93 protein-coding genes and 4 pseudogenes (2 of these 97 cut by a window edge) are annotated in these 115343 nt (G+C 63.3%); 55 read left to right on the forward strand and 42 right to left on the reverse strand.

The window, feature by feature from the left end; translation table 11 throughout:
• From NATOC_RS20340 to NATOC_RS20395, 12 genes are all read right to left on the reverse strand, one after another.
• On the reverse strand, positions 1 to 894 hold the 5' portion of the coding sequence (locus tag NATOC_RS20340; RefSeq protein ID WP_015323378.1) for a CbiX/SirB N-terminal domain-containing protein. It extends 333 nt beyond the left edge of the window; the window shows 894 of its 1227 coding nt (coding positions 1-894); its start codon is at positions 892 to 894; its stop codon lies off the left edge, out of view.
• 56 nt (positions 895 to 950) lie between these two features.
• Positions 951 to 1742 carry a hypothetical protein gene (locus NATOC_RS20345; RefSeq protein WP_015323379.1) on the reverse strand — a complete coding sequence of 264 codons (792 nt, stop codon included), beginning with the start codon at positions 1740 to 1742 and terminating at the stop codon, positions 951 to 953.
• Positions 1739 to 2005 carry a ferredoxin gene (locus NATOC_RS20350; protein WP_015323380.1) on the reverse strand — a complete coding sequence of 89 codons (267 nt, stop codon included), beginning with the start codon at positions 2003 to 2005 and terminating at the stop codon, positions 1739 to 1741. The genes NATOC_RS20345 and NATOC_RS20350 overlap by 4 nt, the downstream gene beginning before the upstream one ends.
• A 2-nt stretch (positions 2006 to 2007) precedes the next feature.
• A complete protein-coding gene (cobJ, locus tag NATOC_RS20355) occupies positions 2008 to 3021 on the reverse strand; it encodes a precorrin-3B C(17)-methyltransferase (RefSeq protein ID WP_015323381.1) in 1014 nt (337 codons plus the stop codon).
• A gap of 8 nt (positions 3022 to 3029) precedes the next feature.
• The gene (locus tag NATOC_RS20360; RefSeq protein ID WP_015323382.1) at positions 3030 to 3932 is read right to left on the reverse strand and encodes a precorrin-3B C(17)-methyltransferase; all 903 of its coding nucleotides are present in this window, start codon (positions 3930 to 3932) and stop codon (positions 3030 to 3032) included.
• Positions 3929 to 4924: a cobalt-precorrin 5A hydrolase gene (gene cbiG / locus NATOC_RS20365; RefSeq protein ID WP_015323383.1), complete on the reverse strand. Its 996-nt coding sequence runs from the start codon at positions 4922 to 4924 to the stop codon at positions 3929 to 3931. Before cbiG ends, NATOC_RS20360 begins: the two co-directional genes overlap by 4 nt.
• Positions 4925 to 5032: 108 nt before the next feature.
• Positions 5033 to 5908, reverse strand: coding sequence for a cobalt-precorrin-4/precorrin-4 C(11)-methyltransferase (locus NATOC_RS20370; RefSeq protein ID WP_015323384.1), 876 nt, complete (start codon positions 5906 to 5908; stop codon positions 5033 to 5035).
• Complete coding sequence (locus NATOC_RS20375) at positions 5908 to 6759, reverse strand: cobalt-factor II C(20)-methyltransferase (RefSeq protein WP_015323385.1); 852 nt, start codon at positions 6757 to 6759, stop codon at positions 5908 to 5910. The genes NATOC_RS20370 and NATOC_RS20375 overlap by 1 nt, the downstream gene beginning before the upstream one ends.
• Positions 6756 to 7391 carry a precorrin-6Y C5,15-methyltransferase (decarboxylating) subunit CbiT gene (cbiT, locus tag NATOC_RS20380; protein ID WP_015323386.1) on the reverse strand — a complete coding sequence of 212 codons (636 nt, stop codon included), beginning with the start codon at positions 7389 to 7391 and terminating at the stop codon, positions 6756 to 6758. The genes NATOC_RS20375 and cbiT overlap by 4 nt, the downstream gene beginning before the upstream one ends.
• Positions 7392 to 7554: 163 nt before the next feature.
• A complete protein-coding gene (locus NATOC_RS20385; protein WP_015323387.1) occupies positions 7555 to 8394 on the reverse strand; it encodes a cobalt-precorrin-7 (C(5))-methyltransferase in 840 nt (279 codons plus the stop codon).
• Positions 8391 to 9188: a precorrin-8X methylmutase gene (locus tag NATOC_RS20390; protein ID WP_015323388.1), complete on the reverse strand. Its 798-nt coding sequence runs from the start codon at positions 9186 to 9188 to the stop codon at positions 8391 to 8393. Before NATOC_RS20390 ends, NATOC_RS20385 begins: the two co-directional genes overlap by 4 nt.
• Entirely contained in the window at positions 9181 to 13176 is a 3996-nt protein-coding gene (locus NATOC_RS20395) for a cobaltochelatase subunit CobN (RefSeq protein ID WP_015323389.1), read from the reverse strand. The genes NATOC_RS20390 and NATOC_RS20395 overlap by 8 nt, the downstream gene beginning before the upstream one ends.
• Before the next feature lie 34 nt (positions 13177 to 13210).
• Here NATOC_RS20395 and NATOC_RS20400 point away from each other — a divergent pair, with 34 nt between their 5' ends.
• Entirely contained in the window at positions 13211 to 15403 is a 2193-nt protein-coding gene (locus NATOC_RS20400) for a VWA domain-containing protein (RefSeq protein WP_015323390.1), read from the forward strand.
• A gap of 365 nt (positions 15404 to 15768) precedes the next feature.
• Positions 15769 to 16344, forward strand: coding sequence for a DUF7344 domain-containing protein (locus tag NATOC_RS20405; RefSeq protein ID WP_015323391.1), 576 nt, complete (start codon positions 15769 to 15771; stop codon positions 16342 to 16344).
• A 61-nt stretch (positions 16345 to 16405) separates the two neighbouring features.
• On the opposite strand, the gene NATOC_RS20410 is transcribed toward NATOC_RS20405, so the two are convergent.
• The 6 genes from NATOC_RS20410 to NATOC_RS20435 form a co-directional block, all read right to left on the reverse strand.
• Positions 16406 to 17332 carry a hypothetical protein gene (locus tag NATOC_RS20410; RefSeq protein WP_015323392.1) on the reverse strand — a complete coding sequence of 309 codons (927 nt, stop codon included), beginning with the start codon at positions 17330 to 17332 and terminating at the stop codon, positions 16406 to 16408.
• 50 nt (positions 17333 to 17382) lie between these two features.
• Positions 17383 to 18519, reverse strand: a complete 1137-nt coding sequence (locus NATOC_RS20415) for a hypothetical protein (protein WP_015323393.1) — start codon at positions 18517 to 18519, stop codon at positions 17383 to 17385.
• Between the two features lie 55 nt (positions 18520 to 18574).
• Positions 18575 to 19108: an HNH endonuclease gene (locus tag NATOC_RS20420; RefSeq protein ID WP_015323394.1), complete on the reverse strand. Its 534-nt coding sequence runs from the start codon at positions 19106 to 19108 to the stop codon at positions 18575 to 18577.
• Positions 19109 to 19258: 150 nt separating this feature from the next.
• Positions 19259 to 20449, reverse strand: a complete 1191-nt coding sequence (locus tag NATOC_RS20425; protein ID WP_015323395.1) for a M24 family metallopeptidase — start codon at positions 20447 to 20449, stop codon at positions 19259 to 19261.
• A gap of 94 nt (positions 20450 to 20543) precedes the next feature.
• The gene (locus tag NATOC_RS20430) at positions 20544 to 20843 is read right to left on the reverse strand and encodes a HalOD1 output domain-containing protein (RefSeq protein WP_015323396.1); all 300 of its coding nucleotides are present in this window, start codon (positions 20841 to 20843) and stop codon (positions 20544 to 20546) included.
• Positions 20844 to 20928: 85 nt separating this feature from the next.
• A complete protein-coding gene (locus tag NATOC_RS20435) occupies positions 20929 to 21522 on the reverse strand; it encodes a MaoC family dehydratase (RefSeq protein WP_015323397.1) in 594 nt (197 codons plus the stop codon).
• A 259-nt stretch (positions 21523 to 21781) separates the two neighbouring features.
• Between NATOC_RS20435 and NATOC_RS20440 the strand changes: the two genes are divergently transcribed.
• Both NATOC_RS20440 and NATOC_RS20445 read left to right on the forward strand, forming a co-directional pair.
• Positions 21782 to 23323 carry a ribonuclease H-like domain-containing protein gene (locus NATOC_RS20440; RefSeq protein ID WP_015323398.1) on the forward strand — a complete coding sequence of 514 codons (1542 nt, stop codon included), beginning with the start codon at positions 21782 to 21784 and terminating at the stop codon, positions 23321 to 23323.
• Positions 23320 to 26043 carry a DEAD/DEAH box helicase gene (locus NATOC_RS20445; RefSeq protein ID WP_015323399.1) on the forward strand — a complete coding sequence of 908 codons (2724 nt, stop codon included), beginning with the start codon at positions 23320 to 23322 and terminating at the stop codon, positions 26041 to 26043. Before NATOC_RS20440 ends, NATOC_RS20445 begins: the two co-directional genes overlap by 4 nt.
• Positions 26044 to 26089: 46 nt before the next feature.
• Here NATOC_RS20445 and NATOC_RS20450 read toward each other — a convergent pair whose 3' ends face one another.
• Entirely contained in the window at positions 26090 to 27493 is a 1404-nt protein-coding gene (locus NATOC_RS20450; protein WP_015323400.1) for a geranylgeranyl reductase family protein, read from the reverse strand.
• A 309-nt stretch (positions 27494 to 27802) separates the two neighbouring features.
• Here NATOC_RS20450 and NATOC_RS20455 point away from each other — a divergent pair, with 309 nt between their 5' ends.
• From NATOC_RS20455 to fmdA, 4 genes are all read left to right on the forward strand, one after another.
• Positions 27803 to 28477 (forward strand): helix-turn-helix domain-containing protein, encoded by a 675-nt coding sequence (locus tag NATOC_RS20455; RefSeq protein WP_015323401.1) that lies wholly within the window; start codon positions 27803 to 27805, stop codon positions 28475 to 28477.
• A gap of 77 nt (positions 28478 to 28554) precedes the next feature.
• Positions 28555 to 28710: a hypothetical protein gene (locus tag NATOC_RS22590; RefSeq protein WP_015323402.1), complete on the forward strand. Its 156-nt coding sequence runs from the start codon at positions 28555 to 28557 to the stop codon at positions 28708 to 28710.
• 163 nt (positions 28711 to 28873) lie between these two features.
• The gene (locus NATOC_RS20460; RefSeq protein ID WP_015323403.1) at positions 28874 to 29935 is read left to right on the forward strand and encodes a hypothetical protein; all 1062 of its coding nucleotides are present in this window, start codon (positions 28874 to 28876) and stop codon (positions 29933 to 29935) included.
• 137 nt (positions 29936 to 30072) lie between these two features.
• On the forward strand, positions 30073 to 31338 hold the full coding sequence (gene fmdA, locus NATOC_RS20465; protein WP_015323404.1) for a formamidase: 1266 nt from the start codon (positions 30073 to 30075) through the stop codon (positions 31336 to 31338).
• Between the two features lie 31 nt (positions 31339 to 31369).
• On the opposite strand, the gene NATOC_RS20470 is transcribed toward fmdA, so the two are convergent.
• Complete coding sequence (locus NATOC_RS20470; RefSeq protein ID WP_015323405.1) at positions 31370 to 31825, reverse strand: hypothetical protein; 456 nt, start codon at positions 31823 to 31825, stop codon at positions 31370 to 31372.
• A 159-nt stretch (positions 31826 to 31984) separates the two neighbouring features.
• Between NATOC_RS20470 and NATOC_RS21620 the strand changes: the two genes are divergently transcribed.
• The 7 genes from NATOC_RS21620 to lrp all read left to right on the forward strand — a co-directional run bounded on the left by NATOC_RS21620 (position 31985) and on the right by lrp (position 35984).
• On the forward strand, positions 31985 to 32509 hold the full coding sequence (locus NATOC_RS21620; RefSeq protein WP_015323406.1) for a hypothetical protein: 525 nt from the start codon (positions 31985 to 31987) through the stop codon (positions 32507 to 32509).
• Positions 32510 to 32559: 50 nt separating this feature from the next.
• Positions 32560 to 32685 carry a putative zinc-binding protein gene (locus NATOC_RS23225; RefSeq protein WP_342664430.1) on the forward strand — a complete coding sequence of 42 codons (126 nt, stop codon included), beginning with the start codon at positions 32560 to 32562 and terminating at the stop codon, positions 32683 to 32685.
• A 107-nt stretch (positions 32686 to 32792) separates the two neighbouring features.
• Positions 32793 to 33026, forward strand: a complete 234-nt coding sequence (locus NATOC_RS20480) for a DUF2249 domain-containing protein (RefSeq protein ID WP_015323407.1) — start codon at positions 32793 to 32795, stop codon at positions 33024 to 33026.
• Positions 33027 to 33139: 113 nt separating this feature from the next.
• Positions 33140 to 33373 carry a DUF2249 domain-containing protein gene (locus NATOC_RS20485; RefSeq protein WP_015323408.1) on the forward strand — a complete coding sequence of 78 codons (234 nt, stop codon included), beginning with the start codon at positions 33140 to 33142 and terminating at the stop codon, positions 33371 to 33373.
• 122 nt (positions 33374 to 33495) lie between these two features.
• Positions 33496 to 34863 (forward strand): heme-copper oxidase family protein, encoded by a 1368-nt coding sequence (locus NATOC_RS20490; RefSeq protein ID WP_015323409.1) that lies wholly within the window; start codon positions 33496 to 33498, stop codon positions 34861 to 34863.
• A 71-nt stretch (positions 34864 to 34934) separates the two neighbouring features.
• Positions 34935 to 35198 (forward strand): DUF2249 domain-containing protein, encoded by a 264-nt coding sequence (locus NATOC_RS20495; RefSeq protein ID WP_015323410.1) that lies wholly within the window; start codon positions 34935 to 34937, stop codon positions 35196 to 35198.
• Between the two features lie 321 nt (positions 35199 to 35519).
• Positions 35520 to 35984, forward strand: coding sequence for an HTH-type transcriptional regulator Lrp (gene lrp / locus NATOC_RS20500; RefSeq protein WP_015323411.1), 465 nt, complete (start codon positions 35520 to 35522; stop codon positions 35982 to 35984).
• A gap of 51 nt (positions 35985 to 36035) precedes the next feature.
• Here lrp and NATOC_RS20505 read toward each other — a convergent pair whose 3' ends face one another.
• A complete protein-coding gene (locus NATOC_RS20505) occupies positions 36036 to 36314 on the reverse strand; it encodes a DUF3006 family protein (RefSeq protein WP_015323412.1) in 279 nt (92 codons plus the stop codon).
• 112 nt (positions 36315 to 36426) lie between these two features.
• Complete coding sequence (locus NATOC_RS20510; protein WP_015323413.1) at positions 36427 to 37641, reverse strand: carboxypeptidase-like regulatory domain-containing protein; 1215 nt, start codon at positions 37639 to 37641, stop codon at positions 36427 to 36429.
• Between the two features lie 809 nt (positions 37642 to 38450).
• Here NATOC_RS20510 and NATOC_RS20515 point away from each other — a divergent pair.
• Both NATOC_RS20515 and NATOC_RS20520 read left to right on the forward strand, forming a co-directional pair.
• A complete protein-coding gene (locus NATOC_RS20515; RefSeq protein WP_015323414.1) occupies positions 38451 to 39569 on the forward strand; it encodes a thiolase family protein in 1119 nt (372 codons plus the stop codon).
• Positions 39566 to 39889, forward strand: coding sequence for a Zn-ribbon domain-containing OB-fold protein (locus tag NATOC_RS20520; protein ID WP_015323415.1), 324 nt, complete (start codon positions 39566 to 39568; stop codon positions 39887 to 39889). The genes NATOC_RS20515 and NATOC_RS20520 overlap by 4 nt, the downstream gene beginning before the upstream one ends.
• Positions 39890 to 39911: 22 nt before the next feature.
• Here the strand turns inward: NATOC_RS20520 and NATOC_RS20525 are convergent, their stop codons facing one another.
• A complete protein-coding gene (locus NATOC_RS20525) occupies positions 39912 to 40679 on the reverse strand; it encodes an IclR family transcriptional regulator (protein ID WP_015323416.1) in 768 nt (255 codons plus the stop codon).
• 505 nt (positions 40680 to 41184) lie between these two features.
• Here NATOC_RS20525 and NATOC_RS20530 point away from each other — a divergent pair.
• From NATOC_RS20530 to NATOC_RS20540, 3 genes and pseudogenes are all read left to right on the forward strand, one after another.
• Entirely contained in the window at positions 41185 to 42417 is a 1233-nt protein-coding gene (locus NATOC_RS20530; protein ID WP_015323417.1) for an MFS transporter, read from the forward strand.
• A gap of 42 nt (positions 42418 to 42459) precedes the next feature.
• Positions 42460 to 43711: pseudogene (locus NATOC_RS20535) on the forward strand (CaiB/BaiF CoA transferase family protein).
• 194 nt (positions 43712 to 43905) lie between these two features.
• Complete coding sequence (locus tag NATOC_RS20540) at positions 43906 to 45516, forward strand: thiamine pyrophosphate-requiring protein (RefSeq protein ID WP_015323418.1); 1611 nt, start codon at positions 43906 to 43908, stop codon at positions 45514 to 45516.
• A 90-nt stretch (positions 45517 to 45606) separates the two neighbouring features.
• Here NATOC_RS20540 and NATOC_RS20545 read toward each other — a convergent pair whose 3' ends face one another.
• The 3 genes from NATOC_RS20545 to NATOC_RS20555 form a co-directional block, all read right to left on the reverse strand.
• On the reverse strand, positions 45607 to 46803 hold the full coding sequence (locus NATOC_RS20545) for a CaiB/BaiF CoA transferase family protein (protein WP_015323419.1): 1197 nt from the start codon (positions 46801 to 46803) through the stop codon (positions 45607 to 45609).
• On the reverse strand, positions 46800 to 47585 hold the full coding sequence (locus NATOC_RS20550; protein WP_015323420.1) for an enoyl-CoA hydratase/isomerase family protein: 786 nt from the start codon (positions 47583 to 47585) through the stop codon (positions 46800 to 46802). Before NATOC_RS20550 ends, NATOC_RS20545 begins: the two co-directional genes overlap by 4 nt.
• A gap of 81 nt (positions 47586 to 47666) precedes the next feature.
• Positions 47667 to 48095: a universal stress protein gene (locus NATOC_RS20555; RefSeq protein WP_015323421.1), complete on the reverse strand. Its 429-nt coding sequence runs from the start codon at positions 48093 to 48095 to the stop codon at positions 47667 to 47669.
• Between the two features lie 308 nt (positions 48096 to 48403).
• On the opposite strand from NATOC_RS20555, the gene NATOC_RS20560 reads away from it, so the two are divergent.
• The 6 genes from NATOC_RS20560 (at position 48404) to NATOC_RS20580 (ending at position 55547) form a co-directional block, all read left to right on the forward strand.
• Entirely contained in the window at positions 48404 to 49408 is a 1005-nt protein-coding gene (locus tag NATOC_RS20560) for a Bug family tripartite tricarboxylate transporter substrate binding protein (RefSeq protein WP_049889020.1), read from the forward strand.
• Between the two features lie 70 nt (positions 49409 to 49478).
• Positions 49479 to 50072 carry a tripartite tricarboxylate transporter TctB family protein gene (locus tag NATOC_RS20565; RefSeq protein WP_049889004.1) on the forward strand — a complete coding sequence of 198 codons (594 nt, stop codon included), beginning with the start codon at positions 49479 to 49481 and terminating at the stop codon, positions 50070 to 50072.
• Positions 50073 to 51566: a tripartite tricarboxylate transporter permease gene (locus NATOC_RS20570; RefSeq protein ID WP_015323424.1), complete on the forward strand. Its 1494-nt coding sequence runs from the start codon at positions 50073 to 50075 to the stop codon at positions 51564 to 51566.
• 67 nt (positions 51567 to 51633) lie between these two features.
• Positions 51634 to 52050, forward strand: coding sequence for a cupin domain-containing protein (locus NATOC_RS20575; RefSeq protein WP_015323425.1), 417 nt, complete (start codon positions 51634 to 51636; stop codon positions 52048 to 52050).
• Positions 52051 to 52129: 79 nt separating this feature from the next.
• Positions 52130 to 52294, forward strand: a complete 165-nt coding sequence (locus tag NATOC_RS22115) for a hypothetical protein (protein ID WP_015323426.1) — start codon at positions 52130 to 52132, stop codon at positions 52292 to 52294.
• Positions 52295 to 52580: 286 nt separating this feature from the next.
• On the forward strand, positions 52581 to 55547 hold the full coding sequence (locus NATOC_RS20580; protein ID WP_015323427.1) for an FAD-binding and (Fe-S)-binding domain-containing protein: 2967 nt from the start codon (positions 52581 to 52583) through the stop codon (positions 55545 to 55547).
• Positions 55548 to 55553: 6 nt separating this feature from the next.
• Here the strand turns inward: NATOC_RS20580 and NATOC_RS20585 are convergent, their stop codons facing one another.
• The 3 genes from NATOC_RS20585 to NATOC_RS20595 all read right to left on the reverse strand — a co-directional run bounded on the left by NATOC_RS20585 (position 55554) and on the right by NATOC_RS20595 (position 59145).
• Positions 55554 to 56315, reverse strand: coding sequence for an IclR family transcriptional regulator (locus NATOC_RS20585; protein WP_015323428.1), 762 nt, complete (start codon positions 56313 to 56315; stop codon positions 55554 to 55556).
• 697 nt (positions 56316 to 57012) lie between these two features.
• Positions 57013 to 58323 carry a malate synthase AceB gene (aceB, locus tag NATOC_RS20590; protein ID WP_015323429.1) on the reverse strand — a complete coding sequence of 437 codons (1311 nt, stop codon included), beginning with the start codon at positions 58321 to 58323 and terminating at the stop codon, positions 57013 to 57015.
• Between the two features lie 453 nt (positions 58324 to 58776).
• The gene (locus tag NATOC_RS20595) at positions 58777 to 59145 is read right to left on the reverse strand and encodes a VOC family protein (protein ID WP_015323430.1); all 369 of its coding nucleotides are present in this window, start codon (positions 59143 to 59145) and stop codon (positions 58777 to 58779) included.
• 247 nt (positions 59146 to 59392) lie between these two features.
• Here NATOC_RS20595 and NATOC_RS20600 point away from each other — a divergent pair, with 247 nt between their 5' ends.
• The gene (locus NATOC_RS20600) at positions 59393 to 60448 is read left to right on the forward strand and encodes an isocitrate/isopropylmalate dehydrogenase family protein (RefSeq protein ID WP_015323431.1); all 1056 of its coding nucleotides are present in this window, start codon (positions 59393 to 59395) and stop codon (positions 60446 to 60448) included.
• A 49-nt stretch (positions 60449 to 60497) separates the two neighbouring features.
• Here NATOC_RS20600 and NATOC_RS20605 read toward each other — a convergent pair whose 3' ends face one another.
• Positions 60498 to 60923 carry a PPC domain-containing DNA-binding protein gene (locus tag NATOC_RS20605; protein ID WP_015323432.1) on the reverse strand — a complete coding sequence of 142 codons (426 nt, stop codon included), beginning with the start codon at positions 60921 to 60923 and terminating at the stop codon, positions 60498 to 60500.
• Between the two features lie 138 nt (positions 60924 to 61061).
• On the opposite strand from NATOC_RS20605, the gene ddh reads away from it, so the two are divergent.
• Complete coding sequence (gene ddh / locus NATOC_RS20610; RefSeq protein ID WP_015323433.1) at positions 61062 to 62000, forward strand: D-2-hydroxyacid dehydrogenase; 939 nt, start codon at positions 61062 to 61064, stop codon at positions 61998 to 62000.
• A gap of 19 nt (positions 62001 to 62019) precedes the next feature.
• On the opposite strand, the gene NATOC_RS20615 is transcribed toward ddh, so the two are convergent.
• Positions 62020 to 64281 (reverse strand): NADP-dependent malic enzyme, encoded by a 2262-nt coding sequence (locus tag NATOC_RS20615; protein ID WP_015323434.1) that lies wholly within the window; start codon positions 64279 to 64281, stop codon positions 62020 to 62022.
• A gap of 165 nt (positions 64282 to 64446) precedes the next feature.
• Between NATOC_RS20615 and NATOC_RS20620 the strand changes: the two genes are divergently transcribed.
• The 6 genes from NATOC_RS20620 to NATOC_RS20645 all read left to right on the forward strand — a co-directional run bounded on the left by NATOC_RS20620 (position 64447) and on the right by NATOC_RS20645 (position 76801).
• Positions 64447 to 65796 carry a glycerate kinase type-2 family protein gene (locus tag NATOC_RS20620; RefSeq protein ID WP_015323435.1) on the forward strand — a complete coding sequence of 450 codons (1350 nt, stop codon included), beginning with the start codon at positions 64447 to 64449 and terminating at the stop codon, positions 65794 to 65796.
• Between the two features lie 201 nt (positions 65797 to 65997).
• A complete protein-coding gene (locus NATOC_RS20625) occupies positions 65998 to 68988 on the forward strand; it encodes an FAD-binding and (Fe-S)-binding domain-containing protein (protein ID WP_015323436.1) in 2991 nt (996 codons plus the stop codon).
• A 260-nt stretch (positions 68989 to 69248) separates the two neighbouring features.
• A complete protein-coding gene (locus tag NATOC_RS20630; protein WP_015323437.1) occupies positions 69249 to 71021 on the forward strand; it encodes an L-lactate permease in 1773 nt (590 codons plus the stop codon).
• Between the two features lie 615 nt (positions 71022 to 71636).
• Positions 71637 to 73394 (forward strand): histidine kinase N-terminal 7TM domain-containing protein, encoded by a 1758-nt coding sequence (locus NATOC_RS20635; protein WP_245549719.1) that lies wholly within the window; start codon positions 71637 to 71639, stop codon positions 73392 to 73394.
• Complete coding sequence (locus NATOC_RS20640; protein ID WP_015323439.1) at positions 73391 to 75352, forward strand: bacterio-opsin activator domain-containing protein; 1962 nt, start codon at positions 73391 to 73393, stop codon at positions 75350 to 75352. The genes NATOC_RS20635 and NATOC_RS20640 overlap by 4 nt, the downstream gene beginning before the upstream one ends.
• Before the next feature lie 144 nt (positions 75353 to 75496).
• Positions 75497 to 76801, forward strand: a complete 1305-nt coding sequence (locus NATOC_RS20645; protein WP_015323440.1) for a hypothetical protein — start codon at positions 75497 to 75499, stop codon at positions 76799 to 76801.
• On the opposite strand, the gene NATOC_RS20650 is transcribed toward NATOC_RS20645, so the two are convergent.
• Positions 76790 to 77356 carry a DedA family protein gene (locus NATOC_RS20650; protein WP_015323441.1) on the reverse strand — a complete coding sequence of 189 codons (567 nt, stop codon included), beginning with the start codon at positions 77354 to 77356 and terminating at the stop codon, positions 76790 to 76792. The genes NATOC_RS20645 and NATOC_RS20650 overlap by 12 nt on opposite strands.
• Positions 77357 to 77483: 127 nt before the next feature.
• Between NATOC_RS20650 and NATOC_RS20655 the strand changes: the two genes are divergently transcribed.
• The 5 genes from NATOC_RS20655 (at position 77484) to NATOC_RS20675 (ending at position 81646) form a co-directional block, all read left to right on the forward strand.
• Positions 77484 to 78116 (forward strand): hypothetical protein, encoded by a 633-nt coding sequence (locus NATOC_RS20655; RefSeq protein WP_015323442.1) that lies wholly within the window; start codon positions 77484 to 77486, stop codon positions 78114 to 78116.
• Between the two features lie 78 nt (positions 78117 to 78194).
• Positions 78195 to 79253 (forward strand): AI-2E family transporter, encoded by a 1059-nt coding sequence (locus NATOC_RS20660; RefSeq protein WP_015323443.1) that lies wholly within the window; start codon positions 78195 to 78197, stop codon positions 79251 to 79253.
• Positions 79254 to 79576: 323 nt separating this feature from the next.
• On the forward strand, positions 79577 to 80074 hold the full coding sequence (locus tag NATOC_RS20665; RefSeq protein ID WP_015323444.1) for a DUF4870 domain-containing protein: 498 nt from the start codon (positions 79577 to 79579) through the stop codon (positions 80072 to 80074).
• A 164-nt stretch (positions 80075 to 80238) separates the two neighbouring features.
• Positions 80239 to 80577 (forward strand): hypothetical protein, encoded by a 339-nt coding sequence (locus NATOC_RS20670; RefSeq protein ID WP_015323445.1) that lies wholly within the window; start codon positions 80239 to 80241, stop codon positions 80575 to 80577.
• A 79-nt stretch (positions 80578 to 80656) separates the two neighbouring features.
• Positions 80657 to 81646 (forward strand): hypothetical protein, encoded by a 990-nt coding sequence (locus NATOC_RS20675; protein ID WP_015323446.1) that lies wholly within the window; start codon positions 80657 to 80659, stop codon positions 81644 to 81646.
• A 338-nt stretch (positions 81647 to 81984) separates the two neighbouring features.
• Here NATOC_RS20675 and NATOC_RS20680 read toward each other — a convergent pair whose 3' ends face one another.
• Positions 81985 to 82530, reverse strand: a complete 546-nt coding sequence (locus NATOC_RS20680; protein ID WP_015323447.1) for a PH domain-containing protein — start codon at positions 82528 to 82530, stop codon at positions 81985 to 81987.
• A 929-nt stretch (positions 82531 to 83459) separates the two neighbouring features.
• Positions 83460 to 83741 (reverse strand): hypothetical protein, encoded by a 282-nt coding sequence (locus NATOC_RS20685; protein WP_015323448.1) that lies wholly within the window; start codon positions 83739 to 83741, stop codon positions 83460 to 83462.
• Positions 83742 to 84102: 361 nt separating this feature from the next.
• Between NATOC_RS20685 and NATOC_RS21540 the strand changes: the two are divergent.
• From NATOC_RS21540 to NATOC_RS20745, 11 genes and pseudogenes are all read left to right on the forward strand, one after another.
• A pseudogene (locus tag NATOC_RS21540) lies at positions 84103 to 84779 on the forward strand (IS6 family transposase).
• A gap of 466 nt (positions 84780 to 85245) precedes the next feature.
• Positions 85246 to 86010 carry an IclR family transcriptional regulator gene (locus NATOC_RS20700; RefSeq protein ID WP_015323449.1) on the forward strand — a complete coding sequence of 255 codons (765 nt, stop codon included), beginning with the start codon at positions 85246 to 85248 and terminating at the stop codon, positions 86008 to 86010.
• Positions 86011 to 86500: 490 nt separating this feature from the next.
• Positions 86501 to 87733, forward strand: coding sequence for a threonine ammonia-lyase (gene ilvA / locus NATOC_RS20705; RefSeq protein WP_015323450.1), 1233 nt, complete (start codon positions 86501 to 86503; stop codon positions 87731 to 87733).
• Between the two features lie 59 nt (positions 87734 to 87792).
• Entirely contained in the window at positions 87793 to 88896 is a 1104-nt protein-coding gene (gene gcvT / locus NATOC_RS20710; RefSeq protein WP_015323451.1) for a glycine cleavage system aminomethyltransferase GcvT, read from the forward strand.
• A gap of 4 nt (positions 88897 to 88900) precedes the next feature.
• The gene (gene gcvH, locus NATOC_RS20715) at positions 88901 to 89275 is read left to right on the forward strand and encodes a glycine cleavage system protein GcvH (protein ID WP_015323452.1); all 375 of its coding nucleotides are present in this window, start codon (positions 88901 to 88903) and stop codon (positions 89273 to 89275) included.
• A 2-nt stretch (positions 89276 to 89277) separates the two neighbouring features.
• The gene (gene gcvPA / locus NATOC_RS20720; RefSeq protein ID WP_015323453.1) at positions 89278 to 90648 is read left to right on the forward strand and encodes an aminomethyl-transferring glycine dehydrogenase subunit GcvPA; all 1371 of its coding nucleotides are present in this window, start codon (positions 89278 to 89280) and stop codon (positions 90646 to 90648) included.
• Entirely contained in the window at positions 90648 to 92081 is a 1434-nt protein-coding gene (gene gcvPB / locus NATOC_RS20725) for an aminomethyl-transferring glycine dehydrogenase subunit GcvPB (protein WP_015323454.1), read from the forward strand. The genes gcvPA and gcvPB overlap by 1 nt, the downstream gene beginning before the upstream one ends.
• A 148-nt stretch (positions 92082 to 92229) precedes the next feature.
• Positions 92230 to 93648: a dihydrolipoyl dehydrogenase gene (gene lpdA / locus NATOC_RS20730; RefSeq protein ID WP_015323455.1), complete on the forward strand. Its 1419-nt coding sequence runs from the start codon at positions 92230 to 92232 to the stop codon at positions 93646 to 93648.
• A 403-nt stretch (positions 93649 to 94051) separates the two neighbouring features.
• Positions 94052 to 94762: a DUF5058 family protein gene (locus NATOC_RS20735; protein WP_015323456.1), complete on the forward strand. Its 711-nt coding sequence runs from the start codon at positions 94052 to 94054 to the stop codon at positions 94760 to 94762.
• Between the two features lie 2 nt (positions 94763 to 94764).
• Positions 94765 to 95508 (forward strand): hypothetical protein, encoded by a 744-nt coding sequence (locus tag NATOC_RS20740; RefSeq protein ID WP_015323457.1) that lies wholly within the window; start codon positions 94765 to 94767, stop codon positions 95506 to 95508.
• 314 nt (positions 95509 to 95822) lie between these two features.
• Positions 95823 to 97088, forward strand: a complete 1266-nt coding sequence (locus NATOC_RS20745) for an amidohydrolase (protein WP_015323458.1) — start codon at positions 95823 to 95825, stop codon at positions 97086 to 97088.
• 631 nt (positions 97089 to 97719) lie between these two features.
• On the opposite strand, the pseudogene NATOC_RS21545 reads toward NATOC_RS20745, so the two are convergent.
• The 6 genes and pseudogenes from NATOC_RS21545 to NATOC_RS20775 all read right to left on the reverse strand — a co-directional run.
• Positions 97720 to 97872, reverse strand: a pseudogene (locus NATOC_RS21545) (fructose-bisphosphate aldolase); the annotation flags it as partial.
• Positions 97873 to 97941: 69 nt separating this feature from the next.
• A complete protein-coding gene (locus NATOC_RS20750; protein WP_015323459.1) occupies positions 97942 to 98232 on the reverse strand; it encodes a MarR family transcriptional regulator in 291 nt (96 codons plus the stop codon).
• A gap of 124 nt (positions 98233 to 98356) precedes the next feature.
• Positions 98357 to 99637, reverse strand: a complete 1281-nt coding sequence (locus tag NATOC_RS20755) for an amidohydrolase (protein WP_015323460.1) — start codon at positions 99635 to 99637, stop codon at positions 98357 to 98359.
• 108 nt (positions 99638 to 99745) lie between these two features.
• Positions 99746 to 101013 (reverse strand): annotated as a pseudogene (locus NATOC_RS20760) (APC family permease); the annotation flags it as partial.
• A 272-nt stretch (positions 101014 to 101285) separates the two neighbouring features.
• On the reverse strand, positions 101286 to 102716 hold the full coding sequence (locus NATOC_RS20770) for a sodium:solute symporter family protein (protein WP_015323461.1): 1431 nt from the start codon (positions 102714 to 102716) through the stop codon (positions 101286 to 101288).
• A gap of 736 nt (positions 102717 to 103452) precedes the next feature.
• Positions 103453 to 104694: an ArgE/DapE family deacylase gene (locus NATOC_RS20775; protein ID WP_015323462.1), complete on the reverse strand. Its 1242-nt coding sequence runs from the start codon at positions 104692 to 104694 to the stop codon at positions 103453 to 103455.
• 629 nt (positions 104695 to 105323) lie between these two features.
• On the opposite strand from NATOC_RS20775, the gene NATOC_RS20780 reads away from it, so the two are divergent.
• The 3 genes from NATOC_RS20780 (at position 105324) to gdhB (ending at position 110487) form a co-directional block, all read left to right on the forward strand.
• Positions 105324 to 106856, forward strand: coding sequence for an aldehyde dehydrogenase family protein (locus tag NATOC_RS20780; RefSeq protein WP_015323463.1), 1533 nt, complete (start codon positions 105324 to 105326; stop codon positions 106854 to 106856).
• Between the two features lie 983 nt (positions 106857 to 107839).
• Complete coding sequence (locus tag NATOC_RS20785) at positions 107840 to 109156, forward strand: aminotransferase class III-fold pyridoxal phosphate-dependent enzyme (protein WP_015323464.1); 1317 nt, start codon at positions 107840 to 107842, stop codon at positions 109154 to 109156.
• A 32-nt stretch (positions 109157 to 109188) separates the two neighbouring features.
• Positions 109189 to 110487: a glutamate dehydrogenase GdhB gene (gene gdhB, locus NATOC_RS20790; RefSeq protein WP_015323465.1), complete on the forward strand. Its 1299-nt coding sequence runs from the start codon at positions 109189 to 109191 to the stop codon at positions 110485 to 110487.
• 73 nt (positions 110488 to 110560) lie between these two features.
• Here the strand turns inward: gdhB and NATOC_RS20795 are convergent, their stop codons facing one another.
• A complete protein-coding gene (locus tag NATOC_RS20795) occupies positions 110561 to 111364 on the reverse strand; it encodes an IclR family transcriptional regulator (protein ID WP_015323466.1) in 804 nt (267 codons plus the stop codon).
• Between the two features lie 98 nt (positions 111365 to 111462).
• Here NATOC_RS20795 and NATOC_RS21550 point away from each other — a divergent pair, with 98 nt between their 5' ends.
• Positions 111463 to 112080 carry an IS6 family transposase gene (locus tag NATOC_RS21550; RefSeq protein WP_015323467.1) on the forward strand — a complete coding sequence of 206 codons (618 nt, stop codon included), beginning with the start codon at positions 111463 to 111465 and terminating at the stop codon, positions 112078 to 112080.
• Between the two features lie 296 nt (positions 112081 to 112376).
• Here the strand turns inward: NATOC_RS21550 and NATOC_RS20805 are convergent, their stop codons facing one another.
• Positions 112377 to 113630, reverse strand: a complete 1254-nt coding sequence (locus NATOC_RS20805; RefSeq protein WP_015323468.1) for a tyrosine-type recombinase/integrase — start codon at positions 113628 to 113630, stop codon at positions 112377 to 112379.
• A 967-nt stretch (positions 113631 to 114597) separates the two neighbouring features.
• On the opposite strand from NATOC_RS20805, the gene NATOC_RS21560 reads away from it, so the two are divergent.
• Positions 114598 to 115343 carry the 5' portion of a Cdc6/Cdc18 family protein gene (locus tag NATOC_RS21560; protein ID WP_015323469.1) on the forward strand. 457 nt of this gene lie beyond the right edge of the window, so only the first 746 of its 1203 coding nucleotides appear in the window; its start codon is at positions 114598 to 114600; its stop codon lies off the right edge, out of view.

Here is a 115343-nt window from a genome sequence, read left to right on the forward strand (position 1 = left end):
CTCCTGGTGGGCCAGCGCGCGAAGCATGGCTCGCGCGCCGCCGACGTCCTCCTCGTACCCCTCGAGATCGACCTTGTACTTGCACGTGTCACAGGACATGGCGACGCTGTCGGTCCGGGCCTCCTGCCAGCGGTCGGCCAGGACGTCGAGCAATCGCGAGTCGGTTCCCAGCGGATCCCCCGCCAGCGCGTCGACGTACGGGTACTCGCCGTCGAACTCGCTCGTCCGGTCCCGGACGCGCCGGGTGAGGACGCCGTCACCGAGCATGTACGGCAGGACGACGACCGCGTCGGGACGGTGCTTCGAGAGCCCGTGCAGGGTGTCCTCGAGCGTGGGTTCGGTGACGCCGATAAACGTCGCTTCGGCGCGGTCGAACGCCCGCCCCTCGTACAGCAGCCGTGCCAGCTTGTGGACGTCGCCGTTCGCGTCGGGGTCGCTGGAGCCCCGCCCGCAGAGGACGACGGCGACGTCGTCCGCCGTTCGGTCGACGCCCAGTTCGTCCTCGACCGCGCGAGCCCGGTCGTCGAGCAGGTCGAGTATCGCCGGGTGGATGCCCAGGTGTGCCCCGTTGTCGATCTCGAGGTCGTGTCTCGCCCGGGCCCGCTCGATCGCCAGCGGCACGTCGTTTTTGACGTGACTCGCCGCGAACAGCGAACAGTGGACGACCGTCACCCGCGACGTAAGCGTCGCGAGCTCCGCGAACGCCTCGTCGATCGCCGGCGCCGCGAGTTCGAGGAACGCGGCGTCGACGGGAATCCCGAGCTGCGACTCGAGGTCGGCGGCCAGCTCCCGTACCTGCCGGTTCGACTTCTCCCGGCGGGAGCCGTGACCGATCAGCAGAACCGCCTCGTCGTCGAACGCCGCCGCAGGCGCGGTGTCGTCTGGCGTACTCATCTCGGTCTCGTGGGTGATCTTTCGTCGGTGGTCATGATCGGGTTCGGTCGCCTCGGTTACTGCTCGTCGTACGCCTCGGCCTGCTCGAGACTCCGCTCGAGTTTGCGGCGACGGCTGGGCGCGTAGAGGCCAGCCTCCTCGCAGTCCTCGTAGAGCCACGTTCCGAACGCGGGCGCGTCGGCGTCGTCGATCCCGAACCAGTACCCGCCCGAGGACGTCGCCGAGAGTTCGCCGACGGCGGCGTCAACCGGACAGTCCTCGATCAGCTCCTGCGTCAGCCCGAGCAGGTCCCGATCGTCGTGGACGAACGAGATACCGACGGTGCCGCTCGCGGACTTGAAACAGATCGTGCCACAGCCCTCGAGCAGGCCCCGGAGCAGCTCGCGGTCGTGGCTCGAGAAGGCCCCGAACCGGTAGTTCCCGCGGCTGTCGACGGGAAGGCCGAGCGCGCCGCTGCGTTCGAGCAGTCCCGTGTCGCCGTCGTCCGCGTCGTCACCCTCGGTTCCGTCACCGCCGATCGAGAGCGTGTACTCGTCCTCGGTGCGGGTGATCGACGCGTCGTGGGCGTACTCGCGGCTTGCCGTGTCATGCTCGAGGTCGCCGCCCGCGACGGCCGCGAGGACGCGTGCGGAAGTCTCATCGTTGGTAACGACCTCGATACGCGCACGGCTTCGCCGTGTGCCATCCGCGGTTCTCACTTCGTTCCGAACCGCGCTATCGACGACGTCGCCGCTGCCGGCGACGTGGCCCCAGAAGTACGCAGTCGCGGGGTGGCCCGCCAGCGGGTCCGCGGGGACCTCGATCTCGTGGACCGCGTCCTCGCCATCGGAGCCGAGGGACTCGCTCATTCGCGCACCTCCTCGACGACGATGGCGTCGGTCGGACAGGCCGCGGCAGCCTGTCGGGCCTCGTCGATGCGATCGTCGTCGAACGTCGCGACGACCCGCTCGGCGGTGTCGGTCACCTCGCCCTCGCAGTCGTAGACGGGGTCGGCGTCCGGGTCGATTGTCGCGAGGGCGTCCTCGCCCTCGACGAAGCGGGGATCGCGGGTCAGACAGGCGAAGATCCCGTCGCAGGCCGCCTTCTCGATAGTGATCTCGTAGCGCGGCATGGTTAGTACTCGTACTTCGTCTCGTAGCCCCGCGGCGTCACCATCCGGTCGTCCCAGACGTAGGTGTCCTCGGTGCCGACGAGGATCGTGGTCGTCATGTCGATGACGTCGCTCTCGCCGAGATCTTCGAGTTCGCCGAGTTCGGTGATCACGACCTGTTCGTCCTCGCGGCCCGCGCCGTGGACGATGCCGACGGGTGTGTCGGGCTCGCGGTGAGCGAGCAGGATCTCGCAACACTTCTCGAAGTTCTCGCGGCGTTTGCGGCTCCAGGGGTTGTAGATCGTGATCGTGAAGTTCTCGCTGGCGACCGAGTGCAGCCGCGACTCGATCTCGGGCATCGGCACGAGATGGTCCGACAGCGAGATCGAGACGGTGTCGTTGACCAGCGGGGCACCCAGCCGGGCCGCACAGGACTGGGCCGCCGGGACGCCCGGCACCACGTCGAAGTCGACCATCGACGCGGTCGCGCCCTTGGACTCGAGGATCTCCAGGGCCAGCCCCGCGAGCGCGTAGACGTTCGGGTCGCCGCTGCCGACGATCGCCACGTCGTTGCCCGCCAGCGTGCGGTCGATGGACTCCTCGGTGCGAGAGACTTCGCCGCACATCGGCGTGTCGTAGATCTCGTCGGCTTGTTCGGTGATCTCGTCGGGGATCAGCTCGATGTAGGTCGTGTAGCCGACGATGTGGTCGGCCTCGAGCAGCGCCGTCTTGGCGCGTTCGGTCATCCCCTCGGCGTGGCCGGGGCCGAGCCCGACGGCGGTCAGCTGCCCGGGGTCGGCGTCGAAGTCCTCGATCGTGGCGCCGACCTCCTGTTCGTGGGAGTCGCTCTCGTCGTCGGAACTCGAGGCGCCACAGGAGCTCGAGGACGAGGACGAACCCGAAGCGGCACCACACTTCGAGTTCGAGTCGTCGCCGCTCGAGCCGGCTCCGCACGTCGACCCCGAGGACGCGGAGTCGTTCGTGGAGGCGCCGCAGTTGGAAGTCGATTCGTCGTCGGTGTTGGTATCCGTGCTCATAGCTATGATCAGAAATCCTCGACGTCGCGCCCGCCGCGGGGCGTGACGAGGTACGTTCGGTCGTCGTTGCTCCAGGTCTCGGTCTCGTGGGTGCCGACGATCAGCGAGGTGCCCATCCCCGAGACCTTGTCGTCGTGGTCCGCGGCCTCGCCCAGCGTCGTGATGAACTCGCTCTCGCCGTTGCGGCCAGCGTCGGCCCGACCCGCGTCGTTGACGATCGCCACGCGGGCGTCGTCGGTCCGTTCCTCGCGGACGATCTCGACCGCCTTCTCGTAGTTGCGCCAGCAGTTGTACAGCACGATCACGAACTCCGAGATCGCCGCCGCGCGCAGCTTCTCCTCGATCTCGTCCCAGCCGCGCCACTTGTCCGACAGCGAGACCGTACAGAAGTCGTTACACAGCGGCGCGCCGACGTTGGCCGCGCCGCCCAGCGCCGCCGTCATTCCGGGGACGATCTCGATCGGGACGTCCGTCGCCTCGTCCTCCTTGGCCATCTTGAAGAGCAGGTCCGACTTGCCGTAGACCGAGGGATCTCCCCCCGAGACGTGGGCGACGTCTTTCCCCTCGCGAACGTAGTCGAACGCCGCGCGGGCGAGTTCGATCTGGCGACCCATCGTTGAGCGGACGATCTCCTGTTCGGTGCCGTCCTCTCGGGTCGCGATCCCCTCGTCGTCGGTTCGCTCCTCGGCCGGAATCGTTCCGTCGACCCGCAGGAACTCCTGATAGAGGCTCGAGGCGATGACGACGTCGGCGGTCTCGATCACTCGCTTGGCCTTCACCGTCATGTGATCCGGCAGTCCGGGACCGATCCCGACCACCGAGAGAGTACCGTGGTCGTCGGGGGTTCCGGGAGCCCTCGCGCCCGCGTCGGTTCCATCCTCGAACTCCGCGGCGTCGGCGTCCGAGCTCATCGGCCGATCGCCACCGTGACCTCGTCCTCGTAGCCGATCTTCTCGAGCACCAGCTCCCGCTCGGCGCCGCCCGCGATGGCGCTGGCTTCCGAGACACCGGGCCAGCCGATCAGCTCCTTGGATTTCGAGGGGGTCGGGCCCTCGTGGGCCAGCAGGGTTTCCTTGTCGAAGACCACGACCCCGAGGTCGAGCTCCTGTGCGGCCGCGAGCAGCCCCTCCTCCTCGGCCTTCCGGGTTGCGGTGGCGACGAACTCGACGTCCGCGAGGTCGTACTCGGTCTGCTCGAGGGCCTCCTCCCACGCAGCGAGGAACGAGTCCTCGCTCGCGCCGGAGACGCTCCCGGTGCCGAGGACGACGCCCTCGTCTTTGTTGCGCTTGAGGACGGTAACGTCGTCGCCGACCAGCACTGCCCGGGGACCCTCGAGTCGCTCAACGGGACCGAGCTCGTCGTCGAGCACGGCGAGGTTCGTTTTGACCGTCGAGTCGCCGTTGACGACGTGGGCGTCCATCGCCTTCGCCTTCGACTCGACGCCCTGCTTGCCCGCGGCCTCCGAGGCGGTGGTCATCGCGGGGACGGCGCCCATCGTCGCCAGGTCCTGAGCGACCTGGTTGGCGCCGTGGTGGCCGCCCGTGATCGGGATGGCCCAGGTCAGCTCCTCGTCGACGACGCAGATCGCGGGATCCTCCCACTTGTCGTCGAGCAGGCCCGCGGTCTTGCGCATCGCGATCCCTGAGGCCATGAGACCGATAAAGCAGTCGTACTCACCCCAGTGCTCGGCGAAGACGTCGCCGTGGTACTCGAGGATCTCGATGGACTCGTAGCGGTTCCCGAGCTCCGCGCGGATCTCCTCGGCGGTCTCCATCTTGCGCTCGAAGGCGACGATCGCGATCTCCTCGGCGACCTCGCCGTCCGAATCGGGCGTCGAACAGTGGCCGCCGGAATCCGTACTCGAGTCGTCCGTCCCGTCCGTGTTTTCAGTTCCTGAACTCATTGTCGAACCTCCGTTGTAGCGAAATCGTCCGTCCCACGTCGAATCGCCCCGATCGGACCACCGCGGGGGAGGGGACTTACACCGTGTTCGCGGTAGTTGCACTGCCGTTCAGTCATCGCTCGCCTCCGGCTCGCTCGTGTTTTCGGCCGAACGTCCCGAAGAACCGCGATTGGCCCAGTCGCCGTACAGGTACGAGCGCTCGTAGCCCGCACCCGTCACAGCGTCGCCGATGACGACCAGCGCAGACGCTCGATACCCGGCTTCTTCGACCCTGTCGGCGATATCGCCGATCGAGCCGACGATCACGTCCTCGTCCGGCCAGGAGGCGTGGTAGACCACGGCGACCGGCGTCTCGGGGTCGTGCCCGTCCTCGAGCAGGCGATCCATCGTCTCCCGGACCGCGTGGGTCCCGAGGTAGATACAGGTCGTCACGTCGCCCATCCCGACGAACTCGGAGATGTGATCCTCGTCCTCGCTCAGGGTCTTGCCTTGCGGCCGGGTGAACGCGACGTGGTTCGCGACCTCGTTGAGCGTCAGCTGCGTCCGAAGGGTGGCGCTGGCCGCGAACGCCGAGGTGACGCCAGGGACGAAGTAGCTCGGCACGTCCACGTGTTCCAGAGCGTCCATCTGCTCGAGCGCCGCCCCGTAGATTGCGGGGTCGCCGCTGTGCAGTCGGACAACGTTCCGACCGTCTTCGTAGGCGTCGGCCATCAGCGGGATCAGCTCCTCGAGGTCCTTCCCCACGGAGTTCACCAGCTCCGCGTGGTCGCAGTATGCCTCGAGCAGTTCGCTGTTGACCAGCGAGCCGGCGTGGACGACGAGGTCGGCGTCCTCGAGGAGCTCGCGCCCGGCGACCGTCAGCAGTCGCGGATCGCCGGGGCCGGCACCCACGAACGGGATGCCACGTCGGTCGTCGCCGGGGCTGTACTCGGGGGTTCTGTCGGGCGTGTCGGTATCGGTGTCGGCGTCGATCGATCCAGTCATCAGTACCAGTCCCGGTTCCAGTCGCCGTGTTCGAGCCCCTCGGTACGCTCGAGTTCGGTCACGTCAGCAGCCGTCTCGGCTCCGACCGCGCCGTCGGTGGGCGTCTCGGCCGCGGGGGTTCCGTCGTCGCGCTCCGCGACGATCGCTCCCGTGCGGTCGTCGTCCGAGCGCTCGAACGCCGCCGTCGCCTGCTCGATCTCGAGGTCCGCCCGCTCGGCGTAGGCCAGCGTGTAGTAGTCCCGCTCGTCGATCTCCGCGGGGTCGTCGGTCACCAGGGTCTCGCCCTGTTCCATGAAGAGTCGGCGGCCGTAGGTCACCTCGTAGCCCGCCTCGACGAGCCCTTTGTGGGTCGCCGGCGCGTCGGTGACCTTGAACAGGATCATTCGGTCCGGCCCCGTCGGGCTCTCTCCCCCGGCAGCCTCCCGGAGCGAGAGCCCCGCGCCGGCCTCGATCTCGACCCCCAGCGCGGTTGCGAAGGCCGTCACCGCGCTGACGCCGGGGACGATCTCCACGTCAACCGCGGGGTGGAAAGCGTCGATCGTCCGACGCAGGTGACCGAACGTCGAGTAGACGTTCGGGTCCCCAAGTGTGACGAAGGCGACGTCGCCCTCGCGGGCGTTCGGCGCGATCTCGGCCGCGGCCTCCTTCCAGGCGCTGCGAAGCTTCTCCTCGTCTCTCGTCATCGGAAAGTCGAGGTCGCCGATCCGCTCCTCGGGGACGTGCTCGAGCGCGACGCTTCGGGAGAGCCGACCCGGCGAGTAGACGACATCCGCGTCCTCGAGGACGCGCTTTCCCCGAACAGTCACGAGGTCGGCCTCGCCGGGGCCGAGCCCGACGCCGTAGAGGGTCATCCGTCGGCACCTCCCTCGTCCCGAGCGCTGCCCCCGTCCGCGGCGACCGTCTCGCCCGTCTCGTCACCGCTCTCGTCGTCCGCCGCCGTCGCGCTGCCGACCAGCATGTACACCGGGTTCTCCGCGTCGAAACTCGTCGCCCCGGCGAGCTCGTAGCCGTGGCTCACCTGGAACTGAACGACGTCCTCGAGGAGGTCCCGCTTCCGGAACGCCTCGGCCGCTCGTCCGGCGACCTCGAGCCGCGAGACGTTCATCACGATACGATCGACGCCCGTCGCCGCGGCGCGGTCGAGGACGCCCTCGAAGTTTCTGCTCCCGCCGAGAAAGAGCGCGTCGGCGTCGTCGGGGAGCCCGTCGGGGGCCTTGGCGTTGCGCAGTTCGACGTCGGCCCGGAGCGAGTCCTCGTTCGCCGCGAGATTCTTCTCGGTCGTCTCGAGCCGTTCGGGCTTTCGCTCGAGGGCGGTCACGCGTCCCGCCCGTCGTGCAGCTTCGATCGTGACGGCGCCCGTACAGGAGCCGACCTCGACGAAGTGGTCGTCCGCCCCGAGCGCGAGCTTCGAGAGGGTGACGGCCCGGACCTCGGCCTTCGTCGGCCCGGCCTTCGCGTCGTGTGGCAGCGCAATCGGTGCCATTACCCGTGGATGACTGGTGCCTCCACTAAAACAATTGTGGTTGGTTTAGATCAACCGATATTGCGCATTCTGAGTTTCGGTAGCGAAAATTTCGTTGTGTTATCGGAGAACTGAGTGGAATTCGAGGACGGTCGTCGGAATCGAGAAGCGGAACGGGCGACCGCTACACGGGTTGTCGCACCGCGAGCACTACCAGATCCAAGAAGGGGGTGTCCTCCGGACCGTCGCCGCCCGCGTGGGCCGACAGGTCGGCCAGCGTGAACCGGTGGATCCGCTCGTCGTCGTGGGTCAGTCGCTCACAGACCAGCGCCTCGAGTTCGGGATCGGCGCCGCGCTCGAGCAGCAGCTCGGCGAGGTCGCCGGGCATCCGATCGTACGGCCGCGGGAGCGCGAGCAGGTGGCGGCCGTCCTCGACGACGGCCCTCGCGAGTCGGTCGACGCCGTCCTCGAGGTCGCCACTCTTGTGGAGCGTAACGAACTCGGCGTCCTCCATCGGGATCCGGGCGCGGCTCGCGGCAACCTGCAGCGAGGAGATGCCGGGGACGATTCGGACCGGGCGCTCGGGGGTCGCCCGTTCGACGGCGTCCCGGCGAGTGTGCGAGTCGGGGCTCGTCGAGCTCTGTTCGACGGCGTTCTGGACCTTCCCGACGAACTGATAGCCCGAGTGGTTGGGGTCCCCCATCGCCACGGCGGTTCCGGACTCGCCGGCGGCGACGCGCTCGCCGAACGTCTCGAGGGCTGCGGCCTCATCTTTGTAGCCGCAGGTCAGCAGGTCGGCGTCGGTCAGCTCCTCGACGAGCTCGACGACGGTAGTGAAGCCGACGAGGACGTCAGCCTCCCGGATCGCCCGTTCCCCCCGGGGTGTGAGGTACTCCCGGTTCCCCGGCCCGACGCCGACGACGGAGACGGGGTCGTCGGTCGCTTCGTCGATGTCCGGTTCCGCGCTCGCGGCCGCGAACGTCGCCGGATCCGGGCCCGAATCGAGGTCGTACTCGTCGCTCATCGACCCCCGCCGTCCTCGATCGCGCCGTCGTTCGCTCGGGCGGCTCGCACTTCGGCCGCGAGATCCAGCTCGAGCTCGTCCGTTCGGACGTCCGCGGCGACGTGGATCAGCTCGTTCGTCAGCGCCGCCGCCAGGCCGCTGCCGCCGCGGCGACCGACGTTCGTGATCGCCGGCACGCCGTGTTTCTCGCTGACCTCGCGAATCCGCTGGCGGCTCTCCTCGGCCTTCACGAAGCCGACGGGCGTCGCGACGATCGCCGCGGGTCGGGTGCCGTCCTCGATGCAATCGGCGAGCGCAAATGCCGCCGTCGGGGCGTTCCCGATCGTGGCAATCGCGCCGTCGTAGACGCCCTGTTTGTCCAGCTCGAGTACCGAGGCTGCGGTACGGGTCATCCCCGTCTCCTCGGCCAGCTCGGCGCCGTTGCCGATCGCCTTGCGGGTCTCGCAGTCGTGACCGCGACCCGTGACCCCGGCTTTCGCCATCGTGATGTCCGTGACGATCGTCGCCTCCTCGAGGACGGCCCGAGCGCCGGCGCGGACGGGGGCGTCCTCGTCGTCGCCGGTCCCGTCGCGCCCGGTAAACCGGAGCAGGTGCTGGAACTCGATGTCACCCATCGAGTGGACCGATTTCTGGCGCACGCGGTCCGCCAGCGTCTCGTCGGGGACGAACTGCCGGACGATGTCCATGCTCGTTTCCGCGATCTCCATCGCGTTCTCCGTCGTCGCCCCGAGGTCGGCGTACGCCTCCTCGACGGCGGCGTCCTTCGCGTCGGTCGGCTGCGCGCCCTCAGTCATCGTCGGACACCTCCGCGCCGACGACTTCGTTGGTCGTGCGGGCCTCGAGGTCGCCCTCGACGTCGAGGTTCAGGTCGCGCAGGCGGTCGACGGTCTCCTCGTCGGCGTCCCAGAGGTCCCGTTCGATCGCCTCGAGGAGCGTCTCGGTGATCGACTCGAGGGCCCACGGGTTGACGTCGCGCATCCATTCCTGGCGATCCTCGTCGAAGGCGAACTTCTCGGCGACCGCCGTCCAAAGCGTGTCCGAGACGACGCCCGTCGTCGCGTCCCAGCCCAGCGTCACGTCGACCGTCGTCGAGAGGTCGCCCGCACCCTTGTAGCCGTGCTCCTCCATCGACTCGAGCCACTCGGGGTTCAGCACCCGCGAGCGCATCGCCTTGCGGACCTTCTCCTCATTGGTGTAGACGTCGACGTTGTCGGGATCCGAGGAGTCGCCGACGTAGGAGGCGGGCTCCTCGCCGGCGATCTCGCTCACCGCCGAGATGAAGCCGCCGTGGAAGGCGTACCAGTCCGAGGAGTCGAACTCGTCTTGCTCCATCGTGTCCTCGATCTTGACCGTCGCGTCGACGCTCGAGAGGCGGCGTTCGAAGGCGTCGTGGGCGTCGGAGACGCGTCCTCGAGAGCCCATGGCGTAGCCGCCCCACTGGACGTAGACGTCGGCGAGGTCGGATCGGTCGTCCCAGTTGCCCTCGTCGACGGCCTTGTTCGTCCCGGCGCCGTAGCCGCCGGGCTTGGTCGTGAACACGCGATGTGTTGCAGCCTCCCGGGCCTCGGACTCGTCGAGCCCTGCGTCCTGTTCGAGCTCCGCCTGCTCCTCCTCGACGTGCTTCTTGACGTAGTTCATCTCGTGAGGCTCGTCGAGGTCGACGACGGCGTCGACGGCGTCGTGGATGACCCCCGCCGCGGCGGGGAAGGCGTCCCGGAACAGACCCGAGACCCGCGTCGTCACGTCGATCCGCGGCCTGTCGAGCTCCTCGAGGGGGATCGGCTCGACGTCGTCGATCCGACCCGCGTCGGTCCAGATGGGTTCGACGCCCATCATCGCGAGCACCTGGGCGATGGTCTCGCCGCGAGTTCGAACGGTGGGGGTTCCCCAGGCGACGACGCCGATCTCCTCGGGGTACGCGCCGCTCTCGGACCGGTGGCGATCGAGCACCCCCTCCGCGACCTCCCGCCCGACCTGCCAGGCCGGTTTGGCGGGTATCTTCCGTGGGTCAAGCGTATAGAAGTTCCGCGCCGTCGGCAGCAGGTCGACGCCGCCGCGGGTCGGCGCACCCGAGCCGCCCGGAGGCACGTACTCGCCCGAGAGGGCGTCAGCAGTGCGAGGAATCTCGTCCTCGGCACCCTGGACCCGGGGCTGGGCCTCCTCGCAGATGTAGGCCAACACCTCGCGGAGATCGTCGTGGGCGCCCGACGTCGCGCGGGCGTCGCCGATCGTCTCGAGGTCGACGACGAGGAGGTTCATGTTGACCTCATCATCCGGACCCCCATCCCGCTCCGACTTCGGGACGTCGAACTCGTGCTCGGCCAGCGTCGCGACCAGCTCGAGGCTCGTCTCCCGCACCTCGTCGGCGGCCTCGGCGTAGGTCATGCCCAGCTCGTCGTCGTACTCGCCGGGCGCGTTCAGCATCCGTTCGTAGTCCACCCCGAGGACGCCCGCGACGCTCTCCCGGAGGCTCGGCGCGCCGGGGTTCTCGAGGCGGGTGAGCGCGACGAGGTACTCGACGAGCCGTTCGTCCGCGGGCGGCTCGGACATGGTGTGTAGCCCAAGCCGGATCTGGGTCGACTTGACGTCGGTGAGATACTCGTGGATCTGCTCGACGAGGACGTCGACGTCGACGGTGTCGTCTTCTCGCGGGCTTTGCCCGCTCGAATGGTCCGCGGAGCTTTGCTCCGCGCTACCCTCGACCTCGCCCTCGGCGAGCGTCGAGCCGGCCTCGTCGGGGCCGCGGACGTCGACTTTCTCGTCGATCGTCCCTGAAATGCCGAGTTCGATCGCGAGATCCAGCTCGTCGACGTGCTCCCGGAGCAGCGCCTCGAGGTGCTCGCCGTTGTCCGCGCGGGCGTCTTCCATCCCGGCCTCGCGGTACTGGTTCGCGAGCTCCTCGAGCTCGGCCAGCTCGTCGTACGTTCCGGCGGCCCGCATGACGGGCGTGAGGTAGTCGACGATCGCCGCGTACGACCGTCGTTTCGCCTGTGTGCCCTCGCCGGGGTTGTTGACGATGTAGGGATAGACGTTCGGCAGGTCGTCGATCAGCTGGTCGGGCGCGCTGGCACCGTTCAGCCCGACCGTCTTGCCGGGGAGCCACTCGAGGCTGCCGTGGGTGCCAAGGTGAACGACGGCGTCGGCCTCGAACGCGTTGCGCAGCCAGCCGTAGAACGCGTAGTAGTCGTGGGGCGGCTGCAGATCGGAGTCGTGGTACACCTTCGAGGGGTCCATCCCGAATCCACGCGGGGGCTGGACCGTGACGAGGACGTTGCCGAACTCCACGCCGGGAATCGCGAACGGCCGCTCCGGAGCCTCGCCCCACTCCTCGCGGACGTGCTCCTGAAACCGCTCGTCGGCGCTGGCAAACCAGTCCGCGTAGGTATCCGGCGAGACCACGTCGACCGAGAGCTCGCGGACGTCCTCGGGGGCGACCCAGCGGTCCTCGAGGGTCAGCTGCGAGGTCAGTTTCTCGACCAGCGTCTGCCCGTCCTCGGGCAGCTCGCCGTCCAGATCGTAACCCCTGGCGTCGAGTTCCTCGAGCAGGTTGACCGTCGATTCGGGGCTGTCGAGTCCGAACGCCGTACCGATCCCGTCATCGCTCGGCGGGTAATTGTGCAGCACGACGGCGATCCGCTTCTCCTCGTTGGGCGTGTGCCGGAGTTGGGCCCAGTTGACCGCCAGCCGCGTGGCGTGGTCGATCCGGTCCGCGATCGGGAAGTGGTGTTTCGGCGCCGACCCGACCCCGGCCTCGTCGTCGGTACGTTCTTTCCCCGAGATGGGGTGGGTGATCACGTTCCCGTCGAACTCCGGTAAGGCGACCGAGAGTGCGAGCTCGAACCCCATCACGCCCGTATCGCTGGATTCGTAGCGCGATCTGGAGCGCATCGTGGTGACCGTCTGCAGGACCGGAACGCCGAGGCGATCGAGGAAGACGTCCTCGGCGCTCTGGCCCTCCTCGTCGCCGGACTGCGTCCGGCTGCCAGAGGGATTCCATCCCTCCCCGCTCGCACTGCGGCCGCGCTCGTCCATCGACAGCGAGAACATAAACGAGGAGAGCACGGCGTCGACGACGGGTTCGTTCGCGTCGTCCAGGAGCCAGTTTTCGGTTACCCACTCCGCGTCTTCCTGCTCGTCCGTATCCGTCGCCGGGTTGCAGAAGATCGGCAAGGCGTTCGCCCCCTGCTCCTCGAGCGCCCGAACCTGCGCGTCGACGTAGCGGGTGTTCTCGTGGGTCCAGTGCGATTCGTAGAACCAGACCGCGACGGTCGGCTTCCCCGGATCGTGGGTCTCGCGCAGCTCCTCGTAGCCGATTCCCGGATGGTTAGGGTGGTACACTCCCTCGGTTGGGAGCTCGGTCGGCTCCTCGTAGGCGAGCTCGCGGTCGCCGTACTCGCTCGCGAGGAACCGACAGCAGTTCTCGACGTTGATCGTCCCGCCCCGGTCGAGGTACTCACAGACCCGCTCGCGGTGCTCGCCGGCGACCGTCGTATCCTCGAGAGCGAAGGCGTCGCCCGTCGCTTTCACGATCAGCGGAACCTTCGCGTCCTCGAGCGTACCCGTCGCGTAGTCGTAGCCCGGCATGCTGTCCTCGGCGCCGTGCAGCCAGAAGATCGCCGCGTCGGCGCCGCGCAGTTCCTCCACGAACGCCTCAATCGCAGCCTCCTCGGCGAGGTCGCTCTCCGAGCGAACGACCAGTTCGACGTCCTCGAGACGCTTCGCTGCACGTCCGATCGATCCGAGCTCGTTCTCCGTCGCGGTGTAGATCCCGATTCGTGCCATCGAATTTTTAAACCTCTGTTGTATTAGCGCAACTATGGTTGCAAACGCCGGGGGTAAAAAACTGTCGTCGCTCCCGTTTCCGGCGATCGTCGGCCAGTCGGAGCTCAAGCGCGCGCTGCTGACGGTCGCCGCGAACGACGCGCTCGACGGCGCGTTGGTCGTCGGAGAGAAGGGGACGGCGAAGTCGACCACCGTCCGAGGACTCGTCGATCTCCTCCCAGAACAGCGCGCCATCGCGGACTGTCGGTACGGCTGTGCGCCCGACGACCCGACGCTGCAGTGCGCGGACTGTCGGGAGCGCGATCCCGACGAGCGACCCGTCGAGACGCGGCCCGTGCCGCTGGTCACGCTCCCGCTCGGGGCGACCCGCGACCGGGTCGTCGGGACGCTCTCGGTCGAGGACGCCCTCGCCGGCGAGGCCGAGTTCGATCCCGGACTGTTGGCCCGCGCGCACCGGGGGATCCTCTACGTCGACGAGGTCAACCTGCTCGACGATCACCTCGTCGACGTCGTTCTGGACGCGGCAGCGAGCGGGATCAACACCGTCGAGCGCGACGGCGTCAGCGTCTCCCATCCCGCGTCGTTCACGCTGATCGGAACGATGAATCCCGAAGAGGGCGAGCTTCGGCCACAGCTCCGGGATCGGTTCGCCCTCCGGGCGACCGTCGAGGGGTGCCGGGACGTCTCGGATCGCGTCGAGATCATCGACCGGGCACTCGGACGCGGCGCCGACCCGAACCCGGCCGACACGGCCGAAGCCGTCGATCGGCTCGGCGAGACCGTAGCCGGGGCGCGCGAACGGCTCTCCCGCGTCGAGCTTCCCGACGAGTTCAAAGCCGAGATCGCCGAGCTCTGCCTCGAGGCCGGCGTCGACGGCCACCGCGGCGACATCGCGACGGCCAGGGTCGCGAGGACGCTGGCCGCGCTCGAGGGCCGAACGACGGTGATCGAGTCGGACGTTCGCGAGGCGATCACCTACGCGCTCCCGCACCGCCTCCGGAGCACGCCGTTCGAGGACGAGCCGGAGCTCGACGACCTGCTGGAGGACCGGTTCGACGAGGGGGCAGACGAGACGGACGGGGGCGACGGGGCCGACGGGAACGACAACGACGGAGACGGGGAGACCGAATCCGAGGACGGCCGCGACTGCGAATCCGATGCTGACGCCGACGACGGCCGCGGCCGCGACGAGCCCGGCGAGGCCGACGGCGGCTCGGATCGGTCGGACAGCACGAACGACGACGAGCGCGACGGAACGGAGCGCGGACGGCGACCGAGCGAGGACGACCGGTCGGCGTCGGCCGAGGCGGAGCGAGCGAGCGCGGGCGATCGCGACGGATCGGCGGGCGCGACCGGGGATCGCTCGGAATCAGACGAGGACGGTTCCAACGGGGAGTCGAACGAAGATGGTGGCGCCGCTCGACCGCTCGTTCCCGGCCGTCGGGCCGAGATCGGCAAGGGAAGCGCACCGACGCTCGAGACGCCCGAAGCCGCGGGCGACCGCCGTGCCCGTGCGGAAGGGAGCCGAGCGACCGTCGCGCCGGACGCCGAGAACCGCGGCGCCCGCGTCAGGACGGAAGCCGCGTCGGACGACGGCCCGATCGACGCGGCGGCGTCGGTCCGGTCGGCCGCGACCCGCGGCGCGTCCGACGTCGAGGCGGAGGACCTTCGCCGGTCCGTTCGCGCCGGGGAGGCGTCGACGACGATCGTCTTCGCCGTCGACGCGAGCGCGTCGATGCGGCCCGCGATGCGAACCGCGAAGGGCGTCGTCCTCGACCTGTTGCGGGACAGCTACCAGCAACGCGACGACGTCGCGTTCGTCGCGTTCGCGGGCGAGGACGCCGACGTGTTGCTCCCGCCGACCGACAGCGTTGCCCTCGCGGCGCGCCACCTCAAGGAGCTGCCGTCTGGCGACCGGACGCCGCTGCCCGCCGGCCTCGAGACCGCCCGGGCGGTCGTCGAGCGCGCGGATTCCGAGACGGCCATCGTCGTCCTCGTTACCGACGGCAGGGCAACCGTCGCCGACGGAAGCCCAACGGACGCCACGCGCGACGCGGCCCGGAGGCTCGCGGAGACCGGAACGGCGGTCGTCGTCGTTGACGCCGGCGACGACTCCCGCGCCGGGCTCTCGGCGCTCGTCGCCGACGAGGCCGACGGCGAGCGCGTCCCGCTGTCGTCGCTCTCGGCGGAGCTGGTTCGCTCGGCCGTCGATTCGGCGGGTGAGTAGCGGCGAAAAACGCGTGCGATCGGCGAAACGAGGCAGCCTGCGGACGGGCTACTCCTTCGTATCGGCTGATCCGTCGTACGTTTCTTCGACCGCGGGATCGGAGAACGGAGCGTCGCTCATCGTCCGCATCGAGAGTCGCCGGCGGGATAGCGGCTCTGACTGTACATGTCGGATCGAGTCCTCGATGTCCGCATTTCGTAGCCGCTGTGTCTGTACGTGTACGGAACGAAGCCGTACAGTAGTGTTACTCCCTCGCTACTGAACCGTCAGATAATTTCTCGTCACGTTATCTGTATACTATACAAAATATTATACCTCCGTAGTAGAATATGGTAATTGAGACACTACAGGAACGCTGAAAGATAATGGCTCCGGGAATACGCTCTGGCTCTCAGGGCACGAACGCCGACGTCTCCGACGCTCGAGCGGACGCGCAGCTCTCCGACGACGCTCGGTTCTATCTGCTCCAGTCGAACCGTCGCCGAGAGGCGATCGAGTATCTGCTGTCCGTCGACGAAACGGTGCGAATCAGCACGCTGGCGAGACACGTCGCGGCGGTCGAACACGGGACGTCGACCGCCGAGGTCACCTCCGAGCAGTACCAGCGTCTCTACGTCCCGCTGTACCAGCTCCACCTGCCGAAACTCGACGAACACGGCGTCATCGAGTACCGAAAGGAGCGAGGACTCATCGATCCGACGCCGACGCTGGCGGAGTTCCGACCGTACCTCGATCCCGACGACGGGACCGACGTCGGGGCGAGCGACGACGGAAGCCAGAACCGAGCAGGGGGCGACTGGTACATCGCGGCGACGGCGGGAGGCGGGCTCTTGCTGGCGCTGGCTACGATCGGAATCGTCCCGCTCTCGGGAGAGGCAGTCGGCGTCCTCATCATCGGCCTCTTTCTGGTCGCAAACGCCGTCAGCCGTCGCCAAGACTGAACCGTCGGGGATCGCCGTCGATGGATCCGGAACGGCAGACGCTAGACCCGGGACGGCGATCTCAGGGCGCGTCGAACGGTGTGATCGAAACGTAGCGGGCGATCGTGGAGATCCGGAGAACGTACGACCCCAGTAGAACGATCGGAACGATCCCCGACAGGAGCGCCCCCGCGACGAGGACCGTCGAACCGAACGACAGCGCCGCGTCGGGCTCGAGCTGTGCGAGGTGGACCAGCGTTCCCGCTGCCAGCACGATCGCTGGCAGTCCCGCGTAGACGAGGACGCGAGACAGCCGCGAGAGTTCCTGCTGGAGCACCATCGAAATAAAGTAGTACCGCGCGATGTCGAGGTACTCGAGCTCGACTGCGAGCCGGGCTAGCGCCCGATCTACCGTCGGCGGGAGGTCATCGTCGGCACTCGCCCGCAACGAGCGGATCTCGTGGATCGATTCGAGATATCGGACCGAGAGAACCGACGAGACGACCGCCAGGAGCCGGTCGTCGCTCGCGGCGAGACGCTCGATAACGATCACAGCGTGTCGCGTCAGCCGATCGCGAAGCGTCCGAACGGCAGTCGCCCGCTCCGGGTCGTCGAGCTGATCGAGCGGTAGCGCGTCGGCGTCGGTGCCGAGCTGTCGAACCGACTCTCGGAGAAACTCCGCGGGATCGAGCGGCACGGCCGACTCACCGGTTGCGGCTTGATGAAACGCGATCGTCTCCCTGATTTCGGTCTGGAGCTCGCGAGGGGAGCCGAAGTCTCGGGACAGAACCAGCTGATTGATCGAGACGACGACCGTGATGAGCGTAATGTTTCCCGCGATGAGGCTCCCGAAGAGGTAGTACAGCGGGGCGCGGTTCGCCGCGGCCGTGCCGTCGCTCACTGCGAGAAAAGCGGCGACGACGGCGCCGAAGAAGAGAACCGCGACCTGCCACCGGGCGCCCGTCAGAAAGAGCCACCGACGAGCACGCCCCAACGCCAAGCCTATCATCGAAACGAACGATGCCGTGCTCGGGTGATATAGCTGCCGGCACGCCGTGTTCAGTCCCTGTCGACGAGACGTGGCCAGTCCCAGTCGGCGCCGTCCGTCGAGCGAAAGCCGACGCTCATCTCGTCGTCGATACCGGCCGTCTCGTCCGTACTCACCGAGCCGAGCGTCGCCCCGTCGAGATCCTGTATCCGGAACTCGAAGCCGTCGTCGCTGTCGGCGACGAATCGACAGTCGACGATCTCGTCGACCAGACCCGGTACCTGCGAGTCCGAATCGAGGATTTCGACACCCTCGCCAGTCTCGCGGCCGAGCCTGATCTCGCCGCTGGGATCGACGATGAGCCGCCAGCCGGATGTCTCCGTCGACCAGACGTCGTCTTCCATTCCGACGAGGAGCCAGGGCTGGGAGGCGTCCGAGTCGGGACGTACGAGGACGGAAACCTCGCTGCCGTCCTCGGGGTAGTTCGGTAACCCCTGCCCGGGGAACGATCGCACGTTCGAATCCCCGCTCTGTCGAAGCCCCTGACTCGAGTCCGGGTGCAGGGCCGCGCTCGAGGTGATCTCGACATCGCCGGTTCCGTCGAGGGTCCACGGGCCGGCCGGAGAGTCGTCGTACTCCTCGAAATCGTCGATCAGCAACCCGTCCGTGTCGTCGGCGTCGTCGCTCTCGTCGCTCTCGTCGATCTCGACCTCGTAGGCGGCGGTAGCCTCACAGTTCGTCAGCGACAGTGAGTAGACTGCGGTCTCGCCCGGCTCCGGACTCGTCTCCTCGGTGTAGCGCGTGCTCGTGATCTCAGTGCCGTCCTCGTCGTCGATCCGGACCACCGCGTCGAAGACGAACTCCTCGTCGCCGACGGTCTCGAGTTCGACGTGAACGTAACACCGGTCGCTGGGCGGGTCGTCCGCCCAGGTGTAGGTGTGGCGCTCGGTCGAGAGCACGTCGCTTGCGGCGTCGGTGAGCACGACCTCCCCCTCGATGGAGTCGTCCTCGTGGAGGTCGTCGTCCTCGTCGGGCCCGTTCGTATCGGCCGACTGGGTACCGTCGTCGGCACCGTTTCCGTCGTCCGTGTCCGACTGTCCGTTCGCGTCCGACTCACCCTCCTCATCCGCGTCGAGGACGTCCCCGCAGCCGGCCAGCGCGATCGAGAGCGTCGTCCCCGCGCTCCCAAGTATCGTACGTCGTCGCATACGCGTGTGTTAGCCAACGTCGGAATAACAGTACCGAAACTCGCGACGGTCGCGCTCAGAAGAACTTGTTGAACAGCCGCTTCCACGAGCGGTACTCCCGGCGCATCGACTGGACCTCGTCGACGGCAGCCTTGAGCTCGCCGGCGGCACTCGTCCCGCGTTCGTTCTCGGGAATCGCGGTCGGCGCGACGGCGTCCCTGTTGTGGACGGCGTTGTGACACGCCTCACACACCGTGATCAGGTTCGACAGCTCGTGGACGCCCCCGCGGGATTTGGGGACGATGTGGTGAGCGTGGAGTTCGACGTCGCCGTGGGGCCCGCCGCGGCGCCGGCAGTTGGCACACTGGTAGTCGTCGCGCCGATAGACCCGCTGGCGGCGCTGGTCCCAGTCGTCGGGATACTCCCGGGTCGACTGTCTGGTGACGTCCTCGAGCGCGTGCTCCCCCTCGACGCCGTCGGGATCGACGCCGCTCTCGAGGGCGTCGTCCGCCGAGACGTCGTCGCCGTCGTACTCGAGTTCTTCCCCGTCCGGGCCGCGAATCGTGATATCGACCCCCACGTCCTCGAGGTCGTCCGATTGGTCACTCATTGGCTCCCCGTACTCTCACGGATACTGGTGTGATTACATCGTTCTTACGGTTCGGCGGCGCTTTGCGTCCGAAGCGACGGAGTGGGAACTGTTCCAGTCCGGAGACGTTCGGAAGCACGTCGGAACGGTGACGGAGCTACGATGCGAGGACTACCGCGTTCGGCCGTCGACGGGATGGATCTCCCGTGGGTAGGCCGTCAGGTTCTCGTACCCGTCGGCGGTAACGACGACGAGGTCCTCGAGCCGAACGCCCCCGCGCTCGGGGTCGTACACGCCGGGCTCGACGGTGACGACGGCGCCGTCTTCCAGGACGCGGTCGCTCGACAGCGACGGCGGTTCGTGGAGGCTGACGCCGACGCCGTGACCGGTACCGTGGGACATCCCGACCGCGACGTCGCCGGCCTCGAAGCCGTAGCTTGCGAGAGTCTCGACCGCGGCCTCGTGGACCCGGGAGGCGCGGACGCCGGCACCGTCCCGGAGCGCGTCGAGCGCGGCGTCCTGTGCGGTCGCGACCGCCTCGTAGGCCCGCGACGTCCAGTCGTCGACGTCGCCGACGACGAAGGTGCGCGTGAGGTCGGCGTAGTAGCCCTGCGACCCGCGCGGGGAGAGATCGAGCAGGACCGTCTCGTCCGGCGCGATCCGATCCCGGCCGGTGAAGTGGAGATCCGCACAGCTCGATCCGGCGCCGATCACCGTGTTCCCGGCGTCCCGGACACCCTCGCTCGCCAGCGTCGCGTTCACCTCCCGGCGGAGCCGCTCCGTCGTGAGCGCCTCGCCGCGCCAGCGGAGCTCGTCGCCTTCGACGGTCGCCGACGCGAGGACGGCCTCGGCTCTGGCCAGCCCCTGCTGGGCCGCGGTCTGGACGACCGCGTGTCGCTCCCGCTCGGCGACGCTCTTCCGGGCCCGTCCGAGATCGACGTCCTCGAACCGAACGTCGTCGACGGCGTCTTCGATAGTCCGGGCGGCGCTGGCGGGTATCGACGGCGGGACGAGCACGCGTACTTCGGACGGGGGTCGTCGCTCGGCGAGGACGTCGAGGGCGCGATCGGCCGCCGTCGAGGACGTGGCGTCGCTCGCGGCGACGACCTCGCCGGGGAACTCCCGGTCGGCCTGTTCGGCGAACAGTCGGGGCGCACAGAGGAACGCACGCCCGTCGACGAAGACGAACGCGTAGTCGCGGTCCGGACCGGCGAACCGGGTGAGATACCACAGGTCGTCGTCGAACCGATCCCCGACGTGAACGAACGCGTCCGCGTCGGCGGCCGTCGTCACCGCCTCCAGTCGCTCGAACGCGGCCTCGCTCGTCCGCTGCAACCCCGTACGTGGCTGCTCGTCGGTCACGTTCCGCAGACTCGCATCGAGCGACAAGAAACGCCCAGTACCGGCAATCCGTTCGCTTCGAGCGGAAGCGAACTGGACTGCAGCCGTGAGTCCGCTATGCGGATCGAACCGAAACGTCGCCGTCTCCGGTAACCTCGACGTCGTAGCCGGCGTACCGGAACGCGACGGTTCCGACCGCGGTTTCGGGCTCGGCGGCGAGGAGGGCGTTCAGCGCTTCCGGGTCGATCGCCTCGTACAGCGGCGGGAGCGCGACGGGATCGGCGTCCTCGGCTTCCGCAACCGCGGAGACGACCGCGTAGACGGGCGTGTTCTCGGTGCCACGTTCCCACGTCGCGGAGACCGTCGGCGTATCCTGAGAGCTAGTTCCGCCGAACTGCGTGCTCATATCACCCATGGAGTCGGAACTGCCATGGTTCGGTATAAAAGCGTTACTGATTCTTGACAAATCGAACACGATCGTTCATCGAGGTCGTGCTCCGTCAGGAGTCGTTCGGTTGGGTGCCGACGCCCTTCGGCCAGCCGGGCGGCTGTTCGGGGGACGGGTCGGCGTGCTCGCGTTTCAGTACCATCGGGGTTCGCTCGAGCGAGAGCACCTTCGTCCCGTCCTGGTTGTACGCCCGCAGCTCGGTCGTGACGATCCCGACGTGGTCCCGGGAGTCGCTCTCGCGCTTCTCAAGGACTTCGCTCTCGGCGAAGATCGTGTCGCCGTGGTAGACGGGGGCGTGGTGGCGGATCCGATCGTAGCCGAGGTTGGCGGTCGCGTTCACCGAGACGTCGATCACGCTCATCCCAACCGCGAGGGCGATAACGAACGTGCCGTCGACGAGGCGCTCGTCGAACTCGGTCCCCGCGGCGTAGGCCTCGTTGAAGTGCATCGGGTTGAGGTTCATCGTCACGTTCGTGAACCAGACGTTGTCGGTCTCGGTGACGGTCCGGCCGAACGGATGTTTGTAGACGTCCCCGACCTCGAAGTCCTCGTAGTAGCGGCCGTGCCAGCCGGAGACCACGCGTCGCTCCGTCTCAGTCGTCCCGTCCTGCTCGTCGGTTGCCGAATCGGTGGCGTCGTCTGGCATACACGTCCCGTTTTCCGACGGCGAACTTGGGGCTACCGTCGGCGGCCAGACTGTCGGCCGACGGGATCAGGACGACCGGGGCAGTCCGCCACACGTAAACTATGCCCGATCGATCGACGGCCCTGGTGAAGAAAGTACACCGACGCCCGCGAGGACGCACGGACGAAAACGCGGGGGCCAGCGCGGACCCCGTCGAGCGCTCTACGTTCACCGCGCTACGGGGACACTTATCCGATCCGGGCCCGAAGCGGCTCGTCGTATGGCGGCCGACGACTCCCTCGCCTTGCTCTCGCTGCCCGCCGCCGCGGTCGAGCGCGCCTCGCGGCTCGCCGTGCGGGACGCCCTGCAGTACTTCGCCCCCGACCTCGTGGCGATCCCGGGCGCGCGGACGGCGAGGACGCACGCGACCGTTCGGGACCTCGCGCCGGAGCGTCCCGTCCTCCACCCCCAGCTCGGCCGGGGCGGCGACCGCGTCCGACACTACCGGTACGCGCCCGCGATCGGCGTTCAGGAGACCGCGGGGGCGCCGCCAGCCGAGGCGATCGACGTCCTCGCCGTCCAGCACCGCGACGTTCTTCCGGAGCTCCGGGGCCGGCTGGCGGCGGGCGAGCGACCGACGAGCGAGGGGGCCGCGACCCTTCTCTTTCTCCCGCGACTCGCCGTCGACTGGAACGCGACCGCGCTGTCGACGACGCTACCGAACGCCGCGGAACTCGCGGCGATCGCCGACCTGCTGCCCGAACCGGTCTCCGTCCTCGCGGGCGGCCAGCCGGCGACGTACCACCACGAGTGGTCGCTGTCCCGCGAGGACGACACCGAGGAGACGGTCCGGCTCCCGACCGTCGGTCTCGGCGCGACCGACGACGGCGACTCGAAGCTCGCGCGTTACACCTGCACGCAGAACGGAAGCGTCGCCGCGCAGGCGGTCGACGCCGATCGGTTCGGGCTCGGGGCGTTACACGGGGTCGGTCCCGCGATCGCCGAGCGACTCCGAGACGCGGGTCCGCGGACGGTCGAGGAGGTCCGCGAGCTCGGGGTCGACGAGCTGACGGCGCTGCCGGGAATCGGGCGGACGACCGCCGAGCGGATCCGCGATCACGCCGCCGTCATCGACTCCGGGGAGCCGCTCGTCCTGACGAACGATGACCCGGTTCGCTCCCGGGACGGCCGAGCGCCGCTCTGTCTCGACATCGAGACCGACGGGCTCTCCCCGACGATCATCTGGCAGCTCGGCGTCTACGACCCGGAGACGGACGCCTACCGGGCGTTCGTCGAGCACGAGGAGCCGACGAACCCGAAACCGGTGTTGGAGGCGTTCGTAACCTGGCTCCTCGCGAACCACGCCGACCGCACCCTGCTGACCTGGAACGGAAACCGCTTCGACTACCGCCACATCGAACGGTTCCTCCGACGGCACCTCCCCGAATACGCCGACGCCTGGGACGACGTCCGAACCGCAGATCTGTACGCGTGGGCGGTTCGCGACGAGAACGCTCTGTTGCCCGGGCGGACGAACAGGCTCAATGACGTCGCCCGCGCGCTCGGCTACGACGCCGCGGGGACCGGGCTGAGCGGCGCCCAAACCGCGGCCGCCTACCGGGAGTTCATGCGTACCCCGGATGATCCGGAGCGCGAGCCGGACTGGGACCGACACGAGGCCTACTGCGAGGACGACTGCCGCGCGCTCTGGCACGTCTTCCGGGCGATCGAGGACGCACCCCGCAAGGACCGGAACGCGACGGTCGGCGAAACGGGCGAGACGACGGGCCGACAGACGGGACTCACCGACTTCTCCACATGACCGACGAGCGCACGACGACCGACGGAAGCGCACGAACGGGAGTCTCGGGACGAGAGCTGATCGAGACCTTCCCACGCACAGGCCTGACGCCGGGCTCGGACAGCGTCGAGCGGATCGAGCTCCCGGCAAAACCGGCCGAAACGGTCTCGGCCGCGGAGGCGTTACGGCCGGCGCTCGCCGAGCCGTACCCCCACGACCTCTTTTCCCACCAGGCCGAGGCGCTCGGGGCGCTCGCGGACGGCGAGGACGTGACGGTGGCGACGTCGACCGCCAGCGGGAAGACCCACGTCTACGGCCTCCAGATCGCCCGGAACCTGCTCGAGTCGGGCGTCCTCGAGCCCGACGGCTCGCGGGCCGCGGACCGCAACGACGCCTCGACCGCGCTGTGTCTGTACCCGACCAAGGCCCTGACGAAAGACCAGCGCGATGCCCTCGAGGGGCTGTACGATCGCCTGGGGCTCGACGTCCGCGTGCGCATCTACGACGGCGACACGACGGGCGATCGCCGCGCCATCCGGGAGACAGCGGACGTGATCCTCACGAACTTCGCCGGGCTCAACGTCTACCTTGAGCACCACGACAGGTGGAGCCGGTTCTACAGCGCACTCGATCTCGTCGCGATCGACGAGTCCCACACCTACACCGGTATCGAGGGGATGCACGCCGCCTGGATCTGCCGGCGGCTGCGCCGGGTCGTCGACTACTGGGGCGGCAACCCACAGTACGTCCTGACGTCCGCGACGATCGGCAACCCCGGAGAGCACTCGCGGGAGCTGATCGACGCCCCCGTGACGGTGGTCGACGACGACGGCTCGCCGCGCGGTCCGCGAGAGATCGTCCTCTGGAACCCCCCGCCGCGGGACCGAACCCGAACCCAGGAATCTCCCGCCGAGGACGCGGTCGCCGACGCCGACGAAGCCGAGGACGCCGACGCGGACGACGTCGCCGAGCGGGTGCCCGCGAGCGTCGACGCCCCGAAAGTGTTCGACCACCTCACCTCACGAGACGTCCGCACGCTGCTGTTCTGTCCGAGCCGCAAGCGGACCGAGCTCGCCGTGCAGCGGGCGGACGAGCACCGACGAGCCAACCCGCGGGCGCACGACCGATCGGCCGCAGGCGGACGGGAGCCGTACCACGCGGGGCTGGGACGGGACACGCGCCGCGTCCGCGAGCGGCGGTTCAAAACCGGCTCGCTCACGGGGCTCGCGACGACCTCCGCGCTCGAGCTCGGGATCGACGTTGGGGGTCTCGACGCGACCGTGCTGGCGGGCTACCCCGGACAGCGACAGGCCTTCTGGCAGCGGGTCGGCCGTGCGGGCCGGGGCGGAAGTCGGAGCCTCGCCGTGCTGGTGGGCGATCACCGCACCCTCGACCAGTACGTCCTCGAACACCCGGAGTTCCTGCTCGAGACCGACGTCGAGGACGCGGTCGTCGACACCTCGAACGACGCCGTCTTCGCGACCCACGTGCTGGCGGCCGCCGACGAGATCGCGCTCGACGAGGCCGATATCGGACGGTTCGCCGACGAGGAGCGGCTCCGGGACGCCGTCCGGATGTGGCGCGAAGCCGGCTCCCTCGACGGCGTCCTCGAGGCGGGGGTCCACTACGGGGGGCCGCGACGACCCCAGACCCGCGTCGACCTCTACGGGACCGACGATTCGACGTATCGCCTGCAGCTGGCACCCGGAGTCGACAACGAGACGTGGGGGCTCCCCGAGGAGCTCGATCTGGAGCCGATCGACCGGAGCCGGGCCTACCGCGACTACCACGAGGGCGCCGTCAGACTCCACGGCGGCCAGCAGTTCGAGGTCGTCGCCGTGGACGAAGACCGACCCCGGCCCGTGATCGAGCTCGAACCGGTCGACCGCGAGTACTACACCCGAACCCGCAGTCAGGTCACCGTCCTCGACGCCGAATCGGAGCGCTCCCGGGAGGTAAACGGGTTCGAGCTTCACTTCGGTCGCGGGACCGTGCTCGTCCACTACGACACCTACGACGAGGTGGCTATCGGGAACGGCGAGACGAAGCGGGGCGGGGTTCCGACGGAAAGCCCCCCGATCCGGATGGACACCCAGCTGTGCTGGCTCGAGGTTCCCGCCGACGTCGAGCGCGCGCTCGTCCGGAAGTACCGCGACTACGGCGTCGAGACCGGCGTCGGCCCCGACGAGGACGTCGGACCCCACCTGGGGTACGTCGCGGGGCTCCACGCGGCCGAACACGCCACGATCCAGGTGGCCCCGCTCGAGCTGCGCGTCGACAAACACGACCTCGGCGGGCTCTCGACGCTCGTGATGGACTCCCACTACGCCCGCCCCGACCACGACGAGCTCGCCGACAGGGTCAGGGGCTCGCTCGACGCCGCGACGGCCGCGATCGAACGTCGCGCCGACGAACTGGAGGGGCCCGCCTCGGGCTGGTTCGTCTACGACGGCGTCGACGGCGGGCTGGGCTTCGCGCGCGCGATCTACGACGAGTTCGAGGCGCTGGCCGAGCGCGCCCGCGACCAGCTCCGGGACTGTCGCTGTGGGCGGCCGAACGGCTGTCCCGCCTGCACGTTCGACGAGAACTGCGGCAACGACAACGCCCCGCTGTTGCGGGCCTCGGCCGTCGACGTCCTCGACCAGCTCCTCGGCGACGCCGACCGCGAGGACGTAGCCGATCACCGTCTGGACGACCGCGACGACGATAGCGACCGTCGTCCCGCCCTCTTTTACTCCTGACGGGACCGTAGGCCCGCGGTTCGGGCCCGGCGGGTGACCGGGCGACTCAGTACTTCGGCTCCGCGCCCGTCGTCTCGTAGACCGCCTCCATCAGCTCGTCGCGCTCGCGCTGCCAGGCTGCAAGCCCGTCCGGGCTCGAGGGGTACTCCGCGTAGTGCTCGAGGATCTCGTCGGCCCGCCGTTTCGTCTCGTAGACGTCCCGAAGCGTGTCCCAGTGGCCGCGGGTCTTCCAGAGGACGTCGAGCTTGAACCGCCAGCCGAGGCTCGTGCTCCCGGAGTACAGCGCCTCCGAAATCTTGTCGCCGGGCATCGCGGCGAGCAGGCTCGTGAGATCGTCGAGGTCCGAGCCGATAGTCAGGATGTTGTAGACGTCCAGCGCGGCGTATCGGCCACCGTAGTGGTCCATCACGCGCTCGTTGTACTCCCAGAGGACATCCTCGCCGACGTCGCCGCGCTCGATCGCTTCGATGATCTGTTCGCCGGCGTACGTGCCGGCGTAGGCCGCCCCGGCGATCCCCCCACCCGTGGTGGGGTTAACGTGGCCCGCGGCGTCACCGACGGCGACGAACCCGGGGTGGACCGCCGAATCGTGGGGACGCTTGGTCGGCAGCGCCGCGCCGAGCTTGTCCGCGACCTCGGCCCCGTCGAACTCGGGTCGGTTCCGCAGGTCGCGTTTCAGGTCCTCGACGAGCTGCATCGGCTCCTCGGTCATCTGGAACCCCAGGCCGACGTTGATCTCGGTCTCGGTCCGCGGGAAGTACCAGAGGTAGCCCGCCGAGCGCTGGGTCGGCTTGATCACCAGGGCGTCGTCCCACTCGACGGGCTCATCGACGTGAACGACCTCGCGGTAGGCCGAGGAGAACTGGGAGAAATCGACGTTGGTATCGAACGTCGACCCCGAGAAGTCGACCATATCCTGGAGCACCGACAGCGAACCCGCGCCGTCGACGACGACCTCGGCGTCGTAGGTGGACGCGTCGCCGTCGCGCGTCGCTTCGACGCCCGTAACCTGCCCGTCCTCGTCCTGAACGACGTCGGTGACGACGGTGTCGTACTGAAACGTCGCCCCCGCGTCGGCGGCGCCCTCGATGATCAGTCGGCCGTACTCGTGGCGGTCGATAACGGCGATTTCGCCGGGAACCGGAATCTCGAGGACGGCGTCCTCCTGTGGGATCTCGAACCGGCCGTGGTCGACGTCGGTGTTGGTAAACGCCGGCTGGATCTGCGATTTCGGGATGATGTCGGGGAAGCCGTCGGCGCCTTTCAGCGCGTCTCCGCAGGCGATGTGGCCCGCCTCCTGCTCGGACTTTCGCTCGAGGACGACCACGTCGTACCCCGCGTCCGCGATCGTCGCGGCCGCATAACAGCCCGCCGTTCCCGCCCCGACGACGACGACGTCCCACGTCCGTTTCGTCCCGTCGGCGGTCGAAGCTCGCTCCGTCGTGCTCATACCGGACCGTTCGTCCGGCCGGAGAAAAGCGTTCGCGAATCGGTTGCGCCTCGCTCCGATCGCCGTCGACGGACGGCGGCGGTCTCGAGTAGTACCCTGACGCTCGGTCCCGTTACGATCGGGCGGAAACTCCCGGACGGCGCCGTGAAAGCGTTTGCGAGCGTCGCGGTCGTTCCGATCCGGAATCGTTCCGGTCCGACGCGAACGTATAGCGGAGAAATATCATGGGACGCTACTTTCAGGACGATCGGTTCAGAACGGTTTGGAACCGGACCTATCACACTGGCGCGTGTCGGTAGGAGTATACTCATGACCTCGATCGTCAACCTCGAGATTTCCGGCGCGGGGACTGGACTCGCGGAGCTGGTCGACGCCGTACCCTCGCTCAACTGCGAGGCAGAGGCGACTATCGCCTCGAACGGGCACGATCTGTGGCTCTCGGGCGCACCGCAAACGGAGATCGAAACCGGTCTGGCCGAGGCCTCGGCGATCGAGGACTACGCCCTGATCAACGGCGGCGAGGAAGAGTGGCTGTACAACGTCGAGTTCAGCCCGGAGACGACCGACGTCTTCGAACTGGTCCTCGAAGAGGGTGGAACGATCCTCGACGCGTCGGCACCGAACGGCTCCTGGGTGCTGAACATCCGCGTCGACGAGCGCAGCGACGCGAGCGCGATCTACGACGCGTTCGAGGATCGCGAGCTCAGCCCGACGATCATTCGCCTGTTCGATACGGACAGCGAGACGTCCTCGCAGTCCGGACTCACGCAGAACCAGTACGACACGCTGGTCGCGGCGATCGACCACGGCTACTTCGAGATCCCGCGAGCGGTGTCGATGCAGGAGCTCGCCGACGAGCTCGACATCTCCCACCAGGCGCTCTCCGAGCGCCTGCGTCGGGCGTACCGCTCGCTGGTCACTGCGGAACTGGACGTCACGAACGAGGAGACGGACGCGGCGTCCTCGCCGACGCTTTCGGATTAGCTCCCGATCGGATCGCAAAACCGACCTTGCAAAGGGAGCCCGAGGAGTGATATCGATAGCTCCGCTTCCTGTACGTAATGCAAAAACGGTGTTTGAACTGCGACTGGGCGATCCACAGCGTGGAGGCGACACAACGTGAAGAACAGTCCCGCGAAACGATTGAACACTTCACCGAGACGGGACACACGATCGTGACGATGCCGGAACCCATCAACCCCGGCGTCCCGAGCTAGACCCGTTTTTGCGGCACACATCTCGACCGATCGTCACGTAGCCGAAGCGACGACGGATCGACTCCCGGACGGAGTCTGCCGACCACCCGTGAGAGAGGATCGCGCGGAAAGCCGTCGGAAAACGACAACTGATATCAGTGTTCCCAGTGCTATTTCAACATGAATGAAACGACGCCAGTTCGTGACGACGAGTCTCGTCGCTGCGGGAACCGCCACGGTTGCCGGCTGTTTCAGCGGGGACGAGGACGGCGAATCGTTCCCGTCGTACGAGACGCCGCGCTACGGTGACTGGGTCCCCGCGGAGCGACACGGTGGGGAGACGGGCGTGTTTTTCACGCACGTCGATTGGGAGACACTGGACGGACTCGACGACGAGGACGACCCCGACGAGGACGAGGACGCCGAGGAACTCGTCGAGGAAGTGCCGATCCTCGGACTGCCGCTGTACGGGGCCGTGCTGAGTCCGTTCGCCATGTTCGGAATCATGTTCTACCCGTTCGCCGACGACGTGTTACCCGACGACGGCGAGGAGGTCGAGGGGGTCACGGCGAGCGCGATGACCTGGACCGACGACGTGGTGGTGTTCCACGGGGAGTTCGATCCCGACGTGTTCGCGGCCGACTACGCCGAGGAGTTCGACGAATCCGACGAGCAGGACGGGTTCACGCTCTACGTCGGCACCGAGGGGTTCGCCGAGGGGCTCGCGTACGCCGTCTCCGAGGAAACGCTGGTCGTCGGGATGCAGCCCGGCGAGGACGACGACTACGAGTCGGCCGACCTCGTCTCGGCCGCGCTCGATCGCACCCTCGACGGGACCGATCGGGTGATCGACGCGGACGACGGGCGGTGGCTCTATGAGACAACAGGCGAGGCGGCGATGGCGTACGGGGTGTGGGGGACCGACGATTTCTCGACGGCGCTCGAGGCCGACGACGAGATCGACGCGGAGGACGACGCCGAGCCGGAGGCGGATCCGGACGTGGACGCCAACCCGGTCTTCGACGACGTCGAGAGCCTCGTCAACACGCTCGTGTTCGACGCCGAGGACGGCGAGGTGACCGAGATGGAGGCGCGGTTCTCGGCGCTCTATCCGGCAGACGAAACGCCGTCCGAGGACGACGTTCGCGAACATCTGATCGGAGAGGAGGAGGAGGTTCCCCACGAGGTCGTGATCGAGGACGAGCGCGTCCACGCGTCGGCGACGTTCGACGACACGCCGTCCTGATTCCATCTCGGTTTTCCCCTCGAACGACTGACACCATCCGAGCGTCGGCCCCGACGGGTCGATAACGGGGGCACACAGATTTATGTCACTGAATGTGGTGGTGTAGAATGTTGGCACAGCCCAACTGATAGACGACGATGCCAGAAACACGCTTCGAAGTAGAGACGGACAGCGATCCGGACGACCAGCCGGGGCCGACGCCCCACAACCGGTGGCACCCGGATATCCCGGCGACGGTATCGGTGGAGCCGGGCGAAACCTTCCGACTGGAAATGCTCGACTGGACGGGCGGGCAGATCGACGACGACGATAACCCGAACGACATCCGGGACGTCGAGCTCGAGCAGGTTCATTACCTCAGCGGTCCCGTCGAGGTCGAGGGCGCCGAACCGGGGGATCTCCTCAAGGTCGAACTGCTCGATCTCGGCCCGCTCCGGGAGATGGAGTGGGGGTTCAACGGAATCTTCTCCCAGCAAAACGGTGGCGGGTTCCTGACCGACCACTTCCCAGACGCCGCGAAGACTATCTGGGACGTCGACGGAACCGTCGTCTCCTCTCGACACGTCCCCGACGTCAGGTACGAGGGGAAGATCCACCCGGGGCTGATCGGCACCGCACCCTCCCACGAGCTGCTCAAGGAGTGGAACGCCCGCGAGGGTGAACTGATCGACAGACACGAGAACGATCCGGAGTCGATCCGGAACCACCCCACCGGGGAGGCTGAACCGCCGGTAGCGAACCCGCCCACCGAGGAGGCGGCGCTGATGGGCGAGATGGATCCCGACGAGGCCGAGGAGGCCGCGGCGGAGGGCGCTCGAACCGTCCCTGGGCGAGAGAACGGCGGCAACTGCGACATCAAGGACCTCTCGCTGGGGACGACGATCTACTTCCCCGTCTACGTCGAGGGCGCGAAGCTCTCGATGGGCGATATGCACGCCTCCCAGGGCGACGGCGAGATCTCCTTCTGTGGCGGAATCGAGATGGCCGGCTACGCCGATCTCCGCGTCGATGTCGTCAAGGACGGGATGGAGAAACACGGCGTCGATCACCCGATCTTCCAGCCGGGCCACCGCGGCCCCGACTACTCGGACTGGGTCACCTTCGAGGGGTACTCGGTCACCGAGGACGGCGAGCAGCGATACATGGACGCCCACGTCGCCTACCGACGGGCCGCCCTCGAGGCTATCGACTACCTCTCGAACTTCGGCTACAGCCGCGAGCAGGCCTACATGCTGTTGAGCACCGTTCCCGTCGAGGGACGGATCAACGGCATCGTCGACGTCCCCAACGTCTGTGCGACGCTGTCGATCCCGAACGAGGCCTTCGAGTTCGACATCACGCCCGAATCCCTCGACACCGTCGAGAACCGCAGCCGGGACGTCGTCACCGACGACCCGCTCTGAGAGCGACGGTCCCCGCTCCGGGAGCGCCGCGTTACGACCGGGGCTCGGCCGCGAGCTCACGGGCTCGCTCGAGTCGCTCGAGAAGTTCCGCCCGCGGCTCGCCGCCGAAGCGGTCACAGGCGTCGACGTACCGCTCCAGAACTTCGACCTCGTCCTCGTGGCGGTCGTCCTTCCGGTAGACGATTCCCAGGTGGCGGTAGTACGCCTGCGGGGGCTCCCCGTACTCTCGCAGCTCCGCTTCCGCCTCCGCGTAGTCGAGACACCACAGCAGAACGTCCTCGGCCTCGTCGTGTCGCTCCTCCCGCCTGAACCGCTCGACGTCGTCGAGCGCGTCCGTGTAGTGCTCGTAGGGCTGCTCGTCGAGACGGTCGAACTCCCACTTCTCCTTGGCGATGATCTCGGCGACCTCCGGATCGACGGTCGACTCCGGATCGGGATCCTCCGGATGCTCCGTCTTCGAGCGGAGGCGGGAGATGAAGTCCCACATGACCCTAGTCGTGGGGACGAAGGAGTATCGAGTTTCCGGCTTGCTAGCTCACGTCGGAGCCGTACCGGACGGATCCGTCGCGAGCTGCAGGCCACAGACCGGCGTGCGAACATGTTCGCCAGGAGGTAGACGGACAACGGGGTCGTACCGAACACCGAGATGAACCCCCTCTCAGGTTTCCGCTCCGGCGGCGCGGACGAGGACCAGTACGACGGGTGGGACGAGTTCGTTCCGGGTAACGTACCCGAACCGGGACCGTTCCTCCAGGAGTACCGCGTCCTCGAGGACGGCGACCACGTCGCGGTCCACGAACGCGCGCGAGAGCTGTTCGAGAAACGGGGCGTCTACGACGCCACCTTCGGCTACAACCTCGCGAAGCTGAACCTCGATCGGCGCCACCCCGAGGCGGGCTTTCGGTACGCGATCGAGGACGGCGACGGGACCGTCCTGCGGGCCGAGTTCACGCCGACGACCGAGTTCTGTCCGCAGGCTGACGCGCTCCTGAAGGGCGCGTTCCGCGCGTGGAACGGCTGCAGCGACGCCCACGAGTACGAGCTGGTTCGCGTTCGCGTCCGACCGACCCACCACCAGACGACCGCGATCAACGAGACGCTCGCGGACGCCGAACGGGTGTTCCACGAGACCGGGAGCGTCGAGATCGGGGCCGACCGGGTCCAGGAGTAGCCGCCGAGCCCGACGAGCGAACCGCGACGGCGGATCGGCCGATCGTCGCGATCGACGGCTGTCCGCTCGAGTGTACCCGACAGTGTCTCGCCCGACACGACGTGGAACCGGATCGGCACTACGTCCTCGCCGAAGAGAGTTCCAAAGGAGTACCACGCCGACGACGAGGGCGCTGACAAGCTGTTCCGCGAGTGTCGAACGGAGATCGAAGCCCTCGACGGCGAGGCGTAGTCCGAACCCGTTCGGCCGAACGCCCAATCGGGAGCGGGCCGAACGATCGCGTATGTCCCACCACGACGCAGAACGGGTTCTCGACGTCCGCGAGATCGACGGCCCGCCGTTCGCGGACATTTCGAGTGCGCTGACCGACCTCGAGGACGACGAACGGCTCCGGCTGATCGCACCGTTCGAACCGCGCCCGCTCTACGACGTCCTCGAGGAGCGAGGATTCGAGTACGACTGTGAGCAGACGGCCGACGGACTGTTCCGGATACTGATCGCCGACTCCCTCGAGTAGCCGACCGCTCCGGCGAGGAGCCGTTCTCCGGGGTCGACGGCCGCGCCGTCGCCACTGACGGCGAACGTGTTCGTCCCAATCTGCATACCGACGCGGCGACTACCTCGAATCGTATGCCACGACTCGACGTCCGCGAGATCCCGCCCGTGAACAGACATCCGACCATCCACGACGCCTTCGCGGAGCTCGACCCCGGCGAGGAGCTGACGATCGTCAACGACCACGAGCCAAAGCCACTGTTCTACGAGTTCCAGGCCGAGGTCGAGGCGTTCGACGCCGACGGCTACAGCGTCGAGCGGGTCGCCGACGAGAAGTTCGTCGCGACGTTCCCGAAGCGCGCAGACTGATCGCGGCCGACGGGACGACCGCCTTCTCAGTCGGGCCACGAGCCCGCGGTTCGGCCGTGATCGCGTCCCGTACGAACGTGTTCGGATCCAACGGGAAGGTCCCGTGGCCCCTCGGTACGGGTATGAACGTTCCCGACGGCGTACGGACCGATCGCGGACCGCCGATGACGATCCCGTTCCAGCATTTCGTCGTCGCGCTCGGGTTTCTGGTCGCCGGCTCCGTCGGCGGCGTCCTGCTGGCGCTGGCGTCGCTGCCCGGGCTGGGGTCGCCGGCGTACGCCCACCTCCTGCTCGTGGGCTGGATCTGCCTGACGATCATGGGCGCGATGACCCAGTTCGTCCCCGTCTGGTCGGGCGTCGAGATCCACTCCCGACGGCTCGCGACGGTACAGCTGTGGCTCGTCGCGGGCGGGCTCGTCGGGTTCGTCGCCTCACTGCTCGCCCTCGCGCTGGAACTCCTGCCGATCTTCGCCGCGGTCATGCTCGCGGGGATCTGGCTGTTCGTCTACAACGTCGGGCGAACGCTGCTGCGGGCGCGACCGTTCGACTTCACCGAACGCCACTTCGCCGTCGCGCTCGGGTCGTTCGCCGCGCTCGCGCCGCTGGGGTTCGTCCTCGCCGTCGATTTCACCGTACCCGTCCTCGATTCGGCGTCGCTCGCCCGGGGCGACGTGCTCGCGACGCACGTCACCCTCGCGGTGTTCGGGGCGGTGACCGCGACCGTGATCGGCGCGATCGCACAGCTCAGCGCGATGTTCACCCAGACCGAGTCTGACCCCCTCTATCGGGGCCTCGAGACCGTCGAACAGGCGACGTTCCCGCTCGGGCTGGTCCTGCTGGCGCTTGGCCGCGGCGCCGACTCGGCGACGATCGCGACGGTCGGCGGCGTCGGCGTCCTCGTCGGCCTGCTCGCGATCGCGCTGCTCCTCGTTCGCCGGCTGGCGGCCTCGTCGACCGACGCCAGTCCGATGACCGACCGCTACTGGATCGTCGCCGCCGCGCTGTTCGCCTGGATCGGGCTCGCGACGCCCGCGTGGCTGCTCGACTCGACCGGCCCCGAGACCCTGCTCGGCTACCCCGAGGCGACCGCCGTCCTCGTGATCGGCGTCTTCGGTTTCGTCGTCGTCGGTACCCTCTACCACGTGATCCCGTTTATCATCTGGATCGAACGCTACAGCGACCGCCTCGGCCTCGAGGACGTCCCCATGATCGACGACCTCTACAGTCGCCGGCTCGAACGGGCCGACCTCGCGGCGACCGGGCTCGGCGCCGCGGGAATGATGGTCGGCGAGGTCCTCGGACTCGGGAGTGCGGTCGTCGCCGGATCGACCGCGCTTCTGGGTCTCGGCTTCTGTCTGTTCGTAGCCAACATGGTCCTGACCGTCCACCGCCACGGACCGCGCGGGCTTGGGCACGTCCTCCGTCCTCGTCTCGAACCGACGGCCGCGGAGGGAGCGGACGCACCCGAACCCGGCCACGACCGGAGATGAGTCCGTCCTCGCGGTCGGAGCCGAACTGGTTCGTGACGAGATAGAGGTCCGGGGCGATCCAACGGCCAAGTATGGCGAGCCACCGATCCGTCGTCGACCGAACCGACGCCCCGACCGACCGCCAGCGCACGGTACTCGACGTTCGCTCGCTGGGCCCCCCAGAACCGCTCCAGCGAACGCTTGAAACGTTGGCCGAGCTTCCCGACGAGGACGTCCTCGTCCAGCGAAACGACCGCGCACCCCAGTTTCTGTACCCGAAACTCGAAGATCGGGGGTACGTCTACGAGACGGTCGAAACGGACGACGAAGTCGTTACGGTCGTCTGGCGTGCGTGACGAAGGCGACCGTCTGGCCGTCAGTGTCCCCGGGAGCGGTTGCGAACGCCCCCTGAAGCAGTGAATCTTAGATGAGAGTGTTAGATTAGAATCTATGATAAGTGCGAGAGTTATCGAGAGCCTCCACGGCGGCACCTGGGCCGACCGAGCGGAGACGACCGCCGACAGCGACCGACGCTGACGCCGTCGGAGCCGCGAATTCGGCGGTCTTCTCGGTACGGTCGGTGTCGCCATCCGTATTTGTCCAGTTTCGGTTCGCATATATCGAGTTCAATCAGACATTCGTAAGGTTCTAGTACGGAGTCTGAGTCAGACCACGTAATGACCTACGAATACCTGAACGAGGAACTGGTGAACGAACTGCTCGGGGACGGCCGCGCGAGTCTCCGGAGTCTGGCCGAAGAGCTCGACGTCTCCGTGACGACCGTCTCTAACCGCCTCTCCGATCTCGAGGAGGACGGCGTCATCCGGGGGTATACGCCGGTCGTCGACTACGGCGCCGTCGGCTACGACGTCACCGCGGTAATGCAGCTCAAAGTCGAGGGCGACGCCCTCGCCGAAATCACCGAGACCCTACGAGAACACCCGCAGATGGTCTCCGTCTACGAGGTCACCGGCGACTACGACGTGATCGCGATCGGGAAGTTCAAAGACACCGACGACATGAACGATCAGATCAAGGCGCTGATCACCGACCCGGACATCAACCAGTCGAACACCAGCATCGCGCTCAACGCCGTCGCCGAGAACGAACAGTTCGAGCTCGAGACCGAAGCCGACGACTAATCGGGAGAGTCGCTCGAGATTACGCCGCGGCCGGCGACCGGTCGCGGCGTCTCACTTTTCGTCGAGTCGCTTCGAGAGCCGATCGAACCGCTCCTGCAGACGATCGCGACGCTCACGCTCGCGCTCCGGTCGGTGTTCGGGGTCGACGATCCCCCCGTCGGAAATCGTCGCGTCGAACAGCGCCCCCTCGTGGCGACACGCCTCGGGAAGCGTCTCGACGTCGACGTCTAACTGGTCGACGACGTCACCGTCTTCCTCGAGGAGGACGACGGCGGTCGTTCCGTCGACGATGCGATCGACGACGCAGGTAACGGGGCCGTCGGCGGTCATCGATCGATACCACCCGCCCTAGCCGTATCAACCTGTGGTGTGTCGATCCGACGTCCTCGCAACGACCGACCGTCCCCTCGAGGACGTCCGAAAACGAGGCCCGTCCGCGACGTTACTCGTCCGCACGAAGCGTAGCCGTATACTCCAGATCGGCCTCGACCTCGAGACGCTCCTCGAGTGTCGGGTAGTCGTCCGCCGCCACGGTGAGGGTGTACTCGCCGTCCGGGAGTTCGAACGCCGCACGTCCCTGACCGTCGACCTCCCGGAGCTCGCTTCCGTTGGTGCCCTCGACGACGACGGTAGCGTGATCGATCGGCTCGCCGTCCCCGTCCCGGACGACCACCGTCAGTTCGTTCATCCCGTCGTCCTCCGCCTCGAGCACTATCGTCTGCTCCGTGGGACCGTCGACGGCGACCGTCTCGGTCGTCGCGTCGTAGCCGTCGGCCTCGGTAGTCAGCGTGTGGTTCCCGTCCTCGAGATCGAACTCGACCCGTCCTCGGTCGTCGACCGTCTGCGTCTCGCCCCAGCCGAACAGCCCGGCGTCCTCGGCTTCGACGGTGGCGTGATCGATCGGCTCGCCGTCCTCGTCCTGAACCGCCACCCGAAGCGACTCGGATGCGTCCTCGTCGGTCTCGTTACCGGTGTCCGTCTCGTTGCCGGTGTCGGTCTCGTTACCAGTGTCAGACTCGTTGCCGGTGTCGGTCTCGTTGCCAGCGTCAGTTTCGTTGCCGGCGTCAGCGTCCGTCTCGTTCGCTTCGGACTCGTTGGCCTCGGTCGACTCATTCGCCGAGTCGTCGTCCGTCTCTTCGGTCTCGAACTCCCCGTCGGCCTCGAAGTCGACGACCTCGAGTTCGTACTCGGCGGTCGCCTCGCAGTTGTTGAGTTCGAGCGAGTACACCGCGTCGTCCTCGCCGGGCGCGGGACCGTCGACGCCCGCACTCGTGGTCGAGGAGAGCTCGGTCCCGTCCGCGTCGTACACGCGGGCCGTCAGATCGAGCGTCAGCTCCGCCCCGCTGTCGTTGGCAAGCATGACGTGAGCGTGGCACGTCTCGGCCGGCGGGTCACCCATCCAGGAGAACGTCTCCTGAACCACCTCGAGGTGGAACTCGGCGTCCTCCGACAGCAGAACCTCTCCCGGCATCGATTCGTCCTCGTGGACATCCGACTCCTCCCCGGGATCGACCTCGGTTGTAGTATCGTCGTCCGCGTCCTCGTCGGACCCGCTTTCGTCCGCCGACCCTTCATCGTCCCCGAGCGCGCTACAGCCAGCGAGAATCGCGGCAAGCGAGACACTCGTGGCCGTGAACTCCCGGCGATCTAGCTCCATACCTCCCTCGTCAGCTCCCGTCCGTCCTCGATTCCGTGCCAGTACATCGAAGCTATGTGGACTGTTCGAGACTCGATAATATTTAGCGCATCGATCGACTGCTCCGACGGCCAAGCGACCGAAAGACTCCACTGCGTCGTTTCGAACTGCTACTCGACGGAAGACGACGCAACCGAACCGTTGTGCAATCGTCGACAACCGAGAGAGGCCAAAGATCGAACGCCAAGGCTTCGAACACCGACTCCGGCAAGATATCCAACATATAGGAATTCTTAATTTATCTTTTCTCGGGTATAGTGCAAGACCGTCAGTACTAATTTTCGTCTTCGAGAGATCGATTCAGTTACTGTTCAGATCTCCCTGATAGTATTTTCGGCCTAGTTCCAATACTCGCTTCTCCAGCGGAGTTCGAATCCATAGATCGAGAGCTTAAAGTGAGGTAGTGGCGTTGTGCCGCCCGAATATCGTCCCGAAAGCTCACCTCGGAGCTACTCGTGGCTGTCATTAGTATTTTCCTTATTCCACAAGTACGTTCTCTATATTTCTTCAATCTATTTTATGGCACGGTCTATTACTGTGGTTCGGAACGGTTCGTGACGACGGAACCAGTCTTAAGTTTGATAGGAGCAACCGTTTCCCGGTAACCGTCGGACGCAGCGCTCGATCGTAGAAAGTCGAGTACAGCCGCTCGGAACGACATCTATAAGAGAGCGTGGTTTGTTATACCACACTGTGAGATGGTAAGCCACGACTCTCAGCGGAGTCGATCAGAGGCATCAACGAACAGCTTCGGCGTCCCTGGCGTGGGGATGACGACGTTTACCGGAACCGACGACCGCTCGCTCGCCGAACTGCTGGAGATCGCCGCGGAGCGAGCACTCGCCGACGCCGACCTCGAGGCGTCCACGGTCGACTCGGTTCACGTTGGAAACATGGCCGCTGAAGCGTTCAACGAGACGTCGGGACTGGCGAACGCGCTAACCGCGAGCCTCGGTCTCAGCCAAGCATCGGCACGACGAATCGAAAACACGAGCGCGACGGGGGCGAGTGCAGTCCTCGACGCCGTCGACGCCGTCCGTGCCGGCCGCTCGACGGTCGCACTCGCGGTTGGTGGCGAGAAGATGTCCGCGGCCGAGACGACGGTGGCAACGGAGATTATCAGTCGAATTACCCACGCTCAGGAGTACGATCAGGGGATCACGCTTCCGTCGTTCGCGGGGCTCGCGGCCGCACAGTACCTCGATGCCCACGGGGCAACGCGGCGTGATCTCGCCCAGGTCGCAGTAAAGAACCACGCGAACGCCCGGCGGAACCGGTACGCACAGTTCGATTCCGACGTGACCGTCACGGACGTACTGGAGTCTCCGAAGGTCGCGACGCCGCTTCGACTGTACGACTGCTGTCCCACGTCCGACGGTGCCGCTGCCGTCATCGTTACGGCCGCAAACGCCGAGGTGACCGTCGAAGCCTGCGAGAGCGCCATTGGCGTCCACGCCGTTGCGGACCGGCGAGATCCGCTCCGGATCGAGAGCGTCGCTGCCGCCGGACGCGCGGCCTACGAGGCCGCGGATACGGGTCCCGATGCGATCGACGTCGCCTGCATTCACGACGCGTTCACGATCCTCGAGTGGCTCGAGATGGAGGAGCTCGGGTTCGCCGAGCGGGGCGAGGCCTGGCGGCTGACACGGAACGGGCGAACGGAGATCGAGGGCGACGGCAATCTCGCGGTCAACCCCGGCGGCGGCCTGAAGGCTCGCGGCCATCCTCTCGGTGCGACCGGGATCTCGCAGCTCGTCGAACTCGTCTGGCAGCTTCGAGGGGACGTTCCTGCCGATCGCGCGGTCGGTTCGCCACGGTACGGGCTCGCGATCAACGTCGCCGGCTTCGGGAACAACAGCGTCTGTACGATCGTGGAGGCGACCGGATGAATACCGTTCTCGAATGTCCGGACTGCGGGCGACGAACCTTCTACGAGAAGCGCCGCTGTCTCGACTGTGGCGCCGACGACCTTCGAAGCCGCGAAGCGGGCGTCGGTACGCTCCGAGCGGTGACCGCAGTACACGTCACACCCGACGGCGTGAGCGAGCCGAATCGCCTCGGCCTCGCGTCGTTCGACGGCGACGCGAGTATCATCGCACAGCTCGAGGACGGACTGGAGCCCGGCGACCGGGTCACGCTCGAACCGTCGGTCTCCTGGGAGGACGTCGAGTCGCCGCGGCTCGTCCAAGCCAACCAAAGCCGCAGCTGAACCCGCGACACACGGGACGCCCTCAAATCGAGTGTTCGATGTGGAGTTCGAGTTCGTTGACGGCACTGAGCACCCGCTCCGGAAGCTCCTCCGTGAGCTGCTCGCCCTTGACGCGGTGAGCGGGCCCGGAGACGCTCAGCGCGCCGATCACCTCGTCGGCCGAGTTCGTTACCGCCGCACCGACCGCGTGAACTCCCTCGGTCGTCTCTTGACGGTTGAAAGCGTAGCCCCGCTCGCGGATCCGTTCACACTCCTCCTCGAGTTCCGCACGCGTCGTGATGGTGTTCTCGCTTACGCCCTGAAGACCATGGGTGGCAACGATCTCGTCAACCCGCTCGGCGGGCATGTTCGCGAGGATCGACTTCCCGGCGGCGCTCGTGTGAAGCGGCCCGCGCCGACCGATGTGTGCACCCGTCTGCACCGCGCTCTGTCCGACCTCCGTGTAAAGGTAGACGCGTTCGCCGTCCTCTTCGACGAGGAACTGCGCGCGCTCCCCGGTTTCCGCGGCCAGAACGTCGACTTTCTCCTTGATCATCGGATACGCTGTCGTCGTTCGCTGTGCGTGACCGCCAACGGTGAGAAACTGGAGTCCAATACGATAGCTGCCGTCGGACTGGACGACGTAGTTGTGCTCGCGGAGGGTAACGAGATGCCGGTGGACGGTGCTCGACGATAGTCCCAGATACTCGGAAATCTCGTCGATCGTTCCCCCGCGTAGTTCACGAATCGCGTCGATGATCGCCAACGACGTTTCGGTCGTCCGTGCCCCGGTTTTGGGTTTTTTTGCCATGGGTGGTAGTGTGTCTCGAGGAATTATAAATGATGGTGTTCCCTGCAGCGACGACCGCCGTCGACGCTCTAGCCTCCGATCCGAGGATACGGGACCGGTTGCAGTCGGTGAATCCCTCTCTCCGTCGCCATTGTCCTGTTTTATCATTGTGTTGTGACACAGTGTCACTCCTCCAGATTCTAGTTACAGTAGTACATGTGTAAAATACTTCCGGCGACGTAAACGCCGTTGCGAACCGCCGTCTGAGACACCCGTTATTTCGGAAAGCGCCTTCTCTTGTGTTCGATCCCGTGTATTCGGATCTAAGTGGCATAGACAGCACCTTCTGTAGGAATCCGTGAGAGCGGTATCCGTCGTCGGGAGACCTCCCCGAGACAGTCCGAACGAGCGGGACCGGGGCGACGCCGTCGGCCGTATCAGGGAGGGAACCGATTAAGTGTTACCGGAACGGTTCGTTATGACATGCCAGATGCCTTCGATCTCCGAACGAGAGTGGTGAGCACCGATGGATGAGAACGATCGATCGATTACGGGATTTACGATGCTCGCACACGGAATCTTTCACACCTACGAGCTGAGCATCCCGATCTTCATCGTCATCTGGCTGGACGTCTTCGACGTCTCGGCGTTCGTCCTCGGACTCGTCGTCAGCGTCGGTTACGGGCTCATCGGCGTCGGTGCGATTCCGAGCGGTCTGCTCTCGGATACGTACGGCTCGCGTCGACTGATCGTCGCGTCGGTCGTCGGAATGGGCAGCGGGTTCTTTATGCTCGCGCTCGCGCCGAACGTTTACGTGCTGATGGTAGCGATCATCATCTGGGGCGTCGCCGCGAGCGTCTACCACCCCGCTGGGCTGTCGCTGATCAGCCGCGGCGCGAAGAACCGCGGAACGGTGTTCGCCTACCACGGCGTCGGCGGTAACATCGGAACCGCGTTCGGCCCGCTGCTGACCGCATCGTTGCTGCTCTTTCTTGACTGGCGGGTCGTCGTCGTCGCCCTTACGGTACCGGCCGTCGCCGTCGTCGCGTTCGGTTCGCTGATCGAGTTCAACGAGGACGCTGCAACCGCGGCCGACGGGGGCGACGACTCGAGCGACGAGCGGTCGTCGATGGATCTCAAGTCGATCGTCGACGACTCGCGGCTGCTTCTCACCACGGGCTTTCTGCTTACGTTTGCCGCGATCATGATCTACGGAATCTACTACCGCGGACTGCTGACGTTCCTGCCCGACATGATCGGCGGTCTCCCCCAGTTCGAGACCTACGAGATCTTCGGACAGGAAGCCGAGCCGGCCCAGTACATCTACACGGGGATCCTGATGGTCGGGATCCTCGGCCAGTACGCCGGCGGACGGATCACCGACCACGTACGGACGGAGTACGCGTTCCTTTCGTCGCTGACCGCCCTCGGCGTCCTGGCGTTTGTCTTCATCCCGTCGGTCGGCTGGGGGCTCGCGCCGTTCCTGCTGGTCTGTGCCGCCATCGGCTTTTTCCTCTACGCAACTGCGCCGATCTACCAGGTTGTGATCGCGGAGTACGCTGCTGCCGACGTTCACGGCCTCTCCTACGGCTACGCCTACCTCGGCATGTTCGGCTTCGGCGCGGCGGGTGCCGCGCTCGCCGGCTCGTTGCTCACCTACGCGAACGAGACGGTGCTGCTCGGAACGCTTGGTGCGCTCGCGCTGGTCGGCGCCGGGATCGTCCTCGTTCTGCTTGCGCTGTACAGTGGGAATGAGTAACTAACAACAAGATTTAATACCGTTATCTCGCATGCTTGGGGTATGGTAGCCAGAGCTAGCCACGGAATTCTCGACGATATTACCGTCGTCGATCTCACGACGTTCGTGACCGGCGGGTTCGCGACCCTGATGCTCGCGAACCAGGGCGCGGAAGTGATCAAGGTCGAACGGCCGAAAGTCGGCGACGACAGTCGCCACTCCGGTCCGCCGTTCGTCGACGTCGACGAGTACGAAGGAACGGGGCGAGGCGGCCTCCGAGCACGGCGAGTCGCCGTACTTCTGGACGGTCAACTACGACAAGCGAAGCGTCGAACTCGACCTCAAGTCCGAGGAGGGGTACGAAATCTGCCGGAAGCTGATCGACGAGGCCGACGTCGTCGTCGAGAACTTCAGACCCGGAACGGCCGAACGCCTCGGGCTCGGCTACGAGGACCTGGCCGAGGACCACCCTGAACTGGTCTACTGTTCGATCTCCGCGTTCGGCGACTCCGGCCCCTGGAGCGACCGTCCCGGCTACGACCTGCTGATCCAGGGAATGAGCGGCATGATGAGCGTCACCGGTCCCGAGGACGGCGACCCCGTCAAGGTCGGCCTCCCACAGACGGACCTGATCACTGCGATGTGGTCCGCGTTCGGGATCGTCAACGCGCTCTACCGGCGCGAGCGGACCGGCGAGGGCGAGCGCGTCGAACTCGGGATGCTCGACGCGTCGCTGCCCTGGCTGACAAAACAGGCCGCGAAGGCGTTCGTCGGCGAGGAGCCGGGTCGGATGGGAACGAAAGATCCCGTTCTCGCGCCTTACCAGAGCTACCCGACCGCGGACGGCTACCTGAACGTCGCCTGCGGCAACCAGAAGCTATGGGAACAGCTCTGCGAAGAGATCGGTCGCGAGGAGCTCGCCACTGATCCCCGGTTCGAATCTAACGCCGATCGGGTCGAGAACATGGACGTCCTCGAGGAGGAGCTCGCCGAGACGTTCACCGAGCGGTCGACCGACGAGTGGGTCGAGCGCCTCGCCGAGGACGCGGGTCTCCCGGTGGGGCCGGTCTACAGCGTCGACGAGGCCCTGAACAACGAACAGGTCACTGCACGGGGCGCGGTCGAGACGCGTTCCCACCCCGCGGCCGGAGAGATACCGATCCTCGAGCATCCGTTGAACTTCTCGGAGTCCGAAAGCGGGTTTGACGAGGCGCCGCCCATGCTGGGCGAGGACACCGAGGCGGTCGTCGAGGCGCTGGGCTACTCGGAGCAGGAGATCGAGGAGCTCCGCGAGAAGGGCGTACTGTCCGGATAGCTCGATCGAGAGACCTCAGGAGCTGCCGCACCGTCGAGCCTGCCAGCGGCACGTGACCCCTGCAGCGTCGAAAGCGATACCTCGCGGTATCGCGGCGATAGCCCCGCATACGGTCGGAAACGGACTGCGGGCGTCGAAGGATTTATGATAATGCTCGGGAGTAGGAGTAGGTAGCCTTCGCCGGAGCAAACACTATGGACGTCAATCAAGCGATCGCACGTACCCTGAAAGAGGAAGGAGTAGAGTACCTGTTCGGATTCCCGAGCAACCCGCTTTTCGACACCGGTGCGGCCGAAGAGGAAGGGATTCGAACTATCATTACTAGACAGGAACGGACCGCTGTCCACATGGCCGACGCCGTCGGCCGACTGAGTTCGGGCAACCGCGTCGGCGCGTTCGCGTGCCAGCACGGTCCCGGAACGGAGAACTCGTTCGGCGGCGTCGCACAGGCCTACGGCGAGTCCGCACCGATCGTCGCGATTCCGGCCGGCTACGACGAGGCGAAGACCGACGTCGACCCCAAGTTCAACTCGCTGGTCAACTACCAGCACGTGAGCAAGTCCTGCGAGCAGCTGACCAAACCCGACGCTGTCGGTGAAACGATGCGTCGCGCGTTCAGCGCGGCCCGGAACGGTCGTCCGCGTCCGGCTGTCGTCGAAGTGCCCAAGGACGTCTTCTACACCGACCTCTCCGAGGAGTTCGAGTACCAGCCGACGTCGTCGAACCGAACCGGCCCCGATCCGAACGAAGTCGACGAGATCGCGGACGTTCTGCTGGCGGCCGAGAATCCCGTGATCTTCGCCGGGCAGGGCGTCCACTACGCCGAGGGGTGGGACGAGCTACGGGAGCTGGCCGAGACCCTCGAGGCACCCGTCGCGACCAGCCTCAACGGGAAAAGCGCCTTCCCGGAGGACCACCCGCTGTCGCTTGGCGCCGCCAGCAAGAGCGAACCGGGCCAGCTCGCACACTTTATGCGGGAGGCCGACGTCCTGTTCGGGATCGGCTGTAGCTTCACCGACACTGCCTACGGGCTCACCGTTCCCGACGGACCGACGATCGTCCACTCGACGCTCGACTCGACGGACATCGACAAGGACGTCGAATCCGACTACTCGCTGGTCGGCGACGCCAAGCTGACCCTGGACGCGCTGGTCGATTCGGTCGGGGCACAAGTCGACGACTCCCGCGGCCGGTTCGACGACGTCGTCGGCGAGATCGAGGACGCACGTGAGGCGTGGCTCGACAAGTGGCGACCGAAGCTCACCGCCGACGAGACGCCGATCAACCCCTACCGCGTGATCAACGAGCTCACCGAGGTCCTCAACGCCGAGGAGACGATCATTACCCACGACGCGGGCAACCCGCGGGACTTCCTGGCGCCGTTCTGGGAGTCGACCGAGCCGCTGTCGTACATCGGCTGGGGGAAGACGACCCAGCTCGGCTACGGGCTCGGCCTCGCAATGGGCGCGAAGCTGCTCCACCCCGACAAGCTCTGTGTCAATCTCATGGGCGACGGCGCGATCGGGATGACCGGGCTGGACTTCGAGACGGCCGCCCGCGAGGAGATCCCGATCCTGACGATCCACCTGAACAACTACGAGATGGCCGCCTACGACACGCCGTTCTCCGGGGACTTCGCCGACGTCGGCGAGGCGCTGGGCGGCTACGGCGAGCGCGTCGAGGACCCCGACGAGGTCGGGCCGGCGATCGAGCGCGCCGTCGAACAGACCGAGTCCGGCACGCCCGCGCTGCTCGAGATCATCACCTCGAAGGAGACCGAGCTCTCGCGGCCGGACCTCGAGTAGGACGGCACGGCCGAACGCTCTTCTATCTACTTTCGCTCAGTAAGCCGTCGCTCCCGTTCGAAAACGGTTCGAGAAAAACGGTCGAGCGCGTCAGTCGCCGAACGCGCCGCCCTCGCTCCACTCCTCGAGGGTCGTCTGATCGTCCGCGAGCTCGTCGAACACGTCCTCGGTGTGCTCGCCCAGCCGCGGCGCCGGCGAGCGCACGACGGCGTCGTGATCGGGGTAGTTGATCGGGTGACCCGGTAGTAGACACTCCCCCCAGTCGGGGTCCTCGTGGGAAACGACGAGGTTGCGGGCGTCGGTCTGCTCGTCCGCGACGACGTCGGCCACATCGTTGATCGGGCCACAGGGGAAGTTCGCAGCCGTCAGCTGCTCGAGCCAGTGCTCGGTGGACTCCTCCTCGAGGGCCGCCTGGATCAGCTCCGTCACGCGCTCGGCGTTGTCCTGGCGGTCGTCGTTGGTCGGGTACTCCCGCAGCTCCTCTGCGCCGACGAGATCGACGAAGTCGTCCCAGCGCTCGTCGCTGGGGACGCCGGTGACGATCGCGCCGTCGGCGGTCTCGAAGCGCTGGTAGGGAACGAGCGTCTGGTGGGTCACGCCCTGGGGTCCGGGAACGGAGCCGTCCATCGAGTACTCCGTGAGGTACTCGTTGAGCAGGGTGACGATCGAGTCGAACAGGCCGACGTCGAACTTGCCGACGAACGCGTCGGCGTCCTCGGCGCGGTCGCGCTCGGAGAGCCGCGCGAGGACGCCCATCGCGGCGAACATCCCCGTGGTGAGATCGCCGATCGCCTGGCCGACCTTGACGGGCTCGCCGTCCTCGGGGCCGGTGACGCTCATGATTCCGCCCTCGGCCTGGAGGATGAGATCGAGCCCCGGCTGGGCTCGCTTGGGACCGGTCTCGCCGTACCCCTTGATGCTGGCGTAGACGATCTCGGGATTGTGCTCGCTGATCTCGTCGTAACCGATCCCGAGCTTGTCGGTGACGCCGTAGCCGAAGTTCTCGACGAACACGTCGGCGCTGGCGATCAGCTCGCGGGCGGCCTCCGTGCCCGCGTCGGTCTTGAGATCGAGGGTGACCGAGCGCTTGTTGCGGTTGTTCGCCATGAAATAACCCGACTTGCCCTCGGGGCCGATCCCCTGGGATCGGGCCGGGTCGCCGACGCCCGGCCGCTCGATCTTCACGACGTCGGCGCCCATATCGGCGAGCAACGCGCCACAGAACGGTCCGGCACGGTGACCGGTCATCTCGACTACCGAGACGTCGGCGAGCGGTCCCCCGGTCATTGTCCCTCGTTGAACTCGTCGACCAGCTCGCGGCGCTCGTCGGTGGCGAACTGCTCCCACCAGATCTCGGCCTCCTGTTCCCGCGCCGTCTCGAGACTGTCGGCGTGTACCGCGCCGTTGATCGCGCGCTTGGAGTTTTTCACCGCCTCGCGGCCGGTGTCCTGGATCCCGTCGACGATCCCGTCGACGGTCTCGTCTAGCTCCTCGCGCGGGACGGCGTGGTTGACCAGTCCGATCCGCTCGGCCTCGTCGGCGTCGATCATCCCTGCGGTGTAGACGAGCTCTTTGGCCTTGGCCTCGCCGACCAGTTCGACCGCCCGCCAGGTCGAGCCGCCGGTCGGGATCTGGCCGATGTTCGCCGTCGGCACGCCGAACTTCGCGTCGTTGACGGCGATCCGAAGATCGCAGTACATCGCGAAGATCAGACCGCCGCCGACGCAGTAGCCGTTGATCTTCGCGATCACCGGCGCGTGACAGTCGTACGGCTTCTGGTACATCTCGTAGAACAGCTCCTGGCGGTCCTTCTGGAGCGGGTCGTGGTCCTCGGCCGTCCCGGCGTACTGGGAGATGTCGGCGCCCGCGGAGAAGGCGTCCTCGCCCTCGCCGGTAATCACCACGGCGTCGATGTCGCGGTTCAGCTGGATCTCGTCGAACGCGCGCTTGAGATCGAGCATGACCTCGTTGTTGAGCGCGTTGTAGACCTCGGGACGGTGGAACTCGATCGTCGCGATCCCGTCGTCGACGTCGACGGTAATGCTTTCATAAGCACTGTAGCTAACCATACCCCCTTGTTGGTGAGTCTCTCGCAAAAAATTTTGTATTACGGCGTCAGCCGCTTCGGCTTGCCCTGGACGGACCTCCGGTCACTCGGTCCGAAGCGAGACGACGGGCGTCGAGGCGTTCAACAGAATCGACTGGACGACGCTTCCGAACAGCGCCTTCCCGACCGGCGACCGTTTGCGTCCGGCGATCACGAGGTAACTCGCCCCCTCCTTGTCGGCGTAGTTGACGACCTCGTCGGCCGGATCGCCGAGCAATCCGACCGGGGTCGCCTCGACACCGACGTCCTCGATCGCCTCCGCGGCGATCGCTTCGGCGATCTCGACGACATCCGCTACCGGTACCGTCTCCCCCGTCTCGCTGACGTTCGTCCGTTCGAGGGAGACGAACTCGTCGCGGGTGAGAACGTGGACGACCTCGACCGGTTCGTCGAGGGCCTCGCCGAGCTGATGTGCATGGGTGATAACGGAATCTGCCCTGTCGGAACGATCGATCGCTGCAACGACGGTCATAGCTCTGTCGACGGTCTCCACCCATAAATCAGTTACCCGCAGACCGACACTATCACCTATCCGAGACGAACGGTTTCGCTTATCGTAGAATTATGCTCGCTTTCTAAATGTTGATTTTTCAGTAGAAGTGTCTCTATCTTTCGACACAAGAGAAAGCTTTATATCTATACTGTTTGATCATGGTACTGTGACCCTGACACACGGAGTCGAATAACACATCCCAGGGTCTGTGGTCGATACGTATGTCCGACAAAACAACGCAACAAAGTTTGACGGTGGAAGCAACGACCAGGCGACGGTTCCTCGGAATCGCTGGTGCGGGAGCTGCCGTATCGATGGCCGGCTGTCTCCAGGACGACGATCCGGACGCGGGGGACGACGAGGACTGGGAGCCTTCGGAATCGATGCGATACATCGTGCCGTACGACGAAGGTGGCGGTACCGACGTCTACGCGCGCGGTATCATCGAATCACTCACCGATGCGATGGACGAGGATATCCAGGTGGATAACGTTCCCGGCGGTGGTGGCCTGAACGGATTCGGAGAGCTGTACGGCTCCGAACCGGACGGACACACGATCGCGGGAAGCGCGACACCACTGGAAGTGCCACCCCAGATGCTTGACGACCCCGGCTTCGATCAGCGCGATCTCGAGGGGATCGCAAACATCGGTCGCTCGACGTGGTGTCTCATCGTTAACGAGGAGTACGAAGGTGAGGTCGAGACGTTTGACGACGTTCGCGAGATGCACAACTCCGGGGAGTGGGACTCGATCGGCATCCAGGAGCCCGGGAGCCCCCAGGACATCATGACCCTGCTCGCGAAGCACGGTGAGGGGTACGCCGAAGAGTACGACTGGCAGTGGGAAGAACGGGTCCAGTACACCGGAACCGGTCCAATCGCCGAGGCGGTGACCGCTGGCGAGGTTCCCTGCGGAATCGGAACCGACGCTGGGACGGAACCGGACGTCTCCGCGGGCGGCGTCTACCCGGTCTGTACGTTCTGGAGCGAAGGAACCGAAGTGTATCCCGATATCCCGTCCGTCACGGACGAAGGATACCCGGAGATGGACTTCATCGCCGGTGTCACCCGGGGGCTGTACGCGCCTCCAGACACGCCCGACGGCGTCATCCAGGAGCTGACCGAGCGCGTCGAAGAAGCAACTCAGGACGAACGCTACGAGGAGTGGTCCGAAGAAACCGGGAACCCGATCTTCTATGAGGGCCCAGAGGACGCGAACGCGGCGATCGACGACGCGTTCGAGGAGATGGAGGAGCTGGAGATCGTCGATCTGATCGAAGAGCACTCGTAACCCTCTGCCGTTCAGTATTATTATGAGTACCACAGAATCAACTGAGAGGAAAGTAACGCCGGAGCAGATCATGCTCGTTACGTTCCTCGTCGTGAGCGCGGTGTTTATCATCGAGCCGGTGATCGAAAACTATCCGGACGACGCCCGTGTGTTTCCACAGTTGACCGCGTCGGCCGTCTTTATCGGCTCGCTGTTGCTGTTACTGCAAAACTACCTTCCGGACCCGATCCAGACGTTCGTCGCCGAGAGCGTCAGTATCACGAGTTCCGACGAGTCGGAAGTGATCGACAAGCCCGACCAAGAGGAACGAATTGAGGAGGACGAACCGGAAGAGACGGAGGACAAGAAGGATACGCTCGGTGCGAAGTACGGGTACGAGATAAACGAGACAGTGTTTATGGTCTCGACGGCACTACTGTACTTCATCGCGGGGTGGGCAGCCGGCTTCCTCTTCATTACGCCGCTGTACATCCTCGGGTACACCCTCTGGTTTCGGGTCAATCCGGTCATCAGCTTCGGACTGGCCGTGGCAGGGACCGTAATTATCTACCTGTTCATGACGTACCTCGTACTACCGTTCGACCAGGGACATCTCTTCGACTTTAGCCCGCTACTCCCGATGCTGTTCGACGGCACACCGACGCTGTTGGGAGGGGGTTCGTAGATGGCGGTCGATGCCTTCCTCGATGGGTTATCGATCGCGTTGACAGCCGAGATGCTCATCTGGCTGACTCTTGGGTTGCTTCTCGGGATCGTTCTCGGTGCCCTCCCAGGTATCGGCTCGCCGGTTGGGATGGCGATCGTGTTGCCGCTGACGCTGCCGCTCGATGCGACGGCAGCGATCATCCTGCTGGTCGCGATCTACAGCGGCGCGATGTTCGGCGGTTCGATCGCCGCGATCCTGATCAATGCGCCAGGGACCGAATCGGCCGCGGCGACGACGCTCGACGGGTACCCGATGTCACAGAACGGCCTGGCGAAAAACGCCCTCGCTATCGCGACGACCGCCTCGGCACTGAACGGCTTTCTCGCCGCGCTCGCGCTGATCCTCCTCTCACCGATACTGATCGAGGTCGTGCTGGCGTTCGGTTCGCCGGAGTACTTCCTGCTGGCGATCCTCGGGATCTCCCTGATCACCATCGTGACTCAGGGGTCGATCGTCAAAGGATTGGTCGCCGGCGCACTCGGATTCATGATCTCGACGATCGGGACCGCGATCCTCAGCCCGCGCCCGCGATACACGTTCGGGCAGTTCGGCCTCTACGAGGGGATCGATTTCGTCGCGGCGCTGATCGGGATGTTCGCGTTCGCCGAAATGATGAAACTCGCCGCACGCAAGCAGATCTCCGAGGGCAACGTTGAACTCTCCGGCAGCGTCCGCGATGGGATCATGACGGTCTTCAAGTATCCGGTCACGACGCTCAAATCCGGACTGATCGGAATGGGGATCGGAATGGTCCCCGGCTCCGGAGCGACCACCTCGACGTTCGTCGCCTACGCTGAAGAGGCACGCTCCTCGACCAAGGACGGTAACTTCGGGGAGGGCGATCCCCGCGGCGTCATCGCGCCGGAGGCCGCGAACAATCCGACCGTCAGCGGCTCGCTCATTCCGACGCTGTCGTTCGGGATTCCGGGCAGCGGATCGACCGCAGTTCTGCTCGGCGGGATCCTCATGCACGGGCTGCAGCCAGGGCCCGTCCTCTTCGGCGAACAGCTACAGATCACGTACGCGCTGTTTATCTCGCTGTTCCTCGGTAACGTCCTCATCCTCGTCATCGGGCTAACGGTAATCCCCTACGCGAGCAAGATCACGGAACTCGATACGAACGTGATTATTCCGATGGTCGTCGTCCTCTCGTTCGCCGGCGCGTACACGCTCAACCAGAACTGGTGGGACGTCGGCGCGGTCATCGTGCTCGGGGTTCTGGGGTTCTACATGGTCCGGAACAACTACTCGATCATCGCGTTCGTGCTCGGGATCGTCCTCGGGCCGATCGCCGAGGAGAACTTCTTCCGGTCGCTACAGATCTCGGGCGGCGACTACACGATCTTCATCGATCCAGTCAACCAGCCGCTGTCGTTCTTGCTATCGATCGCGATCCTGCTGATCCTGTTCGGTCCGTTCCTGAAAGGGCGAATCGAGCGGCTGGTCGGCTGATCCCTCTTCGTTTCGGTCGAACTACCGTTGCCGAAACGCTTATTTGTCGTCGCGAGACCGGTAGCGTATGAACGGCGGCTGGACCCACACCTCCCTCGAGGACGTCGCGACGAACCCGGACAAACCAGGCGACCGCTGGGAGACCTCGCCGGCCCTCGGCGTCGAGGCGTTCAACTTCAACGTGGCCGTCCTCGATCCGGATGAGCGCCTCTCGCAGAACCACTTTCACTACCACGAGAACCAGAAGGAGCTGTTCTACGTTGTTTCGGGTTCCTGTCGTGCAAGAACGGTCGACGAGACTGTGACGCTCGAAACGGACGAACTCATCGCGTTCGATGAGGGAGAAGGAGGTGCACACGTGCTCTACAACCCATTCGAGAAGCCGTGCAAACTCGTCGCCGTCGGCTGGCCGCAGGACGGACGATACCCGGTCCACCAGCTCGAGCGGACCGAGACAGCGGTTGACGACCACGCAGACGAGTAACACGAGCACCGTTCGAACGGCAGCGTCGAGATCGCGTTCGATCACCGCGTTTAAGCCTTGAGCTGCCGTATCGCGATCCATGCCACGGCTGCAACGAGGACTCGTGCTGGGCGGGATCTTGCTCAACGTGTCGGCGTTCGTCTACGCCCTCTATATCCGGTCGCTGCTGTACGCGATCGTGTTTCTGATCGTTACCGCGTACCTCATCGTCGTCTACCAGGTCAACGACGGCTACAGGGAGTAGGAGCCGCAATCGGTGACGGGGACCGGGTGGCACGTGGCACAACAGTTATGTGGGACCGGTCGATTAATAGTATCACGCACAAGATATGCAAGCGATTAGCAAACGGTCGGCGACCGCTTTGCCCCCTACTACCGATCGGGTCGTGGCTCGACGACCGTCCTCGATCGGAGCCGGACCTCGCCGGGCGACCGCTACCGGTAGGGCCGACCGGACGACGGCCCCGGCAGCTCTCTGAGCGGGTGGCAGTTTCGTTTGTAACCGGAGCGACCCTCGACGAACACCAATAATGGCTACACACGACAGATCAACCGACGGAGATCCGGCGACGGATCGTCGCGCAACGTACGATTATCGGAACGACACCACGGAACGGACGGATCTCGTTGACGCGCTCGAGCAACGAGTCGACGGCGACGTCCGCTTCGACGAGTACTCCCGCGAGCTGTACGCGACCGACGCCAGCGCCTACGAGATGTTACCGATCGGCGTCGTCTACCCGACCGACACCGCGGACGTCGCGGCAGTGATGCGGTACTGCGCTGACCGCGAGATTCCGGTGTTGCCACGCGGCGGCGGGACGAGCCTCGCCGGCCAGACAGTCAACGAGGCCGTCGTTCTCGATTTCACCCGCTACATGAACGCGGTGACGGCGACCGATCCCGACGCCCGCCGGGCCCGCGCCCAGGCGGGGATCACGATCGGCGAACTCAACAGGACTCTCGAACCACACGGGCTGAAGTTCGCGCCCGACCCGTCGACTGCCGACCGCAGCGCCCTCGGCGGTGCGATCGGGAACAACACGACCGGGGCCCACTCCCTGAAGTACGGAAAAACCGACGCCTACGTCGAGGAAGTGGAGGTCGTCCTCGCGGACGGCTCCGTCGAGCGGTTCGGCGAGATCGCCGTCGAAGAATTGCGGGCCGAGGCCGACCCGGACGGAGAGTTACTCGAGCGGGTCTACGCCGAGATCATCCGAATCATCGACGAGGAGAGTGACGACGTCGAGGACGCCTATCCGACGCTGAAGCGAAACGTCTCGGGGTACAATCTGGACGTGCTGGTCGAGGAGGCCGAGACCGGGACGGTCAACCTCGCGAAGTTGCTGGTCGGCAGCGAGGGAACGCTGGGGATCGTCACGGAGGCGGAGGTGTCCCTCGAGACGATCCCGAACACGACGTCGGTCGCGGTGCTCTGTTACCGGAGTCTGCTTGACGCGATGGACGACGTCGGTTCGATCCTCGAGCACGATCCGGCCGCGGTCGAGGTGATGGACGACGTCCTGCTCGATCTGGCCCGAAACACCGAGGAGTTCGCCGATGTCGTCGACATCCTCCCCGACGAGACCGCGTCGTTTCTGCTGGTCGAGTTCTACGCCGACGACGACGAACGGAGCCGAGAGCTGGTCGAGGATCTGATCGACGACCGTGAGGGCGACATCGCCTTCGACGCGCTGACGGCGTACGACGAGAAACAGCAGTCCCGGCTGTGGAAGATGCGAAAGGCCTCGACGCCGATCCTGCTTTCTCGAACCGGCAACGAGAAACACATCGCCTTCATCGAAGACATCGCCGTCCCGCCGGAGAACCTCACGGAGTACATCGCGGACTTCCAGGCAGTCATGGAGGATCACGGCACGTTCGGCAGCTTCTACGCCCACGCCGGACCGGGCTGTATCCACATTCGGCCGCTGATCAACACGAAGACGGCGGAGGGTGTCGAGACTATGGAGTCGATCGCCGACGACGCGACCGACCTCGCGGTGAAGTACGGTGGCAGCGTCTCCGGCGAACACGGCGACGGACGCGCGCGGACCCAGTGGAACCGGAAGCTGTACGGCGATCACATCTGGAACGTGTTCCGCGAGCTGAAGACCGCGTTCGACCCCGACTGGCTACTCAATCCTGGCTCGGTCTGTGGCGACCACGACATGACCGAGAACCTCCGATTCGGCCCCGACAGCGAGTTCGAGGCCGGGCTCGATCCCGTCCTCAACTGGGAGAACGAGAACGGGTTCCAGGGGATGGTCGAGCTCTGTCACGGCTGTGGCGGCTGTCGGACCAGCCAGGAAGGAACCGGAGGCGTGATGTGTCCGACTTACCGGGCCGCAGACGAGGAGATCACGAGCACCCGCGGCCGGGCGAACATGCTTCGCCAGGCGATGACCGGTGAACTCGAGCCAGACGAGGCGTTCTCCGACGAGTTCGTCACCGAGGTGATGGATCTCTGTATCGGCTGCAAGGGCTGTGCGAAGGACTGCCCGAGCGAGGTCGATATGGCCAAGCTCAAGGTCGAGGTCGAACACGAGTACCACCAGCGCAACGGCGCCTCGATCCGCGAGCGCATGTTCGCGAACATCGACACCCTCTCGAAGCTCGGCAGCGCTACCGCGCCGCTGTCGAACTACATGACGAAGCTGCCGGGCGCCCGGACGGTGATGGAGAAAACCGTCGGGATCGCCCGGGAGCGATCCTTACCGACGTTCCACCAGGAGACGTTCACCGACTGGTTCGAAAGCCGGGAGTCGACGGTAGATCCGGAGACGGCCGACCACAAGGTGTTGCTGTTCCCGGACGTCACAACGAACTACAACGACCCCGAGATCGGCAAAGCGGCGGTTCGGCTCCTCGAAGCTGCCGGCGTCTACGTCGCCCTCCCCTCCGGAACCACCAGCAGCGGACGTCCTGCTTACTCGAAGGGATTTCTCGAGACGGCGCGCGAACAGGCCGAACAGAACGTCAACGCGCTGACCCCGAACGTTCGAAACGGCTGGGACGTCGTCGTCTGTGAGCCAAGCGACGCAGTCATGTTCCAGTCAGACTACCCCGATCTGGTCACCGGTCACGACGTGAGAGACGTCGCCGAGAGTTCCTACGGCGTCTGCGAGTATCTCGACATCCACCGGCTCGACGACCGCCTCGAGTTCGATCCCGTCGACGAACACCTGACCTACCACGGCCACTGTCACCAGAAGGCGACGAAAAAGGACCACCACGCCGTCGGCGTTCTCCGGCGTGCGGGGTACGCCATCGATCCGCTCGATAGCAGTTGCTGCGGAATGGCCGGCTCCTTCGGCTACGAGGCCGAACACTACTCGATGAGTCGGGCGATCGGTTCGCAGCTATTCGATCAGATCGACGACAGTGACGGCGACGGCGTCGTCGCTCCCGGGGCCTCCTGTCGAACACAGATCGGCGACGAGTACGACGAGAAACCGCCACACCCGATCGCGAAACTCGAGGCGTCGCTCGCGTAGACGACCCTACACTTTGTACTTGTTCAGTTCGATGACGTTGGCGGTTCGACAAAGCTGGTCGACGAAGTCGTTTTCCTCCCAGTCGTCGTCGATCCGGGCCGTCGGCGCCGAGATGCTGATCGCGCCGATAACCTCGGACTCGAACCGGATCGGGGCAGCGATACAGCGCAGCCCCTCGAGCCGTTCCTCGTCGTCGACAGCGAACCCGCGCTCCCGGGTACGTTCGAGTTCTTCGTCGAGTTCGTCACGGGACGTGATCGTCTTCGGCGTTACGGGCGGCAGGCCGTGGCGGTCGACGATTTCGTCGACGCGCTCCTCGGGGAGATGCGAGAGGATCGCCTTGCCGAACGCCGAGCTGTGCATGGGGTGGCGACAGCCGACATATGTGTCGAGATCGACGGCCCGCTCGCCCTTCGACCGACAGAGATAGACTCCTTCCCCGTTCTCTTCCACGACGAAATGAACCAGTTCGCCGGACTCCTCGGCCAGAGCCTCGACCTGCGGTTCGGCGACCTTGTAGACGTCCATCTCACTGCGGAGCTGACCGCCGATATCAAGAAAGCGCAGACTCAGCTCGTAGGTGTTCCCGTTTTTGACGACGAACCCGTGTTCCTCGAGCGTGCTGAGATGGTTGTGGATCGCGCTTTTACCCATGCTTAGCTCGTCGGCCAGCGTCGTGATTCGCGCACCCCCACGGCGGTTTAGCTCCTCGATGAGCATCAGCGACTTTTCGGTCGTCCGGACGGGGTGTTTGGCTCGGTTTTCCATACGCGAAACGAGTATCCCAGTCCAATAAAGGTTGGTCTCTTATAGAGAACGTCGGTTTTCGGTCGTTCGCTGGCCTCCAAGTGTTGTTCTCGTTATCGGTCGATTACCAGTAGTGTCTTACACGTATCGAAGAGAGGCTCTCCCGGGTAGTGTGGCGGATCTGACGGGCTATCAGGAACTGGCTGATCAGGGAGGACGGATCGGACTAAAAATTCCGAGATAGAGAACAGTTGGTCGCCGTCCGGTACCGAACCGGGCTCGACGAGCGACCGTGCGCCGTCCCTGCGCCCGCAGCCGCGCTATCCGGGCACGGAAGCGGGCGCGACCGACGTTCCGAGGCGGCGGTGTGAGGCGTGTACCACCACTGGCCATCGACGGCAACCGAGTCGGGCGCACTCACCGTCGCGCGCCCGACTCGAGAGCCGAAGAGCGCACCGGACGTTCGGCTTGGTTCGAGGCGACGATGCGAGTATCGCGAGATCGGCGAGAGACGGCGGCCGACGGATACGGTTGTCGAAAGAAACTCACAGTCGGGTCGACGACGCGAATCTCGAAGCGACGAGTGGCGACGCGGACGGATCGGCGTCCCGAACCCCGGCACAACGCAGACGTCACAGGAGCGCCGGGAACAGGTTACGGCGAACCGTAGTACGGCGGAACGACGCCCGGCAAAAGAATCGATGCGGCAGGGAAGCGATCAGCCGACGACCATCGCGCGCTCGACGAGGTCCTCGCCGTAAAGCTCCTCGAGGTCCTCGTGCTGGTCCGGACGGTTCTCGTAGACGTCCTGGAACAGCGTGATCGGCGTCTGGGCCGCCTGGTAGGTCGCCTCGTCCCACATGCGGTCGTTGCTGATTTCGACCTCGACACCGTCGATGACCAGCGTGCCCGACCGTTCCATCGCGATGGCGCCCTTGCCGGCCTCCTTGGCCGCCTCGAACTCCTCCATCGAATCGACGATATCGTCCAGGCTCGGGATGTAGGAGGTCATATCGAGCAGCTCCTGGGAGAGCTCCTCGCCGTCGAGCTCGAGTTCGTCACCGCCGACGCGGAGCGTGTACTGGTCCTCACCCGTCTCCTCGAGCTCGACCTCGTCGCCGCTGTAGACGTGGCGACCGTCCTCCTCGTCGAGTTCGATCGTGCGGTCGTTGACCTCGAGCTGCCAGCTGCCGTTCTTCGGCGGCAGCGGCGACTTGTTGGCCTCGACGACCTGGCCGGGGGTGAGCGACCAGATTCCGAGCATCCCCTTCGACTGGTTGTCTGTCATACGCTCGTGGTAGCCCTCGACGTCGCGGATGTCGTCGTAGGGACCGTCGACCGCGATCAGGCCAGCCGCGCTCGCGCCGCGGGAGGTGTTGTGTCGCAGCTCCGGCCACGGCGGGAGTTCGCCGGTCGGCGTGATCGCACGCATGTCCTTGGTGTAGTCGACCTCGCCGTCGACCAGCATGAACAGGCGCTCGAGGTTGTTCGACGGCTTGCCCATCTCCTCGCGGAGGTCGCCCATCGCCAGCTCGGCCTCGCCGCTCTCGACGATGACCGACATTGCCAGGCTCCCTTCCTCGAGGTCGTACTCGTTTTCGACGATCGTGAGGAACTCGTCGGCCTTCTTCCAGTCGTCGATATCGCCGACTTCCGGGATCACGAAGCCGTCGAGGTGGTCAATGGCGCCGTTTTCGGGGTCGGCGAGCTCAAGGATCTGCTGGAATCCCTGGTATCGGGTGGTCGGGCTCTCGCGGTGCCAGACGACGCGCGGGTGGATCTCGCCGGGGAAGTCGGCCCCGTGCTCCGAGATCACGTCGATCATGTTCTCGACACCCTCGTCGCGCATCGAGGGCGCCGTCGCGTCCTCGTTGTCCGGAACCCAGACGTCCGGGGCTTCCATACCACTGAGCTGGGCGGCGCTCTGTAGCATCTTGGCGGAGTCGTCCTCTCCTTCCACAGCAGTCGGAGTAGTAAAGAACGTCCGAACGAACTCTCGATCGTGCAGACGGTCGGTATGCGTGCTCATGAGTCCACCTGGATCTATTGCGTTCTAATATTAAAATGATGTGGAAACGTCCCCGTCACCGTCCGGGAGCACGAAGACACCAGGCCGATAGGAGACAGATTTCAGTCGTTCTCTTATAGAAAACGATCGTACCAGCGGGTCGACGAACGACGCGGTGAACACGGAGTTTCGAGGGAGTAGATGGCGACGAACGTCGGGGTTCCGGACACTAACAGTACGTTGACCGTCACCGACCGCCGTTTACGTGTTCTGAGATAGGAAACAGTATCGATGTCTATGGACTCTTTTCTCGGAACAGTACCAATTTATTTACAACTGTATTTTTGTAATACCTCCCGGTTCACTTCCATGAATAGCGCTAGTTCTGAGATAGAGAACGAGCGGAATCAGCAGCTTGCGGGTCCGGAAGCCAAGAACTACTCCTCCAGAGTGCGCAAATCGAAGGACGGCTCCTCAGTCGAGCGACTCGACGAGTTCGACCTTTCGACCGTCGGGGTCGTAGACGAACGCCGTCCGGGCGCCGGCCTCGGGCTGATCTCCCGGCTCCTTCTCGACGCCATAGTGATCGATCTCCTCGAAGGTCGCGTCGACGTCGTCGACGCCGATCGCGAGGTGATCCCACGAAGTTCCGTCCTCGAAGTTCTCCTCGCCGTCGGTGTCCGACAGCTGCAGTTCGATCCCGTTCTCGTCGGCGATGTACCGGTTGTGGGTCTCGCCGTCCGGCGTCTCGAACTCCCAGCTCTCCTCGAAGCCGAACTGTTCGTAGAACTCGATGGTCTCGTCTGCGTCGGCAACGTTGATATTGATATGGATGAGCTCCATACCGTGTTCCCAGTCAACCACCGTAATGAAACTACCGCTCCCTGCTCTATCCAGCTGGCGGCTCATCAGTTGGGAACGTGATTCTCGACCACGTACGGAACGTATACGACATCTCGGAACCGGCCCCGACCGACTGACGGGAGACGCAACACGTTACCGAGACGTAGCGGGTGACAGACGCCGAAGGGAGAACGAGAATCGTTGACTCTTTCCGAGTCTTTTTGACGGTCGGGCGGTATCACTTCTCATGGTCTACGAGATAGCGAGTATTCCGGGCGACGGTATCGGTCCGGAGGTCGTCGACGCGGCTCGACCCGTGTTCGAGGACGTCGCGGAGCGACACGGGTTCGAACTTTCTTTCACGCGGTACGACTGGGGCACCGAGCGCCACCTCGAAGAGGGTGCCATGATGCCCGAGAACGGGCTCAAGGAACTCGAGGGGTACGACGCGATCCTGCTGGGGGCGGTCGGTCACCCCGACGTTCCGGATCACGTCACGCTAAACAACCTCCTGCTCCCGATCCGGAAAGGGTTCGATCAGTCGATCTGCAAGCGTCCGGCGATCCTCTTTGACGGCGTCGAGAGCCCGCTCGAGGGGTACGACGGCGGCGACATCGACTTCGTCGTCTACCGGGAGAACACGGAGGGCGAGTACGCCGACATGGGCGGTCAAGAACACCCCGGCCACGACCACGAGGTTGCGGTCCAGAGCGCGGTCTTTACGCGCACCGGGACCGAGCGGATCGTCCGCGCCGCGTTCGACGCGGCGACCGAGCGCGAGGGCCACCTGACGAGCATCACGAAGTCCAACGCCCAGGCACACAGCATGGTGTTCTGGGATCAGATCGTCGAGGAGGTCAGCGAGGAGTACCCCGACGTAACCGTCGAGCGGCTGCTGGTCGACGCGGCGAGCATGGACTTCATTCGCCGTCCCGAGGAGTTCGACGTCGTCGTCGCGTCGAACCTCTTCGGCGACATTCTGACCGATATCGGCGCGATCATCACGGGCAGCATGGGGCTGGCGCCCTCGGCCAACATCGACCCGACCCGGACGTACCCCTCGATGTTCGAGCCCGTTCACGGCAGTGCTCCCGACATCGTCGGCGACGGGGTCGCGAACCCGCTCGCGACGGTCTTCTCCGGCTCGATGATGGTCGCTCACCTCGGCGAGAGCGAGGCCGGTGAGGCGCTGTGGAACGCCGCCACCGACCAGCTCGCGGACTCCGAGGCGCCGCGGACGCCCGATCTGGGCGGTTCGAGCGGCACCGAGGACGTCGTCGAGGATCTGCGGAGCCGTCTCTAGCCGGACGGTTCGGAATCGGCGAGGCCGCGAAAACTGTCTGTTGTCGGCGCTACTCGTTGAGCCAGAGGTCCAGTCCGGTCGTCTCGTCGAAGTTCCGGACGAGCGGCTCCTCGAACGCCCGGAGGTGGACCTCGCCGGCGAAGACGGTCCCGCCCTCGAGGTGGCCCGCGAGGGTCTCGCCGTCCCGTCGGGAGAGGACGGCGTGGGTGTGAGCGAACACGTCGCCGTCGAGTTTCGCTACGTTCCCGACGCAGGCGGCGACCTCGAGCGGTTCGTCGAAGGTGACCGACTGGTATTCCTGGTCGTCCTGGTCGTAGAACCAGATCTCGGCGTCCTGTACCGCGCCCATCGCGTTGAACCAGCCGGCTTCGATCCCTTCCTCCCGAGCGAGGCTCTCGATTTCGTCGCGCCAGTCCTGTCCGGTGTCGAGTCGTGCGAGGAACTCCCGCGTCGGCTCCACTTCCTGGTACTCCATACCGCAACACGCGCAACGTTCCTCAAAAAAGATTGCGGTGGCGGCGACGCGGTCGGCGGGCCGCGACAGCTGTATTCACTCTCGGCGACGGCTGAATAATACGTAAGATTCACTTTCGCTCCACGGGAGGAGTAGCGTATGACCGAGCGCCACGAGCTCGAGCAGCTGTACGTCCACGAGTCGGTCGAAAACGTGATTCCACCGGAGGCGTTCGTCGAGGCGTTCGACGACCTCCCGATTCCGGCCGAACTGGTCGGCGACGGCCGCGAGTACGGTCCGACAAACGCGGTAGCGACCTACGTCCCACAGCCGGAGTATCTGGACGCGGGCTGGGTCCACTGCATTCGCGCCGGCTACGACGAGTTCGACACCGACGAGTACGAACGGGAGGGGGTCCCGCTCACGAACAGTTCGGGGATCCACGGCTCGACCGTCAGCGAGGTCGCGCTCAACTGCATGCTCTCGCTGGCGCGGCTGGGCCATCGCTACCGCGACCACCAGAACGAACGCGAGTGGTGGGAGCCGCCGTACGAACGACCGTTCACCCTCGAGAACGAGCAGGTCTGTGTCGTCGGACTCGGAACGATCGGCGAGGCGACCGCGGCCCGCTGTGACGCGCTCGGTATGGAGGTCGTCGGCGTGCGGCGGTCGGACGAGCCGGTGCCCGGCGTCTCGGAGATCTTCGACCCTGATCGGCTCCACGAGGCGATCGAGGACGCCAGGTTCGTCGTCCTCACCGTTCCGCACACGCCGGCTACCGACGACATGCTGAGCGACGCCGAGTTCGAGGCGATGCGCGAGGACGCCTACGTGATCAACGTCGCTCGCGGACCCGTCGTCGACGAGGACGCGCTCGTCGAGGCCCTCGAAGCCGACGAGATCGCCGGCGCCGGACTAGACGTCTTCGAGACCGAACCGCTCCCCAAGGAGTCGCCGCTGTGGGGGTTCGACGACGTGATCGTCTTTCCGCACAAGGGGTCGGCGACCAACCGGTACCACCTCGACATCGCGGAGCTCGTCGCGGAGAACGTCGAGCGCTACCAGTCGGGCGAGGCGCTGAAAAACCGCGTCGCCTGAGACGGCGGCGAGAACGACCTCAGTTCTCCGTTCGCTGCGCGTCGACGACGGCGACCGCCGCGAGGTTGACGATATCTTTGACCTCGTCGCCCCGCTGGAGGACGTGGACGGGTTTGTCCATCCCCGCGAGCATTGGCCCGGTCGCGTCGGCGCCGCCGAGTCGCTGGAGGAGCTTGTAGCCGATGTTGCCCGACTCGAGGTTCGGGAAGACCAGGACGTTCGCGGGCTCCTCGAGCTCCGAGAACTCGTAGGTGTCGTTCAGGATCTCCTCGACGACGGCGGTGTCGGCCTGCATCTCGCCGTCGACGGGAAAGTCAACGTTCGGGTCGGACTGCAGCCGTCGGGCGGCCTCGCGGGAGGGGCGGGTGCGCTCGTTGTCGACGCTGCCGAAGTTCGAATACGACAGCATCGCCGCGCGGGGCTCGACGTCGAACCGACGGGCGACGTCGGCTGTGTGCCGGGTCACCTCCTCGAGGACGTCCGCGCCGGGAGCCTGGTTGACCGTCGCGTCGGCGATGAAGATCACGCGGTTCTTGAACGCGAGCATGTAGACGCCTGCGGCGTAGTCGGCGTCCTCGCCGGTTCCGATCACCTCGAGGGGCGGACGCAGCGCCGAGGGGTAGTGGTGGGTCAGCCCCGTCAGCATGGCGTCGGCGTCGCCGACGTCGACCATCACGCTGCCGAGGTAGTTCGGATCGCTCCGGACGAGATCGTCGGCCTCGCTGCGGGTCATCCCCTTTCGCTGGCGCTGTTCGTAGAGGTGGTCGGCGTAGTTCTCGTAGTCACCGACGGTGGGGTCGACGATCTCGGGGTCGAACTCGAGGCCGAGCCGGGAGATCGTCGTCCCGATCTCGTCGCGGCCGCCGAGCAACACCGGCGAGGCGATCCCCTCGTCCTGGATCTGGTAGGCTGCCCGGATCATCTTCTCGTCTTCCCCCTCCGAGAGGACGACACGCTTGGGGTCGCTCTTGGCCTTGTTCAGCACGACCCGCATCATCTCGCGGGACTTGCCCAGCCGGGCCTCGAGCCGTTCGCGGTAGGAGTCGGGATCGACCTCGGCGCGGGCTGCTCCCGACTCCATCGCGGCTTTTGCGACTGCAGGGGCGATCTCGAACAGCACCCGCGGGTCGATCGGCTTCGGGAGAATGTACTCGGGACCGAACCGCAGCGGCTGATCGCCGTAGGCCTTGATGACGGCGTCGGGAACGTCCTGCTTGGCCAGGTCGGCAAGCGCCTCGGCGCAGGCGACTTTCATCGCCTCGTTGATCTCGGTGGCCCGGACGTCCAGCGCCCCGCGGAAGATGAAGGGGAAGCCAAGCACGTTGTTGACCTGGTTGGGGTAATCCGACCGACCGGTCGCCATAATGACGGTGTCGTCGCGGGCGGCCTTGGCCTCCTCGTAGCCGATCTCGGGATCGGGGTTGGCCATCGCGAAGATGATCGGATCCTCGGCCATGGATCGCACCATCTCCTGGGAGACGATGCCGGCCGCGGAGAGCCCGACCAGTACGTCGGCCCCTTCCATCGCGTCAGCGAGCCCGCCCTCGGGCAGGTCACGGGCGAACTCCCGCTTGTACTCGTTGACGTCGCCGTCCTCGGCGCGGCGTTCGGTGATAATCCCCGAGGAGTCACACATCGTGATCTTCTCGGGATCGACGCCCAGCGAGACGTAAAAGCGCGCCGTCGCGATCGCGCTCGCGCCCGCCCCCGAGAAGACGACCTCGAGGTCCTCGAGGTGTTTGCCGACGAGCTCAGCGGCGTTGAGGAGGCCGGCTCCGGAGATGATCGCGGTGCCGTGCTGGTCGTCGTGGAAGACCGGGACGTCCATCCGCTCGCGGAGCCGTTCCTCGATCTCGAAGCAGTCCGGCGCCGCGATATCCTCCAGGTTGATCCCGCCGAAGGTCGGCTCCATCGCCGCGGTCGCCTCGACGATCGCGTCCGGATCGTCGAGGTCGAACTCGACGTCGAAGACGTCGATATCGGCGAACCGTTTGAACAGGACGCCCTTCCCCTCCATCACCGGTTTCGACGCCTGGGCGCCGATGTCACCCAACCCCAGTACGGCCGATCCGTTCGAGACGACGCCGACGAGATTCCCCTTCGCCGTGTACCGGTAGGCGTCGTCGGGTCGATCGTCGATGGCTCGACAGGGGCCCGCGACGCCCGGCGAGTACGCGAGCGAGAGATCCCGCTGCGTGCTCGTCGATTTCGTCGTCGCGATCTCGATCTTGCCCGGTGGCTCCTCCTCGTGGTAGTCGAGTGATTCGTCCTCGAGGGACATATGCTACTATGTACCGTATACCACGATAAAGGTGTTTCCACGATAAACGATGATGAACAAGTCGATCGACGATCCCGGGTCTCCGCAAAGGGGTTCGACGCCCGATCGGCCCTCACGGTCGATCGGCGCAAAAACCTACATATGGGACTTGGGCTAGTACTCCGTATGGTCACGATCGAGAACCGCGACGCGCTCGAGCGAACGGACGCTCACGCGGTCGCGCTGGACTGTATCGCCGCCGGAATCGACGCCGCCCACCCCGAACGCGTCGTCGCGGAGTCGCTTTCGACCCACGAGGACGTCCTCACCGTCGCGGGCGCCGAGGACGACGCCACCGAGTACGAGCTCGATCGGTACGAGGACGTCTACGTCGTTGGTGGGGGCAACGCCGCGGGCCACCTCGCGCTGGCGATCGAGGAGCAGCTCGGCGATCGGCTGACCGGGGGCGTCGTCGTCACCGACGACCCCGCGGGCACGTCGGTCGTCGAGGAACGGCGGGGCGATCACCCGATTCCCAGCGAGGACGGCGTCGCGGGCGCCCGGCGCGTCCTCGAGGTCGCCGACCGGGCAGGCGAGGACGACCTCGTGGTCGCCTGTCTCACCGGGGGCGGGAGTGCCCTGCTGCCGGCGCCGTCGGAGCCGATCACGCTGGCGGACCTGCAGTCGGTCACCGAGTCGCTGCTGGAGTGTGGCGCGTCGATCGACGAGATCAACGCCGTCCGCAAACACTGCTCGTCGATCAAGGGCGGCCAGCTCGCCCGGCAGGCGGCGCCGGCGACAGTCGCAACGCTCGTCATCAGCGACGTCGTCGGCGACCGGCTCGACGTGATCGCGAGCGGGCCAACCGCGCCCGACCCCACCACGTACGCGGACGCCCTCGAGGTCCTCGAGCGCTACGAGCTCTCGGTACCCGAGACGGTCTCGGCGTACCTGGCGGCCGGCGACCGGGGCGAGCACCCCGAGACCGTCGCCCCCGACGACCCCCTGCTGGAGTCCGTCCGCGCGCACGTCCTCGGGAGCGGACGGACCGCGCTCGAGGCGGCCCGCGAGGTCGCGACCGACAACGGCTACGAGCCGCTCGTGTTGTCCTCGCGGGTCCGTGGGGAGGCACGCGAGTCGGCGATCACCCACGCCGCGATCGCCGAGGAGTGTGCCGAGACGGGCGATCCGATCACCCCGCCCGCGGTGGTGCTGTCGGGCGGGGAGACGACGGTAACTCTCGCCGAGGACCACGGCAGCGGCGGCCCGAACCAGGAGTTCGTCCTGAGTGGTGCCGTCGAACTCGAGAGCGACGCAGTGGTCGTCGCGAGCGTCGACACCGATGGCATCGACGGCGCGACCGACGCCGCCGGCGCGATCGCGACCGCGGCCGACGTCTCTCGGACGGAGGGACGGCGCGCGCTCGCGACAAACGACGCCCTGCCGATCCTCGAGTCGACCGACGCGATCGTTCGAACCGGGCCGACGGGGACGAACGTCAACGACCTCCGCGTCCTCGTCGTTGCCGAAGACTGAAACGAGACGGCGTCGGTCAGACACTCGCGATCCGGCCGAGTCGGGAGGGCGTGTCGGGCGGTGGGCCAGCCGAGAGCGGACGTCCATGTTCGGTCGGCCGGCAATACCTGCCGAATGCTGTCGCTCAGGGCGGTTCGTTTCGGAAACGTGTGGGACGACGAGGCACAGGATTTATCATAATCGATCCCCCAGAGTCGACTGATGGCTGTTGAAAAGCCACACGGTGGCTTCGCTAACTACGAGGAGTTTCGTGACGGACTCGATCACGAGTACGACGACGTCGAGGAGTACGTCGATCTCGCTGCGGATCTGCGATCGGTCGTCTCGGGCGAGGTGCGCTTCGACGAGTACGCACAGGTCCTGTACGCGACCGACGGCAGTATCTACAAGGCCAAACCGGCCGGCGTCGTGTTGCCCCGTAACGCCGACGACGTGCAAAACGCCGTGCGCGTCGCCGCCGAACACGACGTGCCGATTATGGCCCGCGGCGCCGGCTCGTCGCTGGGCGGGCAGGCTGTCGGCCCCGGCTGTGTCGTGCTCGATATGACGACCTACATGGACGACATCCTGGAAATCGACCCCGATCGTCAGCGAGCGCGGGTCCAGCCCGGCGTCGTCCAGGACCACTTCGACGAGGCGGCCCGGGAGTACGGACTCAAGTTCGCGCCCGACCCCGCCTCGTCGAACCGTGCGACGATCGGCGGCGGTATCGGGAACAACTCGACGGGCGCCCACTCGGTCCGCTACGGGATCTCCGACGCCTACACCGAGGAGCTAGACGTCGTGCTCGCGGACGGCTCGCTGATCCACACTCGCGAGGTCGTCCTCGACTCCCCCGAGTGGGAGGAGATCGTCTCGAAGACCGACCGGGAGGCCGAGATCTACGAGACCGTGCGCGCGATCGTCGAGGAAAACGCCGAGGAGATCGAAGAGCGCTACCCCGACCTCAAGCGCAACGTCTCGGGGTACAACCTCAACAAGGTCGTCTACGAGAACGAGGACGGCGAGGACGTCATCAACCTCTCGAAGCTGTTCGTCGGCGCCGAGTCGACGCTGGGCGTGATCGTCGAGGCCGAGATCAGCCTCGTCACCCTCCCCGAGGAGACCGCGCTCGTCCTCTACTGTTTCGACGACCTCATCGAGACCCTCGAAGCCGTCCCCGAGGCCCTGGAGTTCGATCCCAGCGCCGTCGAGCTGATGGACAGCGAGGTGTTCCGGCTCGCTCGCGAATCCGAGCAGTTCGCCCAGTACGAGGAGCCGATCCCCGACGGCACCGAGGCGACGCTGATGCTCGAGTACGACTCGGAGCTCCACGACGACTTCGAGGAGGCTATCGGCCGGACCAACGAGCACTTCGTCGAGAACGGCGACGCCTTCGACGCCCTGGAAGCCTACACCGAGGAGGATCAGGCCGACCTCTGGAAGCTCCGGAAGGCCGCGATCCCGCTGCTGATGAGCCTCGAAGGCGACCCGAAGCCGTATCCGTTCATCGAGGACGCGACGGTCCCCCCCGAGGAGCTCGCCGAGTACGTCGAGAAGTTCATGGACGTCCTCGAGGACCACGACACCTCCGCCGCCTACTTCGCCCACGCGGGCAGCGGAACCCTCCACATCCGGCCGATCCTCAACCTGAAAGACGACTCGGGGATCCAGACGATGCAGTCGATCACCGACGCGGTCACCGACCTCGTCCTCGAACACGAGGGGTCGTTCTCCGGGGAACACGGCGACGGGCTCGCCCGCACCGCCTTCAACCCGAAGATGTACGGGGAGGATCTCTGGCAGGCGTTCAAGGACGTCAAGTCCGTGTTCGACCCCGATTGGCGGATGAACCCCGGGAAGGTCGTCTACACCGACGAGGAGCCGACGGACATGCGCGAGAACCTCCGGTATGGGCACGCCTACGCCTCGATCGAGCCCCAGACGAAACTCGACTTCTCCGAGGAGGGTGGCTTCTCCCACCTCGTGGAGCTATGTAACGGCTGTGGGACCTGTCGCCAGACCGACGACGTGATGTGTCCGACCTACCGCGGGATGAAAGACGAGATCGCGACGACCCGCGGCCGGGCGAACATGCTCCGGTCGGCGATCTCGGGCGATCTCCCCGAGGAGGAGATGTACTCCGAACGGTTCCAGAAGGAGGTGCTCGATCTCTGCGTCGGCTGCAAGGGCTGCAAGAGCGACTGTCCGACCGGGGTCGACCTGGCGAAGCTCAAGGCCGAGACGAAACACCAGTACCACGAACGGGAGGGCATCGGCCTGCGCTCGCGGCTGTTCGGCAACATCGACACCCTCTCGAAGGTCGGAAGCACGCTCGCGCCCCTCTCGAATCTGGGCCCGAAGCTTCCCGGAAGCCGACGCGTGATGGAGAAGATCGCGGGCATCGCTGCCGACCGGGAGCTTCCCAGCTTCCAGCAGGAGTCCTTCCAGGAGTGGTTCGCGAAGCGCGGCCCACGGGTCGATCCCGACGCGGCCGACCGGAAGGTCGTCCTGTTCCCCGACACGTACACCAACTACAGCTACTCCCGTCCCGGAAAGGCCGCCGTTCGCGTCCTCGAGTCCGCGGGCGTCCACGTCACCGTCCCCGAGGATGTCGGGCCGAGCGGTCGCGCGGCCTTCTCGGTCGGAATGCTCGACGACGCCGAGGAGCGGGCCGTGGCCAACATCGAACGGTTCGCGGAGTACGTCGACCAGGGGTACGAGATCGTCTCGCTCGAGCCCTCGGACGCAGTGATGTTCCAGGACGAGTATCTCGACCTGGCGCCCTCCGCGACCGCCGAGAAGGTCGCCGGCCACTCCTACGGGATCAGCGAGTACATGGACGTCTACCGGCTCGTCGAGGACCTCCCGCTCGGGGAAACCGACGAGACGCTTGCATACCACGGCCACTGCCACCAGAAGGCGACCGGCAAGGACCACCACGCCGTCGGCGTCCTCCGGCGTGCAGGGTACGCCGTCGATCCGCTCGACACCACCTGCTGTGGGATGGCTGGCTCCTTCGGCTACGAGGCCGAACACTACGATCTCTCGAAGTCGATCGGCGAACGCCTCTTCGAGAAGATCGACGAGAGCGAGGGGAGCCCGGTCGCACCCGGGGCCTCCTGTCGGAGCCAGATCGGTGACCGCGACGAACCGACCGAGAAACCACCCCATCCGATCGAGAAGGTGAACGACCTTCTCCCCGCACAGTAACGTCAGATCGGTTTTACGTTTCTAGACTATTCAGGAACGAAGGGTTCCGAATCCGGTTACGAGGACGTCCTCGTTCTGTGCGTATCCTTCTGCTGACATACAATGGTCAGATTATAAATAGAACCATTTATTATACCTTATGATATACGTGATCATGGGACGTTCATAATGAGAAAGGACGGCGCGAGGCGATACGGAACCGCACAGGGGAACGGAAGAACGGCAATCGAACGACGGACCAATCGGGGTGAGCGACACGGATGGTGATGGACATCGTCGTCGCGGCGTTACCGCTCGCGATCGTCGCGGTGTTGCTCATCGGGTTCCTGTGGCCGGCGACGCGGGCGATGCCGATCGCGTGGATCGCCGCGCTCGGCGTCGGCTACGTCTGGTGGAACAACCCGCCGGATTACCTGGCGGGATCGTCGTTCGTCGGGGTGATGACCGCCCTCGAGATCCTGTGGATCGTCTTCGGGGCGCTAGTTCTGCTGTACACGCTGATGCAGGCCGGCGCGTTCGACCGGATCAACAAGGGATTCACCGCCGTCTCCGACGACCGGCGAGTGCAGATCGTGCTGATCGCGTTCTTCCTCGCGACGTTCATCGAAGGCGCCGCAGGGTTCGGGACCCCAGCAGCGGTCGTCGCACCGCTGATGCTGGCGCTCGGCTTCCCGGCGCTGGCGGCCGTCATCGCGGCGCTGATCGGCCACATCATCGCCGTCACCTACGGGGCAGTGGGGACGCCGATCATCGTCGGGATCCAGGACCCGCTGATGATCTACGAGGAGCAGATCGTCAACGACGGGGGGATGAGCGTCGTCGAGTACTCCCACGAGGTCGCGGCCTGGGCGGCGACCTACCACGCGCTGACGGGCTTTCTGATGCCGCTGTTTGCGGTCGGGATGATCGTCTACTTCTTCAGTCCGCCCGGCGAGCGGTCGCTCAAGCCGGCGCTTAGCGTCTGGCCGCTCTGTCTGTTTGCCGGGTTCGCCTTCGCGATTCCCTACTGGGCCGCCGCCTGGTTCCTCACCGCGGAGTTCCCGGCGCTGATCGGGGCGATGGTCGGCGGGGCGATCACCGTCGGACTGCTCCGACGTGGCTACCTCCTGCCGGATGACGAGTGGGACTTCCCGCCGCGCGAGCAGTGGGCCGACCACTGGGTCGGCGCGATCGAACCCGGTGACGACGGCACCGACGAAGCCGTTCCGAACGGTGGCGAGCAGATGTCGCTGCTGAAGGCGTGGTCGCCGTACATCGTGCTCATCGTCCTGCTGGTCGTCACTCGCGTGATCGATCCGATCTCCGAGACGATCACCGATGCGGGTCTCGGAACCGAGTTCGCCGTCGCCGGCGTCGGCGAGTTCACGATCGGCGTGGTGATCCAGTGGTCCGAGATGTTCGGCTACGATCTCTCCGCCGGGATCGAGTGGATAAACGCGCCTGGCTTCTGGCTGTTGCTCAGTGCGATCATCGCGATCGGCATCTTCGGGATGTCGGGCCAGCAGGTGAAAGCTGCCTGGGCCGAAGCGGCCAAGAAGCTGGTCTCGCCGTTTATCGCGCTGATCTTCGTGATCGCGATGGTGCAGGTGATGATCCAGTCCGGCGGCGCACCCGGCGCACCCGAAGCGGGAAGTATGATCGAGATCCTCGCGATCGCAACCGCGGACGCCACCGGGCCGCTGTATCCGGCGCTGGCGGCGCTTATCGGCGCGCTCGCTGCGGCGATGGTCGGCTCGAACACGGTGTCGAACATCACCTTCGGCGGTTTCCAGTTCACGGCCGCACACGAGCTCGACCTGCCCAGCCAGATCGTCGTCGGAACGCAGGCTGTCGGCGGTGCCATCGGTAACCTCGTCGCGATCCACAACATCGTTGCGGCGCTGGCAACCGTGGGTCTCGTCGGCCAGGAGGGTCGAGTCATGCGGCTGAACCTGATCCCCCTGTTCTACTACGCCCTCGTCGTCGGCGTCTGGGCGCTGCTTTTCGTCTACGTCATGCCCGACGTCCTCCCGTCAGTGTTCGACGTCTACTGACGCCGACGGTTCTTTCGGTTCCGTTCTCGATCGGACGATCACGGTTCTGGTAGCCTCGAACCCATCGGTTTCGATGGCCACGACACGCCGAATACGGCGAATAATATCAGAGATAGATTCATATATTTATACTGAGTGTTCTCTGTCAGCGGCACGTCGATGCAGACGTTCTCGTGCTGATCACAATACAAAAGTCACTGAACCGTGGCCGCGATGATCCGACAGTCGTCTCATTACCGTCGAGTCTGATCGTCAAGCGAGGACGCGTTCGAGAGCACGACGGCGAAAGCGACCGGTCGTTCCCGCCGCAGTAACGTGCTCCGATTTTATGATAGTAATGGCGGATATCTCAGTCATGTGTACTAATAAATAGGTCAAACGGGCTGAGACGCTCGCGGGTCGCCACGACGGACCACGCTTCCAGCTGAGGACGGCCCAGGCCACGACTGACAGTCACGGAGTCGGGGCAAAGACGGGTTCGGGAACAGTCGTCGATACTGTTATATCACCGACGCTCGAGGAACGGGTATGGGGTGGCAACACACCACATATTCGTACCCGATCCTGTTCGCGACGGCGGTATCTCTCCTCTTGGGTACGTACACCCTCGCACGTATGCGACGCGACGGTCGATCGCCGACCCTGCTCGCGTTCGCCGCGATGGCCGTCGCGATCGCGATCTGGACCGGGTTTTCGGCGCTCAAGCTCCTCAGCACCGATCCGACGGTGCAGTACCGGAGCTACCTGTTGCTCCACGCCGGCAGCGCCGCCGTCGGCCCGCTTCTCCTGCTGTTCGCGCTCGCCTACACTGACCGGATCCGCTGGCTCACTCCACGGGTCGTCGGCGGCGTGTTCGTCGTTCCGGTCGCGTTTCTCGCGCTCCTGGTGACGAACCCCGCCGACGTGGCGATCATCGACACGCGGGTCGTCGACGCCAACGGGCTCGTCGTCTGGCGGGCGGACCGCGGTCCCGCACACGTCGCGTTGAGTTTCGTCTACGCCGCCCTCATGGCCGTTCTCACGCTCGCCGTCGTCTTCGACGAGTTGCGCCGAACGAACCGAAGCTACTACCCGCAGGCGATCCTGCTGACGATCGCCGTCGTCGCTCCGATCGCCGCGAGTTTCCTCACCGCCGCGGGCGTTCCACCGTTCGGCCGCGAGGACGTCAACCTCGTACCGGCGACGGCAGGACTGTCGGTCGCCGCGCTCGGCGTCGCGACGTTCCGGTACCGGCTGCTGGAGCTGCCCCCGATCGCGTACACGACCGCGATGCGGGACTCGCCCGACGGCGTCCTCGTGGTCGACGCCGACGAACGGGTCGTCCACGCGAACGAGAGCGTTGGTCGGCTGCTAGGGGCGTCCTCGGGGGCCGTCGGCGAGGCGGTCGACACCGTGCTTCCGGAGACGAGCGACGAAACGAACGCCGAACGGACGATCGAGGTCGCGGCGGCCGGGGGCACCCGGGTTCTCGATCTGCGGTCGCAGCCGCTTCGCTGGCAGGACGCGACTGTCGGGCGGGTGATCGTCCTCCGTGACGTCACCGCCCGAAAGCGCTACGAACGCTCCCTCGAGTTGCGAGCCGAACAGGGGGAGCTGCTGAACCGGCTGGTTCGACACGACATCAGAAACGAGATGGGGCTTGTGTTGGGACTCCTGCGTCGAATCGAGCCCGAACTCGAGACGCTCCGCGAGGACGACCCCGAAACGGCGGGTCGGCTTCTGGCCCACACGGACCGGATCAAGGGGAACTGCGAGCACGTCGTCGAGCTCACCGAGACGGTCGGTGAGCTGTTGCGGACGCTCGACCGACGCGAGCGCGAACCGCGGCCGATCGCGCTCGTGCCCGTCCTCGAGAGCGAGGTCGCCGCCGCCGTGGCCGCCTTCGGTCACGCGACCGTCGAGCTCGAGGACGACCTCCCGGACGTGACGGTGCGGGCCGACGGGATGCTCTCGTCGCTGCTCTACAATCTGGTCGCCAACGCCGTTGTCCACAACGACGACCCCCAGCCGACGGTAACGGTTGGAGTCGACGTCTCCGACGAGCGAGTGACCGTCTCGGTCGCCGACGACGGTCCCGGCTTCCCCGACCAGCCGCGGCGGCTGCTGACCGGGCAGACTCCCCTCGCGGAGTACGAGGGCGCGGGGTACGGCCTCTACATCGTTCGGTCGCTGGCCGACGGGTACGGCGCGGAGCTGTCGGTTGCGGAGAACGCGCCGACCGGATCGATCGTCACGGTCGGGCTGGAGCGCGCCGACGCCGCCCGCGAGACGGAGCAGTCAGCCGTGGCTGCGGTCGATCCCGAAGAGTTTCACGGGACGAACACGACCGACCGCGGCTCGAGCGACGGGCGGGTAGAACGGGTGAGTCGATGACCGACCGCACGATCGACGCTCGGGTGGCAGCGACACTCGAGGAGATCGACGTCCTACTCGTCGACGACAACGAGCGGTGGGCGACGTTCATGGCCGAAGAACTAGAGCGACGGGAGCCGTCGCTTCGGGTCGAGTCGGTCTGCAGCGCGAACGAGGCGCTGGCGGTCTTTGCCGAGTCGTCGATCGACTGTCTCGTCGTCGACTACCGGCTGCCCGAGACGAACGGGATCGAACTGGTAGTGCGACTCCGCGACGAACGGCCGCAGCTGCCGATCGTCCTCGTGACCGGCGAGGGCAGCGAGACGGTCGCAACCCGGGCGATCGACGCCGGCGTGACCGACTACCTCCCGAAGGATCCGACGGTCGATCAGGCACCGATCCTGGCCGGCAAGATCCACAACGCCGTCGAGCGCCGCGCGCTCCGGCGGGCGATCGAGGACAGCGAGCAACGGTACCGATCCGTGATCGAACAGAGCCGCGACGCGATCGTCATCGTCCGCGACGGTCGGCTGCTGTTCTGTAACCGACGGTTCGCCGAGTTCGCCGGCTCGACGGCCACGGCGCTCGTCGGCACCGCGTTCGTCGATCGGTTCGTCCACGAGGCCGACCGAAGGCGGTTCCGCGAGATCGATACGGACGTCCTCGCGGACGGCATCCACTACGTTCGACTGGTGACCGACGGCCGGGTGGCTCACTGCGAGTACACGGGTCGAACGATCGCGTACGACGAGGAGCCGGCGACGATGCTGTCGATCAGGGACGTCACCGAGAAACGACTGCGGGAAGTGCGGCACCTGCGGGAACGGAACATCAACCGACGAGTCCAGCGAGCGCTCGTGACCGCGGAGCGTCGAGTGGAACTCGAGCGAGCTGTCGTCGCCGCGCTCGCCCAACAAGAGTACGAGCTCGTCTGGATCGGCGCAGCTGCTGACGGGGAGCTTCGCCCGCAGGCCGTCGCGGGCGATCAGCGCTACGTCGACGCCGTCGACCGCTCGCTCGACGGGACGGAACACGAATGCGAACCGAGCGTCTGGGCGGCACGGACCGGAACGATCCAGGCGATCGCGGATTTCGAGGCGCTGTTCCCGGCCGCGTGGCGGGAGCTGGCGCTCGAGTGTGGGCTCCGAACCGGGATCGCACTCCCGGTCGGGTACGAGGACGTCACCCACGGCGTCCTCGCGGCCTACCGCGGGGAGCCCGAGTCGATCGACAACGCCGAACGTGAACTCCTCGAGGAGCTCGCGGCGACCGTCGGCTACGCGATCACCCATCTGGGCGCCAGGAGGGCGCTCACCGCCGGTCGCGGCGTCGAGGCACGGATCGAACTCCGGGAAGGGACACACTACCTGAGCGAGATCGTCGCGGGCGACGCCGACGACTCGACGCTGGAACCGGTCGTCCGCGGGACCCACGCCGGCGAGGACAACGGGGTCGTCCAGTACGTGACACTGCAGGGCGGAAGCGCCGAGCGGTTCCGCGACGCAGCGAGCGCCCACTCGACGGTCCGCGGCGTCGTTCCGATCGACTCCCACGGGAGTGAGGCGTTTCGACTCACCGTCGACGGACCGACCCCGGAGTCGACCCTCGCACCGTTCAACGCGCTCGTCCGATCAACCAGCATCGCCGCCGATCGATCGGTGATGCGGATCGAACTCCCCTCCAGGGGGAACCTCAGCGCGCTGGTCGATTCGCTCGCGGATCGGTACGGTCGCGTGTCGGTGCTGTCCTGTGTCGAGCGGGAGTGGACGCCCGAGGAGAGCCACTACTCCTTCGACGCGGGCGTGCTGACCGAAAAGCAGGCGATCGCGCTCGAGGCAGCCTATCGTCACGGATACTTCGAACAGCCCCGACGTTCGTCCGCGACCGAAATCGCGACCGCGCTGGGTGTCTCGCACTCGACGTACCTCCAGCACCTCCATGCGGCCCAGCAGAAGGTGTTCACGGCGTTCTACGAGTAGCGGTCGGCATTCGCCCCACCAGTCGGTCGTCGAACCGTCGACCGACGTTCCGAAACGGGACCACTTTAGGCCGAGGGGACGGTAGTGTCCGTATGGTCGTTTGCGAGGCGCTGTGTGTCGGGGATCGTCAGAATCCAGGTACCGATGAGTGAGATCGACAGGCTCACGGCGTTGTTCGTCGAGTCCTCTCGAAATACGGCCCTCTCGTGGCTGCTCCTCGCCGTCCTGGGTGCGAGCTTCGTCGGCGGGATCCTCCTCGGTCGGTACGAATCGGTGTTGTTCAGTGGCGTCGCGATCGCCGTGATCGCGGCTCCGGCGGCCAAGTTCCGCGATCCGACGCTGATGCCGCCGTGGTACTTCGTCGGGCTGATCTGTCTGCCCGTCCTCTGGGAGACGTTCGCACCGAGACCGCTGCTGACGGCCGTCGTCCCGAGTCTCGCACTCGCCACGCTGGGACTGCTGATAGCGGTCGAGCTCCACCGGTTCACGTCGCTTCGCCTCGTTCCGTGGTTCGCTATCACCCTCACCGTGCTCTTTACCCTCGCGATGAGCGGCCTGTTGAACATCGTTCGCTGGTCAGCGGACGTTCTGTTCGGAACGGAGTTCTTGCTCGACGGGCGGGCCCAGGACGCGATCAACGCGGCGGTGATGATCGAGTTCATCTACGCGACTATCGCCGGACTCCTCGCGGGAGCGATCTTCTACTGGTACTTCCGCACCGGAAGCGCGCACGCCTCGCCTCGAATGGCCGCCTCCTCAGCACCCCGAACCGAGGACGAGGACGTCGAGGGCGTCGTACTCAGCAAGCGGTTGGGGATCGCAAAGCGACGACAGCTCCAGCTGGTACGGCTGATGCAGCTCGTTCTCGTTGGCGTCCTCGCCTACGGCGTCTGGACGCTCGAGCTTCCCGTTGCGACCAACGCCGCACTCGCGCTGGTCATCACGTTCATCCCGGTGATACTGGACCGGGACTACCACATCGCGGTCGAGCCCGGACTCGCACTGTGGGTGACAAGCGCCGTCTTTCTTCACGCGCTCGGCACCGCCGGACTGTACGACGCGATCGCCCGCTGGGACAACCTCACGCATACGCTGTCGGCGACGGTCGTCGCGGCTGCGGGCTACGCCACCCTTCGAGCGATCCATCTCCACGGACGGAACATTCACCTTCCGCGGTGGGCGCTGTTTGCGTTTACCGTCGTCTTCGTACTCTCGATGGGCGTCGTCTGGGAGATCCTCGAGTTCTTCGTCGATCAGGGCGCGCTCCGGTTGAACGTCGATCCCGTGCTGGCACAACACGGGATCGACGACACGATCGTCGACATGCTGTTTAACACGCTCGGCGCGATCATCGTTGCGACGTGGGGAACGGTGTACCTCACGGAGATCTCCGAGAGCCTTGCGGAACAGCTCGAGAACCGATTCGACGTCGGCGAATCAGAGCCCTAGAATATCGTACTCCGGGAGAAAGCCAACGGCCTCCAAAAGGCCGTTCGCGACCGCGACGAGAAGTACCATGTAGATCGCGTTCCCGATCGCCGAGAGGAGGACGAATCGGCGCTGCGAGTAACCGCTCAATCCGGCAACGACCGTCATCAGTCCTCGGAGTCCGGGCGTCGCGTTCGAGACACAGATCGCCTTCCCGCCGTACCGGTCGAACTGGCGGTTGATGAACGACATCCGCTTGCGACCGAGACGACGTCTGACGAGGGTCGGGATTCGATCGACGTATGGAACGACGCGAGTGATCCGACTTCCGTCCTCGTGTTCACCTCTGAAGCCCTCGTACAGCACCCACTGTCCCGCCGTCGCAGAACCGACACAGAGGGCAGAAACCACGGTCGTCACCACCAGTCCGGGCTCCGTAACGACGATGTACAGAATCAGGAGGACGGACGGGTGGAGGAGCTTCCCGATCCAGAGCCCCTCGAGGAAGTACAACAGCACGAGCACCGGCGGGCCGATCGTAAGCACCAACTCGACCAACGTCGTATCGAGAGCCATCCCATCCGCTCCCTTCTCACCACCCTTACATAGGAGTTTGGAGGCAGTACTGCACTCCCGTCGAGACGGGTCGAACGGGGTGTCCGATACATTGAAGCCTTTCTGTCCCTTTAGTAGGGACACGATGATGCTTCCGACCCACGCTCTCGGCGGCATGGCACTCGCGTTGCCGTTGGTCGTCGTCGCTCCGGAGTTCGCCCCCCTGGCGCTCGGAGCGGGGCTGGTCGGGGGGATCGTTCCCGACCTCGATATGTATGCCGGGCACCGCAAAACCCTCCACTTCCCGGTGTACTACAGCGTCCTTGCCGTCCTCGTGACGAGTGTCGCGGTACTCGTCCCGACGGGAGCGACCGTCGCCGTGGCAGTCTTCCTGCTTGCAGCCGCCCTCCACTGTGTAACCGACGTCCTCGGAAGCGGGCTCGAGCTTCGGCCCTGGGAAGGAACGTCCGACCGAGCGGTGTACGATCACTACCGTCGGACCTGGATTCCGCCACGCCGCCTGGTTCGATACGACGGCTCGCCGGCGGATCTGGGGCTATCGGTAACGCTCGCGCTCCCCCTTCTGTACACGCTCGAGGGAGTGTTCCAGTGGCTCGTGCTCGGTACCGTCGCCGTCGCGGCAGTTTACACCGCGCTCAGGCGTCGCCTCGCAGCTCTCGCGACCGTCGTCGCCCGTCGAGTACCGACGGCCATCCGGCCGTACGTACCGAAACGCTACCTGGAGGATCTCGACTCCGAAACGAGCACAACGGGAAGCTAGCGGCCCGATACTTTGGTCCCGTCCCGATCACTCGACGAAGTATCAACTGCTAAATAGACCGATTCGGAATGGGGAGGTATGGATCTCCGCGTCGTGTTTATGCTGTTTCTCGTCGCGCTTCTCGGTGGTATCAGCACCCTGCTTTTGCTCCCGCTACTACAGTATATCATCGCCGCCGCGCTGCTTGCGTTCGTCCTGTTTCCGGTTCACGACCGCCTCGCCGCTCGAACGGTCACGATTCGGGGACGGTCGCTCACGATTTCGCCGCGGATATCGGCGGGTCTCGTAACCTTCTTCGGCGTCGTTGCCGCCGTCCTGCCGCTACTCATCGTCTCCATCATCGTTCTTCGGACAGTTCTCTCCTTCCTCGAGGAGGTCGACGACATAGCGATCACCGAAACGATTCAGGAGACAGCCCGCGAGCTGGGGCTCGACGACGCGATCGTCGCCGAAGGAGAGCAGTTCCTGAACACCGAGGTCGAAGGGCTCCTCGAGCGAGGCGCCGAGTTCGTTCTCCAGGAGCTGATCGGACTGATCGATACGAGCTTTCGCGTCGGTCTGGGACTGCTGGTGCTGGTCTTTCTGCTGTACTACTTCCTCATCGACGGCCGGCGGTTAGTCGGCTGGATCGGTACGGTCGCACCGATCGAGGACGAGACACGAACGGAACTGGTCGCCGAGATCGAGGGCGTCACGTGGGCCGTACTGATCAGTCACGTCCTCGTCGCGCTCGCAGAGGGGATACTCGGCGGAATCGGACTCTACCTCGTCGGCGTTTCGAACGTCGCGTTCTGGTCGGTCGTGATGGTCGTCGTCTCCTTCCTGCCCGCGATCGGAATCTGGCTGGTCTGGATGCCGATCGTCGGCTATCTCCTCCTCATCGGCGACCCCGTCGGTGCGCTGCTCCTGTTGGCGTACGGCGTTACCGTTCTCTCGATCGTCGATAACTACCTGCGAGCCTTCCTGGTCGATATCGGGTCCGGCGTGCATCCGGGGACCGTCCTCGTCGGGGTGATCGGCGGGCTCTATCTCTTCGGTTTCCTGGGGTTGATACTCGGTCCGGTCCTCCTCGCGATGCTCAAGGCCGTGCTGGAGGTCTTCAGCGAAACGCACGCTCTCGGTACCGCGCCACCGTGACGGATCCCGGCCGGAGACCGACTCGTCGTTCGAACGGTCGGGTGGAGAGAGCCACCGTCGAACAGCCGTTCTCGGGCACGATTTCCGACCAGTACGGAGGCCCCACGACGACCGATCCGAGGACGTGACGGGGAAGAATTGGATACCTTCATGTGTCGGACGAAAACGGCTCGCGGTCGCTCGCGACGGTATCCGAGACGGAGGTGACACGTCGTATTATGTGATAACGCTTCTCAGTTGGGAAACGCAAGAGAGTAACGCAGCGTGAACGTCTTCCCCACACGCTCGTCGATCAGAGACGGTCCGGGGGAGAGGGAAATGAAATGTCAACTGACAACACAGACATCGACGGGGAGCTGGGAACCGATCACTCGAACACGACCGCAACGGAGACCGATCCCTCCGGAGCGGAATCAGCCGTCGCCGATCCGGAACGGACGGCACACGCCGGCGAGGACGCCGTCGTCGGCGGGCTCAGCGAGAACACCGCGGGCGCGCTCACATACCTCTTCGCGCCGTTTCTCGCACTGCTGTTCTACCTCATCGAGGAGCGAAACGAGTTCGTGCGGTTCCACGCGGCCCAGAGCCTCGTCGTCTTCGGCGGATTTTTCGCCGTCGCGATCGGCGTGTTCATGCTGGGATTCGTCCTGGAGTTCCTGCCGTTTGTCGGCTGGATGCTCTCGGTGGCGATCTCGATGCTGACGTTCCTGTTGCTCGTCCCGCTGGGGTTCGTCCTCTGGGCGCTTCTCACGTACAAGGCCCTTACCGGACAGCGATACACGCTCCCCGTGGCAGGAGAGATCGCGGAGCGGTACGTCTGATGGGGGGTATGCCGGCGCTCGTTCGTAGCGGCCGCTGGACTCACCCTACTGAGCGGCTGCCTCGGCACCGAGGACGTTACGAACAGGGCGAGAAATGAAGCCAGCGACCGGGTAGGCGACGAGTTCCGAGATCGAACGGGGATCGACGTCGAGAGACCCGTCCGGTGTTCGTCGCGGACTACGGCGAGAGTGGCGAGCAACTTCTCGAGAGAGAACTGCTCAAGTACGACGCACCGATGATAACGAACCGAATCGAGAAGACGATAACGACAACAAGACAGAAAGGAGGGCAGTTCAATCGACGGACACGTGAGGGACGGAGAGGTTTCCCGCCGGAGAACGAACTGATCGGCGAGGTGGAGGCGTCCGTCGGGCACACGACGATCGACGAGATCGAGTCCGAACTCGGGCAAGGAACGTTCGGGTCGCTTCAGCTCGATCCCTCGTCCCTCATGAACGACGCCGTGGCCCACGACTCCGACGGCGAGGTGATAGTATGTTGAAACGCGACGCGTCGGCGCCACGGGACCAAACGAGGGGGTTGCCGGAGCCGTTGCCACCGGTCCGGTGGGGTGCGTAGCGATGGTCCTGTACTTTCTGAAGGCGACGGGCGTCTTCCTCAGAACGCTCCCGTTCGTCGCGTTGCGGGTCGTCGTCGGCCTGCTGTTCGGGCTCGCGACCGTCGTCTACTTCGGGATCGTCGGCTGGCTGGTGCTGACGCTCCTCGACGCCGGAACCGTCTCCGGACCGATCGGAGCGATCGGTCTGCTCGTCGCGACCCTGCTCTTTCTCGTCGCGATGCGATTCGCCCGTCGGTACGTCCTCTACATAGTCGCAGCCGGCCACATCGCCGTCATCGCCCACATCGTCGACACTGGCGAGACGCCGTCGAACCAGCTCGCCTTCGGCACCGGACAGGTCCGCTCCCACTTCGCGGAAGCCAACGCCCTGTTCGTCGTCGATCAGCTGGTGACGGCGGCGATCCGGCAGTTCAACAACAGGGCCGTCTCGCTGTCGAACCTCGCGAGCTTCGTCCCGACGCTGAAGAACATCCTCACCGTCCTCCGGAAGACGATCGGGCTCGCGGCGTCGTACATCGACGAGGCGATCATCGCCTACGTCTTCATCGCCGAGGAGGAAGACAACTGGCGAGCGGCCCGGGACGGCGTCGTCCTCGACGCGAAGTGCTGGAGATCCGTCCTTGGATCGACGCTACTGATCGTCCTCGGAATGTACGCGGTTGCGTTCGTCCTGCTGCTCGCACTGGCGCCGCTGGCGGCCGTCTTCGGCAATCTCTCGCCGACGTTCGAACTCCTCGGCTGGGTCGGCGTCGCCGCGATCGGACTGACCGTCTACCTCGGCGTGCTCAAGCCCTGGGTCAAGACCGTCGTGATCACGACGTTCCTGATCGAGTCTCGCGAGCTGACGCCCGACAGCCGAACTGCAGAACTCATCGAACGACGCTCGAAAAAGTTCCGGGAACTGACGGCAAAAGCGGACGCCGCAGCAACCGACGAGTATCCGACCGAGGAGCCGTCCGACGGCGAGCTCCCTGCCGAGGAGCCGACGTAACGGCGCGCGTCGAACGTGTGCAGAATCGACGACCGAGGCCGAAAGCGACACCGCGTTTCCGATGAACATCTCGCCGCCAATCGCGGATGGTCGGTACGATCGTCGTCGGCTCCGACAAGAAAACGGCCGGTTCGTACCGGGAAACCGACAGAAAGCATATGAACTAGTGCTGTCGTTCCTACTACATGGCTCGCTACGCCGACGACCGATGTCCCGACTGCGGCGGACGGAAGATCGCTCGCGCGGATAACTCCGTCTGGTGTCCGAACTGCGCGCTCTTTCGGCCCGACCGATAGTCCGTCAGTTCAGGACCATCCACGACCCACCGACCGACCGTCTCAGACGCCACCGCTCGACTGTGGCGTGCGGTTCTCGCTCAGCAGTTGCGTGAGCGTCCGTTTGACCTCCTCCGGATTCGGAACGCTGCTGAAGGTGACGTCCTCGGTCGAGGTGCCAGCAGTGTAGACTCTCACGTCGCCGAAGGAGAACAGCCGCTCGATCGCGGACTGTTTGTACGCGGTGTTCTGGACCCTGTCGAGACGGATCTGCGTAACGTCCCGCGAGATCAACCCGTGCTTGACGTAGATCTCCTCGTCAGTGATGACGTACAGGAGCCGAATCCAGTTCAGATACGCCACTCCCACCTGTCCGGCTCCGAGCAGAACCAACAGCAAGGGGAGATACGCGATCCAGGTCGGGACGGTCGTTCCCAGCAGCCAGACAGTCAACACGATCCCGACGAGCGCGACGCCCACACCGGCCGCGACCGAGACCAAGATCGTTAGCCACGACGGCCGCCCCGCCCAGCGGACCCGTTCACCTTCGGTGAGGTGCAGCCAGTCGGCGGTCGCGAGTTCGTCGTACGAGGATCGTGCGTTCGTCATCGGTACCCCCCGCTGGCGGCTCCCCCACCGCGTCCGACCACGGATCGAGGACTGCTGTCCCCGTCCGTCGGGACTCCGTCGACACACCCTGACGGCTCGTCCTCGAGGCGGTGTTCTTGAACTGTAGTGAGCATCGTTCACCTCGTCGATTGGAGCCCCAACACCCTGAGTGTTGGTGTCTCGATCCACTCCGGAGAGGGCGAGAGCCACGAAAGCACGCCACCCGAAGCTCACCCGCTGTCAGGGACACGGTCTCTCCGCGTTCCCACGACCATCATATGCGGACGGTCGGAATACCACGATCTTCATACTGAATCGGATATCACTGGGGGGCATGTGCATGAAGTGTCCCGAGAGACCCCCGAACCGTTACCGTCCGCATCGTGGACGGGCAGACAGTCAGGCAACCCCGAATCGGGAGCAAGGACACGTCCCCACACTGGTGACGGAAACGGACTGGTGTAGTAGGACGCGAACCACCCGCCGTGTCAGGCGACCAGATACCAGTCGTCGAAGTCTGAACCGAAAGCTCCACTCATACTCTCGGTCAGTGGTCAGGGATCTTACTCCCAGTTTGCCAGGAGTGACAGTTGGCAACGTCGTGAGACTACGTCTCGCGGGCTATCAGACGTAGTCTGATAACGTTCCAGAGTTTGCTGGCACTCCACCCGCGTCGGTCGAGCAACTCCGTGAGAGGCTGCGGATTTTCGCTCGGTGGGTACGGTGGACTCCCAACGTTCAGAACGCCTGTACAACCACTTCTACTCGTTTCTCTTGTGAAAGTCTGGATCGAGGGCGGTCGAATATCTGGTCCTGCCGGCGTCGGTAGAACGTAGTACCGAGTGACGCCACGTATCCACGGCCCAGAGGCCGTGGTATTGCACCTGTTCAGCGTACGAGTTGGACCCCGGTGCGGTCCAAAACGCCAGCTATGTATCGTCCTCGCCAGCGTCACGACCAAATCCATCGACCTCCTGAATTTCCGCATCATCGGTTTCGGTATCACCGATGCTGTCTTCATCACCGGCTTCGGTATCGTCGCCGTCGTCTTCCGCCTGGTCGAGATCGTCCGCGCCGTTCTCCTCGTCGTCTTCCCCCACGTCCTCGTCATCGGCCGTCTCTCCCTCGCCAGTCTCTCCGGATCCACCCCCTCCAAGCTCTCCACAACCTGCCAGTCCCACGGCCGTACCGACGCCGACGAGCGATACCATCCGGCGACGTGTGAGAGTTCGATCTATCATAATGCAGTTCAGGTACGATTGAACGGGGTAATAAGGAGCGCCGATAGTTCGGATGATCAATATGGATTAGACGTACTCCGCTCGAATTAGATATCGGATGGTTACGACTAAATTAGCCAATCAGTTCGTACTCATACGTCTTTGACTGGTACTACCAGAACAGTGACGTGGACCGACTTTCGCGCGGTTGCAAGAACGCTCCAGCGGGTTCGTACGTTTCGCCTAGACGTATCAAAATCGCGGTGAACTACGACCAAGAACTCAGTTCTCGGGGCACTGTCTAGTTGAGCCAGATTGAGAAGTGAGCAGGTCGTTGGGTTCGTTGGATCAAATGCTCGCAGACCTGCTCAGCGAGAGCGACGACACGGATTTCGAAGAATCTTGGGAGAGCGAGCGGACGGCGACACCCGTCAGGGCGTTCGCTGTCCGGCTCCACGAAACCGATTGTTCGCTTCGGGAATAACTACGATTCTTGCTGAATTAGGCGTTGGGCGCTCTCACGGAGCGGTCTGGAACTGGGTACATCGGCTGGCTGACAGCGGGTGCGACCCGCCTGAGGCGCAGCCGAAGCGGGTCGCGGTTGACGAGACCGCTGTCGAGATAAATGGTGAGCAGTCTTGGTTGTACGCTGCACTAGATATCGAAACGAAGCTGATTCTCGATGTCGCGTTGTTCGGTCGACATGGCACCGATCCACCAGCTGCGTTTCTGCATCGACTCGACGGGAAATACGATCTCTCCGATACCGTATTTCTCGTGGATCAATTCGGCTATCGGACTGCCCTTGCTCGATTAGGGTTGAGCGGTCGGGTCAACTATACCGAGCGAAACCTCATCGAAAAGTGGTTTCACACCCTCAAAATGCGCATCGACCGCTTTCACAACTCGTGGGTGGGCAGTCGGGCGAGCGCACGCGAATGGTTTGAGCAATTCATGCACTACTACAACCATCAGAGACCGAACCAAGCTCTCGATGGAAAGACGCCGGTCGAGGAGGTGCAGAACTAGACAGTGCCGTTCTCGGCATAGTATCATTTGTAGAAATACTATGTAGGTTAGAGTTGTATAGATCGAGGTAGGACACTCGGTAGAGCTGAACGTATAATATCATCTATATTCAATTGGTAAGAAACAACAGAGCCGTGCATTGATCGTGGTTCAGCTCGTCGAGAAGAATGGTAAACTGGAAGAAGTATATATCTATTAGCGCACTTTCTATCGGTACAGAGCCTGTTCAAGCAATGCTTACAGTTCTAAGCTTCGAGACGGAGAGATAGTGATCGGATCTCGGACAGAACCATAGTATTATAGATGGTTCTACATACCCCACAGTCTAATTACTATTCGAGAAGGCAACCCAAACACCGCTGGGAGACTGTCAGAGACTGTTCGAACCAGCGAGTCAGGCGAGCCCAGCGAGACTGTCTTCGGGAGGGGTACTGGTTTTAAGTAGGGTATCGTCACAAAACATAGTATGGAACCGAACGGACACGGAGATAGAAGAAAAACCACGGCTACATCGCTTCGAGTGGTTGATGCTATAGAAGAGTTAGATGGAGGCCGATTGACGGAAATCTCTGACGAAGTCGGCCTATCAACGAGTACGGTGTATACCCATCTCAAAACGTTAACCGATTATGGGTATGTTACAAAAGTGGATGACCGATACGAGCTCGGACTGAAACTTTTCCATCTTGGGGAAGAGGCGCGGCGGCGAGATAGCCGGTACGAACTCGCAAGAGAAAGCGCTCTCGAGTTAGCCAATACGATAGGCGAGGAGGTGAGCTTTGCCGTGGAGGAGAACGGTCGGAGTATCATTCTCTTCGACGAGGTCAGCAACCCTTCAGTAGAGGGGTTCCAGGTCGGTCACCAATTCTATATGCACAACTCCGCCAGTGGAAAAGCAATGCTGGCTGAATTCTCGGACGAGCGTATCGATGAGATAATAAATAAATGGGGGCTCCCACAGGAGACACCGAACACGATTACGGAACGGAGCCGGTTGTTTGAGGAGATCGAGACGGTTCGATCGCAAGGATACGCAGTGAACGATCAGGAAGCCCTAGAGGGACTACGTGCTGTAGCGATCGCCGTCAAGAACCCTGATGGAACCGTGTTTGGATCGCTAGACGTCTCAGGCCCTCCCTACCGTCTACCTGGTGACGAGGAATTGGTTAATCTTCTCCAGCCGATGGTTTCTGATCTGGAACAGGAATTAGCGTCGTACGAACCGAATTGAGCGAATCGATCGCACGACGGTCCGAAGACCGCGGAAATTACACAAGTATGGTTGTAATGAATAGGGTAGATCGATTGGAAATCGAACGGGGACTCAAAAAGGTTGATTGGGAGACGCGATCGCATGATGTCGGTTCCCCGAAATGGACCTCTTATTTCTATCGGCTGGCGTAGAAATCTTCCCCAGTTTGGAAACTCAACTGAGAGACGGGCTAATTCGAGTGACGGGCGGGTTGTAGACGTTGATCAGTGAACAACGACGTTCTGATTGAGTAGTGTTTTAAACCGGCGTCTAACCGTACCAATGCATCTGTCGCGGTTCTCGCGACCGCGTAGTCCTGTGCCGAAGAGAGACGTCCCGGTACTCCCGTCCCGAAGTAGATCGTTCCCCAATATGCGAAGAGTTCGACAGCAGTGTTCGTCAAAATATCTCCGTTCTTGCACTAACGTTATTACGCCCCGGTGATGGGTAGTGGACGAAGACACCGCAAATGACCCGTGATGAACAAACCACGAGTGTGTCAATTTCCGATATCGAGCGGGCGCGAGAGCGACTGGACGACGCCGTCGTTCAACAGACGCCGATCGAAACGAGTCGATCGCTTCACGAGGAAACGGGAGCGGAGGTGCGGCTCAAAATGGAGCACCTGCAACGCACCGGTTCCTTCAAGACACGCGGAGCGTACAACAAGCTCGTCCAGATAGGGTCGGAGTCCGAAATATCACGAGCGATTGCAGCGAGCGCTGGCAATCATGCGCAAGGGGTTGCGCTTGCTGCAACGAAGATCGGGCTAGATTCGACCATCGTCATGCCACGAAACGCACCACAGGCCAAGATCGACGCGACGGCAGAGTACGGTGCCGACGTCGAGTTACACGGACACGATTTCCAGGCAGCGATGAAACACGCAGAATCGCTAGCCGGAGAAGAAACCGTTTTCGTCCACGCATATGACGATCCGGATATCGTAGCCGGGCAGGGAACACTTGGGTTCGAAATTCTGGAACAGGTTCCCGATGTCGATACAGTAATCGTCCCAGTTGGCGGTGGCGGACTACTCAGTGGCATTGCGACTGTCATCGGCGAACGAGCACCTGAAACACGGATCGTTGGTGTTCAGGCCAGTGGTGCAGCAACGCTCCCGAAAAGTCTTCAGAAAGGGCGACCACAGGAGAGCGAGAACGTCCAGACCATTGCGGACGGAATCGCGACCGGCGGACTCTCACAGCTCACATACGACTGCATCGAGACCTACGTCGACAAAGTCATCACCGTCTCAGACACCGAGATCGCCGAAAGCTTACTGTTTACCCTCGAACGCACGAAACAGATGGTCGAGGGAGCAGGCGCAACGACGATTGCAGCCCTCCGCAGCGATCAACTAACCGTCGACGGTGAAACTGTCGTTCCGGTGTTGTCGGGGGGCAATCTGAGTATGACCGATCTCCAGACGATCCTCACCCACGGACTAACGGCCCGAGGACAGCTGGTACGATTCAGAGTGCATATCGTCGATGAGCCAGGGCGTCTCGAACAGATCTCAGAGATCGTCGCCGACCACGGCGCAAACGTTCGAAACGTTCGACATGAACGCTCCGTCGAAAACCTGGACGTCGGCGAAGCGTATCTGTACTTTCGCATCGAGACGAGTGGAACCGAACAAACGGATCGGATTCTGGAAACGATTCGCAACGCCGGTTACTCCGTCACCCGAATCAATTAGCACTGTGTCGACCGTCTGATACGGAGGATTTATATGATCTGTCTCTCACTGTACCAAGTGTGACGTCGCACAAGCCATCACTGTATCAGACCCATCGAAACACCGGAGCGGATTTCACCGACTTCGGCGGTTGGGAGATGCCCGTAACGTTCGATTCGATACGTACTGAGCACACCGCGGTGCGAGAACAGGTCGGACGCTTCGACATCAGTCATATGAGCGAAGTCGTCGTCCGTGGACCGGACGCCACTGCGCTCCTGAACCAGCTTACGACGAACGACGTCGATGAGCTGGCACCCGGTGACGCACAGTACTCGTGTATTCTCGACGAGGACGGTGTGATACTGGACGACGTCGTTATCTATCGCTACCCGGATCAGGAGGGGTATCTCTTCGTTCCGAACGCTGGTCACGGCGAACAGATGACAACCCGATGCGAGGACTGGGCATCGACGCTCGATCTCGAGGTAACGGTCGAAGATCAAACCGAAGAGACGGGAATGATCGCAGTTCAGGGTCCAGACGCGGTCGAAGCGGTAGAATCTACTGTCGCAGACTCTGTCGAAGACCTCTCTCCGTTTACCGCACGACGGACGGAAATAGCCGACGTCTCCTGTCTGGTCGCCAGAACCGGCTACACGGGTGAAGACGGGTACGAGATCCTCTTTCCGGCAACTAGCTCGGAAACCGTCTGGACTGCTTTCGATGGGATCCAGCCGTGTGGTCTCGGTGCCCGGGACACGCTCCGGCTCGAAGCGGGGCTGCTCCTGTCGGGACAGGACTTCGATCCGGATCAAGAACCCCGAACGCCGCTCGAAGCCCGATTAGGGTTCGTCGTCGACTTCGAGAAGTCATCGTTCGTCGGGAAAGGCGCGCTCCAGGAACTCGACGCGAACGGCGTCGACGAGCGAATCGTTGGACTCCGGATCGAGGACCGGGCTATTGCACGGCAGGGGTACTCGATACTGAACGACGGCGACGAAATCGGACACGTAACCAGCGGAACGATGAGTCCGACGTTCGATACCCCATTGGCACTCGGATACGTCGACTCGAAGTTCACGGAGGAAGGAACGCAGCTCGGGATCGAGATTCGAAATCGAACTGTGGATGCGACGATCGTCAACCAGCGTTTCCTGGAGACACTCGAGACGGACGCCTAATACTATGGAATTCGAAATACCAGCCGAACGACGGTACGCCGAATCACACGAATGGGCAGCCAACCAAACGGATACAGTACGAGTCGGCATCAGCGACTTCGCACAGGACGAGCTCGGAGACATCGTCTTCGTCGATCTCCCCCCCGAAGGCGAAACGCTCGACCAGGGTGAAGAGCTCGGCGTCCTCGAAAGCATCAAAGCGGTTTCCGATATATACGTCCCTGTCGCCGGAACGGTCACCGCCATCAACGAGGACGTCATCGACAGTCCCGAACTCATCAACGAGGATCCGTACGGGGACGGATGGCTGGTCGAATTAGAACCGGAGGGAGACCTCGAACATCTACTCGATGCGGCCGAGTACGAAGAGATGATCTAACGATGAGCTACCACGATCAGCTACAACAGACGAAAACGACTCCGACGGGGTCGACTGGCAGCCCCTTCGCACCGCACACGGAAGCCGACGTCGAGGCGATGCTGCAGGCTATCGGCGCGGAGTCGATAGAAGACCTGTTCGATATACCGGCTTCGGTTCGGTTCGACGCCGAGTTCGGTATCGAAGCCGCGTCGGAGCAAGAAGTCGTACAGCGAGTGACGAAAGTACTGGGTCAGAACGACTCAGCTATCGAGTTTCTGGGCCGTGGCCATTACGATCACTACGTCCCGTCGTTAGTCGACCACCTGGCCGATCGGTCGGAGTTTCTCACGTCCTACACTCAGTATCAACCCGAGGTCACACAGGGGTTCCTGCAGGCGCTGTTCGAGTATCAGTCACTGCTCGTCGAGCTGACCGGTCTCGAGATCGCAAACTGCTCGATGTACGACGCTGCAACCGCACTCGGAGAGGCGGCAACGCTCTCTCAGCGTGTTCGGAGCGTTAGCGGTAACCGCGTGCTTGTACCCGATATCCTCCGGGACGAACGCCGGGCCGTTCTCGAGAACTACGCCAGTGGGTCCTCCCTTGTCATCGACGAGTACTCGACCACCAACGGTGTCGTTGACCCCGACGCCCTCAGTGGTGTACTCGACGACGACGTTGCGCTGGTCTATGTAGAGAACCCGACGACCACGGGGCTCATACAAGAGCAGCTCGAAGAGATCGGCACGCTGCTTGCTGACGACGATGTACTGTTCTGTCTCGGTTCCGATCCGATCGCGCTCTCGTTGCTACAGCCCCCCGCATCGATCGGCGCCGACGTCGTCGTCGGCGACGCAAGCGTCCTCGGACTGGGATCGGCGTACGGTACAGGGTTAGGCCTCTTTGCGTGCAGAGAGAAGTTCCTTCGACAAGTTCCCGGTCGTCTCGTCGGTGCCAGTCGAGACGAGAGCGATCACCGTGCGTACACGCTGACGCTTCAGACGCGAGAACAGCACATTCGGCGCGAGCGAGCAACCTCGAATATCTGTACGAACCAGGCTTGGGTCGCGCTCCGGGCAGCGATCCATGCTTCGCTTCTGGGACCGGACGGTCTCGTTGATCTTGCGAAAAAATGTCACCAGCTTCCGGAAGCGCTCGCAAAAGAGCTGAACGAAATCGATGGTATCTCGGCGCCCGTCCACGATGGACACCATTTCCGAGAGTTCAGAGTCTCCGTCGAGCCGGATGCAGAGGATCTCGTTTCGAACCTGTACGCGGAAGGCGTTGCCGTCCATGCTGTTGATGCCGATACGATCCAGATCTGTGTGACTGATATAAACGAACGACAGACGGAAGAACTCGTTACAGCAATTACGAAGGTGTTAGACTAATGCAACAACACGATCAGGCCGTCTGGAACGACACGAACACGGACGGGTACGAGCCGCTTCTCTCCGAGAAAGACCAGACCGCGATCGACGTCGAATACGAGGGACTACCCGACGATCTTACCAGAGAGACGCTAGAGTTGCCGTCCCTTTCCGAGCCGGAGGTCGCTCGCCACTATACGCGACTCTCGCAGATGAACTACGGGATCGACAGCGGCCCGTATCCGCTGGGATCGTGCACGATGAAGTACAACCCCAGGTTCACCGAGGACGTCGCAGCCCGGTCCGAAGCTGCGGTACACCCCGATCGAGCCGAAGAGTCCGTGCAGGGGACACTGCAGCTCTATCACGAACTACAGGAGTACCTCGGCCGAATCGGCGGAATGGACGCAGTAACGCTGCAACCACCAGCCGGAGCTGCGGGTGAATTTACGGGGATCCTGGTAGCCAAAGCGTACCACGAACGGAACGGTGAAGGCGAGCAGCGATCGGAAGTTATCGTCCCTGCAAGCGCCCACGGCACGAACTTCGCCAGCGCCGCGATGGCCGGTTACGACGTGGTCGAGCTACCGGGTGACGAGGACGGTCGCGTCGATCTGGATGCGCTGAGATCCGCCGTCGGTGAAGAGACGGCTGCACTCATGCTGACGAACCCGAATACGCTCGGTCTCTTCGAACGCGATATCGAAGAGATAGCAGATCTCGTCCACGACGCGGGCGGACTGTTGTACTACGATGGGGCCAACCTGAATGCGCTTCTCGGCCGTGCCCGACCTGGGGATATGGGGTTCGACATCATGCACTACAACGTCCACAAAACATTCGCGACGCCCCACGGCGGTGGCGGTCCGGGAGCCGGTCCGATCGGAGTGACAGCGGAACTGGAGTCGTTCCTTCCGACCCCGCAAATCGAAGAGAAAGACGGGGAGTACGAGCTAATCGAACCTGCGCACTCGGTAGGAAAGGTTCACGGTGCGATGGGTAACTGGTTAGTTCTGATCAAGGCGCATGCGTATATCTGCCGGTTGGGTGACGAAGGACTGAAAGATACGAGCGCAAAAGCGGTCCTCAACGCGAACTATCTCGCTTCGCAGATCGATCTCGAGATTCCGTTCGGGCCGTTCCATCACGAGTTCGTCGCGAGTGCGGGCGAACTAGACGCGGCAGACTTCGCAAAGCGGATGCTCGATTACGGCGTCCATCCGCCGACGACGAAGTGGCCCGAGATCGTCTCCGAAGCGCTCATGACAGAACCAACTGAAGCGGAGAGCAAAACGACGCTCGATCAGTTAGCTGCCGCGTTCAACGCCGTGGCCAGTGAAGAGGAAGCGACCATCGCGGCTGCACCGGAGAAGACCAGCGCTCGCTATATCGACCAGACAAGCGCTGCCCGAAGTCCACAGCTTTCCTGGCATGCGTTGTCCAGCGACGAATAGGGACGGCGCTGTTTTCTGATACCCCTCAGCCGTAGAACACAGGATCTCCGACGATAATCTCCTGACGAGCGACGGCGGGTAACCGGTCACGGACGGAAGACTATCCCCAACCGTAAACATCAACCTCTTCGGGTGCACTTACCACGATATGAGTGCTCGTGATCCACCTACCAGTACGGACGTACTAGTCATCGGTGCCGGACCAGGCGGCTACGTCGCCGCGATCCGCGCGGCACAGCTCGGCCTCGATGTCACGCTCGTCGAGAAAGACGCCTACGGGGGGACCTGTCTCAACCACGGCTGTATCCCCTCGAAGGCGCTTATTTCCGCGACGGACCTTGCACACCGCACCAGGGAGGCAAGCCACATGGGAATTCACGCGGAGCTGACCATCGAAATGTCCGAGTTAGTGGCCTGGAAAGACCAGGTCGTCGAGCAGCTCACGTCCGGTGTAGAGAAACTCTGTAAGGGGAACGGGGTTACGCTCGTCGAAGGCGCCGCGGAGTTTACTGGTGAAAATACGGTCCGAATCACCAACAGTAGAGAGGACGACACGAACCGGCTCGAGTTCGAACACGCGATCGTTGCGACGGGGAGTCAGCCGGTCGAGCTTCCCGGCTTCGAGTTCGACGGAGAACAGATCCTCTCTTCACGAGACGCCCTGGCGATGGAGTCGATACCGGACCGGCTGATCGTAGTCGGTGCTGGCTACATCGGGATGGAGCTAGCAACGGTGTTCGCAAAGGCAGGAGCAAACGTTACCGTCATAGAGATGCTCGACGAGGCGTTACCCGGCTACGGCGCGGACGTTACTCGCGTCGTCAAACAACGAGCTACAGAATTGGGAATCGAGTTCCATTTCGAAGCGGCCGCAGACAGCTGGGAACGTACCACTGACGGCATTACCGTTACGACCACATCCGAAGATGGAGGGGTCTCGGAGTTCACAGCGGAGAAAGCACTCGTCGCAGTCGGGCGCAAACCAGTTACGGAAACGGTTTCGTTGGAGGCTGCCGGAGTCGAGACCGACGAAGATGGATTCGTTCCGACTGACGACTATGCTCGAACCAACCGAGAGCATATCTTCGCCGTCGGCGACGTTGCGGGCGAGCCGATGCTCGCACACAAGGGAATGTACGAGGGAGAAATCGCCGCGGAGTACATCGCGGGCGGATCAGCGACAGTCGATCCACAGGCCATCCCTGCCGTCGTGTTCACCGATCCTGAGATCGCCACAGTGGGGATGACGGAAGCGGAAGCTGCAAAAGCAGGTTTCGATCCGATCGTCGGCGAAATGCACCTACGCGGGAGCGGTCGCGCACTCACGATGGACGAAGCCAGTGGGTTCGTCAGGGTCATTGCTGCCGAAACAGGCAACGTAGTAGGTGCCCAGATCGTCGCCCCAGAAGCTTCGGAACTCATTGCCGAGTTGGGCCTCGTTATCGAATCCGAAATGTCATTGGATGCCATGATCGAGACGGTCCACGCACATCCGACGCTCTCAGAAACGGTTCGAGAGGCAGCCGCGAACGCAGCAGGACAGGCAATTCACACTCTCAATCGGTAGTCACGGTTCCTTCAGCCGCCGCGACTGTTTTCGCGTTCGTATTCTCAGTCCTCCACATGGTAGTCGCTGACCGTGTATGCACCGATCGAGGCGCGGGTCGAAATCAACGGTGGAAGCGAGGCCTGTAGAAGAGCGAACGAGAAACTGGAGTGAGCCGGCTTTGTGCAAGCAGTTTCGGTTGTTAGTTGACGCACCCCAGCGACCTCAAGAACTGTCTGGAAAGACTATTCACCACCCAGATCCACATTTGGCCAACTATTCAGACACTCATATTCGTGCTTCTGGAGGAATTTTCAATTTGTCTGTGTTATCAACTCACTATACCAGTGGTTTTATAATCACACAGTGTAAGATAACGACTACCAAGATGTATTGTCCGAGTACAGCCGTTGCGCCGGCCTATATGGACGTCGCGAACAGTCCCTGGCTCTGGATCTCAGTGGTGCCAGTCGTTATGATGGTGTTGATACAAGCAGGACTGTTCCTGCGTCGGTCGTGGAAGAATGGAAAAGAGATGGGATTATCCGACGAACAGCTCACGACGGGATTGAAAACAGGCGTTATTTCTGCCATCGGTCCTGCAATAGCCGTACTTGCGGCGATGTTGGCACTCATCGCGACCGTCGGTGGACCCGTCGCCTGGATGCGACTCACTGTCATCGGATCCCTTGCGTTCGAACTGCCCGCCGCGGAGCTTGGTGTTTCCCAGTTGGGGTACGGATTTGGGGACGAAGGTATCACCGAGACTGCGTTCGCAACTGCAGTATGGACGATGACGCTCGGTGGCATCGGTTGGTTGCTCGTGGCAGCGCTCGGAACCCCACACATGGAAAAAGCGAGACAGAAGGTTGTCGGCGGGAGAGACACGCTTCTCCCGATCGTTACCGCTGGCGCAATGCTTGGAGCGTTCGCGTACTTCGTGTCCGGAGAGATCACAGCCGGAGCTCCTGAAACAGCGTCCGTAGCAATGGGCGGATTGGTCATGAGTTCGCTCCTGGCGATAGCCGATGAAAAAGAGATTCAATGGATACGAGAGTGGGCGTTAGGTATTGCGATGGCCGTCGGTCTTCTCGTCGGGATGGGAATTCATACGGTCGCTGGAGGTGGGTGGTAACCATGTCGTCACCGTCCAGTTCGGGAGAGAGTACGCTATCCAGTTCGGAAGAAAGCGTGTACGAATCCAACTTCATACCGTACATCAACAAGTGGGGAAGGATAACGAGTCTCCTCGCGATCGCTCTATCGTTCGGACCAGCGTTGACGCTGCTTGCTGTCTTCGAGATCGTACCGCCAGCGGGCGCGATAGTCGGTGGGTTCCTCTCCGTCGCAATCACTTTCGGGATGATTTGGTTTATCGAACCCATCTCCTACTACCCGGTGCTTGGTATTCCAGGAACGTACATGGCGTTCCTGTCAGGAAACATCTCGAATCTGCGTCTCCCGTGTGCTGCCGCGGCGCAGGAAAGCGCCGACGTCGAACCCGGGACCCCACAGGGGAGCATTATTTCGACCATCGCTATCGCCGGCTCGATTTTCGTCAACGTTACGATACTGACTGTCGGCGTCTTCGCGCTCGTTCCCGTGTTTGAAGCGTTGCCCGAGTTCGTTCGAAACGCTCTCGAGTCCTATCTAGTGCCGGCGGTCTTCGGGGCGATCTTCGCCCAGTTCGGACGGGACTATCCGAAGATAGCCGCTGTTGGATTCTGCATTGCGCTGATCATGACGCTACTAATGGAGTTCGGATTCCTCGCTTTCCTCCCCGGAGTTCCCCTCTATGCGGTAATCGTCGTCTCGGTGTTTGGCACGATTTACGTTGCAAAGCTCATGTGGGAAAACGGGTTGGTCGAAGCGGATACGTAACGCCCGTGACCCGTTCAGGGGTCAGTTGAAACGAGACGCCGGAGGCGTCTCGTCATCCGGCGAGCCCTTCGATTTCGCCGCTCTCGCAGAGCGGATCGAACGGTGCCAACGACACCGTCACCATCACGATGCGGCATAGCCATCTCGGAAGACGTCGTTCCGCTCAATCACGGACGATTTCCTCCTCTGTACGACCCGAGGTGCCGGCCCGCTCCACCTGTCGGATACCGTCTCACGTCATCGATTTAATTTCCCAGTTTAGAGATGGTATAGAATAGGCAATCAATAAATGCGCAGTGTTCCCATGTTATACCATGGCAGATAAGACCGATCTGGTGGAATTGCGACGGGAGTTTCATCAAAACCCGGAACCGGGCTGGCGTGAATTCTGGACGACGGCAAAGATCGTCGACGAGATCGAACGGATCGGTGTGGACGAACTTCATATCGGATCCGAGGCGGTCAACACTACGGAACGACTCGGCGTACCTGACGATCAGGAGTTGTCCGACTGGCTAGAGCAGGCCCGAAAACAGATCGAGCGCCCCGACGTTCTCGACAAGATCGCCGGTGGAAAAACCGGCGCCGTCGCAGTCATAGAGAACGGAGAAGGTCCGTGTGTGGCGCTTCGTGTCGACATCGATGCGCTCCCTATTACCGAATCGTCCGCCACGGATCACACACCGACTGCTGAGGGGTTTCGTTCGACGAACGAAGGGTTCATGCACGCCTGCGGTCATGACGCACATATCACACTCGGCTTGGGCGTTCTCGAAACGCTGTCGGCTCGAGAGTTCAACGGGACGTTCAAAGTCTTTTTCCAACCCTCTGAGGAGCTTCTTGGGGGTGGGAAAGCGATGGCAAGCACCTCTCACCTGAACGATGTAGATTACTTACTGGGAGTCCACGTTGGACTCGAGAAGGAGACTGGAGAGGTCATCGCCGGTATGGATGGCGCACTCGCTCTCTCCCGCTTCGACATCTCCATCGAGGGAGAGTCTGCACATGCTGGAGCCGCTCCGGAGGACGGCCAGAACGCAATCCAAGCCTTCGTCACTGCGGCAAGCGACATCTACGCTATTCCTCGCCACCAAGACGGTGATACTCGAGTGAACCTCGGGGAGATACACACGGAGAACGCAGCTAACGTGATTGCAGATCTGGTGACCGCAAAGGCGGAGGTCAGGGGCGAATCGACGCAGTTGATGGAATACATGAAAGAATCAGTGTACGACCGGTTAGAACACGCTGCAGCGATGCACGGCTGTGACGTAGATGTCACAGTTATCGGTGAGTCGATACGACAAGACTGCGATAGAGAAATGGTAGATTCGGTATACGAAACCGCAGAAAGGATTGATGGGGTTACGTCGCCCGTCCGCAGAGACACGCTCGGAGCGAGTGAAGACGCTACCTACCTCATGAAGACAGTTGCTGAAAACGGCGGAAAAGCCACGTACGTCGGTCTCGGTGCGAGTAATCCAAGTGGACATCATACGCCGACGTTCGACATTGACGAAGACTGTCTTCCCATCGGCGTCTCCGTCCTCTCACAGACAGCACTCGATTTGCTCGCCTGAGCATCACTGTAGAGTCTGAGAGCTCATACTCTGATATCTCTGAGGTTGGTACTGCCCGGTTTGAGCTCCGCTTTCACCCATCGTTTGTTTACGGAGTGTGTTTACATTTAGCAGTCACGGGACCAATAATCGCGGTTAGTCGAACCCAGACTACACCTCTAACGTAGTATGTTAGTATTCGCCCCCACTCATTACATTCATACTATTGTAATTTATGACTATTTGCTGAACTGGGTAAACGGAAAACGTAAACAACAGACGTACGTCGTAATTTCACCTTGAGTCGACCACTGTCAGAATAGTATGACAGGATAAATGAATGAGTGGGGTTGATCGCGACTGGAAAAAGAAGGCTCCGTTGCGAGGTTATCTAATCCTGTTCTCAGGCGTTCTCTCCACTGTACTTCGTGAGACGTGTAGAGAATTGGACGCCGTCTTGCAGTATGAAGAGCTGTGTTGAACGGTGCCGGAATAGGTCGCTAAATCAAAGGAGTTGAAGCGGGAGGGCTGCGGTGTCTATGACACAACTCTCCCGCTCCGTTGGGTAAGTTGTGCCGCTTGCTCAGAATGTTGATTCCGTCCTATCGTCTAAAGTTCGCCTCTGGTAGCGTCAGTTGACACCTCCATTGTGGGAACCACCTCGGGTGACGTCGTCAACGGTTGATTCAATCTCCCTAAGTCCGTTCACGGTACCGAGCGTGATGCCGTGCTCCACGAGGACAATGGCGTACTGTCCGTCCGTTCCGATTCGGTCGAGTCGTGCGTTGATCCCTGTCGTGGTCACTCCGATCTCCTGGTGTGTCGGTATCGTAAATCGTTCGCGCTGTTCGAATTCATCCGCGTTCTCTGGACCCTAGTTGTCTATATCGAGGACGTAAAAGTGCTTTCGAGCGTCGGTGAACGAGAGCTGGGTCTTGATCACGTTTCGTTCGTCGAGACGTCCGAGCGCGTACCGGACGGTTCGTGCCGGGAGCAACGTTGTATCGGCGATCTGTTGCTGGCTCATCGCGCCGTTGTACTCGAGAACCTTGACGACGAGTTTGGCGCTCGGCGGGAGGTCGCGGACGTCCTCCCACGTTCCGCGGAAATCGTCCTCGGACTCTGACGGCTGTGTGCTCGGCTCCGATTGCTCTGTAGCGCCCATCACGTACTCTTAGTGGAATTCATAGTAATAATTCTTTCTATGGTAGAAATTATGACTACTCATTACCTCGGATCGATCGACGGCACCGCTCGGTCCCTCAAGACGCGACGGGACATACGAACGCTTACGACAGCGACATCTCGGTCGAGCAGATGGCCTCGGTGAGCACGTCGACTGCCGTGAATATCGCGTCTTCGTCGATATCGAAACGTGCCGTGTGATGGCCGTGTTCGTTCCCCCCGCCGATGCCAATGTAGGTCGCGGTGCCGCCTTCCCGCTGGACTTTTTGCATTAGGCGCGTCGCGTCCTCACTTCCACCGAGGGCACCGTCGCTGTCTTTGAGGATAGTCGCCCCTTGCCGGATCGCGACGTCAGTGACGGTCTCGACCAGTTCCTCGTCGCACTCGGCGCTCGGTGCGCCGTCCATGAAGTTCACATCGACCGCACAGCCATGTACCGTCGCAGCGCCCCGCAGGACGTCTTCGACGCGCGCTTCCATGTACTCTCTGATCTCCGTCGTCTCGCCGCGGACCTCTCCCGTGATGGAGGCCGACTCCGGGATCGTGTTCATGACGGTTCCACCCTCCGCGCGACCCGCGTTGACGCGAGATGCCCCGTCAGCGTGGCGCGGAATGCCGTAGAGGTTCTCGATGGCGGTCGCCATCGCGTGGAGAGCGTTATTTCCGTCGTGCGGATTGTTTCCGGCGTGGGCGGGTGCTCCGGTGAACTCGGCGGTGAACCCGTTTATCGCGAGGAAGGAGTCGATTCCAGGGATCACGGTCCCAAGTTCCTGATCGAGTCCAACGTGGACGGCGAGCAGGGCGTCTACGTTTTCGAGATGGCCGCTCCCGACGATCGACGCCGCGCCGGCGCCCTTTTCCTCACCTGGTTGGAAGATGACTTTCAGCGTTCCCTCGAAGTCGCTGTTCCGAATCGCCTCAAGTACGCCGACACCGATCGAGGCGTGGGCGTCATGACCGCAGGCGTGCATCAGTCCTTCGTGTTGCGATCTGAATCCTTCGGCGGCGGGCTGGTGGTCGGAATCGTCTGCTTCTTCCTGTGGCAGTGCGTCGATATCGACGCGGAGTCCGATCGTCGGTCCGTCGCCCTGCTCGAGCACCGCCATCGCGCCGGTGTACCCGTCCTCGAGCGGTTCGAGCCGGTCCGTGTCGACACCGGCCTCGAGAGCCCGCTCGCGGGCCCGCTCGAGTTCGTCCTGTTCCGGCGGTCGAAGCCGCTTGTCCGTGTGGATCTCCCGTCCGACGTAAAGTTCGTCGACGCCGATCTCCTCGAGTTCGTCGACGATGCGTGCGGTAGTGTAGAACTCGCCCCAGCACGGCTCGGGATGCCTATGGAGGTCTCGTCGCAGCCGGATGAGTCGACTGTCTACGTTCTGAGTGGCCATGTTTCACGTATCACGGATCGATCTCATTAACCATTCGCTTCTGTGACTGTCGCTGTTTGTCGTGTCTGTTTCGGCCGTCGGACGGACGAGCATCCGCTCTCGGTTTCCTCATGAGGACTCACCGTCGAGCTCCGGCGGGGCCGACATCGTTTTTTCGAGGTCGTCGTCCGTTCCTGCGAACTTCCGACGTCGGGTGACGTAGACACCGAGTCCGAGAACCAGCCACGAGACCGTCACTGCGGTGCCGATGAACGAGCCGACGGCGGTCATCACGCCGAACGCAAACGTGACCAAGAGTCCGACCGCGATGAGTACCTTCAGCACGGGTTCGCTTATCCGGAGGTCGGCGTTGCGATACTTCATCGGATAGACATCCGGCAAGCGATACAGGGCAAGTCCCAGCAGGAAGTTCGTGAGGAGAATGACCAGCACTGAGACCGTCGAGACGAACGGCAAGCCGGGATCGAGTCCAACGAGAACCAGTGATGGAATTCCGATCAGTAACAGCGCGTACAGCGGCGTGTCAAATCGCTCGTGGCGGCGTCCAAACAGTTTCGGGAGCGCACCCTCTCGGCCAGCGCGCATGATCGTTCGAGAGAGGGCGGCGAACGTCGCGTTGACCGTGGTCGCGATCGCGACGATCGACCCGAGCGTCACGAGCGTCGTCATCCACGCGGGGAGGAAAAGCTGTGACGCCTCCGCAACTGCGGCATCCATTTGCCCGAGCTGTTGCCAGTTCTCGACCCCGACGAGCGTAAAGACAAGCGCAGTATACAGCATCGCGGCGAGCCCGTTCGAGATTCCCAGTGCGAGGGGAAGGGTACGTTTTGGGTTTTTGATCTCGCCGCCGAGTTCGGTGATGGCCGTGATCCCGATATACGAGAAGTAGAACGAGCCGATCGCGGCGAAGAACGGCGACATCCCCTCGGGGAACAACGGCCCGTAGTTCTCGCCGCTGGTCTCGGTGAGACCCAAGACGACGAAAAGCAGTATCGCCCCAATGATGAACGCGACCATGGTGATTTGGACGCGCTTGGCCGCCCGCAGACCGACGATATTTATGAGTAAAAGAGGACGACGAGGCCGACGTTCGCGGCCCAGCCCGGTACGTCGACGAGCAGGGAGAGAGATTCGCTGAACCCCGTGGCGACGAGCGTCGTCGCCGCGATCGCCTGCACGATGAACATCCATGCGATGAGAAACCCGTACCGCGGCGAAACGAGACGCGAGATGTACACGTAGTTGCCTCCCGTAACCGGAAGCGCCGATCCGAGTTGCGCGTTGAACAGCCCGATAAAGACAGCCGGTATCGCCGCCACGAGAATCGCGAGAAATGCGGATGCGTCAGTGCTCCCGGCGAGCGTATCCGGGAGTACGAATGCACCCGCGCCGACGATCAATCCGACGATGATACTTGTCGTACCGAGCAGACCGATGTTTCGTTCCATGGGTTCGTTTCACACGTTCTCGCTCGGACGAGTCGACTGTTGGCCAAAGCGAGCGAGTACATGCAGCCAATTCAAAGGATCGATAATAAGTGTCCCGACCAACTGTTCAAAAGCATTAAATTTCGATTCGGTACTGGCCCGCTGGGACGTCTCGAGCGAACGCGTCGATTTCGATTCGAATCGAGTTCTGCGGCTGAGGCTCAGCTACGTGTTGCGGACCGAGACGGCTGTGTTTTCGAGACGAGGTGCACGCCGACGAGCACGAGCACCGCAGTGCCGACGCCGACGATCGTCGGCGGCAGTCCGCCGGCGAAGACAGTCCCGACGCTGGCGATCCCGCCGGTGACGATCGACGCAACGATCGCGCGCCCGGAGAGCCCGCGCCAATACAGTCCAACGTACACCGGGACGAGGAGTGCGCTGGTGATGAACAGCGCGCGGAACTCATACAGCGCGAAGACGGTCCCCGGTGGATCGATGCTGATGAGGATTGCGAGGAAGCCGAAGACGACGGTAGCCAGCCGCGACATGCGGAGTTGGTTCGCGTCAGAGGTGTTCGGATTGAAGTAATCGTAGATGTCACGTGCGAAGGTCACACCGATCGCGTGTAGCAGTGAGTCCGTAGTCGAGAGGATCGCTCCCATGAGACCGAGAATGACGATGGTTCCGATGACTGTCGGAAAGTACTCCGTGATCAGCATGGGAAACATCTGATCGGGGTTCGAGACCGACAGCCCCGCGTTCTCGAGCGTGACAGCGGTCCCAGCGGAGAGGACGATGATGATGACCGAGAAGACACTGATGATCACACCGCCCATCGCCAGGTGGAACTTTGTCGTCTCGACGTCTTTCGTTGCGTTGACGCGGAGGATCATTGCCTGACTGACGAAGATCGACCCGAAGAACGCGAGAATAGAGCCGACGACCGCGACCGGAGTGTACAGGCCGTCACCGAGCGGTTGCACGTTCGCCGAATCCATCGCGGCGAACTGCTGATTGATTGCGGTGATGCCGCCCAAGTCGAAAACCAGATACCCCGTGGCGAGTCCGACAAGTCCGACCATCATCGTCCCTTGGATGAGGTCCGTCCAGGCGACGCTGACGAGACCGCCCATCACTGTGTAGGCGATGAAGACGATGCCGATGGCCCAGACCATATACTCATAGGGGATGCCCGTGATCGTCGTCACGAGAAAGCCTGAGCCGACCAGCTGCATGATCAGGAAAACCCAGGAACTCAGGAGGAGCACGACGCCGGTGATCGGTCGGGCATACTCCCTATCGGTGAGCTCGGCAACGATGTCCGAGAAGGTGATCTTGTCCAGTTCTCGGACCTTGTGTGAGATGAAGTAAAACCCGACGATACCGAGGACAAGCCCGAGACTCACCGCCGTGGCTAGCGCGTAGCCGACCTGTGCGGCCTCACCGACCGTCCCAATCACTGCGACGGCGCTGAAGTAATTTGCGACAAGCGACCACGTTGCTAGCCACTTTCCGAGGTCGTTCCCGAATACCCAGAAGTCTTCTTTCGAATTTGACTTCGTGTGTGCCCACGCCCCGATCAGGAGAATGAAAAGTAAATACAGGACGAACGCACCCAGATAGAACGGGTTTACATCCTCTAGTGGCATCTATCGATCCCTCGCTTTGTTTTCTACTGCCCTCTTTGAATCGGCGAGGCCGTACGTGAGTAGATAGTGGATCATTCCTGTGCAACCAACCGCCACTATCGCAGCGAGTACTGCGACCGTTTCTATCGGGAGTCCTCCCACCATATGCAGATTCAATCGTCAATGTCTGACACAGGCATATATTTGTTTTGATTCAATTCGGTGATTATTCGTGTATTTCAAACACCGTCGACAACACGTTTCTCCTTTACTCACGAGAGATTTGATATCGGATGTCTGCCGCAGTAGCCCGAATGCCGCCGATACTGCCAGCTACTGTGCCGTGATTCATGGTAGCGGAGTTTCGTAAACTGTATCGAAACTACCCCGTGAACTTGCCGCATACGCTCGCGAAGAGCAACAGTTGGCACCCAGCAGGAGGCCCAACGCCATTGTCCGGGGGTTCGTTCTACGAGATGAAGCACCGGTCGACGATATCGACCCCATTTAGAGCCGAACATCGGCGCTACCGACTCGACACCGATGACGTGCCGAGAGTACGATACTATTGATTCAGGACGTGTCGATCGGGACCGTCAGTGTCTCCATATTCGTCAGTAACGAGGAGCTCATCTCGGTCACGTACCGGTTAGACAACTCTCGTCCGACGGGTGTCCGCTTCGGTAACACGGACGGAACGGCAAGAGTACCGTAGAAATTCGAAGTACTGATGCAGTCCCGTTCGGCGAACGCGACGCTACTGCGTTCGCAGATACGTTTCGACGGTGTCCGCGATAATCTCTGCTCCCTCGATGGCCTCCTCCCACTCGATGAACTCGTCCGGTTTGTGAGCGACGTCGGGCGAGCCGGGCCCGCATACGATCGTTGGGATATCTGCCTCGAGGTAGTGTCGTGCATCGGTCCCGCCGGTGAAGCCCTCGTACGCCGGTTCGATACCATTGTCCCGAAGCACCTGTGCGAGCGACTGAACGATCGACTCCTTCCGATTGACTTCGGAGCCCTCGAACTGGACCGAGAACCGCTCGAAGTCCGGTGGATGCGCCGAGAGCCACCCGCTCTCAGCGACGACCTCGTCGAGTCGCTGCTGGTACTCCGCTTCGACCTCGGCAATCGTTTCGTGGGGCGCGACGCCGATCCGGATCTCCGCGGTGAGCGACGCGGGTACGCTCGAGGCCCACGCCCCGGCGTCGACGGTTCCGAAGTTGACCGGCCACGGGTTCTCGAACTGCTCGAACAGTGGATGGGTGACTCGTTCAGCGCGCTCGCGCTCAAGGTCGATAAACGCCTGTCTGATGCGCTCGAAGTGTGGCAGGACGGACTCGCCCTCCCATGTGCGGGCAGCGTGAGCGGACTCCCCGTAGATCTGCAGGCGCTTCATCAGGCTCCCCTCGGCGGCGACGACGAGGTCGAGTTCGGACGGTTCGGCGATGAGCACGGCGTCGCGGTCGAACGGATACGGATTCGACGCTGCGGCCGTAGCGGCGCCGATCCCGCCCTCTTCCTCGCCGACAACACTTTCGACGACGATTCGACCATCAACGTCGTGACGCGCCTCTTCGACGGCAAGCGCGGCGAACACGCAAGCTGCGAGACCGCTCTTCATGTCGACTGCACCGCGACCGTACAGTCGACCGTTCTCCCAGCGCGGTTCAAACGGGTCACCGGACCAGTCCGATTCGGTGACGGGGACGACGTCGGCGTGGCCGTTCAAGACGACCGTCGGTCCGTTCTCCGGGTCGCCGAGTTCCAGCACGCCGGCGACGCTCGGACGCCCCTCCAACTCCAGCGTCTCCGCGTCCGGAAAGGACGGGTGTGACTCGATAAGCTCCGCGTCGGGTTCCCAGGTGTATGTCTCGAAGCCGAGGTCCGACAGCCGGTCGCGAAGCCAAGTCTGGACGGCGCGTTCCTCGCCGGGATAGCTCGAATACGACACCAGCGTCTCGGCCAGTTCCCGAAACTGTTCTCGTCGTACTTCCATGGTCATGGATAGCGATAACGTGACCATAATAGTTCTGATGATCGGAGCGAACCGCGGTCCAACGAATCGCCGTTTGATAATCGAAAAGACGATTCGAAGTACGATCTAGCAACACAACTTCCCACTGCCCGGAAATCGACCGCTTCGATCGTTTGCGAAATCGGGTCGATTCTCATAAGGCGGCCGAACTTTCAAAGCCGTCGCCCCGTCACCGAGCCGGCCAGCGACGGACTGTCACGCTATTTCACAGCCGATCATGGGATGTGACTGTAATCAACTCTCCCGAGGGGTTTGTTTCCTGACTATTGGTTTGGATATATAGACGTGATAGCGATTCGCTCACAATAATCGAACAACGTAGTCGGTGTGAGACGGAGATTTGTCGGCGCGGATATTCGAGCGCTCAAGTCGAATGATGGTGGAGTGCTGTTCTGCAGATCACGCTACCGTGAGACGTCTCGATACGAGATCCGCTCTGCGGCTTCCGGTGCCGTATGGTCACTGCGAATTCCCATGGCGAACTGCGTTGTATTTATCAAAGTGGCAGCCATCACTGAGATCCTGCCACGATCGGCGGCGAATTGAACCAAGAAGAAAACGTTATATTGAGCCCGGATTAGTGTGCAACTGTGAGCCAATCAGCAATCCGTGACTCCAGTCTCCACTACATCGACGGTGAGTGGACGGCCGGAACGAGCGACGAAACGTTCAAATCGATCGACCCCGCGACGGGCGAACCGCTCGAAACGTTCCGGCGGGGGACAGAGGATGACGTCGACGCCGCCCTCGAGGCCGCGGAGGACGCCTTCGAGGAGTGGCGAGAGCTGTCGTACATTGACCGCGCGGAGTATCTCTGGGACATCTACCATGAACTGCGAGACCGCCACGAGGAACTCGGTGAAATCGTCTCGAAGGAGTGTGGCAAGGAGATCTCTGAGGGGAAGGCCGACGTGACCGAGGCCTGGCATATGGTCGAGTGGGCTGCAGGTAACGCGCGTCACCCGCACGGGGATGTCGTTCCTTCCGAGATCTCCGCCAAGGACGCCTATATGCGCCGAAAGCCCCGGGGCGTCGTCGGCTGCGTCACGCCGTGGAACTTCCCGGTCGCGATTCCGTTCTGGCACATGGCGATCGCGCTGGTCGAGGGGAACACGGTCGTCTGGAAACCAGCCGAGCAGACGCCGTGGTGTGGCCAGATCATCGCGGAGATGTTCGAGGATGCGGGCATCCCCGACGGCGTCTTCAACATGATCCAGGGGTACGGCGACGCCGGCGCGGCGATCACCGACGACGAGCGCGTCGACACCGTTCTCTTCACGGGATCGGCTGAGGTCGGCCAGGAGATCGCCAGCAAGGTCGGCAGCGAACCCGGCAAGCTCGCGGCCTGCGAGATGGGCGGCAAGAACGGCATCGTCGTCACCGAGGAAGCGGATCTGGATATCGCCGTTCACTCCGCGGTTATGTCAAGCTTCAAGACGACGGGTCAGCGCTGCGTCTCGAGTGAACGGCTGATCATCCACGAGGAGATCTACGACGAGTTCAAGGAGCGGTTCGTCGAGATCGCCGAGGACGTCGCGGTCGGCGACCCCCTTGAGGAGTCGACGTTCATGGGGCCGGCGATCGAGGCCGAACACCTCGAGAAAATCGAGAAACACAACGAACTCGCTCGCAAGGAGGGTGCCAACGTCCTCGTCGACCGCTTCGAACTCGAGGACGAGGAGATTCCGGACGGTCACGAGGACGGCAACTGGGTCGGTCCCTTCGTCTACGAGATCGACTACGATACCGACCTGCGCTGTCTGAAGGAGGAGTGTTTCGGCCCCCACGTTGCCATGCTCGAGTATGAGGGTGATATCGAGCGCGCGCTCGAGATTCACAACGACACGCCCTATGGGCTGGCGGGGGCGATCGTCTCCGAGGATTACCGCCAGATCAACTACTTCCGGGACTACGCGGAGCTCGGACTCGCGTATGCAAACCTCCCTTGTATTGGTGCCGAGGTTCACTTGCCGTTCGGCGGCGTCAAGCAGTCCGGGAACAGCTACCCCAGTGCACGCGAGGCCATCGAGGCCGTCACCGAACGCACCGCCTGGACGATAAACAACTCGAAGGAGATAGAGATGGCCCAGGGGCTGTCCGCCGACATCACGAAGGACGACTGAGCCCCGTCTCGGTTCTTCGGTGAGAAGTCTGTTCCCTTTCTGTCCGTTTCGTATTCGACCGGTTCTCCTCGTCATCGACGTTCGAGAGCCGGTACTCCGCCCCGCGGTCATGGAGCGCAGAGCGATAGACCGACCGTCGCGGTGCCCGACTGCAAAGATATATGATGCCCCGTCTCGAGTATCGAATCGAACGCGGTATGAGTAGAACTTCATACGGTACGTACTGTCCAGTCTGTGGCACCGACCTGCACACATCCGATTCCGGACAGCGCTGCGAGAACTGTTACTGGGACCGACACATGAGACAACCAAGCGACTGAATCGATCACGATCGAACCGCGAACCGCAAGCAGACGACGGACAACTTTTTCGGGGAGCGTCGCCTCTCCGGGACCTGTCTCGAGACGTGAGATGGCTCACTGAGTGATGCTGCGAGGTAATTGGATAGTTCGGATGCCTGCCGTTCAGCGCACGACCGTTCTAGTCGGCGGTGAACCTCATCTGAAATATGACTACCCGCTCGAGTGGCCGAACCGGGTGAATCGGATAAGTTCCGCAAATGACTTTGATAATTCTAAACCAACGTATTATCGAGAGAGCGACCGTGCTCGTAGTGTGTTACAGTCTGACAGCCCCTCAATTTCATCGCGTGTGTTTGAGAGAGTATCTAGCTTGTGTATACAATTGTACTTTTGTAAATTCCTCTCGCGAATCCGTGTCGCGACCGGGGTTTGACACCAGTTGTTTGACCAAGACGTTTGCCTCGTAATCCTCCGATAGTAGGGCTGAAACCGCGACCACCGCGGTTGAGGTAACGTTTCTGGAGGACCTTTCCTCGATCTCTGTTTGATATATCTGAAAGTTTTGCACCGATTCCGATTCGGCAGTCCGGTCGTCTCAGAGCCTCGTGACGGCGCTCAGCTGCGACTGATGCGGCACGGCCCTACACAAGTTTTATAAGACGGCAGGAGACAGAGAGCAGTATGCAGCGCACGACTGCAGAGCCGACTGTAGAGCAACTGCCGGGACCGAAGGCGAAGGAGTGGGTCGACCTCCACCACGATTCGGCCGCGACTAGCACGTACGTCTACGACTTCGTCTGGGACATCACGGAGGACGCCGTGGGACCGTTCTGTACGGATCCCGACGGCAACGTCCTCCTCGATTTCACGAGCCACGTCGCGGCGGCGCCGCTGGGCTACAACAATCCAAAGCTGCTCAACGAGATGCGGGAGTTCGACCTCGTTGACCCGCTGAAGATCGCCGGTCAGGACTTCTATGTGAGTACCGGGGGAACGCCCGAGGACACCGAACTTCCCGGACCGGCTCACCTGATGAACACGCTGACGGAGATCACCGATCACTACGACCTCGACACCGTCTTCCTGTCGAACTCCGGCGCTGAGGCCGTCGAGAACGCGATCAAGATTTGCTACGATAACTGTGACGTCCCGAAGTACGGGCTCACGTTCGAGGGGGCGTTCCACGGGCGAACGCTCGGAACGCTGTCGCTGAACCGCTCGAAGTCCGTTCATCGCCGGAAGTTCCCGGAACTGAGCGGGATACACGATATCCCCCACTCCTTCGAGGGTGTCCAGCGCCTCCGCGAGAAGCTCGATGCCGATAACGGTCACATTCCGCCCGAGCAGGTTGCGTTTCTCATCCTCGAACCGATCCAGGGCGAGGGCGGCTATCAGATTCCGGAGTCGGAGTTCATGCGCGAGGTAGACACACTCTGTAAGGAACACGACATTCCACTCATCGCTGACGAGATTCAGTCCGGGCTCGGCCGTACCGGCGAAATGTGGGCCTCGGACCACTACGACTTCGAACCCGACGTCATCACCAGTGCGAAGGCGCTGCGGGTCGGTGCGACGATCTCACGCTCAGAGATCTTCCCCGGCGAGAAGAGCCGCCTCTCCTCGACGTGGGGTGCCGGCGACATTCTCTCTTCTATCCAAGGCACGCTCACAATCGCGGCGATTCGAGAATACGGGCTCCTCGAGCACGCGCAGCACGCGGGCGAACGCCTTGTGGGACAGCTCGGCGACGTTCAGGAGTCGTATTCCGAGGCCGTCGTCGACACCCGCGGCATCGGACTCATGACCGCGATCGAGTTCGACAGCAAGGACCGACGGGAGGCCGTCATCGAGGCCGCTCTCCAGCACGGGCTGCTAACGCTCGGCTGCGGACAGAAGACGCTCCGCCTGCTGCCGCCGCTCGACGTTTCCGACCGTGAGCTCGACATCGCCGTCGACCTCCTCGAGAACGCGATCGCCGAGACCGTATCATCGTCGTAACCGTTGCGGCCGGACTCCAACACAGATCACAGATGCCATCCGAACAGACGACACGTACGGAATCGAGTAACGAATCGGACGAAGGAGCAACGGAATCACCGCTTGAGACGGCGCGCCGACAGTTGCACACGGCAGCGACGCACGTCGACGTTGACGTCGGCGTCATCGAACGGCTCAAACATCCGACCCGGATCGTGGAGGTTTCTATTCCACTCGAGCGAGACGACGGGAGCGTCGACGTGTTCACGGGGTATCGAGCGCAACACGACGATGTCCGCGGGCCGTACAAGGGCGGACTCCGCTTCCATCCCGAGGTCTCCGCCGAGGAGTGCGTCGGACTCGCAATGTGGATGACATGGAAGTGTGCGGTGATGGATATTCCCTTCGGCGGGGGGAAAGGCGGTATCGTCGTCGACCCAAAGGACCTCAGCACCGACGAGAAGGAGCAGCTCACGCGTCGGTTCGCCGAGGAGATCCGCGACGCGGTCGGTCCCAGCCAGGATATTCCCGCCCCCGACATGGGGACCGACGCCCAGACCATGGCATGGTTCATGGACGCCTACAGCATGCAAGAAGGAGAGACAATTCCCGGCGTCGTTACCGGGAAACCGCCAGTTATCGGCGGGAGTTACGGCCGCGAGGAAGCGCCGGGACGGAGCGTCGCGCTTATCGCTCGCGAAGCGGCCGAGCACTACGGGAAGGCAATCGACGACCTCTCCGTCGCGATTCAGGGTTACGGTAGCGTCGGTGCGAACGCCGCCCGACTGCTCGACGAGCGGGGTGCGGACGTCGTTGCCGTCAGCGACGTGATCGGCGGGATCTACGACTCGGACGGACTCGATACGCACTCGATTCCGTCGTATAGGGAAGACCCCGAAGGAGTCAAGCATTACGACGCGCCGCAGACGGTCGGCAACGCCGAACTCCTCGAGTTGGACGTCGACGTCCTCGTACCGGCAGCGGTCGGAAACGTGATTACGACCGAGAACGCCAGTCGAATCGCGGCCGATATCGTCGTCGAGGGAGCGAACGGTCCGACGACCTCCGGTGCGGACGCGATCCTCGAGGAGCGAGGTGTCCACGTCATTCCTGATATCCTCGCAAATGCCGGCGGTGTGACGGTATCGTACTTCGAGTGGCTTCAGGACATCAACCGTCGGACGTGGTCCCTGGAACGAGTCAATGAAGAACTCGAATCGGAGATGCTCGAGGCCTGGGGTGCCGTTTCCGCGGAAGTCGAGGAGCGAGGTGTCAGCTGGCGGGACGCGGCGTACATCGTTGCGCTCGAGCGAATCGGTGTAGCGAAGGAAGCCCGCGGACTCTGGCCCTGATCGCTCGAAGAAAACGGAACGAACTGAGCCGATCCGGGCCAGACGGATCAGATCAACCGCCGCTGTCCGGCGTTTACTGTCGCATTTCGACGTCCGCGGTCTCGAGGTTAACTTCGATAATGTTAGCGGCTTCCATCACCAGTTCCGGAACCTCGGACTCGAAGTACTTCCCGGAGAGGCGACTAACGGGGGCAGTGACGCTGATCGCCCCGTTGACCCATCCGCTGCCGGCCTGAATCGCTGTACCGATAGACCGAATGCCACGCACTTCTTCCTCGTCGTTAACGGCGTATCCGCGGTCGCGGATCCGTTCGAGTTCTTCGAGGAGTCGATCAATGTCAGTAATTGTCTCCTCTGTGCGGCCAGTGAGCCCGCGTTGCTCGACAATGCCTCGGACCCGTTTGTCGTTGAAGCAGGCCAGTATTGCCTTCCCGGTCGCGGTGTGATGGAGGTGTTGTGGTGCTTCACGGATTCGGTGATGGTAGTCCGTCGCCACGGCGTTATCGCCACTACTTTCGTAGATCGTCACCTCACGGCCCTGATGCTCGACCGTGAGGTGGACCCACTCGCCAGTCTCCTCAGCGAGCTTCTCAACTTCCGCCTGTCCAGCCCGGTAAAGATCGCTCTGATTCCGAACTGCTTCACCCATTGTTACCAGCCGGAATCCAAGTTGGTACGTTCCATCAGACTTGATGATAAGCCCTTCGTCCTCGAGCGTCTCGAGATACGTATGGACCGTCCCCTTCGAGACATCGAGTTCCTTACAGAGCCGGTTGAACGTCGGTTCCTCGAGGTACTGTACGGTCTCCAGTATCGTACTCGCCTTCTGTACGGATTTGATACGGCGAGGTGAATCGGCCGGTTTTCCGGCGCTCATATCCAACGAAGTCTGCACTGTAGCATATATTTTTGGATAGCATCGACGTCGTGTTTAGTTGAGACTGAATGATGAGGCAGGATGATTTTCAGCTGGTCATGGCAAAAATCGCTCGCCTCAGCGGTTGTAGCGACTGTATCAACTTGGAGTTTGTGGAGCGAGAGCGGACACCGTGCCGACCGATGAAACTCGGTATTCGACTGCACCTCGCCGGACTATCGCTTTCGGATACCGTTCGAGGATTAGAGGAGTTCGGTGTCGGACGCTCGCGGAAAGCCGTACACGACTGGGTAGACAAGGCTGATCTACAGCCCACCAACGGCGCGAGTCCGGATCACGTTGCACTCGACCAGACAGTAGTCCGACTCAACGGACGGCAGTTCTGGCTGTACGCGACTCTCGATCCTCAGACAAACGGATTCTTTCACGTACGGCTCTTTACGACGACTACAACAGCACTGGCGCAACGATTCTTGGGAGAGCTTCGTGAGAAACACGACGTCGAAAACGCCGTGTTCCTCGTCGATCACGCCCAGCATCTAGCAACAGCACTTCAGCGAACCGGACTCCGATTTCGACCCGAACGATACGGAAATCGGAACGCTGTCGAACGTATATTCAGGGAGGTAAAGCAACGTACCTCTTCGTTCAGTAATAGCTTCAGTCACGTTGACCCAACAACCGCCGAAACGTGGTTACAAGCCTCCGCCGTCTGATGGAACTCGCTCAACTAAACACACTGGTTCATGCCTCCTGAAAGGTTATACAACGGTCACGATCAGCGAGAACTTGGCTGCGAAGTTGACTCGAATTCTGGCCTATCATGCTTGTCCAGCTACGCTGAAGCAATCAAGTATGTTGTCGATATAACACTAAGGTAAGAAGATGATGTCACTGTACGGGAGCTTATTCAGCTTTTCGCTGAACGGGTAGACGGTGTAGATGAAAGCGTTCTACTGTAGTATTTACGGTATCCCATATATCGAGAGTTGAAGCTACACTTATCAGGCTCTCATTCCATCGATGCCCAGAGGCGATTTCGTGGATCGGCTTCGAAGACATCTGCTAACTGCTCGTGCATGAACTCACGGCGGTACTTCCGGCGCTCGGCTTCCGAAAGGTAGTTTTCCAGGACGACGTTCGCATCGGAACTCCCCTGGTCGCCTGCGATCACGTCGAGATTCTCGAGCAACTGTTTCTGCGCCTCCATGTACGTCGTGTACCAGAACCGACGCCCCATTTTCGAGGTCGGTATCTCGCCATCAACGGTGACACCAGCACGGTTCGCGAGTCGCTGAAAGCGCGATTGGACCGTTTCACCGACGATATGGCCGCTCGAGGACGTCGTCGAGGGAAATAGATATCCGTTCCACTGGTGGTTGTGTCCACCGAGCCTATCGAGGTGATCCCTCAGCTGCTCGCGCCCATAGACCAGCGCGACCGTTCCCGGACCGTTCTTTCGCTCCTCGAAGTAGATGTGTGGATCCGCCTCCTCGAGGACGAGCTGGGAGACGTGCAAGGACGCGACCTCGTTGCGTCGAAGACCCCATGCACACAACGCGAGCACGAGAAGCTCCTCCTCGGGCTCCTCGGCGGCGTCAGATAGCCGCCGGACGTCCTCGCTCGAGAGCGGCTGGTTGTCTTTTTCCTCGCGGTTCCAGTTGTACTCCTCGCTGATTCTCGAGGCGGGGTTGAACGCGGCGATCGCTCGACGTTCGAGATGACTGTAGAACTGGTTGACGTCGCTCAGATAGCGTTGCTTCGAGGCATCGGTCCCGAGATCGATATCGAGTTCATCAAACACCGCGAGGACGCGTCGAATCTCGGCAGCCCGGTCGGCATCATCGACGACACGGTCAACGAGGGTGGCCTGGCCATGGAGTTCATCGTACAGTTGAGCGTAAGTCGCGAGTCGGGACCGTTTCGTCGCGACCGTAGTGGCTGTGAGACCTTGCCGCCGCTCGAGGGTCTGAACGAACGACTCGAGTTCGGTAATTGTGGTTTCGTCGTCGATTCCCCACGGATAGCCATCATCAGACTCCGCCACGTAACCCACAGACTCGAGAAACTCCGAGAGGGTCATCTCGTGGTGCTCTCGAAGCGTATAGGTAAGTCCGCCGTAGCCGACGTCGAGCAAATCTTGATAGGAAGGTTTGTCCTCGAGATCGTGGCCAGCGCGTTGCAGCGCAAGTTCGATTTCGGTGTTCCAGAACTCGCGGAGTTCCTCGAGGGATTTGTGTGACCACTGAATCTGGCTGCTACTCATGCGAGACCCCCTCGAGCAACCCGTTGTCTCCGGGCCGTGGTGATTCTAAGAGCCTCATTTTCGTACGGTTTGCTACTCATGACACTCACTAAAAGCTATCGTATATTTGGTTGTCTCACCTCCGACAACCAAAATACACAATATAGACTCCGTACGTGTATAGAATTGTTATAAATCAAGTACTGCTATATAGATATCGGAGCCGCTTTTCCAAGTATGGCACCGGCGAAAGCGAATGGCTAACGCGTCTCACTTTTCGAATGGGTATTCGAAGAAGGACTCGTGCCGATCTCACTGTCGAACGCCGCTTCCTCCACTGAACTCATAGACATTGACACAGTCAGATCGTGCTCGAATAATACTACGATTCGTCGGAAAGGAGCGGTCCAGAATCTCGCTCTTCTCGAATCGAGTCGTGAAAGGTTAGAGAGACAGCAGGGTGAGAGAGCCAGCGAACAGTTTGACGAGTTCCTGGATAGGGGGAGATCAACTGAAAGAAGACTAACTGGGGGGGACCCCCCGGGGGCGTCCAGAAAAGACGGGAAAAGAAGACCCCCCACAATGCGCTCATAGGGTACCTAGTTTCTCTAGTAGGTTTAGATTCACCTTAGCCAAGAGTTCTCTAGATCGGAACTTCTAAGAGGTGTACTACTGTACGGAACCACAGAGCGGACAAGATAGAGCAAGGAAGGATAGGAATCCGACCGCGCTCTTAGCGGCCGTTTCTCAGCCGTTCCCGTGTCTTTAGTGTCTTGTCGGAGACAGCACCTTCCACTTCTAATTTGGAGTCTAACTAACCAGTTCTATGGGGAAGGCTCTTTTTCTCGCTAATTCTGGACGCCCCCGGGTGGGGCCCAATTGACCCTCAATCAATTCTGGCTTTTCTGGACGTTCCCGGGGGATCTAGACACTACCGGGTATTCTGGACACTACGGTTATTTATGCAAGGAGTGCGTTGCCCTCTGTCATGACCGAGTACTTTCAGGATCGATCAGCCATCTTCGAGAGTGAGCGTCTCCTGAAAGAGAGTTACACACCCAACGATCTTCCAGAACGAGAAGAGCAGCTCAAACGACTTGGATTAGAAGTCCTTTCCCCTGTTCTCAATGACGCACCACCGCATAACGCATTCCTGTACGGTAAGCCTGGACAAGGAAAGACAGCCGCAGCACGTTTTCTTCTCGAGAAACTCCAAAACGAGGTCGACGATCGGAGTGGAGTCAGCTTAACTACGATTTTTCAGACATGCAAAGGTCACCACTCTTCGTACCAGGTTGCATGCGATCTTGTAGAACAGTTGACTGGGGAGAACCCAAACGGTCATCCAAAACGAACGGTCTTTGCTCGACTGTACAATGCCCTCCAAGATATCGGCGGCATTGTCGTGATTGTTCTTGATGAGGTCGATAACATCGGTAACAAGGATATGATCCTGTACGAGCTCCCACGAGCTCGCGACAATAATCATATTGAGGATATGGACGTCTCTGTAATTGGTATCAGTAATGATATGACGTTCTACGACGAGCTCGATCCTCGTGCTAAAGACTCGCTCTGTGAGGTCGAAATTCACTTTCCACCATACGGTGCCGATCAGTTGCGGAGTATTCTCAATCGCCGGTCGGAGAAAGCATTTGTCGATAGTGCCGTCACACAGGAGGCAATTGCACTGGCAGCAGCACTTGCTGCCCAAGACTTAGGATCGGCACGACA

This window comes from Natronococcus occultus SP4 (genome assembly GCF_000328685.1).
In the GTDB taxonomy this organism is placed as follows: domain Archaea; phylum Halobacteriota; class Halobacteria; order Halobacteriales; family Natrialbaceae; genus Natronococcus; species Natronococcus occultus.

Excerpts from the sequence above, each read along its gene's own strand:
- NATOC_RS20405 (WP_015323391.1), top strand. The coding sequence starts at position 15,769 with ATGGCTCCGGGAATACGCTCTGGCTCTCAGGGCACGAACGCCGACGTC.
- NATOC_RS20530 (WP_015323417.1), top strand. The coding sequence starts at position 41,185 with ATGGATGAGAACGATCGATCGATTACGGGATTTACGATGCTCGCACAC.
- NATOC_RS20540 (WP_015323418.1), top strand. The coding sequence starts at position 43,906 with ATGGACGTCAATCAAGCGATCGCACGTACCCTGAAAGAGGAAGGAGTA.
- NATOC_RS21550 (WP_015323467.1), top strand. The coding sequence starts at position 111,463 with ATGGCAAAAATCGCTCGCCTCAGCGGTTGTAGCGACTGTATCAACTTG.
- NATOC_RS22590 (WP_015323402.1), top strand. The coding sequence starts at position 28,555 with ATGCAAAAACGGTGTTTGAACTGCGACTGGGCGATCCACAGCGTGGAG.
- NATOC_RS20430 (WP_015323396.1), bottom strand. The coding sequence starts at position 20,843 with ATGGGTGATATGAGCACGCAGTTCGGCGGAACTAGCTCTCAGGATACG.
- NATOC_RS20510 (WP_015323413.1), bottom strand. The coding sequence starts at position 37,641 with ATGGAGCTAGATCGCCGGGAGTTCACGGCCACGAGTGTCTCGCTTGCC.
- NATOC_RS20660 (WP_015323443.1), top strand. The coding sequence starts at position 78,195 with ATGGATCTCCGCGTCGTGTTTATGCTGTTTCTCGTCGCGCTTCTCGGT.
- NATOC_RS20385 (WP_015323387.1), bottom strand. The coding sequence starts at position 8,394 with ATGAGCGACGAGTACGACCTCGATTCGGGCCCGGATCCGGCGACGTTC.
- NATOC_RS20445 (WP_015323399.1), top strand. The coding sequence starts at position 23,320 with ATGACCGACGAGCGCACGACGACCGACGGAAGCGCACGAACGGGAGTC.
- NATOC_RS20785 (WP_015323464.1), top strand. The coding sequence starts at position 107,840 with ATGCAGCGCACGACTGCAGAGCCGACTGTAGAGCAACTGCCGGGACCG.
- NATOC_RS20665 (WP_015323444.1), top strand. The coding sequence starts at position 79,577 with ATGTCAACTGACAACACAGACATCGACGGGGAGCTGGGAACCGATCAC.
- NATOC_RS20575 (WP_015323425.1), top strand. The coding sequence starts at position 51,634 with ATGAACGGCGGCTGGACCCACACCTCCCTCGAGGACGTCGCGACGAAC.
- NATOC_RS20400 (WP_015323390.1), top strand. The coding sequence starts at position 13,211 with ATGGTTGCAAACGCCGGGGGTAAAAAACTGTCGTCGCTCCCGTTTCCG.
- NATOC_RS20565 (WP_049889004.1), top strand. The coding sequence starts at position 49,479 with ATGCTCGTTACGTTCCTCGTCGTGAGCGCGGTGTTTATCATCGAGCCG.
- NATOC_RS20470 (WP_015323405.1), bottom strand. The coding sequence starts at position 31,825 with ATGTGGGACTTCATCTCCCGCCTCCGCTCGAAGACGGAGCATCCGGAG.
- NATOC_RS20795 (WP_015323466.1), bottom strand. The coding sequence starts at position 111,364 with ATGAGCGCCGGAAAACCGGCCGATTCACCTCGCCGTATCAAATCCGTA.
- NATOC_RS20515 (WP_015323414.1), top strand. The coding sequence starts at position 38,451 with ATGACGACGTTTACCGGAACCGACGACCGCTCGCTCGCCGAACTGCTG.
- ilvA (WP_015323450.1), top strand. The coding sequence starts at position 86,501 with ATGACCCGTGATGAACAAACCACGAGTGTGTCAATTTCCGATATCGAG.
- NATOC_RS20775 (WP_015323462.1), bottom strand. The coding sequence starts at position 104,694 with ATGGAAGTACGACGAGAACAGTTTCGGGAACTGGCCGAGACGCTGGTG.
- NATOC_RS20605 (WP_015323432.1), bottom strand. The coding sequence starts at position 60,923 with ATGGAGTACCAGGAAGTGGAGCCGACGCGGGAGTTCCTCGCACGACTC.
- NATOC_RS20650 (WP_015323441.1), bottom strand. The coding sequence starts at position 77,356 with ATGGCTCTCGATACGACGTTGGTCGAGTTGGTGCTTACGATCGGCCCG.
- NATOC_RS20635 (WP_245549719.1), top strand. The coding sequence starts at position 71,637 with ATGCGACGCGACGGTCGATCGCCGACCCTGCTCGCGTTCGCCGCGATG.
- NATOC_RS20735 (WP_015323456.1), top strand. The coding sequence starts at position 94,052 with ATGGACGTCGCGAACAGTCCCTGGCTCTGGATCTCAGTGGTGCCAGTC.
- gcvH (WP_015323452.1), top strand. The coding sequence starts at position 88,901 with ATGGAATTCGAAATACCAGCCGAACGACGGTACGCCGAATCACACGAA.
- NATOC_RS20570 (WP_015323424.1), top strand. The coding sequence starts at position 50,073 with ATGGCGGTCGATGCCTTCCTCGATGGGTTATCGATCGCGTTGACAGCC.
- NATOC_RS20435 (WP_015323397.1), bottom strand. The coding sequence starts at position 21,522 with ATGCCAGACGACGCCACCGATTCGGCAACCGACGAGCAGGACGGGACG.
- NATOC_RS20505 (WP_015323412.1), bottom strand. The coding sequence starts at position 36,314 with ATGACCGCCGACGGCCCCGTTACCTGCGTCGTCGATCGCATCGTCGAC.
- NATOC_RS20375 (WP_015323385.1), bottom strand. The coding sequence starts at position 6,759 with ATGACCCTCTACGGCGTCGGGCTCGGCCCCGGCGAGGCCGACCTCGTG.
- NATOC_RS20805 (WP_015323468.1), bottom strand. The coding sequence starts at position 113,630 with ATGAGTAGCAGCCAGATTCAGTGGTCACACAAATCCCTCGAGGAACTC.
- aceB (WP_015323429.1), bottom strand. The coding sequence starts at position 58,323 with ATGAGCACGCATACCGACCGTCTGCACGATCGAGAGTTCGTTCGGACG.
- NATOC_RS20370 (WP_015323384.1), bottom strand. The coding sequence starts at position 5,908 with ATGACTGGATCGATCGACGCCGACACCGATACCGACACGCCCGACAGA.
- cbiG (WP_015323383.1), bottom strand. The coding sequence starts at position 4,924 with ATGAGTTCAGGAACTGAAAACACGGACGGGACGGACGACTCGAGTACG.
- NATOC_RS20640 (WP_015323439.1), top strand. The coding sequence starts at position 73,391 with ATGACCGACCGCACGATCGACGCTCGGGTGGCAGCGACACTCGAGGAG.
- gcvPB (WP_015323454.1), top strand. The coding sequence starts at position 90,648 with ATGCAACAACACGATCAGGCCGTCTGGAACGACACGAACACGGACGGG.
- NATOC_RS20420 (WP_015323394.1), bottom strand. The coding sequence starts at position 19,108 with ATGAGTGACCAATCGGACGACCTCGAGGACGTGGGGGTCGATATCACG.
- NATOC_RS20745 (WP_015323458.1), top strand. The coding sequence starts at position 95,823 with ATGGCAGATAAGACCGATCTGGTGGAATTGCGACGGGAGTTTCATCAA.
- NATOC_RS20615 (WP_015323434.1), bottom strand. The coding sequence starts at position 64,281 with ATGTCCCTCGAGGACGAATCACTCGACTACCACGAGGAGGAGCCACCG.
- NATOC_RS20645 (WP_015323440.1), top strand. The coding sequence starts at position 75,497 with ATGAGTGAGATCGACAGGCTCACGGCGTTGTTCGTCGAGTCCTCTCGA.
- NATOC_RS22115 (WP_015323426.1), top strand. The coding sequence starts at position 52,130 with ATGCCACGGCTGCAACGAGGACTCGTGCTGGGCGGGATCTTGCTCAAC.
- NATOC_RS20410 (WP_015323392.1), bottom strand. The coding sequence starts at position 17,332 with ATGATAGGCTTGGCGTTGGGGCGTGCTCGTCGGTGGCTCTTTCTGACG.
- NATOC_RS20460 (WP_015323403.1), top strand. The coding sequence starts at position 28,874 with ATGAAACGACGCCAGTTCGTGACGACGAGTCTCGTCGCTGCGGGAACC.
- NATOC_RS20595 (WP_015323430.1), bottom strand. The coding sequence starts at position 59,145 with ATGGAGCTCATCCATATCAATATCAACGTTGCCGACGCAGACGAGACC.
- gcvPA (WP_015323453.1), top strand. The coding sequence starts at position 89,278 with ATGAGCTACCACGATCAGCTACAACAGACGAAAACGACTCCGACGGGG.
- NATOC_RS20630 (WP_015323437.1), top strand. The coding sequence starts at position 69,249 with ATGGTGATGGACATCGTCGTCGCGGCGTTACCGCTCGCGATCGTCGCG.
- NATOC_RS20700 (WP_015323449.1), top strand. The coding sequence starts at position 85,246 with ATGGAACCGAACGGACACGGAGATAGAAGAAAAACCACGGCTACATCG.
- NATOC_RS20755 (WP_015323460.1), bottom strand. The coding sequence starts at position 99,637 with ATGGCCACTCAGAACGTAGACAGTCGACTCATCCGGCTGCGACGAGAC.
- NATOC_RS20485 (WP_015323408.1), top strand. The coding sequence starts at position 33,140 with ATGCCACGACTCGACGTCCGCGAGATCCCGCCCGTGAACAGACATCCG.
- NATOC_RS20520 (WP_015323415.1), top strand. The coding sequence starts at position 39,566 with ATGAATACCGTTCTCGAATGTCCGGACTGCGGGCGACGAACCTTCTAC.
- NATOC_RS20585 (WP_015323428.1), bottom strand. The coding sequence starts at position 56,315 with ATGGAAAACCGAGCCAAACACCCCGTCCGGACGACCGAAAAGTCGCTG.
- lpdA (WP_015323455.1), top strand. The coding sequence starts at position 92,230 with ATGAGTGCTCGTGATCCACCTACCAGTACGGACGTACTAGTCATCGGT.
- fmdA (WP_015323404.1), top strand. The coding sequence starts at position 30,073 with ATGCCAGAAACACGCTTCGAAGTAGAGACGGACAGCGATCCGGACGAC.
- NATOC_RS20675 (WP_015323446.1), top strand. The coding sequence starts at position 80,657 with ATGGTCCTGTACTTTCTGAAGGCGACGGGCGTCTTCCTCAGAACGCTC.
- NATOC_RS20415 (WP_015323393.1), bottom strand. The coding sequence starts at position 18,519 with ATGCGACGACGTACGATACTTGGGAGCGCGGGGACGACGCTCTCGATC.
- NATOC_RS20680 (WP_015323447.1), bottom strand. The coding sequence starts at position 82,530 with ATGACGAACGCACGATCCTCGTACGACGAACTCGCGACCGCCGACTGG.
- ddh (WP_015323433.1), top strand. The coding sequence starts at position 61,062 with ATGACCGAGCGCCACGAGCTCGAGCAGCTGTACGTCCACGAGTCGGTC.
- NATOC_RS20620 (WP_015323435.1), top strand. The coding sequence starts at position 64,447 with ATGGTCACGATCGAGAACCGCGACGCGCTCGAGCGAACGGACGCTCAC.
- NATOC_RS20750 (WP_015323459.1), bottom strand. The coding sequence starts at position 98,232 with ATGGGCGCTACAGAGCAATCGGAGCCGAGCACACAGCCGTCAGAGTCC.
- lrp (WP_015323411.1), top strand. The coding sequence starts at position 35,520 with ATGACCTACGAATACCTGAACGAGGAACTGGTGAACGAACTGCTCGGG.
- NATOC_RS20580 (WP_015323427.1), top strand. The coding sequence starts at position 52,581 with ATGGCTACACACGACAGATCAACCGACGGAGATCCGGCGACGGATCGT.
- NATOC_RS20600 (WP_015323431.1), top strand. The coding sequence starts at position 59,393 with ATGGTCTACGAGATAGCGAGTATTCCGGGCGACGGTATCGGTCCGGAG.
- NATOC_RS20740 (WP_015323457.1), top strand. The coding sequence starts at position 94,765 with ATGTCGTCACCGTCCAGTTCGGGAGAGAGTACGCTATCCAGTTCGGAA.
- cobJ (WP_015323381.1), bottom strand. The coding sequence starts at position 3,021 with ATGAGCACGGATACCAACACCGACGACGAATCGACTTCCAACTGCGGC.
- NATOC_RS20440 (WP_015323398.1), top strand. The coding sequence starts at position 21,782 with ATGGCGGCCGACGACTCCCTCGCCTTGCTCTCGCTGCCCGCCGCCGCG.
- NATOC_RS20480 (WP_015323407.1), top strand. The coding sequence starts at position 32,793 with ATGTCCCACCACGACGCAGAACGGGTTCTCGACGTCCGCGAGATCGAC.
- NATOC_RS20545 (WP_015323419.1), bottom strand. The coding sequence starts at position 46,803 with ATGACCGGGGGACCGCTCGCCGACGTCTCGGTAGTCGAGATGACCGGT.
- NATOC_RS21620 (WP_015323406.1), top strand. The coding sequence starts at position 31,985 with ATGAACCCCCTCTCAGGTTTCCGCTCCGGCGGCGCGGACGAGGACCAG.
- NATOC_RS20770 (WP_015323461.1), bottom strand. The coding sequence starts at position 102,716 with ATGCCACTAGAGGATGTAAACCCGTTCTATCTGGGTGCGTTCGTCCTG.
- NATOC_RS20495 (WP_015323410.1), top strand. The coding sequence starts at position 34,935 with ATGGCGAGCCACCGATCCGTCGTCGACCGAACCGACGCCCCGACCGAC.
- gdhB (WP_015323465.1), top strand. The coding sequence starts at position 109,189 with ATGCCATCCGAACAGACGACACGTACGGAATCGAGTAACGAATCGGAC.
- NATOC_RS20685 (WP_015323448.1), bottom strand. The coding sequence starts at position 83,741 with ATGGTATCGCTCGTCGGCGTCGGTACGGCCGTGGGACTGGCAGGTTGT.
- NATOC_RS20345 (WP_015323379.1), bottom strand. The coding sequence starts at position 1,742 with ATGAGCGAGTCCCTCGGCTCCGATGGCGAGGACGCGGTCCACGAGATC.
- NATOC_RS20490 (WP_015323409.1), top strand. The coding sequence starts at position 33,496 with ATGAACGTTCCCGACGGCGTACGGACCGATCGCGGACCGCCGATGACG.
- NATOC_RS20395 (WP_015323389.1), bottom strand. The coding sequence starts at position 13,176 with ATGGCACGAATCGGGATCTACACCGCGACGGAGAACGAGCTCGGATCG.
- NATOC_RS20390 (WP_015323388.1), bottom strand. The coding sequence starts at position 9,188 with ATGACTGAGGGCGCGCAGCCGACCGACGCGAAGGACGCCGCCGTCGAG.
- NATOC_RS20655 (WP_015323442.1), top strand. The coding sequence starts at position 77,484 with ATGCTTCCGACCCACGCTCTCGGCGGCATGGCACTCGCGTTGCCGTTG.
- NATOC_RS20550 (WP_015323420.1), bottom strand. The coding sequence starts at position 47,585 with ATGGTTAGCTACAGTGCTTATGAAAGCATTACCGTCGACGTCGACGAC.
- NATOC_RS20455 (WP_015323401.1), top strand. The coding sequence starts at position 27,803 with ATGACCTCGATCGTCAACCTCGAGATTTCCGGCGCGGGGACTGGACTC.
- NATOC_RS20625 (WP_015323436.1), top strand. The coding sequence starts at position 65,998 with ATGGCTGTTGAAAAGCCACACGGTGGCTTCGCTAACTACGAGGAGTTT.
- NATOC_RS20360 (WP_015323382.1), bottom strand. The coding sequence starts at position 3,932 with ATGAGCTCGGACGCCGACGCCGCGGAGTTCGAGGATGGAACCGACGCG.
- NATOC_RS20525 (WP_015323416.1), bottom strand. The coding sequence starts at position 40,679 with ATGGCAAAAAAACCCAAAACCGGGGCACGGACGACCGAAACGTCGTTG.
- cbiT (WP_015323386.1), bottom strand. The coding sequence starts at position 7,391 with ATGGCACCGATTGCGCTGCCACACGACGCGAAGGCCGGGCCGACGAAG.
- NATOC_RS20555 (WP_015323421.1), bottom strand. The coding sequence starts at position 48,095 with ATGACCGTCGTTGCAGCGATCGATCGTTCCGACAGGGCAGATTCCGTT.
- NATOC_RS20450 (WP_015323400.1), bottom strand. The coding sequence starts at position 27,493 with ATGAGCACGACGGAGCGAGCTTCGACCGCCGACGGGACGAAACGGACG.
- NATOC_RS20350 (WP_015323380.1), bottom strand. The coding sequence starts at position 2,005 with ATGCCGCGCTACGAGATCACTATCGAGAAGGCGGCCTGCGACGGGATC.